Genomic DNA, 108414 nt, shown 5'->3' with positions numbered 1-108414 from the left:
TGTGTGTAGATAGGTATTAATTTGCGTTTAAAATCGAACTATTTTTTTGTTTTTTAAAAAAGTAGTTCGATTTTAAGCTAAAAGTAGTTCGATTTTAAAAAGCGTTTTACAAAATGATTTTAAATTGATATCTATATTTATATTTGAAGCAAGGCTCATTAAAAAACCTATGAAAAATCCACCTATGATATTTACGCTTAAAGTTTCAAGGGGAAAGGATAAATTCGGAAATATCTTACTTACAAATCCATTTGTGAAACTTCTTAGTATAGCTCCTAGTGCTCCGCCAAAGCCTATATAAAAAATAGTCGTAAAACTCATATGTTTTGATCTAAAAGAGCTTGCATTTTTGCTCTAGTTTCTTCTAGCCAAGTTTCATTACTAGTATCTATCAAATCCATATATATGACTTTTAGCAATCCGCTATTTAGCTTAAATCTTTTTGTATCTAAAATATTTCTTGAGTTTATGATGAGAACCGGCTGTACTTTTAAATTTAGTTTTGAAACGATTATTTTAGCTCCGCTTTGAAATTTAAGAAGCTTATCTCCTTCGCTTCTTGTGCCCTCAGGAAACATCGCTACAACCCTGTTGTTATCTACTCTATCTTTTACGTCTTTTATGAGTTTTGGAAGCGATCTGGGATCTTTTCTATCTATCGGAATCATTTTTGGTATTGTAAGTATTTTGCCTATTATAGGTATTTTGCCTATCTCTTTTTTGGCTATCCAAGATAGATTTGCCGGATGTATCTCTTCCATAACTATTATATCAAGTACGCTTTGATGATTTATTATTATTAAATTTGCTTCATCGATAGGTTTTCCTACTACTTCTAGCTGATATCTTATAAAAAATCGCTGCAATTTTGCCCACATACGCCTGATTTGTCGATTTTTATCTTTGAAAATAGCCATAAAAAGAACAACCCCCGCTATACTTAAAATAAGCTCTATAGCATAAAGTATAGTTTTTATTTTACTCAATATTTTCATTTGATACCCAGCCGATTTTTTTATTTTCGAGAAGTATTTTTGTATAATTTCCGTTTTTTGCCATTATTTTTACCTTTTCAGGTCTGTTGGCTACAAAAAATATAGTTGAGTTTGAAGTAGGAAGTATTTTGACTTCTGAATTAATTTTAAGTTTAGCATCGCTAAAAGGTCGGTTATCATAAAATGTATATATACCAAATGCTATAGCGATAATAAACGAGTAATAACTTCTTTTAAATATAAATAAGAGCAAGAAAATCACAATTATAAAGTATAAAGCAATATCTTTATATAGCTCAAACTCACTCTCTTTAGGATTTAAGTTTACTTGCGTACTAAGATCATCGACTTCAACTTTTATATCTATATCGAAACTTTCAAATTTAGAACTTTTTAGATTATAATAGCTAAAATTTATATTTTTTATATCTTTATCTGCTATAATAAAGTAGTTACCATTTTGATTTACAAAATCTCCTTTGATAGACTCTATCCCTTGCTTTTCAAAGTTTTGCGGTATAAAAAATGAGCTTAAATTTCCGTTTTTGCTCTCAAGTTCTATTGTTATTAAGTTATAAAGCTCGTCAAATTTAGAACTTTTTACCTTCTTAATCTCTAGTTTATCTGCAACCATATTTGCAAATTTATCATCTGTTTTTAAATTTTTAATAAGCGGAATTTCCGTACTTATGCTTGATTTTTGAAAGAAACTATCGTTTCTATTTAGAGTTAAAGTTATATTACTGATATTTGCATTTGTGCTATTTGCCTCAAACCATAGTGTTGTTTCATAAATTCCGCGTTTAAGTTCACTCCAATTCGGTTTTGGATTTAGCCATATCAGATCGTTTGAATCCACGGTTAAGTTTAGGTCGAAATTTAAATTTTGCTCAGTGTCCGCTTTTAGTTTTATGCTAAAAACTTGATAGATATATACAGATCTAGGCATTTTAGATGCTGTTAGTATAAGCTTGTTTGGCTCTATGGTTTGGTAAATTTGTGCGCTATCTATGTTTTCATCTGGTTCGTCTGTTGGGGCAATTTTTTGTATTTCGGAAGGAAGAATTTGCTTTTTTGCATTTTGCTGTAATATTGTATTTTGCTGTTGGTTATTTTTTATCGTATTTTCTTTATTTTGCGTGGTTTTACCATCTATCATATCAAAAATACTAACTTCTTGTGCTACTGAAGTAGTATAAAAAGGCAGAAATAACAGTAAAATATACTTTAGCAAATCAAACCTTTTAGCATTTTTATACCGTCCTCGCTTCCTAGAATACTTTCTATAGCGCGTTCAGGATGAGGCATTAGTCCAAATATATTTTTATTTTTATTGCAAATTCCTGCTATGGAGTCAATTGAGCCATTTACATTTACAATATTGCCATCTTTATCACAGTATTTTAGTAATACTTGATCATTGTCATATAATCTTTTTATAGTATCATCATCAGCGTAGTAGTTTCCCTCTCCATGAGCTAAAGGTATATCTACTATGTCTCCATTATTTAAATTTGATAAAAATTTATTGTTAGTTGATATAATTTTTAAGTAATGAAATTTGCTTATAAAGCTCATATTTTCGTTTCTTCTCATTGCTCCATCTAAAAGATTTGTTTCTAAAAGCATTTGAAATCCATTGCAAATTCCAAGCACAAGACCGCCTTTTTTGGCGTGATTTATTACCGCATTCATAATCGGACTAAACTTAGCTATAGCAGCGGTTCTTAGATAATCACCATAGCTAAAGCCACCAGGAAGTATGATCAAATCAGTATCTACGCTAGTTTCTTTATGCCATATAATTTTAGTTTCACAGCCTAATTTATCAAAAGCGTACTGAGTATCTCTTTCACAGTTTGTTCCTGGAAAATGTATTATAGCTACTTTCATTTTTAGCCTTTTATAATCTCATAATCTTCTATTACCGTATTAGCAAGAAGCTCTTCACACATTTTTTTTATATCTTCATCGCTAGTTGCGTCATCTAAATTTAAAATTATTTGCTTTCCTATCCTAGCATCATTTATACCGTTAAAACCAAGTGAGGATAGAGCATGTTTAGTAGCTTTACCAGCAGGATCTAAAACTCCATTTTTTAAAAAAACATTTATTGTTACTTTCATATAAAACCTTTAAATTTAATATCTAAATCTTTAAACAAAACTTTTTAAGCTATTTTAAGTAAGAGTGATTAAAATACCAAATCTACTTAAAATAGCTAAAAAGAGTACTTCTAAATCATTAGATAATTCTAAGAAAGTATGCGTCTAAGAACTTCTTCATACGCAACTTTTACGCTTCCTAGATCTTGTCTGAATCTATCTTTGTCCATTTTTTCATTTGTCACAGAATCCCAAAAACGGCAGCTATCGGGGCTTATCTCATCGGCAAGAAGTATATTTCCATCCTTATCCACGCCAAATTCAATCTTAAAATCGACTAATTTTAATCCTTTTTCTTTAAAAAATGGAAGCAATATAGAGTTTATCTCTCTTCCTAAATGTTTTAATCTGTCAAGGTCGTTTTCGCTTTTTACAAGATCCATTATGATGCAGTGTTCATCATTTACTAACGGATCGCCTAAAGCGTCATCTTTATAGTAAAACTCTACTAAAGTAAAAGGTAAAACTGTTCCTTCTTTTATCGCAAGTCTTTTGCTTAGACTTCCTGTTGCTATGTTTCTTACAACCACTTCAAGAGGTATTATTTTGCATTTTTTAACGACTTGTTCAGTGTCGTTGATAGTATCAACAAGCGCAGTTTCTATACCTTTGCTTTTTAACAGTTTAAAAAGTGCGGTTGAAATTTTGTTATTTAATGCGCCTTTACCACTTTCAGAGCCTTTTTTTTCAGCGTTAAATGCTGTCAAATCATCTTTAAATTCAGCTATAAGCAAGTCGTCATGTCCTTTGACAGACCACATCTTTTTCCCTTTGCCTTCATAGATCATTTCTAACTTTTCCACGATTTTCTCCTTACTTGATGTTTAATATCTTTATAGTATCTATAGCAGTTTTTAGTTGAATATCATCATAAATCTCTTTTTGTGTGATGATATTTTTATTTTCTTTGCTATTTTTTTCATCTTTTTTTGGTTCTATTTTATTTAATTCACTTTCTAAATGCTGTTTTAAATCACTCTCTTTTAAGCTAAATCCATTCTCATCTTCAGTCGGAGCTTTGCCCGGATATACTATAACATCAGGTTTTACGCCTACTGCTTGTATCGTACGACCACTTGGCAGATAGTATCTTGCTACTGTTAGTCTAAGAGCTTCTGTTTTGTCAATAGGCATAACTATCTGTACGCTTCCTTTTCCAAATGTATTTTCACCTACTACGACAGCTCGTTTTAAGTCTTGCAGCGCTCCACTGACTATTTCGCTCGCACTCGCACTTCCGCCATTTACTAACACTACTAAAGGAACTTTTGTAACAAATAACGATGGATCGGCGATATAATTTTCATCTTCTTCTTTGCTTCTACCTTTTTGCGAAACGATAATTCCTTTATCTATAAATAAATTTGCTAAGCCGACTGCTTGATTTAAAAGTCCGCCCGGATTATTTCTAAGATCCAATACTATACCTTTGACGTTTGGATTTTCTTTTATAAATTCTCTAGCTTTTGATGTTACGTGCTGATCGAAATTTGTAACTCTTAGATAGAGTATATTATCGTCTTTTATCAATTTTGCTTGTACGGACTCTACTTTAATGATATCTCGGATTATTGTAAGATCAAATGGCTTTTTCTCTCCTTTTCTTACTACCGTAATATTAACTGGAGTCTTTGGTTTGCCGCGCATTTTGCTTACTGCTTCATCTATAGTTATTCCTATAGTAGAGTTACCGTCTATCCTTAATATAACATCACCTGATTTTACTCCTGCTTTAAACGCCGGCGTATCATCTATAGGCGCTATAACCGTTAGCGCCCCATCTTTCATCCCAACTGTTATACCAAGACCGCCGAACTCACCGCTTGTTTGTATCTGCATATCTTTAAATGCTTTTTCGTCAAGAAAACTAGAATGAGCATCTAAATTTGACATAAGACCCGCTATAGTTTTGTCAATTATTTGAGTAAAATTCTGATCATCTACATAGTATTTTTCGACAATTGCGATTGTCTTCGTAAGTTTTGCAAGAGCTTCTAGTCTACTAGCCTCACTGTTTTGTTTCGCATTGAGAGTTGTGAATAGTCCTATACTTAGAACTAAAACAAATCCAAATGCTTGAAAAAAATTTTTCTTTTTCAATTTCAAACTCCAAATTTTTAAAATCATTAATTCTATTAAAATTTGCCTAAATTTAAGGTAAAAATATCAAATTTTAGCCTATGAAAATAATATGAATTTTAAAAATTATTTTATGAACCTTGACAAAGATAGACTAAAGTTGTATAATGCTCCTCATATAAAGTTTAAGGAGCAAAAATGGCAAATATATTTGAAGAATTAACCGATCAAACTAGAAGTTTGGTTGAAAATTCACTGAGCCTTGCTATAGGCAATAAAAACCCAGAAGCCTTGAGCTTGCACATGCTTTGGGCATTAGTTGCAGATAGTAACTCTATACTAAATCAAATTTTTAATAAAACAAACGTAAGCAAGGACGCGGTTTTGCTTGACATAAAAAGTCGCGCTTCTAAACTCCTTACTAGCTCAAACGTTAGTAGAGAAAATATCAAAGTTTCAAGCGAACTCGTAAATAGCTTAGAAAATGCAAAAGCCGTTATGATAAGCTTAGGAGATAGTTATATCGCTGTTGATACTTGGATTTTAGGTAACCTTGATAAAGAGCCTTTGAAAGAAATTTTAAGTAAATACATAAATTTAATAGAGCTTAAAAAAGAGCTAGAAGCCATTCGCGGTGGTCGCAATGTAGATAGTCAAACTAGCGATGAAACTCTTGATAGCCTTTCTAAATTTGGAGTGGATCTTACTAAAAAAGCAAGCGAAGGAGAGCTTGATCCTGTTATCGGAAGAGATGAAGAGATAACTAGGATGATGCAAATTCTCATACGTAAAACTAAAAATAACCCTATCTTGCTAGGTGAGCCAGGAGTGGGAAAAACTGCTATAGTAGAAGGTTTGGCTCAGCTTATCATCAAAAAAGCTGTTCCTACTAGTCTTGCAAACAAACGCGTCATCGCTCTTGATATGAGTGCCCTCATCGCCGGAGCAAAATACCGTGGTGAGTTTGAAGACCGTCTCAAAGCAGTCATCGACGAAGTAAAAAAAGCAGGGAATATCATACTTTTTATAGACGAAATTCACACTATCGTAGGAGCTGGAGCTAGTGAGGGTAGTATGGACGCCGCAAATATCCTAAAACCGGCTCTTGCTAGAGGCGAGCTTCACGCCGTGGGAGCTACTACTCTTAAAGAGTATCGTAAGTATTTTGAAAAAGACGCAGCCCTTCAGCGTCGTTTCCAGCCAGTAAATGTTGCCGAGCCGAGCGTAAATGAAGCTTTGCAAATTTTACGTGGTATCAAAGACAAGCTAGAAGTTCATCATAACGTAAATATCACAGATAGCGCTCTTGTGGCTGCTGCAAAGCTAAGCGATAGATATATAAGCGGTAGATTTTTACCGGATAAAGCTATAGACTTGATCGATGAAGCCGCAGCCGAGCTTAAAATGCAGATCGAAAGCGAACCTTATGAGCTTTCAAAGGCTAAAAGAGAGATCGAAACTCTAATAGTCGAAAAAGAAGCTTTAAAAATGGAAAATAGTGATAAAAATAGCGAACGTCTTAATGAGATAGAAAAAGAGGTTGCAAATTTAAATGAGAAAAAATCCGGACTAGAAGCTAAATTTAAAAATGAAAAAGCGGTATTTAACGGTATAAGCGAAGCCAAAAAACAGATAGAAAGTCTTAAAAATGAAGCCGAACTTGCAAAAAGAAATAACGCTTATGAAAAAGCCGCAGAGATAGAGTACGGTAAGATCCCAGAAGCAAGCGCTAAGATAAAAGAGTTAGAAGCTAAATGGGAAGAGATGAAAAAAGGCGGAGTTTTGCTTAAAAACGAAGTTGATGAGGATATGGTAGCGGGTATTCTTAGTAAATGGACTGGAATTTCAGTAAAACGTATGCTAACTAGCGAAAAAGAGAAATTCTTGCAAGTAGAAGAGCATCTAAAGCGTAACGTAGTAGGACAAGACGCTGCGCTTCACGCTCTTTCACGCGCCATAAAACGAAACAAAGCAGGGCTCAGCAGTCAAAATAGACCGATCGGTAGCTTTTTGTTTTTAGGACCGACTGGAGTTGGTAAAACAGAGAGCGCAAAGGCGTTAGCTAGATTTTTATTTGATGATGAAAAGGCTCTTGTTCGTTTTGATATGAGTGAATATATGGAAAAACACAGCGTTTCAAGGCTGCTTGGAGCGCCTCCTGGATACGTTGGGTATGATGAGGGCGGACAATTAACCGAAGCAGTTCGTAGAAAACCTTATAGCGTGATACTTTTTGATGAAGTTGAAAAGGCTCATAAAGACGTGTTTAATGTACTGCTTGGGATTTTAGATGATGGAAGGGCGACAGATAACAAAGGCGTTACCGTGGATTTTAAAAATACTATCATCATTTTGACTAGCAATATCGGTTCGTCTGCGATAGCAAATTTAAGTGGAGATGAGAGAGAAAATGCGGTAAAAGACGCGTTAAAAGACTATTTTAAACCTGAGTTTTTAAATAGACTAGATGATACGATCATCTTTAATCCTCTTGGTGCAAACGAGCTTAGCGGCATAGTTTCTATAATGTTTAAAGAACTAGAGGCCACTCTTCAAAACAGAGGCATTAAAGCAGTTCTTGATGAAAATGCTAAAGAGTTTATCGCTAAAGCGGGATTTGATCCGGTGTATGGTGCGCGTCCGCTTAGAAGGGCTCTTTATGAGTTAGTCGAAGATAAACTTGCTGAAATGATACTACGCGATGAGTTAAAAAGCGGCGACAGTATAAAAATATCTGCACCTAATGATGAAATAGTCGTAAATCTTATATAAAATATTTGGAGCGGAATTTTTACTTCGCTCCAAATTCACCCTTAAAATATAATTAAAAATTATTTTTATTTATAATGATTGATTTTTAACTATAATTAACTAAATTTAAAGTATAAAATTTGTATAATCTGCAAATTTAATTACGGAAAACAAATTTTGTCTAAATTTGAAATATTCAAATCTACTATCCCAGTTATGATGGGATATATCCCGCTTGGTTTAGCCTTCGGATTTTATGGAGTTGGCAGCGGTTTGCCGATCTGGGTTATGAGTCTTACTAGTATCGTTGTTTATGCAGGAAGCGTCGAGTTTTTACTTGTAGCTTTTATCGTATCTGGATCATCTTTGAGTAGCGTTTTTTTCATATCCTTTCTTTTAAATTTTAGACATTTTTTTTATACTATGGCTATGCTTAATGAGATAAAATCTTTAAAAAATCGTATATATTTTATCTACGCTTTGACTGATGAAACTTTTGCTATACTAAAATCACGAAAACAAAATAGTGATGAAAACAGAAATTTAATTTTTAATATGACGGCTTTACTAAATCAAAGCTACTGGATTTTTGGAGTCAATCTAGGCGCTATACTTGGTTCAAGCTTAAATGTATCTTACAAAGGGATTGATTTTAGTCTTAGTGCTTTGTTTGCTATATTAACTTATCAAGTTTTTAAAAATAATCCAAATAAAAGTGTCTTATTTTTAGGTATTGGATGTTCTATAATAGGGCTTTTTATATTTCCACAGCAGTATTTTTTATTTGGCACTCTTATATTTGCAGTGGTGATTTTATTGCTTTTTAAGAGGTATTTTTGATGGAGTATTTGCCGTATATTTTGTTAGCCGGTTTTGCTACTATTCTTACTAGATTTTTGCCTTATTGGTTGTTTAAAAAACGCTCAGATAATAAAACTTTGTTGTATTTGCAGCAGACTACTACTTTGATCATAATGATTGTTTTACTATTTTATGCTCTTAGAAGTATGGAGTTTTCTACGTTTAATTTAGGTTTTAGTGCTATATTTTGTCTATTTTTGGTATTTGCTTTACAAATTTGGAAGAAGAATTCTTTAATTAGTATAATGGTTCCTACTATAATTTATATGATCATTATAAGGTTTGTTTGATAAATTTAAAGCACGTAAAAAGATATCAGATAATATTTTTTAGAAATTTTTAAGCTTAAAGTAACATTATGTTATTCAATTAAAATAAATTTATTAAAATAATTAAGATAAATCGTTGTAAAATTACAAAGACAAAAAATTTATTTTATAAATTTATCTTATTATCAAGGAGAAGTTATGGTTGAGCACAAACTCTTAAATACCATACAAGATAGACTAGACTCTTTATCAAAGATGCCTAAAATCAAAAAAAATAGCTCAATAGCCCAAGCGCTTAAAGAAAACGGCTTTACCCGTAGAGACTTTATGAAATGGGCTGGAGCTATGACGGCACTTATGGCTCTTCCGGCTAGTTTTGCTCCGGTTGTTGCAAAAGCAGCTGAGCTTGCAGATAGACTTCCGGTTATTTGGTTGCATATGGCAGAATGTACAGGATGTAGTGAGAGTCTTTTAAGGACAGATGCTCCAACTATAGATAGTTTGATATTTGATTATATCAGCCTTGAGTATCATGAGACCGTTATGGCTGCTTCTGGATGGCAAGCTGAAGAGAATCTTGAAAATGCCATAGAGAAATATAAAGGAAAATATGTTTTAATGGTAGAAGGCGGAATACCAGATGGAGATAGCTCGTTTTATCTAACAGTTGGACCAAAAGGCACTACTGGAAGAGAGCACGCTATACATGCTAGTGATAATGCTTTGGCGATATTTGCTATTGGTACCTGTTCGAGTTTTGGAGGCATACAAGCAGCAAGACCAAACCCAACAAATGCAAGACCGCTTCATAAAATTACAAACAAACCTGTTATAAATGTGCCCGGTTGTCCGCCAAGCGAGAAAAATATCGTAGGAAATGTTTTAAATTTCTTACTATTTGGAACGCTTCCTGCGCTTGATGTATATAATCGTCCAAAATGGGCTTACGGTCTTAGAATCCATGATCTTTGCGAGAGGCGCGGTCATTTTGATGCTGGAGAGTTTGTACAAGAATTTGGCGATGATGGTGCAAAAAATGGTTATTGTTTATACAAAGTAGGCTGCAAAGGACCATATACATTTAATAACTGCTCACGCGAAAGATTTAATCAACATACAAGCTGGCCTATTCAAGCAGGTCATGGTTGTATAGGTTGTTCCGAGCCTGATTTTTGGGATAAAATGGGACCTTTTGAAAAGCCTCTTGGAGATAGATTATACGAAACGGTATTTGAGGGACTTGGAGCAGACGCTATAACTGATAAAATAGGTATAGGTGTATTAGCTATAACAGGAGTTGCTATAGCGGCTCACGCTTTGATATCAACAGCTACAAAAGATAAGGAGTAATACATGAGCGAGCAAAGAATAGTAGTAGATCCAATAACAAGAATCGAAGGACACCTTAGAATTGAAGTTGTTGTTGATGATAATAGTGTCGTAAAAGAAGCTTATAGCGGCTCAACTCTTTGGAGAGGTATTGAAACTATAGTAAAAGGCAGAGATCCAAGAGACGCCGGATTTATGACTCAAAGAATTTGTGGTGTTTGTACATTTTCACACTATAGAGCAGGAATTGAAGCTGTTGAAAATGCTCTTGGTATAGTTCCTCCTTTAAATGCAAAATTAACTAGAACACTTATGAATGCGGCTCTGTTTTTACACGATCATCCCGTACATTTTTATCAACTCCACGCGCTTGATTATGTTGATGTAGTTAGCGCTCTTAGTGCAGATCCTAAAAAAGCTAGCGAAGAGGCGTTTAAATATAGCGAATATCCTTACGCTTGCGGCGCCGATCAACTAAAATTAGTTCAAGATAAAGTTAAAAAATTTGTTGAAAAAGGAAATCTCGGACCGTTTGCGAATGCTTACTGGGGACATTCTACTTATAAATTTACTCCAGAGCAAAATCTTATAGCTCTTAGTCACTATTTGGAGTGTTTAAGACTCCAAAGAACAATAGCGCAAGCTATGGCCGTATTTGGTGCGAAACAACCTCACCCGCAAAGTTTAACAGTAGGCGGCGTGACTTGTATTATGGATTTACAAGATCCTGCAAGACTTGGCGAATATATGGTTAAGTTTCAAGAGATGGCTGATTTTATAAATCGTGCTTATTACGCTGATTTGGTTATGGCTGCTAAAGCGTATGCGCGAGAGCCAAGCGTTTTAAATGATGTAGGAACTCCAAATTTAATTACTTATACAGATTTTCAATTAGGAGCAAATGAGTATCTATTTGAAGGTGGATATATACTAAATGGAGATGTTAGTAAGGTTTATGAAGTAGATGAAAATAAGATAACTGAAGAAGCTACGAGATCATGGTATAAAAATGATGCTCCACTTCATCCTTACGATGGACAAACAGAGCCGAATTATACCGGATTTAAAGATGCTCAAACTATGAATGCTAAAGGTGAGATGGAAGATACTAAGGTATTTGATATCGCAGGAAAGTATAGCTGGATTAAAGCTCCAAGATATGATTCTGTGCCTATGCAAGTAGGACCTATAGCAAATATCGTTATAAACTACGCAAAAGGAAATAAAAACGTAGTTCCAGTAGTAGATAAATTCTTAAAAGACACCGGGCTTCCTTTATCTGCAGTATTTTCTACTTTAGGAAGGACGGCATGCCGTATGATAGAAGCTACTATAGTAGCTAATAACGCACTAAAAGCATTTAATAATTTGATTGAAAATCTAAAAGTAGATCAATCAACTTGCGCCAAATATGTTATTGATAATAATAAAGAGTACAAAGGAAGATTTATAGGAAATGTTCCTAGAGGTATGCTTAGCCATTGGTGTAGAATTAAAAATGGCGTTATCGAAAATTGGCAAGCAGTTGTTCCTTCAACTTGGAATGCAAGTCCAAAAGATAGTAAAGGACAAATGGCAAGTTACGAGGCGTGTTTAGTAGGTCTTAAAATAGCTGATTTAAAACAGCCTTTAGAGATCATTCGCAAAATTCACTCTTATGATCCTTGTATCGCTTGTGCTGTTCATGTTATGGATACTAAAGGTAATAAGTTAAGCGAATATAAAGTTAATCCAAATTTGATTTAAAGGAGCGAATATGAAAGAGAGTAAAAAACATATCGCCGAATATGAGTTTTCTATAGGACTTAGAGTAACACACTGGATAAGAGCTATATGCGTCACCATACTTATAGTCAGCGGATTTTATCTGGCTTATGTGTTTGTTAGTCCTGCTATAACTAGCGAGCCTACAAATTTTATGAATGCTAAATGGCGTGCAGTTCATCAAATAGTCGGATTTATACTTATAGGCTGCTTTATTTTTAAAGTTTATCTATTTTTCTTCGATAGACAAAGTAAAATAGAAAGAGTCAGCGTGAAGGATTTTTTAAGCCCAAAAATTTGGATAGCTCAGATAAAATATTATCTATTTTTAGGTAAGCATCCACATCTGCACGGTACTTATAATCCTCTGCAATTTATAGCATATATAATGTTTTATATAATATTACTTGTAGTGTGTTTAACTGGACTTGTACTATATGCTCATGTTTATCATAACGGTCTTGGAGGTCTTATTTACGAGCCTATGAGAGTTGTTGAGTCATGGATGGGCGGATTGGCTAATGTTCGTTTGATACATCATATATCTATGTGGGCTATAATGGTGTTTGTAGTAGTTCATGTTTATATGGCTGTATTTAATGCTATAAAAGGCAAAGATGGAGCAATTGACGCCATTATAAGCGGTTATAAATTTCCAAAAGAGCAATAAGCATATGCGTGTGCTTATTTTAGGTATTGGTAATGTAATGTTCGCCGATGAGGGTATCGGCGTTCATTTTACAAAAATGATAGAAAAAAACTTCAAATTTAGTTCTTCTAAACATAGCCTAGACTTTGTAGATGGAGGAACTTTAGCAAATCTTCTAAGTCCGATTATCGCAAAATATGATTATGTTATTGTTGTTGATTGCATTGATGCCGATAACGGTGATATCGGAGATGTGTATTTTTTTGATTTTGATGATATGCCAAAAAGTATAAACTGGTCCGGTTCTGCTCACGAAGTAGAGATGCTTCAGACGCTAGAAATGATGGATTTGATAGGTGATAGACCGCAAACTAAGATACTCGGCGTTATCCCAAAAAGGATAGAACCTATGAGTTTTGAGCTTAGCAACGAGGTAAAAGCTAGCTCATGCACTATGGAAAAAGTTATTTTAAAACATTTAAAAGAGCTTGGATTTGATTATGAAAAAGTTGCGGATTTTACCGTTCAAACTATTGCAGATGAATGGAAAAAGGAGCAATTTTGATACTTCATTTTGAGTTTAAATTTAATAATAATCAAAAAACTTTAGCTTTTTTTCTTGAGTATTGGGCTAAAAAAAGTGGTTTGGATTATTCTATGACATTTAAAAATGATGATATAAATTTATATATAAATGGTGATGAACAATCTCTTAGCAAATTTAATGATGAGTTTATAATTATGGTTCCTCACTCTGTATTTTTGCAAAATAGTTCTGTAAAAATAGAAGATGAAATGCCTAAAAATAGTGATTTAAAGTTTGATTTTTCATTAGAAAATATTACTCCGCTTAGTTTAAAAGACGGTATAAATGAGTTTGGTTTTAGTAGCGATGAGAGTCTTATAAATGAGGCTGTCTCTGAGATAAATGCCGGAAAAAGCTTCATTTATGATGGATATGAGATATCTAAATTTGATAATTTTGATTGTAGCTATCTGCTATCTACCGGATTAAAAACAGCCCCAAAAGTTTTTGTTTGCGATGAAAAATCTTTGATAGCTTTAGCCAGTTTTGAAAAACCAGTCGTAAGTTTAAAATTAAATGCTCTTTTTAGAACAAATCACAAAGATGCGCCTATGTATTTTGATCTTCGTTCGGCGTGGGATCTGAATATTTATAAAATTTGCGATATCTTAAACAAGCAAGGAATTAACTTTTTAAAAGTAAAATCTACCAAAGACGATTTTAAAATTTCAGTGCTTGATGATAGTTTTTTAGTACTTAAAAATAGTAAGTTTTTGCAACAAGGCGACCTTGATTTTATACATTCAAGAACCGATAAAAACTTAGCTTTATTTGGGCTCGTGTTAAAAGAGTATGATCTTTTAAATAAAAGTGTTTGCAGAATATTTTTAAGCAAACATAGTACTGATTTTATCAAGGTTTATAAAGGCGAAGATGAGTTTAATCTTTTAAATTTAAAAGCTCCGGAAAGTTTTGATGAAATTTATGTGAAAATTGCTTCATTTGAAGGCGGTGAAAGGCTTTTAGATAATTATAAAGCTAGCTACTCTTTACCATCAGGAGATATAAATTTAGCTAATAATTTTTACTCAATTTTTATGATTGTAGATAAAATTCTGGGTTTTAACGGTATGATTTTCGACTACGCCAGGGATTTTGGCGGTCAAAAGGGAGTTAGGATTGATTATAAAATGTCAAGCAAAGATGAGTTTGATTGGATAAGACTTATAAGATCTGCTATGAGTTTTAAATTAGCTGGAGCTGAGCCTAAAAATATATCATTTGGTTGCTTTGAAAGCTTAGCGCTTTTCTTAAGTGATTTTGGAGATATCATAAAAGATGAATTTGAGTGTGCAAATATGCTATTAACCGGCTCACTTTTTGAAAATAAAGTTATTGCAAATCTTACGTTAAAATACTCAAACTCAAACTATAAAACTTGTTTTAGCGGATACTATCCACTTGAAATCACTTAAAATTGAAATTTATGGGCTGGTTCAAGGTGTAGGATTTCGCCCGTTTATCTACTATCTTGCTAAAAAATTTGGTATTTTTGGTAGAGTTTTTAATGATTCCCAGGGAGTTAAGATTCAAATTTATGCAGATGATGAGGCTTGCGATAAGTTTTGTAAGGCTATTTTTGATGAGCTTCCTCCACTCGCAAGAATCGATGATTTTAAAGTAACTGGGTGCAGTTTTAAATTTGATGATTTTAAGATTATAGAGTCTAAACAAGCCCTAAAAACAGCTCCTATTTTACCTGATTTTGCTATATGCGATGAGTGTAAACGCGAATTTTATGATAAAGATGATAGGCGTTTTCATCATCCATTTATTAATTGTACGAATTGCGGTCCTAGATTTTCTATCATAAAATCTTTACCATATGATCGTAAAAATACGACTATGAGTAGTTTTGCGATGTGTGATGAGTGTAAAAACGAGTATAGCAATCCGTATAATCGTCGTTATCATGCTCAGCCTATCTCATGCAAAACTTGTGGTCCAAAAGTTAGTTTTAAGAATATTGATGGTATCGTTTTAGCTAATGATGAAGAAGCGATAAGACTGTGCGCAAATGAGTTAAAAAGCGGTAAGATTATAGCTATAAAAGGTATCGGCGGATTTCATTTGGTTTGTGACGCTACAAATCAAAAAGCTATAAGTAGTCTAAGAGAACGTAAAAATCGCCCTGATAAACCATTTGCCATTATGTGTAAAGATATACAAATGGCTTCTTTAGTGGCGTATATAAATGAGTTTGAAAAAGATGCTCTTACCTCAAATATAAAACCTATTATTTTACTTAAAAGTAAAGAAATTTTGCCTGCAAATCTAGCTTTGAATTTAAAAAAAATCGGCATATTTCTACCTCCGACATCGCTTCACTTGCTGCTTTTTGAATATATTGATTTTCCTATTATCGCAACTAGTGCAAATATAAGCGGTGAGCCGATAATAATTGATTTTGAAAGTATTTCCAAAAAGCTTATAAAAGTTTGCGATGGCGCACTTGATAATGATCGAGACATTCTAAATCCGAGCGATGATAGTATAGCTTTTGTATATCAGTCATATCTTGCTTGGTTACGCACTTCAAGAGGTATAAAACCAAAGATAATACACTCTAAATTTGATAAAAAAGGGTGTTTTTTGGCTATAGGAAGTGAGTTGAAAAATCAATTTGCTATTTATAAAGACGGATTGATATTTAGTTCTGCTTATATAGGCGATTTAAAAAATAAAGCTACTTTTGACAGATTTTTGATGGTGCTTGATATGTTTGTGCGTACTTATGAGTTTAAATTTGAGTTTGTAATCGCAGATAAACATCCGTATTTTTTACATACTAAGCATTTTGCGAAGCAGGGTTTTACCGTGCATAAAGTGCAACATCATTACGCCCACACTCTTTGCGTTATGTTAGAAAACGATATCACGGACAGCGTTTTGGGATTTGGTTTTGATGGTACGGGTTATGGTGATGATTCTCATATTTGGGGCGGCGAGGTTTTTATTTGTGATACTAAAAACTATGAAAGAGTAGCTAAATTTGATGATTTTGATCTTATAGGTGGAGATAATGCTATCAAAAATATATACTATTTAACTTATTCTATTTTGTGTAAATATAATATAGATGCTCCTAAATTTTACTCCAAATTTGAACAAAATCAGCTTTTAAATTTAGATAAAGTTATGAAAAGTGGTATAAATATAATTAAAACTAGCTCTCTTGGAAGAATTTTTGATGCATTTGCATGTTTAGTTTTAGGTATAAATAAGGTTAGCTATGATGCGCAAGCGGCTATGGAGTTAGAAAGTTTATATGATGATACTATTGATATTTCATATGATTTTTGTATAAATGATGGAATTATCAGCTATAAAGAGCCATTTTTACGAGCTTTAAGCGACTCTCCTAGTGTTGCGGCGACTGGATTTATAAACGGTATAGCTAATCTTATTTTAGAATTAGCCGAGCTTTATAAAAAGCCAGTTGTGCTTGGAGGCGGAGTTTTTCAAAATGAAGCTCTGCTAAAACGCGTAATTCTAAATTTAAATAAAAATAGTATATTTTTTTATCTGCCAAAAGATGAGCCTGTTAATGATTCTAGTATAGCTATGGGGCAGATTTATTTTGGTTTAAAATTTTTGGGTTATAATGCAAATAATTTAAAAACATAAAAAAGGGTAAAAGATGGAACAAGAAGATAAAATAATTAGGTTTAGCGTGTCTCTACCCGAGCATCTGTTAGATGAACTAGATGATATGATCAAAGATCGCAACTATGCTAGTAGGAGCGAATTCACAAGAGATTTGATCAGAGAGAAAATCGTTAAGTATAGTTGGCTTAATGATAATGAGGATTTAGTAGGTGTTCTTACCATCATTTATGATCATCATCAAGGAGAACTTATGGGTAGAAAAATGGCTATAGAACATGATTCTATGGTAAATATAGTCTGCACTAATCATATCCATATGGACCATCATAACTGCCTTGAAACTATGGTTTTAAAAGGTATTGCTAGAGATATTGAAGAGTTTAGTAATAATATCTCAGGACTAAAAGGCGTAAAATTCGCAAAACTTGTTAAAGCAGCGGTACCTAAATATTAATAAATAAATTTAAAAGGAAAAATATGTGTAAAGATTGCGGTTGTAGTATGGGAAACCATGCTCATTCACACGAACATACTCATAATGGTCTCACTCATACTCATTCACATGAGCATATAGGTGAACATACTCATGATCACCACGCCCATCCAGCTTTAAATGAGAAAAAAACAGTTGAAGTTATAGAAAAAATTTTAAAAGAAAATGATCACGAAGCAGAGCATAATAGATCTCACCTTGATGAACATGGAATACTTTGTATAAATTTAATGAGTAGTCCAGGAGCAGGAAAAACAACTCTTCTAGAGGCAACTATAAAAAACGGTGATTTTAAAATCGGTGTTGTTGAGGGTGATCTAGAAACTAATCAAGACGCCAATAGAATACTAAAAGCTGGAGCAAAAGCTCATCAGATAACAACCGGTCAGACTTGTCATTTGGATGCTTTTATGGTTCATGAAGGTCTTCATCATCTACCTTTAAGCGAGCTTGATCTTGTATTTATAGAAAATGTTGGAAATTTAGTTTGTCCGGCTAGTTATGATGTCGGAGCTCATATAAATGCAGTTTTATTAAGTGTTCCTGAAGGCGGCGATAAAGTAACAAAATATCCGGTGATGTTTAGAGCCGCAGATGTTCTTATAATAACAAAAACAGGGCTTTTAGAACATTTTGACTTTGATATCGGTGAGGTAAAAAAAGATGCTAGAAAGCTAAATCCAAAAGTTGATATCATAGAAGTAGATAGCAGAACAGGCGCTGGAATTGAGCAATGGATAAATTATATTAAGATGAAAAAGGAATTTAGATAATGTGTCTAAGCATACCTTCAAAAGTAGTGCAAATCGATGAAAATAATTTTGCCATAGTAGAGACTCTTGGAGTTAGGCGCGGTGTTAGTTTGGATCTTATAAGCGAACCTGTAAATATAGGGGATTATGTTCTTATACATGTAGGATTTGCTATGGAAAAGATAGATACCAAATATGCGCTTGAGAGTTTAAAAATATATGAAGATATCGTGCGTCAGATGAAAGATGAAGAAATAGACCTTTATGAGGGCGATATGGGATTGCAAAGTAGGGCTTAATGGATTTAATAAACGATTTTAGAGATAAAGATAAAATTTTAGCTATTAGCAAACTCATACAAAAACAGAGTAAAAAACCATTTAATATAATGGAAATTTGCGGTGGTCATACTCATAGCATAATGAAATTCGCAATTCCTCAGTTAGTAGGAGAGCATATAAATTTTGTTCATGGTCCAGGCTGTCCCGTGTGCGTAATGCCTAAAAGTAGGATAGATGAAGCTATAAAATTAGCTAGTATGAATGGCGTGATATTCTGCACTTTAGCAGATATGTTAAGAGTTCCGGGAAGTAAAAGTTCGCTTTTAAAACTAAGAGGTGAAGGACACGATATAAGAGCGTTGTATTCTCCGCTTGATGCTATTAAAATAGCTCAGGAAAATACTGATAAAAACGTTATATTTTTTGCTATCGGATTTGAAACAACCACTCCTATGAGCGCTGTTTTAGTGGAAAAAGCTGTAAGTTTAAATTTGCAAAATATATTTTTTCATATAAATCACGTAACTGTTCCTACTCCAGTAAGAGCCATAATGAGCGATGAAAATGTAAAAATAGACGCATTTTTAGGACCAAGCCATGTAAGCGTTATAACAGGAAGCGCTATTTATGAGAGTTTAGCTAATGAGTTTAAAACGCCTATCGCTGTTAGCGGATTTGAACCGCTTGATATTATGGATAGTATATTAAATTTGGTAAAACAACAAAATGCAGGCACGTATGAAGTATATAATCAATATGCAAGAGTTGTTAGCAAAGATGGAAATTTAAAAGCTAAAGAGTTGATAAATAGATATTTTGAGCCATGTGATTTTGAGTGGAGAGGACTCGGCAATATAAATAAAAGCGGAATGAAACTTAAAGATGAGTTTTCAAATTTAGATGCTAGAGTTGTTTTTGATTGCAGTGTTGATAGTGCGGGTGAAAATAGAGCCTGTATATGCGGCGAGATACTTAGAGGGCGAGCTAAACCTTATGATTGCAAAGTTTTTGGTAAAGTTTGCAATCCTCAAAATCCAATAGGTAGCTGTATGGTTAGTGGCGAAGGAGCATGCGCAGCATACTATAAATATGCTAAAAGGGCTTGATATGGATAAGATAATGTTAAGTCATGGTGGCGGCGGAGAAGAGATGAATGAGCTTATAAACGGGCTTATTTTCAAAATTTTTAATAATGATATTTTAAAAGACAGCAATGATAGTGCTATTTTAAATTTAAATAATAAAGTGGCTTTTAGCACGGATAGTTTTGTGGTAACTCCTATAAAATTTAAAGGTGGAGATATCGGTAAAATAGCAGTTTGCGGCACAGTAAATGACTTAGCTATGGTAGGCGCTAGCGCAAAATACCTAAGCTGTTCTCTTATACTTGAAGAGGGATTTGGCTTGGATGAGTTAAAAGATATCTTGAACTCTATAAAGAAAACTGCCGATGAAGCGGGCGTGAGCATAGTGTGCGGCGATACAAAAGTAGTTCCTAAAGGGAGTTGTGATAAGATATTTATAAATACGACGGGGATCGGCGAAATTATAACAGATCAAATAGAAGTAAAAAATTTAGAGGTTTGCGCTAAGATACTTTTAAGCGGAGACATAGGAAGACATGGGGCGGTTATACTAGCTAGCAGAGAGGAGTTAGCTCTTACAAGCGAGTTAGAAAGCGATTGTAAAGTACTAAAAAGTGTTGTTTTAGAGCTTTTAAACTCAGGCATAAAACCTTTTTGTATGCGCGACGCGACAAGAGGAGGATTGTCGGCTGTTTTAAACGAATGGGCTAATTTTAAAAATTATGAAATTAAAATTTATGAAGAAAAAATAGCTTTAAGCGATGAAGTCGTCGGTATTTGTGAGTTACTGGGATTTGAAGCGTATGAGCTAGCAAATGAAGGAACATTCGTTTTGGCAGTAGATCCTAAAGATGAGCAAAAAGCCTTAGAGGTATTAAGAAAATATGATAAAAATGCAAACATTATAGGTGAAGTTGTAAGTGATAAAAGAGCTGGAGTTTTGCTAGAAAATAGTTATGGCGGAAATAGATATTTAGAGCCCCCAAAAGGCGAATTGTTACCTAGAATTTGTTAAAAAGGATAATTTTATGCATGAGTTAGCTATAGTTCAAGATTTATTTAAGCTTTGTGAGACAAATGCTATGAAAAACAATGCGCAAAAAATCATGAAAGTAGAGATCCAAGTAGGCAGGTTAAGCGGTGTCGAACCTCACTATTTAGAGAGTGCATTTGACGCTTTTAAAGTTAATACTATTTGCAGCTCGGCAAAACTTATTATAAATACGCAAGATGTGGTTGTAAGATGTTTGGAGTGCGGTTTTGAGAGTATTTTGCTGGATAATAATTTTGTATGTTCAAAATGCGGCTCAAACAATCTTGAAGTTATATCTGGAGAAGATATGTATCTTATGCGTCTTGAAATGGAGTAGGGCGATTATTGAAATAGTATAAAAGGTAGTTCAAGAGTATTTTTTATAATATTATATGGTGTTTTTATGATATCAGTTACCACTTGAGTCTCAAATTTAGGCTCGTCAAGCGTTCCTCGTACCTTTATAACCGTTGATATGGTTTTGTCTTTCCCAAGAAATATATGACTGACGACCGGAATTTTGCTTATGATAGAGCTAGCGTCTTTTAGTAGTTTTAACTGAAAAGTCATATTAATATCTTTTGTTTTTAGATCTATTGTACCGTTTCCGGTTATATCAGCACTACTTCCGCTAAGATCGATAGCTTTTATGGTGAGTAAATTATCATCTCTTTGAACTAACATAATTCCGTTATTTACAGTAAATCCTTTGTCGTTGAAATCAGGAACTTTAAATATCAGTAATGAAGGGATAGAGTCAAGAAAGCTCAAAAATTGTTGGTAGAACTTATAATTGCTTAAATAAGTATTACTTACTTTTATTTTGCTTTTAAATTTAGTAAAGCCTTCTCCGTTTAATCTAACAGTGAAATTTCCGTCTTTAAATCCGTCTAATCCTAAAAAATCATTGACAAAAGAAGCGTCTAAGCCATCGCCTTCTATTTTTACACTATTTTTTTGCTTGTTTAGTTTTACTTCTCCGTTATCGAATGATCCGTCGAAATTTAGTTCGTTATTGTTTATATTTCCGCTAAATTTAGTAAAATTTAGAGTTCTATTTAAATCCATTATTATAATTGAAGAGTTTTTTGCGGCGAAATTCAGGTTTTTTTCATACTCTTTTTTGGATGAATTTGCATCAACTAATAATTTTAGATTATTTAAATTTAAATTTATATCCGAGTCTGTTATACTCATTTTCAAATGATCACTTTTGCTTATTACATCTATATTTTTATTTATTAAAATTTTAAAATGATCTTCGTCGTATGGGTTGTTTTGTAAATTTAAAAACGGTAAATCAAACTTTGCACTACTAAAATCAACATCAAATTTAGAAAAATCAGGAGTTTGTATAAGCAGATCGCCATCCACAATACTTAATTTCTCCATAAGCGGCGAATACTGTTTTAGTTCTTTTAAATTTTTAACCTTTATTTGGTTATTTTTTGCTATATTTATAGATAAATTTAGTTTGTCGGCTGTTATATTTAGATCTTTATTATAATCCAAATTTATAGTATCGTTTATATCTGAAGCCGCAAAAATTCTACACTCATTTATACACAATTTGTTAAATTTAGCATCAAATTTAGCTTTTTTTAAATTTGCATCAAGCTCTCCGTCTACGTTTGCGTCAAATATATTATTCATCAAATTTGAGTTTTTAAATTTAATTACGTTGTCTTTTAAATATATATTTGCATATTTAGTATAAAAATCAGCTCCTCCGATATCTATATTTGCATCTTTTAGCATAAACTCGCCGTTGCTTGAGATGGAAAACGGATCAAAAACTATATCGAGAGTTAAGTTGCTATCTAGATTTCCGCTTTTTTGAGAAACAGGAAAATCTATGCCATATGCTTTTAAAATAGCGTGTATATCATTATCTAAAAATGAATTTGTCGTTATATTTACACTCATATTCGAGTTTTTTCCTATTATATTTCTTATCACGACAGAACTTCCATCTAGCGGTTTTTCCATGTATGTCGGTTTTTCAAGATGAAAAAACAGACTATCATTTTTTAGCTCCGCATATGCTAAATTAGACTTTACGGGGGTTATATTTTCATGAAATTTAATGGATAAATCTTTCGCAACTGCTTTGGCGTATAGTTCATTTGGATAAAAATCAAAATTTTTTAAGTTTAGTTTTCCGTGCAGCGAATATAAAGTATATTCTTTTGCTATGATATATCCATAAATCCAGTTTTTGATCTCTGTGTGAAGATCTGTTTTTTCAGCTAGATTATCTATAAATTTTTCGATACTATTTGCATTTACATTTGAAATATTATAATCCAATATATTATTTTTTAGATTTAAACCTATATCTCCAGATAACTCATATGATCTGAATTTACCGCCAAAATAGTATCTGTTGTCATATAAATCTGCTACTAAATTTCCATTTATCGTTATATTGAAATCTTTAAGCGACAGTTCGCTTACATTTGCTATTAATACTTTATTTTTATTTTCTATTTGGGTATTTATGGTAAGATAAGGCGTATTGACATAAAATATATTGTCTTTATATAATAATGTTGAATTTATATCTTGATAAGAGATATTTTCTATATTTATCTCTTTAAAAAGTCTGCCTAGCCAGATTGCGTTATCTGCGATATCTAAAAGCTCTTTGCTGCTAGATTGTTCGCTTTTTTTGTTATAAATTTCAATATTTTTTATATTTACAATTAGTTTTTTATCTAATTTTATATATAATTTTTCTATTCGCAGTAGTTCGGAGTCGAAGCTATCTATGCGAATACCATTTATTAAAGTTAAAATTAAGGCAATTATAATGGTTATTGAAAATATTAAAAAAAAACGAGCTTTTTTAATAATTTGTGAAATAGCGCTCATACTTTTCCTAAGTCTGTTTGCAACGCTCGCTAGACCTATTGATACTAGTAAGGTTGTGTATCTTCCTAATGGAAGCGTTGGCGAAATTATATCGTATTTAGATAAGCGCAATTTTAATGTTAATAAATTTGATAAATATATTTTAGTTTTTATGGGATTTCCGCAGTCTGGCTGGATAGAAATAGGTCAAAATAGACTTAGCAAATTTGATTTTTTGTATAAATTAACAACCGCAAAAGCCGCTATGGTAGATATAACCCTGATTCCCGGTGAGACAACTTTGTATTTTTTAAAAGATATCGCAAATGAATTAAATTTAGATTACAATCGTTTAACTCATGAGTATAATAAACAATCCCCCATCAAAGAGGGTTACCTTGTTCCAGATACTTATAAAATTCCAGTAGGTATAAGCGAAAAACATCTAATTTATTATTTGATAAATTCATCAAAACGTTATCATGAGCATATAAGCAATAAAATATTTGGCGAGTGGGATGAAAAAAAATGGTTTAATTTTCTTGTTATAGCTTCTGTGATACAAAAAGAGGCTGCCGATGCAGAAGAGATGCCTATCGTCTCTTCAGTCATTTATAACAGACTCAAAAAAGGTATGAAGTTGCAGATGGACGGTACGTTAAATTATGGATTATATTCGCATGAAAAAGTAACTGCGGAACGTATTAGAAAAGATAATACTAGGTATAATACGTATATTCATAGCGGATTGCCGCTAACTGCTGTTTGTAACGTATCTTTAGATGCTATAAAAGCGGCAATTTTTCCTAGAAAAACTGATTTTTTATATTTTGTAAGAAATCCAAAAACCGGAAAACATACGTTTTCTAAGAGCTATGAAAATCATGTAAATGAGATTAAAAAGGCAAAATAATATCTCGGTTTCGTCTTTTTAATTGAGTATTTATTAATACTGATTTTATTTAAATTTGAATATAATCAAAAATTTAAAATAAATTAAAAAGTAGGCAGATGGAAGCTTTTTTATTAGCAGAGTATATAGGTATAGCCTCTGCTGCTTTGAGCGGATTTTTGTTTGGTATAAAAAGAGGCTGTGACTGGCTTGGCGTATTTCTCGCAGCGTTTTTAACGGCTCTAGGCGGCGGACTTATGAGAGATGTTATAGTTGGACGTCCGGCTTATTCATTTACGCACCATATGCCGGTTTTAATTGTGATAGGAGTGATGTTTATAGCTATATTTCTTAAATTTCACCGCGAAAATAGAAACGATCTTGAGAAAAAATTTATATTTATAATGACCGACGCCGTTGATGTGATAAGCTTTTCTATAGTTGGAGCTATAGTTTCGCTCGAGTATGGACTAAACGTATTTGGCGTTGTTATGGTGGCTTTTTGCAACGGTGTTGGCGGTGGTATTTTAAGAGACGTACTTTTAAATGAAGTTCCTTGGTTTTTAAAAACCGGGCTTTATGGAACTATTAGCATGAGCATAGGCTTGATCTATTATTTTATGAGTTTATACGGTCTTACTAATATATATTGGATAATGGCTCTGTTCGCCTTAGGTGTTATTTTTAGACTCTGTGCTTACTACAGAAAATGGAATTTGCCGCAAATTTATTATAAGGAGTAGTTATGTTGATGGGAAATTATGCTAGAGTTGATTTAGGATTTAAAAAAGGTAAGGGCGCTATTTTATGGAGTCTTGACGGAAAAGATTATGTAGATTTTGGAAGTGGTATTGGGGTATGTTCGCTTGGTCATAGTAATAAAAAATTAGCAAAAACTATAAAAAATCAAGCAAAAACACTTCTGCATACTTCAAATATATATAAAATAAAACCTCAAGAAAAGCTTGCTGATAAGATGTGCGATCTACTTGGAGAGCCGTACTATCTATTTTTTGCAAATTCCGGAGCTGAAGCAAACGAGTGTGCTATAAAATTAGCTAGAAAGTACGGAAATTCATTTGAAGAGAAGAAATACGAAATCATAACTCTTGGCAACTCATTTCACGGCAGAACAATTGCTACGCTCAAGCTTACCGGACAAGAAAAATTTCATTCAAAGGATTTCGCTCCGTATCCAGATGCTTTTAAATTTTTTAATACTATAGATGAAATTATAGAAAATCTTAATGATAAAACAGTTGCTGTTATGGTCGAGCTTGTACAAGGCGAGGGCGGTATAAATCCTCTAAATATAGCCGAAATACAAAAATTAGCTCAAATTTTAAAAGAGCGAAATATACTATTTATCACAGATGAAGTTCAATGCGGAGTATATAGAACTGGTGAGTTTGTAACTAGTCAAATTTATGGCGTAACTCCAGATATCATAACTTTTGCAAAAGGTCTTGGAGGCGGCGTTAGTATAGGAGCGTGCGCTAGTAAAAAAGATATTTTTAAAGCCGGAGATCATGGAAGTACGTTTGGTGGAAATTTTTTAGCGATGAGCGCCGGGATCACCGTTTTAAAAGAGATGAAAAAACTTAAAAAAAGCGGAAAATTAGACGAAGCCATAAAAGAGTTCAAAAATAATTTAGATGAGCTTGTTAGCAACTATAGCGATGTTTTTAGAAGCAGAGTAGGACTAGGTCTTATGCAAGGACTTATATTAAAAAATCCTGAAAATTTAGCATCAGTGTTCAATAAAGCCTTAGAAAAAAGGGTTCTTGTGCTAAAATCCGGTAAAGATACATTGAGGTTTTTACCGCCTTTAAATATCAGTAAAAAAGAGATAAAAAAAGGTTTTAAAAGATTAAAAAATGCCTTAAACGAACTAAATTTGGAAAGATAAATGAAGCTTTTAACACATAATTTAAACGGTAAAGATATCTTAGCAGTATTAGGTGCCGATGGCAGCGTAATAGATATATCTAAAGCAAATATATATAAAAAAGATATGAATGAACTCATTCTTACTTTAAATAATGATGAAAAAACAAGATTAGAGAGTTTAAGTCATGAAATAGGCGGTATAAAATATGAAAATACGGTAAAAAGATCTCCTATAATTTTTCCTTTGCAAGATATAATCTGTCTTGGTATAAATTTTATGGAGCATGCTGTAGAGTCTTATAAATTTAAAAAAATTGAGTTTGATGGAAAAAGAGAGTATCCGGTTTATTTTTCAAAAAGAGCAAACGAGATAGTAGGAGACGGCGGTTTTATAGAGTCCCATAACGATATAACCAGTACTCTTGATTATGAAGTTGAATTAGCAGCCATAGTCGGCAAAGACGCTAAAAACATAAGTCCGGATGAAGTAAATAAATATATATTTGGTTATACTATTTTAAACGATATCAGTTCAAGAGATATACAAAATAGATATAAGCAATGGTACTATGGCAAAAGTCTTGATGGGGCAACTCTTATGGGTCCTTGGATAGTGACTGATTTAGATGTTGCAAATTTGAAAATAGAATCTCGTATAAATGGAGAACTTCGTCAAAGTTCAAATACTAATAAAATGATATTTGATATAAATTATGTTTTAAGCGATCTTAGTAAGGGAATGACAATAAAAGCCGGCAGCATAATATCTTTAGGCACTCCGAGCGGTGTAGGTATGGGATTTACTCCGCCAAAATACTTAAAGACTCAAGATATGGTTGAATGTTATATAGAAGGTATCGGAACTTTAACTAATATTGTAAAATAGAGTGTAAAATAATTTTAATTTTATTAAAAATTATTTATAATTAAGCATTAAAAAAACTAAAAAAAGGAAAATTATGGCAGATGAAGCTAAAACAACAGAGGGCGGAAGTAAAAAAAGTCCGGTAGTTCTTATAGCTATCGTTGGAGTTCTTGTATTTTTACTTATTATCGGTGCTTTAGTAGCATTTATGTTAGTAGGAAGCAGTTCTGAGCAAAAAATGGAAGCAAATCAAGCTCCAAACAGCACCCAACAGCAAGCAGCTCCGAGTCCAAAGCAGCGTTCAAATGACTTTTTTAATGTTGGTCCAATGTATCCTATGGATCAGTTTTTAGTAAATTTACTTAGCGAAAGCGGTTCTAGATTTCTAAAAACTACTTTAAATTTAGAGCTTAGCGAACAGACTTTAAGTCCTGAAATAGATAAGAAAAAACCTCTTATTAGAGATATTATCATAAGAACTTTATCTTCAAAAACTTATGAAGATGTTAGTACTTCAAAAGGTAAAGAGCGTTTGAAAGATGAGTTGGTAACTAAGATAAATGAGATACTAAGAGACGGATATATAAAAAATGTATATTTTACTGATTTTATCGTACAATGATAGGTATAGATATAGTCAAAATAGACAGAGTAACATCTGCTAAATCTAAATTTAAAAGTAAATTTATATATAAGTTTTTGCTATCTAGTGAAGTTGCTTTAGTCAAAAACGATGCAAGCTTAGCAGGTATTTGGGCAGCTAAAGAGGCTGCTAGCAAAGCTTTGGGTTGCGGAATTGGTGCTGAACTTAGCTTTTTAGATATTGAAATTTATAAAGATAAAAAAGGCGCACCGAAGCTAAAGTTTAACGAAAATATAGTAAAAAAGTTTAATATAAAAAATACAAGTTTAAGTATCACGCACGATGGCGGATTTGCCATCGCAGCCGTGATAGTAGAAAATTAATCATACAATGTAGTTGATAGATATCTCTCTCCAGTATCGCAAAGTATGGTTACTATCGTTCTACCGTGGTTTTCAGCTCTTTTTGCCACTTCTTTTGCAGCATATACATTTGCACCGCTAGAAACTCCGACTAAAAGACCTTCATTTTGAGCTAATGCTTTTGCCGTAGCTATAGCATCTTCATTCGATACGGTAAAAAACTCATCGATAACGTCTCTGTTCAAATTTTTTGGGATAAAGTTTGCACCTATACCTTGTATGGCGTGAGGTCCTGCTTCTCCTTTGCTTAAAAGAGGTGATTTCTCAGGTTCTACTGCTATAATCTTTACGTTAGGATTTTTTGCTCTTAATACCTCTGCTATACCGCTTACCGTGCCGCCTGTGCCAAATCCAGCTACAAGTATATCTACCTTGCCGTTGGTATCGTTTAGTATTTCTATTGCGGTTGTGTTTTTGTGCATAGCAGGATTTGCTGGATTGTCAAATTGACTTGGGATGAAGCTATTTTCGGTTTCGTTGGCTATTTTTATAGCTTCATTAACAGCTCCTTGCATACCGTATTTAGGATCTGTTAATACAAGATTCGCACCGAATGCTTTTAGCAGTTTTTGACGCTCTAAACTCATTGAGCTTGGCATAGTTAGTATCATTTTAAGTCCTAATTGAGCGCAGACCATAGCTAGACCAACACCTGTATTCCCACTAGTAGGTTCGATGATAACGCTATTTTTGTTTATCTTTCCTTCGCTCATACCTACTCTTATCATATTAAGAGCTATTCTATCTTTTACTGAATGGCTTGGGTTTAAAAACTCACATTTTGCTAAAATAGTTGCATCATTTCCAAATTTATTTATTCTAACTAACGGAGTATTGCCAATAAGCTCAGTTACATTGTTTGCAATTTTCATTAATTTCTCCTTAAATCACATAGTTCAAATATTTTTTAGCTTGACTTTGATACTCTTTAAAGCTGCTTAGCGGTTTTGAAAAAAGTTCTGTGAGTTTTTCATTATACTCTTTAAAAAATAGATTATATGAACTATGTTCTACATTTAAAGAAGTTAGCCCAAAATCATTTTCTAAAGCATAAAAAATATCGTAAAAAGTTATCTCATCTAAAGTTTTATTTAAAAAGTAACCACCCTTAAGCCCTTTTATACTACTTACAAAACCGGCATTTCTTAGGGTGTTTAAAACTTGTTCTAAATAGTTTTTTGATACACCTATATTTTGAGATATGTCTTTAAGAGAGACCGGATTTTTTTGGTCTCCTTTTGATATTTCAAACATTGACATTAGCCCATACACGCCTTTAGTACTTAGTAAGCTCATTGCATCGCCTCTTTTAAATCATTGATCAGATCATCGGCATTTTCAAGACCTATGCTAAGTCTGATAAGTCCCTCGCTTACTCCAGCATCTTCAAGCTCTTTTTTGCTTAGCTGCTGATGAGTAGTGCTAGCAGGATGTGTTATTATTGATTTGCTATCGCCTATATTTACAACTACGCTAAATATTTTTACGTTATTTAGTATTTTTGCAGCAGTTTTGCCATCTCCTACATCAAAACTAAGCAATCCACTAGCAAGACCGTCTGTGAAATTTGCTTTTACGTATGAGTTTAACTTCGAGCTAGCAAGACCTGGATAATTTACGCTTTTTACTTTTGGATGCTTTTCTAAAAACTCAGCTACTTTAAGCGCATTTTTTGAATGCTCTTTTATCCTTATGCTAAGAGTTTCTAAACCCTGTATAAGTTGAAATGCGTTAAATGCCGAAAGAGTAGCTCCTATATCTCTTAATAGACTTAATCTTATTCTTAACGTAAATAGATCAAACATTCCTTTTAAATCCGAATAAACAAGTCCATGATAACTCTCATCTGGAGTGTTGAAATGAGCATATCTCGGATTGCCTACTAACTTATCGTTTAATCCGTCTCTGCTTGCTATTGCCCCGGCTACGCTTAAACCTTGACCACTTATGTATTTGCTAGCACTATGGACTACTACGTCAACGCCTTTTTTTAACGGATTGAATAAAATAGGTGTCGCAACCGTATTATCGGCTATCGTTATCACATTGTGGCGATTTGCTATTTGTACTATTTTATCTACATTTGAAATAGCGATTTGAGGATTTGAAAGAGTTTCAAAAAATATAGCTTTTGTTTTATCATCTATAAGTGCTTCTAAGTCATCGGCATTATCTGAATCAAATATCTTTGCTTTTATACCAAATCTTTTTATAGTATGAGTTAAAAGAGTTGTAGCTCCTCCGTAAATTTTTTGTGCCACTATGATATTATCCCCAGCTTCTGCGAGGTTAGCTATAGAGTAAAATATCGCTGCTTGACCGCTAGAAGTGCTTATAGCTGCTTTTGCGCCTTCTAGAGCTGCTATTCTAGCTTCAAATACGTCTAGTGTAGGGTTTGTTAAACGAGAGTAAATTTGGCCAAGCTCTTTTAAAGCAAATCTATTTGCCGCAGTTTCACAACTACCAAAATCATATGCCGTACTCTGGTAAATCGGCACAGCCATTGTACCGTGTCCATCTTTTGAGTTATAGCCAAAGTGTGTTGCTAGGGTTTCTTTTTGCATACAAAAATCCTTTTAAATTTTATTTGATATTTTAATTTTATCAAAAAATTTTACTAATGTCAAGCATATAAGTATAAATTATATATGTTTTATTATGAATCTTATTATATCGCTATTAAATTATTTATTTACTAATATAGTATCTATTTATAATATCTATATGGTATATTATTTATATTGACAAATATCAACAGAAATAGTATTAAATTTTTCTACAATTTCAAAATGCACCATTATAAATTTAAGAAGGAACAAAATGAGCAAGCAAGAATTAGAAATGTTTTGTCATCAGTGTCAAATGAGCGCCCTCGGAGGTTGTGGAAGTAAGGGTCAAGATAGCGGAACTTGCGGTAAAGATAGCACGTTAGCTAGACTTCAAGATATGATGATATTTGGTTTAAAAGGTATGAGTGCGTATCGCCACCATGCAAACGAGCTTGGTGCAGATACGAAAAAAGTAGATGATATCATATCTAAAACGCTGTATTTTACGCTTACGAATATGAACTTCAACTTTGATGAACATATAGCTCAGCTTTTAGAAGTAGGAAAAGCCGGAGTAGAAGTCATGGACGCTTTAAGCGGCGCTCATACTACTAAATTCGGTGTGCCGACTCCGGTAAAAGTTACGCAAAATAAAGCAAACGGCAAAGCTATCTTAGTAAGCGGACATAATCTTCATGCTTTAAAAGCTCTGCTTGAACAAACTGCTGGTAAAGGCATAAATATCTATACTCACTCAGAAATGCTTCCTGCTCACGCTTATCCTGAGCTAAATAAATTTAGCCATTTAAAAGGAAATTTAGGTAAAGCGTGGTTTGATCAAACTAAACTTTTTAACGAGTTTAAAGGCGCTATTTTGATGACTACTAATTGTATCGTGCCGCTTCGCAAAAACTGTGAGTATGCAGATAGATTATTCGGTTATGATATAGCTGGAAGCAAGGGCGTAACGCACATAAACGGCGATGACTTTAGTCCGCTTATACAAAAAGCTTTAAGTCTGCCTGAGATAAGCGGATTTGATAGCGATGATTTCATAGTAACAGGACATCACTATAAAGCGGTTTTACCTATGGCGACAGAGATTTTAGAAGCACTTAATTGCGGTAAAATTAAGAAGATTTTTCGTGATCGCAGGGTGTGACGCGCCAGGAAATAGTAGAAATTATTATAGAGAGTTGGCTTTATCTTTACCAAAAGATTGCGTGATCTTGACTTCGAGCTGCGGTAAATTTAGATTTAACGACGTTGATTTTGGATATATAGAAGGTACGAAAATACCGCGCTACTTAGACCTTGGTCAGTGCAATGACAGTAACGGAGCGGTTAAAATCGCTACTGCACTAAGCGAGGCAACTAGTATAGCTATAAATGATTTACCGATAACTATCTCACTTATGTGGATGGAGCAAAAAGCGATCATTATACTTCTTGCGCTTTTATATCTTGGAGTAAAAAATATCCATATCGGACCGACTTTGCCGGAGTTCATAAACGAAGAGATATTAAATTTCTTGGTGGATAAATTTAATATAGGTTTGATAAGTGGTGACGCTAAAGCCGATCTGATGAAATATCTTGGCAAGTAAATTTAAGTAGGTAAATTTGATGAGTGAATTTGGAAATTAAATTTAAAAAATCAATTTTTTAAATTTATGCGCGTATCAGACTTGTTTTGTTAGAATCTTTTTAAATTTAAGGAGATAAAATGGAGCAAGTCAAGTATCTTTTAAATCATGAAAATATTAGTTTGACGGCTATTGATGATAGTATAAAAGTTACAAATCCAGCTACTAAAGAAATCCTAGCTTATGTCAAAAAGACTGATGAAGCAAGCCTAGCAGATATCATCCAAAACGCAAATTTAGCTTTTAAAAGCTGGTCTTCTGCTTTAGCTAGTTTTCGCAGCGATATACTGATGAAATGGTATGAACTAGTCATGCAAAATAGGGCAAATTTAGCCAGACTTATGACTTTAGAGCAAGGAAAAAGTTTTAACGAAGCCAGCGGTGAGATAGCATACGCGGCTAGTTTTATAAAATGGTTCGCCGCGCAGGCTTTAAGAAATGACGGCGATATCTTAACGAGTGTTAAAAAAGATGAAAAACTTCTCGTGATAAAACAGCCCATAGGCGTTTGCGCTGCGATAACTCCTTGGAATTTTCCTTCTGCTATGATAACTAGAAAAGCAGCTCCGGCACTTGGAGCAGGGTGCTCTATGATAGTAAAACCGGCTAGTCAAACACCGCTTAGTGCTTACGCTTTGGCAAGTTTGGCTTACACTGCAGGTATCCCAAAAGATCTATTTGTTATCGTTAGCGGGGACGCTGATATGATGAGCACGGCGTTTGCAAACTCAAAAATCATAAGAAAGATAAGCTTCACTGGGTCAACCGAAGTAGGTATAAAAATTTATGAAAAAAGCGCGAAAACTATCAAAAAACTTAGCCTTGAGCTAGGCGGAAATGCTCCGTTTATTGTATTTAATGATGCAAATTTGGATAAAGCAGTAGATGGAGTAATGGCTAGTAAATTTAGAAATAGCGGCCAGACTTGCGTTTGCGCAAATAGAATATATGCTCAAAGCGGTATTTACGACGAGTTTTGTGCTAAATTAAATATCGCTATAAAAAGCTTAAAACTAGGAAACGGGCTAGAAAATGGAGTAAATCAAGGACCGCTTATCGATGAAAATGCTCTTAAAAAAGTGGAAGAGCATATAAACGACGCTTTAAAAAAAGGAGCTAAATGCTTAAGCGGCGGTAAAAGAAGCTCGCTTGGAGGAACTTTTTTTGAACCGACTTTGCTAAGCGGCGCGACTAAAGATATGCTAGTAGCGCGCGAAGAGACATTTGGACCGCTTTGTCCGGTTTTTAAATTTCAGAGCGACGAAGAGGCGATAGAAGTGGCAAACGATACTGACTTTGGGCTTGCTAGCTATATTTTTACGAATGATCCAAAAAGGCAATGGAATATGTCCGAAAGCCTAGAGTACGGAATGGTTGGCGTAAATACCGGACTCATCAGCAACGAAGTAGCTCCTTTTGGCGGTGTGAAGTTTAGCGGGCTTGGGCGCGAGGGAAGCAGATATGGTATGGACGAATATACGGAGCAAAAATACATCTGTTTAAATTTATAGTCTATTTTTATGAGACCTCAACTTTATTTGCTTTTATGATGCGCCTAGATAAAAATCGATAAATTTATGGTATGTTAGAATTCAAAATATTTCTTTAGAATATTGAATGTACCTATAATTTTAGTTTTGTTTTGATATAATTTTTATAAATTTAGCTTTTTGGAAATATTATGAATGATGATAAATTTAAAAGAGTAAGATATTTAAGAGCACTTGAAAAGTTTGCTAAATTAGTGATAAGAAATCTCAAAAGAGAAGATTTCGATACTACTAAATTTGATATTTTAGTAAAGAAAAACACTCAAATTTTAGAAAAAATCGAGCCGGCATATCTTGATCAACCATATACGAAGTCACTTTGTGAATTTGTGAATTTTGCTCTAAACTCACATGATAAAACAGAGCTTTTAAAAGCCGCAAACAATTTAGATAAGCTAAAAAACTCCAGAAACTACAAAAAAGAAAAACATAAAAAAGGAAACTACGATGAGTAATAAATGTGTAATTTTTGACATGGATGCGACGCTCATAGATAGCAAAAAGGCTATATATTACACTATAAACTATATCAGAAAAGAGCTAAATATGACGCCCTTAGATGCTGAGTTTATAATAAAAACTATAAATGATCCGCTTAAAAATCCTATAAAAGAGTTTTACGGGATAGAGCAAGCTAGTGGAAATATGAGACATATTTTTGAAGAGGAATTTGATAAAAATTATATGCTTTATGCAACCGTTTATGAAGAGGCGATGAAAGTCGTAAGCAGCTGCAAGAATTTGGATTACAAACTCGCAGTAGCCACGAACGCTCCACATGCTACCATAGAAAGCATTCTTAAAAATTGTGGAATTTTGGATAGTTTCGATATGATTGTCGGTTCAAATAAAGAAATTCCTCAAAAACCAGATCCTACAATGCTAAATCTTATCAGAGATTCTTTTAAATGTGAATGTGTTTTTGTAGGAGATAGTGCCAAAGATTACTTAGCATCGAAAAATGCTAAAATGGATTATATACAAGTTCTTTGGGGGCGAAACGAGATAATAAAAGGTGCGGTAAATTGCCGAAACGCTACCGAAGTTATGAGGATTTTGCGTTAATTTTTATTTTGCTATCTGTTTTAAATTTATAGGTAAAATTGAATTTTAAATTTAGAAAATATTTCTACTCACCCGCTAAATGCCGTGTTTTTATATTTTTAAATTTTAAAAATATAATTTTATATAGTTTTAAATTTGAAGGGATTTTTATGGATAAATCTTATTTTTCGTATCTTCCTGTTAGCTTATTTGGTTCTGTTATGGGGCTTTGCGGACTTAGTATAGGCTGGAAATTAGCCGCTTTTCATTTTGGATTTAATGGATTTATGGCTGATATTTTAGCTTTGTTAGCCGTTTTGGATTTTATTATTTTAAGTATATGTTACGCTATAAAGATGATATATAAGACTCAAAGTTTTAAAGATGAGTTTATAAATCCTATGACAAAGAGCTTTTTTGGAACTTTTATTATATCTATTTTACTGCTTCCTATAGTTATATTTGAATATTTTCCAAAAATTGCTTTTATATTATGGATAGCAGGAGTTGTTTTGATGCTAAGTTTTGCCATATATATGGTAAGTTTTTGGCTTAGTAAATCGCAAGATATATCGCACGTTACTCCTGCATGGGTGATACCTGTAGTAGGTACGCTAGATATTCCTCTTGCAAAAAATTTATTTAATTTTAATTATTTAGATGACGTCTCTATAGCGGCTCTTGGCGTAGGTCTATTTTTTGCTATACCTATCTTTGTTATTATCAAAACAAAACTTCTGTTTTCTGAGCCTATGCCAGATAAATTAATACCTACTCTAATGATAATTTTAGCTCCATTTAGCGTTGGATTTTCTGCATATATAGAGGTTGTAAAAAATGTAGATATATTTGCTAAAGGGTTGTATTTTATAGGATTGTTTCTATTTTTTGCCATGCTTCCTAAACTTAGAAATGCTACAAAATGTTGTCCTTTTAGAGTTACTTGGTGGGCAGTGAGTTTTCCATTGGCGGCACTTTTAGTCTCGACTATCAAGATGGCAATTGAGTTGAATGAGCTGTATTTGGATATTTTAAGCGTTGTATTTTTGATTACATTTACTATAGCTATATTTTGGCTTACTTATAGAACTTTAAAAGGAGTATTTAGCTTAGAACTCCAAAATCTTACTTAAAATTTAAAAATATTAGCTTATTTTTATTTAAAATTATATGCTAGTTTATACTTAAATTTAAATTTGGTTATGATTATATCGAATTTCTTAATTTTTTATAAATTCAAAAAATAAATGAGCCAAAAGATAGAAAAATTAACCAAATATTTGATAAAATTGTAAAAATTTATATTATAAAGGATAAAAATGGCTGATATAATCTACACTTACACAGATGAAGCCCCCGCGCTTGCTACGTTTTCACTTTTTCCAGTGATTAAAGAGTTTTTAAATAGAGCAAATATCGATATACAAACAGTTGATATATCTTTATCGGGAAGGATTTTGGCAAATTTCAGCGAATATTTAAACGATGATCAAAAAGTACCGAATTATCTTGAGATTCTTGGAGAAATGACAAAAGAGAAATCTGCAAACATTATAAAACTTCCAAATATATCGGCCTCTCTTCCACAACTAAATGCTGCTATAGCTGAGCTTCAAAGTAAAGGTTATGCCGTGCCAAATTACATAGAAAATCCTACAAACGATAAAGAAGAGAGCATAAAAGCAAGATATGCAAGAGTTTTAGGAAGTGCCGTAAATCCGGTTCTTAGAGAGGGAAATTCAGATAGAAGGTGTGCCGGAGCTGTAAAAGCATACGCAAAAGAGTTTCCTCATAAAAACGGAGCTTGGGATTCTAGTATAAAAACTCGCGTTGCTTATATGCAAGACGGCGATTTTTACGGCAATGAAAAGTCTATAATAGCTAAAAATAGTTGTGAATTTAAAATAGAATTTCAAAATAAGTTTGGAGAAACAAAACTATTAAAAAGCGATATAAAAGCAGGTAAAGGTGATATCATAAGCGCTACATTTATGAGCGTTAAAAAGCTTGACGAGTTCATAAATAGTACGATGCAAGATGCTAAAGATAGCTCACTTTTATACTCTGTACACTTAAAAGCTACTATGATGAAAGTAAGCGATCCGGTTATTTTTGGTCATTTTGTTAAGGTATTTTTTGAAGAAATTTTCAGTGAATTTGAAAGTGAACTCAAGAGTGCCGGAATCATAGCAAATAACGGTTTAAAGGATTTATTTAGTAAAATAGAAAATCTTCCTATAAAAGATAAAATACTTTCTAAATTTCAAGAGATAATCCAAAAAAATCCAGATTTAGCTATGGTAGATAGTGATAAAGGTATTACAAATTTGCATGTGCCAAGCGATGTAATCATAGATGCTTCAATGCCTGCTATGATAAGAAATAGCGGTAAAATGTGGGATAAAGAGGGAAAAACAAGAGATACTTTAGCAGTCATTCCAGATAGAACTTACGCTACTATATATGAAGCAACTATCGATGATTTAAAAGTAAACGGAGCATTAAATCCGGCAATTATAGGAAGTGTTTCAAACGTAGGTCTTATGGCAAAAAAAGCAGAAGAGTATGGTAGTCACGACAAAACATTTATAGCTTCTGAGAGCGGCAAATTTATACTTAGCTCGGATTCTGGTGAAAAAATGGAATTTGAAGTAGAAAATGGTGATATATTTAGAGCTATGCAAGCTAAAGACGAAGCTATAAAAGACTGGATAAAGCTAGCCGTAAGCAGAGCTAAAGCTACCAATGCTCCGGCGATATTTTGGTTAGATAAAAACCGTGCCCACGATGCAAATATGATACAAATCGTAACAGATGAGCTAAAAAAATATGATATTTCAAATTTAGATATAAGTATAGCCGAGCCGACAAAAGCTATAAAAAGAAGTATATCTATAATTAGAAGCGGAAAAGATGCCATAAGCGTGACAGGAAATGTACTAAGAGATTATTTGACCGATCTTTTCCCTATACTTGAGCTAGGAACTAGTGCGAAAATGTTATCTATCGTGCCTTTACTAAACGGAGGTGGACTCTTTGAAACCGGCGCCGGCGGAAGTGCGCCAAAAATTGCCGGACAACTTATAGAAGAAAATCATCTTAGATGGGATAGTTTGGGTGAATTTTTGGCTCTTGGAGCAAGCCTAGAGCATCTTTCAAACATAAGCGGTAAAAAAGAGGCAAAAATTCTAGCCGATACTCTTGATAAAGCTATCGTAAGTTATCTTAAAAATGATAATTCTCCTCGCAAAAATGTAGGTGAAAACGATAATCGAGGAAGTCACTTTTATCTTTCATTATATTGGGCGGACGAGTTATCAAAAAGTGAACTAAAAGATAAGTTTATTAACATAGCAAACGCGTTAAATGAAAATAAAAATGTGATAATAAACGAATTAAACGGTTCTCAAGGTCATAAAGTAGATGTTGGCGGTTATTATAAATTTGATGATAAATTAGCTTCAGATATTATGCGCCCAAGTAAAAATTTTAATAATGCAATTGGAAAATGAGTTGAAAATAGCAATTATAGGTGCTGGAAATGTAGGAGCAAGCTGCGCAAGCTTGCTCATATCTCGTAAAGTGTGTAAAAAAGTAACACTTATAGATATAAATAAAAATTTAGCAATTGCAAAAGCTATGGATTTGGCTCAGATGGCAGCTGTTTTAAATTTAGACATAGATATTTTTGGTGGTGATAATTATGAACTTTTAAAAGATTTTGATATTGTTGTTATCACAGCCGGATTTGCTAGAAAAGATGGACAAAGCAGAGATGATTTAGCTATGATGAACGCAAAAATAGTATCTCATAGCTCAAAAATGGTATCTAAATTTGCACCTAAATCCATTATAATAGTAGTCACTAATCCCCTTGATATCATGGTTTATGTTGCTTTTAAAGAAAGCGGATTTGCTCGCCATAAAGTAATTGGAATGGCAGGTGAGTTAGATAGTGCACGTTTTAGATATTATATGTCGCAAAAACTCGGTTTAAACGTTGCACAATGCTTTGGTAAGTGTGTTGGAATGCATAATAATAGTATGATATGCCTTGAATCTAGTATAAAATTTAAAAATCAATCAATATGCAAAGATGAGTTTAAAAAATATTTTGAAGATATTAAACTCAATACAAAAAACGGCGGTTCAAATATAGTTAAACTAATGGGAACTTCAGCATTCTACGCACCTGCGGCTGGAGTTGTTAAGATGTGCGAATGTATTCAAAACTACAACGATGAAACTCTTAGTTGCTCGGTTTTGGATGAAAATTTGATACCGACTGGAAGACTGGTTAAATTAAACAAAAACGGCGTACAAAAAATTTTTGATCTAAATTTAACTAATGAAGAGAGTAAAATTATGGATAAAAGTATATCTGAATTTATATTGGTCATAAATAAAATTTATTTCAGTGACAATAAAAATTAATATTAAATAAAAATGTAAATTTAGTTATTTAGTAGGTCTTTTTTATCAACTTTTTTAAGTTAAATTTACACAAATTTAAAGTTAAAGGAGTTCTATGAATATCCATGAGTTTCAAGCCAAAGAGCTTTTAAGAGATTTTGGCATAAACGTCGCTGATGGCATTATGGTAGTTAGTGTAGACGATGCACTAAATGCGGCTAAAAAACTCGGCGGTTCTGTTTGGGCTGTGAAGGCTCAGATACACGCTGGAGGTCGCGGTCTAGGTGGTGGTGTAAAAATCACAAAAAGCTTAGATGAAGTAAAAGAGTATGCGAGTAAAATTTTAGGAATGACTTTAGTTACTAAACAGACCGGACCAGAGGGAAAACTTGTTAAAAAACTATATATAGAAAAAGGAACAAATATAGACAAAGAGTATTATCTAAGTCTAACCTTTGATCGTATAAACGAGTGTATAGCTGTGATAGCATCAGCTGATGGCGGTATGAATATAGAAGAAGTAGATCATGATAAAATAATCACTATAAGAATAGATCCTCAAATAGGGCTTAGAGACTTCCACTCTTTAGCTATTGCTGATTTTTTAAATTTAGATAAAGATTTGAGTGTTAAGCTTCATGTGCTTTTATCTAAATTATATAGACTTTACTGGCAAACTGATTCAAATTTAGTAGAGATTAATCCTCTAGTTTTAACAAAAGAAAATGATTTAATACCTCTTGACGCAAAAATGGGCTTTGATGATTCAGCTCTATTTAGACAAGAAAAAATAGCAAATATGCGTGATATCGATGAAGAAGAGCCTAGTGAACTTGAGGCAAAAACCTATGGTCTAAGCTATGTAAAGCTAGATGGAAATATCGGCTGCATGGTAAATGGTGCCGGACTAGCTATGGGTACTATGGACACTATCAACGGCGTAGGCGGAAAACCAGCTAATTTCCTTGACGTGGGTGGCGGTGCTAATCCGCAAACCGTAGCAAAAGCTTTTGAAATTATCTTGAGAGATAAAAATGTAAAATCTATATTTGTAAATATATTTGGTGGAATAGTAAGATGCGACCGCATTGCAAATGGTATTTTAGAGGCTACAAAATTAACCAAAGTAGAAGTACCTGTCATAGTAAGACTAGATGGAACAAATGCAAAAGAAGCTGCGGAGATATTAAAACAAGCAAATATAACAAATATCATCTCTGCACCTGATATAGAAAGTGGTGCTAAGATGTCTGTTGAATTAGCAAACAAGTAAGGGGATAGTATGAGTATATTGGTAGATAAAAATACAAAAGTTATAGTTCAAGGATTTACAGGAAAAGAGGCTACTTTTCATGCTGAGCAGTGTTTGGCTTACGGCACAAATATAGTTGGTGGCGTTACTCCATTTAAAGGCGGTATGATACATCTTGGAAAACCTGTATTCGATACTGTTGTAGAGGCTGTAAAATCAACTAATGCAACAGTTAGTTTGATATTTGTCCCTGCTAAGTTTGTTGCAGCTAGTATAATAGAAGCCGCCGATGCTGGTATAGAGTTAGCAGTAGTTATAACCGAGCATACTCCAGTTAGAGATATGCTAGAAGCTAAGAATTATGCAAATAAAAAAGGTATGAAATTAATAGGTCCAAACTGCCCCGGAATTATAAGCGCTGATCAAGCAAAATTAGGTATAATGCCCGCTATGGTTTTTAAGCGAGCAGGTGTAAATATAGGGCTTATATCAAAGTCTGGAACACTTACTTATGAAGGAGCAAACCAAATTTTAAGTGAAGGTTATGGTATATCTACTGCTGTTGGTATCGGCGGAGATAGCGTTATAGGATTAACTTATAGTGAGCTTTTACCTATGTTTGAGAATGACCCTGATACAAAAGCTATTGTTATGATAGGCGAAATCGGTGGAAGTTTAGAAATAGAAGCTTGCAACATTATAAAAAATATGAAAAAACCGGTTGTAGCTTTTATAGCAGGTCAAAGCGCTCCAAAAGGCAAAAGAATGGGGCATGCAGGCGCTATTATAAGCGGAGAAGATTCAACGGCAGCCGGAAAAATGAAAGCCTTAAGTGCCGCGGGAGCTCATGTAGTAGCTAGCCCAGCACACATAGGTAAAAAAATAAAAGAATTAATAGGCTAATAGGAGAATATGATGATAGAACAACCAGTCGGTATAGCTGTTTGGGTAGATGAAAGCAGGTGTAAAGCCTGCGACATTTGTGTTAGTTACTGCCCGGCAGGAGTTTTGGGCATGAAAGAAGATATTCATGCAGTACAAGGAATGATGATAGAAGTAGTTCATCCAGAATCCTGTATAGGATGTAGAGATTGTGAGCTCCATTGTCCAGACTTTGCTATCTATGTGGCTGAAAAGGGTTTTAAATTTGCAAAAATTAGCCCAGAAGCTAAAGAAAGAGCAGTTGCTGTTAAAGCAAATCACTTTAGGAAACTTAAATAAGGATAGCAAAAATGAGAGAATTAATCACGACAGGAAATTCACTTGCGGCGCGTGCTGCTGTGGAATGTGGCTGTAATTTTTTTGGCGGATATCCGATAACTCCATCAAGTGAAATTGCACATGAACTTAGTGTTTTACTACCTAAAAAAGGCGGTAAATTTATACAAATGGAAGATGAGATAGCCGGAGTTTCCGTAGCTCTTGGTGCTAGTATGAGTGGTGCTAAAGCAATGACTGCTAGCTCAGGTCCTGGAATTTCTTTAAAATCCGAGCAAATTGGTCTTGGCTTTATAGCTGAAGTTCCGCTTGTTATAGCAAATGTTATGCGTGGCGGGCCATCGACCGGACTTCCGACTCGCGTTGCTCAAGGAGATATTTTACAAGCCAAAACTCCTAGCCATGGCGATTATTGCTCTATTGCAGTAGCTCCTGGAAGTTTAAGCGAAATTTATACAGAAACCGTAAGAGCCTTTAATCTTGCTAATCGTTTTAGCACTCCTGTTTTCTTGCTACTTGATGAAACTATAGGTCATATGCAAGGTAAAGCTAATGTTCCAGATATAGCAGATTTAAAAATAGAACCTAGACGCGAGTTTAAAGGTGATCCAAAAGATTATAATCCTTATGAAGCTGCGGCTGATGAACCTGCTACTTTAAATTCATTTTTTAAAGGATATAGATATCACATAACCGGACTTCATCACGGACCTACTGGATTTCCTACCGAAGATGGAAAAATGGTCGATTATAATATAAAAAGATTATTTAATAAGATACATGCTCACTTAGATGAAGTATTAAATTATGAAGAATATAAGCTAGATGATGCAGAAATATGTGTTATTTGTTATGGAAGCGTAAGTCTTGCTGCTAAGGAAGCTGTCGATAAATTAAGAGAAGATGGTGTAAAAGTCGGAATATTCAGACCTATAACTATATGGCCAAGCCCGGAAGCGAAGCTAAAAGAAGTTTGTTCTAAATTTAAAAAGATTTTAGTGGCAGAATTGAACATGGGTCAATATTTAGGTGAAATACAAAGATGCAGCTTAAGAGATGATTTTAAAACTCTCCTTAAAGCAAACGGACGTCCGATAAGTCCAACTGAAATTATAAATAAAGTTAAGGAGTTTTAAAATGGCTTTTAACTATGATAATTATTTAAGAACAAATAAAATGCCAACACTTTGGTGCTGGGGTTGTGGAGACGGTGTAATTTTAAAAAGCGTTATAAGGGCTATAGACACTATGGGTTGGAATATGGATGATGTATGCGTAGTAAGCGGTATAGGTTGCTCCGGTAGATTTTCAAGCTATGTAAATTGCAACACGGTTCATACTACTCACGGTCGCGCCATCGCTTATGCGACAGGTATAAAACTAGCAAATCCAGAAAAGCATGTAATCGTTGTAACCGGTGATGGCGATGGACTTGCGATAGGTGGCAACCATACAATTCATGGATGTAGAAGAAATATAGATATAAACCATATATTAATAAATAACTTTATCTACGGTCTTACAAACTCTCAAACAAGTCCTACAACTCCACAAGGATTTTGGACTGTTACTGCTCAATGGGGAAATATAGATCCGAATTTTGACGCTGCAAAGCTTGCAACCGCGGCCGGAGCTACGTTTGTTGGTCGTGAAACTGTTATAAATCCATCAAGAATTGAAAAACTTTTAGTTGAAGGATTTAAACATGAAGGTTATAGCTTCTTTGATATTTTCTCAAACTGCCATATAAATTTGGGTAGAAAAAATAAGATGGGCGAAGCTACTCAGACTATAAACTGGATAGACGGTAGAACTGTTTCTAAAACTAAGTTTGACGCACTAAGCGATGAAGAAAAACTAGGCAAATTTCCAACCGGCGTGCTTCATAAAGACGATAGTCATATAGAGTACTGCAAAGCTTATGAAAAAGTTATAGAAGCTGCTCAAAACAAAACAAAAATCAACTTTGAGGAGATAAAATGAGTTCAGCAGAGTTAAGATTTGTCGGAGTAGGCGGACAAGGTGTTATACTAGCTGGAGAGATTCTCTCAGCGGCGAAAATAGAAGCGGGCGGATATGGAGTAAAAGCTTCTACCTATACTTCACAAGTGCGTGGCGGTCCAACAAAAGTTGATATCATTCTTAGTGATGAGGAGATAAGATATCCTTATGCAAATGAAGGCGAAATACAGTTTATGCTAGCTACTGCGCAAAATAGTTACGATACTTTTAAAAGTGGTGTGAAAGAGGGCGGTATAATCGTAGTAGAACCGAATTTAGTAAAGCCTAGTGAAGAAGATAAAAAACGCTGGAAAATATATGAAATTCCTATTATTTCTATCGCTAAAGATGAAGTCGGAAATGTTATCACTCAAAGCGTCGTTGCTTTAGGTGTTGCTGTAAAATTTACAGGCGTTATGGATGCAGAAATCGTACGTAAAGAGATGTTAAGCACGGTTCCCGATAAAGTTAAAGAAGCAAATAATAAAGCGTATGATCTCGGTATGGCTTACGCTTCAAAGTGTCTTTAATATATTTTAAATTTATAAATAATAAATTTAAAAATCCAAAGCTCTTTTTCTGGGCTTTGGATCTACATTTATTTACCTTTTTAACTTATATTTTTTAGAAATTATTTTAGCTGTAAATGGGGTAAATATAACTATAGCGACCAGCAGCCATAAAGCCAAGTTTATCTCTCCTTTAAAAAATATATCTATTTTTCCACCGCTTATAGCAAAAGCTCTTCTTAAGCTATCTTCCATAATACCGCATAATACATATCCAAGTATAGTAGTCGCCATATAAAAGTTAAGTTCTCTTAAGAAATATCCAAAAACACCTAGTATCATAGATAATAAAAGAGCAAATGAGCTGGCATTTGCAGAGTATACGCCAGTAAGAGCTAATAAACTAATACCCAGTACGGTACCCGAAGTATATAGGTATCATAGCTCAGGCTCATTAAATGTAAATCTTAATATTCCAGTAGTAGAATCTACACCGACTACAGCTATAAGAATCCCTATGATAACTCCGGTTAAGCTTTTTATACGTATAGCTATACTAGAAAGTATAGAGGTAAAAAAAGTAAGCCCTATCACTGCTATGCTACCACTTATAAAAGATGCGATTCCAGATATAGCTAAAGCTGGATCCGCAAAACCATTTTTTGCCATACGATACCCGTCAAGAGTCGTAAATACCGCTCCGGCGTCCCCCAGTACGTTTAAAGGTATGCTTAAAATCCTACCGCCGAACTCAGCTCCATAGTATAACCCACATAGCATAATAAGAGATGATTCGACCAGAAGACCTAAAAATATATGTTATAGGTAGCAGTATAGCGACTCCGTTGATAGGAACTAGCCTGGGAAGAGACCCAAAAAGAGTTTCTAGCATAGCTCCAAGAAATACTAAAAATAAATTTAAAGTCTGAAAAGCTACGCTAAATACGTCTCCTAAAAGAGATAAATTTTTATCTATTCTCCTAAAATATTTTCAAAAATTACGCCGGTAGGTAGCGGAATATCCAAAACTTCTTTAAATACCAAATAAACGGTAATGCTGATCAAAATTCCGCATATCGCCGCCTCTATATTCTTAGCTTTAAATATTTTAGATATCAAACTAACTAGTATAAAAGTTGCAAATAAAAATCCTAAAAAATCAAAGCTTAATTGATATAAAACTATAAGCGTAACCAGATATATGAGTTTTAAATTTATAGATAAATTTGCAAATTCCGCTTTATTTGGTCCGATAATTATAAAAACGGACAATATACTAAGCAAGATTCCAAGCAGCATAGGAAAAGTTTTAGGACCAAGAGGATCATATGAAAATGCTACATTGAAGCTCATCGCACCATAAATGACAAATATTCCTGTACAAAATAAAAATACTCCAAATAATCTTTCTGTCATTTTGCAAGCCCAGCCTCGCGCGCCATATTTCTAAATTTAGCGACTTCGCTTTTGACAAAATGGTCAAACTCCGAACCTATCATAGTAAAAGGCTGCAAACCTCCAAGGTCGCGTTCTTTTTTAAATTCATCGGTTTGCGATAGTTCTTTTAATTTTTCTACCCAAAAATTGTACTGTGCATTACTAACTTTTGGTCCCATATAATATCCTCTCCAAGTACTCCAAACTACGTCATATCCTTGTTCTTTTGCTGTTTGGATATCTTTAAATTTACCATCAAGTCTCTGATCTGATAGAACAGCTAAAACTCTGTATTTTCCAGAATCTAACTGCCCCGAAAGCTCAGATATACCTCCTGAATAAATTTGAATACGTCCTCCTAAAAGAGCAGTCAAACTCTCTTCTCTACCTTCAAATGCTACGTATTTCATATCTTGCGGATTTATACCGGCGGTTTTGGCTATAAGTATAGACAACCAGTCTTGACTTCCTACTGAGCCTCCTGATCCTATAGCAAAGCCTTTCGGATCTTTTTTTAGATCTTCTAACATATCTTTGAAATTTTGCCATTTTGAATCTGATTTTACGACTATAGCTCCATAATCAGCTCCAATATCAGCAAGCCATTTTACGGCATTTTCATTATATTTTCCGAATTTTCCCTGAGCTATATTTAAAGCAGAACCAGAATTAAATGCTACTATAACATCTCCGTCGTTTGGTTTTTGACCTATTACGTGATTATACGCTACGGCTCCGACTCCTCCGGGTATAAAATTTACTATCATAGGTTTGTTTAGCAGATGTGTTGCAGCAAAAGAGTTGGCTGCGATTTTGCAGGTGAGATCAAATCCTTCTCCCGGTTTTGCCGGTGCTAAACAAGTAGGTTTTTTAGGTTCAAATGCTTGTAGAGAATTTGCTAAACTAAGTATAACGACAGCGCTAAAAGCAAGTTTCACAGATTTTTTCATAATTAATTCCTTATTTTTTGATTTTCAAGGATTATAACATATAAATAAATATAATAAGTTTGATAAAATAAGATTTATTATTTAAGTTTTTTAGCATAAATTCGGTAAAAAATAATTTTATTATATAAAAAATATAAGCTTTAACATAAAATAATTGTGCATATATTTATCGATATGTTGTTATATATTGTATATTTTTTCAAAAATACACATAGTATAATTTTAAATTTATCTGAAATAATAAAAATAAATTTAAAAATATATTTTTATGGTTTTATTATTTTAATATCTATATTATAAGTGTTTCATATGGAAACACTTATTGAGATTGAAATATATATCGTATTTATTTATGTTAAATAAATTTAACTAAAAGATATAATTTTTTAAGCACATTTTTTATCTTAATTAGATATAATCATAAAATAATTTTATTTTAAGGATAGTAGATGTCAAAGATAGGCGTAATTTATGGCTCAAATCAAGGCGATACAAAAGAAGTTGCTGAGTATATAGCTAGTAAATTTGATAGTGAAATTATTAATGCTACTGATTTAACGGCCGATTTTTTCACTAAATTTGATAAATTTATATTTGCAGCTTCTACTCATGGTCATGGTGAGCTTCAAAAAGATTTTAAAGCTAAACTCGGACTAGTTGCCGAAGCTGATTTTAATGGAAAAACCATAGCTTTAGTCGGAGTAGGCGGTCAAGTTAAGCACGGATCTACGTTTTTAGACGGTTTAGTAGAGTTTTTACCGCTTATCCGCGGAGCCAAACTAGTTGGCTCTAGTCAAGTTGACGGATATAAATTTAGCCATTCGTTATCATTTATAAACGGTAAATTCATCGGAGCTTCAATAGACTTTAAAAATGATCCAAATTGGAAAGCAAGAGCTGATAAATGGGTCGATAGTGTGAAAAACGAGTTTTAAATCACAACTCGTTTTGCTGTGTGCTGGCTTGTCCAACACACAATTTTATAGTGATAAATTTATTTATGAACCGATAATTCCGCCATCTTCTTTTACTATTATTATTACAGATGATTTTGGTGTTTTATCTTCTCTCTTTGGAAAATGTGAACCTTTTAGTCCTTCTCCTGGATGCTGTACGCTTACAAACATGGTTTTATAATCATCGCTAAAAGTAATTCCTGTAATCTCACAAGCTATCGGCCCTGTTGCAAATCTCTTGATCTCTTGAGTATACGGATCTGCGCATAAAAGTTGGTTGTTTCCCATATCTTCATAATCTGCACTGTTTGAATAGTCGCCATCCTGCTATCCAAAGTCCTCCGTCTCTATCAAAACTAAGTCCGTCCGGAGAGTTAAACATATTATTTATATTTATATTATTACTACCTTTATATAAATTATTTTTAACTTTTGGGTTTCCTGCTAGAACAAATATTTCCCAGATAAACTCGTTGCTAGCATGATTTTGACCAGTTGGTTTCCATTTTAAAATTTGACCGCATTTATTATAAGCGCGTGGATTTGCCGCGTCTGGTGTTTGTCTTATTTTATTATTTGTGAAAGTAGCATACAAAAATTCTGAATTTGGATCTTTGCTTATCCACTCACACCTATCCATAGTAGTAGCACCTACAAAACTCGCTGCTTCTCTAGCTCTTATAAGTATATCAGCTTGCAATATGAAACCATTTTCTTTGGTAAGCCCGTTCTTCCCCATACTTAGCTCTATCCATTTTAATTTGCCTTTAAAATCTCCAAATTCTCCTTCAAATTTAGCCACGTAAAGCGTGCCGAATTCTAAAATATCTCTATTTGCTTTCATATTTTGATAATTAAATTTATCTCTTGCTATAAATTTATAAACAAATTCATTATTTTCGTCGTCTCCGCTATAAGCCACTACGTTACCCGTTTTATCGACTACTATCTCACAGTTTTCATGTTTAAATCTACCAAGGGCTGTTCGTTTTAGGCATTGAGTTTGGATCAAACGGATCTATTTCTACTATCCAGCCAAATCTATTTGGCTCATTCGGAGTAATTTTTATGTCAAATCTATCATCAAAAAGATGCCATTTATAAACATCTCCTTTTGTTTTTATACCATATCTTTTGAAGCTTTTGTTGGGCTCAAACAAACTGTCTTTAGAGCCGAAAAAATCATCGAAATTCTCTTCGCAAGTAAGATATGTTCCCCATGGAGTTTTTCCGCATCCGCAGTTATTTAGCGTACCGAACACGATTTCTCCTTTTGGATCATTATTTGTTTTTACGCTATCATCTCCTTTTACAACACCGGTTATGAGCATAGGAGTGCTCATTGTTATCCTGCGGTTATGTTTGCCGTCTATAACAAACTCATATAAATTTGAATTATCTCTTTTTATATCTATAATACTTATCCCAAGACTATTTTGTTGATATATGATATCATTTGCACTCATTTGGTTGCCGTTGTGATTGAACATTAGCTCAGGATTTACGTATTCGTTATTTGTTACCAAAATACCTTCTGTTGAGTCATTTACCGAAAAATATTTTTGACCATCAGCGTTGTCTCCAAATACCAAATTTGCATTTTCAGCATAAATTTTATCTATATTTTTATTTTCATCGAAACTTTTTGCTTTACTAAACATTTTATCGCCCCATTTGATCAAAACTTTTGCTTTGCAACCTTTGGGGGCTTTAAAATCATCATCCGTGCTAATAGGAACAGAATCGAAATTTATTAGATTTTTTGAAGGTGCGCTTAAAAGAGGATTTGCAAAAAATCCACCCATACAAGCTAAACTACCCAACTTCAATACATTTCGCCTTTGCATTTTGTTTCCTTTTAAATTTAATATAATTAAAATTTAACATGAATTGGAAACAAAATAGCTACATTTTATAAAATATCTAAGCCGATTTTAACTGTTTTAATGTCTGATTTTGAATATAAAACTTAATAATTTCGCATATATTTTGTAGTTACAACTAAATTTATATAGATAAAATAGTATTTTTAATCTCTTGTTAAGCAGTGTAAATCCATCGCTTTTAAAACTGTTTTTTATATCCGCACAAGCAAATTTAATGGCTTTTTCATAATCATCAAAACTATATGGTTTCATAGTTAGCGCCGCGTTATATCTTAAAATGAGAAAATAACATTCCAGATAAGCTTTTTGAGTTTTTAAAAGGTTAAATTTAGAAAAGAAATTTCTTAAATCCATTTCTACGGCTCTAACATCGGTAAAATGTTTAAGTTTAAATTTTTTTGAACTATTATTATCTCCGATTCTGTAGTTATAAATCGGATCGTTTAATTTTGCGATTTTGTTTGCTAGCCATATAATTTTAGCATTTAAATTCGCATCTTCGGCTATAAAAACGTCTTTTAGGAATTTTAAATTGTTATTCTTTAAAATTTCGGTTTTGATTATCTTTGCACATACCGTAGGAAAAGTACTTTTAGATGGATTTAAAGTGAAATAATCAAACAAAAATCGCTCTTTATCTACTATTCCTTCATTACAAATATAGTTTTTTTGATATTTTATTTCACCGTTTTTATAGTAATTAAAATCACCAAATACGATATCTGCATCTAAATTTAAAGCGATATTATAAAGCTTATTTAAAATTCCATTTGAGCTTAGAAAATCATCGCTATCTAAAAACATTACAAACTCACCACTACTAGCTTCTATTCCTACATTTCTAGCTGCGCTTGCGCCATTATTTTTTTGATCTATGATAATAAAACGGTTATCGGTATTGGCAAATTCATTTAAAATCTTTATAGTATCATCACTGCTTCCATCATTGATCGCTATTATTTCTATCTCTTTTAAACTTTGATTTAGTAGTGATTCTAAGCACTCATTTATATAATCCCTTGCATTAAAGCAAGGGATTATCACGCTGATTTTCGACACTATTTTTTATAGCTTTCTACAAATTTAGCTATTCTGTCGATCCCTTTTTTTATGCTATCCATATCGCAAGCAAAACTTAATCTAAAGTATCCATCCATACCGAATCCCACGCCAGGAACAGTGGCTACAAGTGCGTTTTCTAGCATATCTTTACAAAATTTCACAGAGTCAGACTCGATATCTTTACAACTTACGAATAGATAAAATGCACCGTCTGGTTTTACGACGTTAAGTCCTTTTATAGCGTTTAATGCAGCTACTGCGTAGTCGCGTCTTTCTATAAATTTAGATCGCATAAACTCTATATCTTTATCTGCTTCACCAAGCAAAGCAGGTATGGCTCCGTCTTGAACGAGACTAGAGATATTACTAGTGCTTTGGCTTTGTAATTTTTTAACTGCTGCAACAAGATCATCTATAACGCTAGCCATATATCCAAATCTCCAGCCCGGCATCGCTCCGCACTTGCTAAGACCGTTTATAGTTATAGTACGTTTAAACATATCGGGACTTATGCTAGCTGTGGCTACGAACTCACCGTTAAATGTAAGCTTTTCATAAATTTCATCGCTTAAAACAATGATATCTGTACCTTCTAAAACTTTAGCTATAGCTTGAAGCTCAGCTTTTGTATAAACGCCGCCGCATGGATTGCTAGGACTGTTTAGTACGATAGCTTTTGTTTTTGGAGTGATAGCTTTTTTTAAAGCTTCGCTTGTGAGTTTAAATTTACTGCTTTCATCAGTTTCTATTATAACTGGTTTTCCGCCGCTAAATTTAACTATCTCAGGATAGCTTACCCAGTATGGAGAAGCCATTATAACTTCATCTCCATCATCTATAATGCACTGAAAGATATTGAACAAAGAGTGTTTTGCTCCTACGTTTGTAACAATTTGATTTGTTTTGTACTCTAAGTTGTTGTCTCTTTTTAGCTTTGTAGCTATAGCTTTTAATACTTCAGGGCGTCCTGGCACCGGAGTATATTTTCCACAACCAGAGTCTAATGCTCTTTTTACGGCTTCTTTTATAACATTTGGGGTATCAAAGTCAGGTTCGCCTGCGCTAAAACTTATGACATCTTGCCCGTTTGCCTTCATCTCTTTTGCTTTTGAGCTAATAGCTATGGTTAGGCTCTCTGAAAGTACTCCAATCTTCTTAGATAACATCTTTTTCACTCCTTGATTGATTTTATGTATTGTTTATATAATTCATCTAATTCGATATCTGGTTTTATGATATTATCGCTACTTTTTGCAACTTCTTTTTCAAGTATTTCTAATTTTTTTATAAGGTATCCCAACATCTCTTTTGTTATATCTGGAAGCTTATTGTGCTCAAAAGGTTGAGCACATCCGCCAACTGCTCTAGCAGGAACTCCTACGGCAGTACAATTAGCACCTACATCTTTTACTACAACTGAATTTGCTCCTATCTTAGAGCCTTTTCCTATAGTTATATTTCCAAGTATTTTAGCTCCAGCCCCTACAACTACTCCATCTTCTAAAGTAGGGTGGCGCTTTCCTTTTTCAAGACTTACTCCACCAAGAGTAACTCCTTGATATATCAAACAATCATCTCCTATAATCGCAGTTTCACCTATTACTACTCCAGTTGCGTGATCTATGAAAACTCTTCTACCTATTTTTGCGGCCGGATGAAGATCTACCCTTGTGAGAAAATTACTTATACCGGCTAAAATTCTAGCTAATTTATGCCAATTTTTTTCCCATAAAAAATGAGTAAAACGATAATTTACTATAGCCCAAACACCAGGATAGTTAAATATAAGCTCTACACAACATCTATAAGCTGGATCTTGCACCTTTGGCTGATTTAAATCTTCTTTTATAATATTCCAAAAGCTCATATTTTATCCTATAGTTTTTAAGTAGCCATTGTCATTTAAAAACAGATATAATTCCCCTAAAATATGTTTTTTCTGTTTTTCATCAACTAGCGTAGAGTTTTCTATTCTTTCATTTAGAATATCTCTAATAGCATGTATATCATAATCCAAATCTTCCAAAATATCCATGATAGACTGAGATTCAAGTATATTTTTAATCTCATAACTACCGCTATCATTTAAAAATACAGTCGCTTCCGTCGGGTGGGTAAAAAGATTATGTTTCATACCAAGCACCTCTTGATATGCTCCAACTAAGAAAAATCCTAAGAAATACTGCTCTTTTTCTACATCTACATCGTGTAAAAATAGCGGATTTTTATTTGCATCAAAGCTTATCTCTCCATCGCTATCACAAGTGATATCCCAAATAGACGCAGATAAAGTAGGGCGCTCATCAAGTCTATCAAGAGGCATTACAGGGAAGTTCTGTCCAAGACCCCAAAAATCAGGCAAACTTTGAAACATAGAGAAATTCACTAAGTATCTTTCTTGAACTTCTTCTTGAATTTTAAGAAGTTCTGCGTAATTTTGTTTGTTACCAAGCATGGAAATAGCTTTTTTCATAATTAGGTGAACTAAAATCTCTGAATTCGAGCGATCATGCAAATCTACATAACCAAGGTCAAATAGCGTCAAAACGCTTTCCATATGAGCAATGCTATCATGAAGATACTCTATAGCATTGCTAGGTTTTATACTAGTATAAAGATCGTAAAGCTCGCTTATAAGAGGAGGGTTATTCTTTTTTAGTACTAGTTTTTCTTCTGTGTATTCTTGACTAAATAACTCAAGCACGGGAGCAACCAAAACAGCGTGATTTGCAGCTATATATCTACCGCTTTCTATAAAAATATCCGGTTCGATTTCGTTTTTTTGATTTGCTATTGTTTTTAGCAGATAAACAACGTCGTTTGCATACTCTTTTAGTGTATAGTTTCTGCTAGGATGCTCTTTAAATTGGGAATACTCTATAGCTAAACCGCCGCCTAAATTTATAGCTTTTAAATTTGAAGCTCCCATTTTTCTAAGCTCTGCATATATATTACCAGCTTCTACAAGAGCTTTTTTAAGAGGATGAATTTCGTTTATCTGACTTCCGATATGAAAATGTATCATTGTAAATTGCTCTATAAGTTCGTTGTCTTTTAACAAATTCACGGCTTCAATGAGCTCTGTTGAAGTTAATCCAAATTTGGAGTTTATACCGCCGCTTTTTGCCCAAACACCAGTTCCGCTGCTATGAAGTCTTATGCGAAGCCCTATGCTTGGTTTTGGAGTAAATCTCTCTTTTGCCGTTGCGATTATAGCTTCAAGCTCATTTAGTCCTTCTATGGTAAGAGTGATGTTATGCCCCATTTCAGCAGCGATAAATCCTATATCTATAAGCTCTTTATCTTTAAATCCATTTACGGTAATAGGAGCTCCGTAGTTATTGTAAGCCATAGCTAGCAAAAGCTCTGCTTTACTTCCGGCTTCCAAACCGTATCCATATGACTCGCCTAATTTTACTAGATTTTCCACGAAACCTGGGTATTGATTTACTTTTAGCGGATAAACGGCGTTGAAGCTTCCTGAGTACTCAAACTCTTTTTTGGCTCTGTCGAAACTAGAATAAACTTGAACAATCTGTTTTTTAATAAGATGAGGAAATCTAAGTAATAAAGGACCTCTATATCCATCATCTCTTATATCTTTTACTATATCGATTATGGCAGGTTTAAAATCAGTGTTTAGGCATACTTTTCCGCTATCTATGATGAAATTTGAGTCTCCCCATAAACTAAGTCCATAATCATTTGTCATAATTCACCTTCTAAATTTAAAATCTTTATACGCTTTTCATTTTTATTTTCTAAATTTTTATACCAAATTTCACCGTTTTTGGCTTCATCTTCACCCATGCATAAAAATAGTTTAGCAAATTTTTTATCTGCTAAATTTAGATGTTTATTTGGACTTTTGGCTTCATAAGATATCTCTACTTTATAGTTTTTCCTGAGTTTAAAGCCTATTTTATAAATTTCATCTATATATTTTTTATCTAAAGCACAGATATAAATACCATCTCTAGAATTAGGCATATCTTTTTGTTTTAATATCTCCATTATACGTTCTATTCCCATAGCCCAGCCTACTGCAGGAGTAGATTTTCCGCCTAAAAAATCGACTAATCTATCATATCTTCCACCTCCTGCTACCGCACTTTTAGAGCCTATTTCATCGCTTACAAACTCAAACGCGGTTTTACAGTAGTAATCAAGCCCTCGAACAAGTCTTCCATCTACTTCAAATTTAACTCCATTTTTAGTTAAAATGTCTTTTAGTTGTTCAAATTCACTGTAACACTCTTCGTTTAAATTTTCAGTTATAAGCGGTGCATTTTTAAGCAGTATTTGGCAATGTTCTTTTTTACAGTCTAATACCCTAATAGGATTTGTAACAAGTCTACGACGACAATCCTCGCACAATTGATCTTTTTTTTCATCTATAAAAGAAATTAATTTTTGTCTGTATTTTGGCATACATTCACTATCGCCAAGAGAATTTATCTTTAATGTAGTTTCTATACCAAATTTATCTAAAATTTCGTTTAACATAAGTATGACGCTTGCATCTTCATAAACGCTTGCTTCTCCAAAACACTCCACGCCAAATTGATGGAACTCTCTTAAGCGTCCGCGCTGTGGTCTTTCGTAACGAAACATACTGCCATAGTAATAATAACGCTTCACTCCACCGGCTTTGTCAAATTTAGCTTCTATAAAAGCTCGAACTACTCCAGCAGTTCCTTCTGGTCTTAAGCAGACATCGTTGCCGCCTTTGTCGATAAACTGATACATCTCTTTACCGACTATATCACTACTTTCACCAACGCTTCTTTTAAATAGTGATGTTTCTTCCATCTTTGGAGTTTCGCATAGTTCATATCCGTAATTTTTTGTTATTTGTTCGCAAGTTTCTACTATAAATTTATAAAGTTTTCCATCGCTATCAAGCAGGTCTTTCATCCCACGAAGAGCATTTATCATATAAATTTCCTTATTTTTTCTTGAATTTCAAGAACCTCAAGCGAGGCATCGATTTCCAAAACATCAAACTTTAAATCGGAAAGTATTATACTCATAAATCCTTGAACTCTCATTAAATACTCAATCCCGCGCATCTCTATCTCATCACTAGTTCCACGACTAAATAGTCTATTTCTAAGCAGTATTTCATCGGCTTTTAAAAATACGAATTTATCTCCAAGATCACCGTTTAACGCAAATTTATTTAGATCCAAAAGTAAGCCGATATCTAAAGAGCTATCATTTGCCATAGCATAAGCCATACCAGAAACAAAGCTTCTATCGTTTAAAACGAGATTTGCATAGTTAGGTTTTAGGACTTTTTCATAATGTTCGGCACGATCGGCTAAAAACAAAAAAATTTCGGTTTTATTGGAAATCTTACTTGCGTTTTTAAGTAAATAATCCCTAACCATAAGCCCAAACTCTGTGCCTCCGGGCTCTTTTGTTATCACGGCGTCATTTCTAAACTCTTTTAAAAGTGAAATTTGAGTTGATTTTCCGACGCCATCAACTCCTTCAAAATTTACTAACATAATTTTCCCTTGATCTCTTCTAACACGCTAGTAGGAACTAAACTTCCTATATCTCCTCCATGCTTTAGCACGGATCTTACGATAGAGCTTGATATAAAAGCATTTTTTAAACTCGGCATAAAATATACAGTTTCAAACTCGCTCCAAAGAGAGGCGTTTGCGTATCCGATCTGAAGCTCGTACTCAAAGTCGCTAACTGCTCTAAGACCGCGAACTACCGTATTTATACCTTTTGATTTAGCAAAATCCACAAGCAGATTATCAAAACCTATAACACTTACTTTTGGTATATCTTTAGTGGCTGTTTTTGCTAAGCTGATTCGCTCTTCATAACAAAAATAAGGCGTTTTACTCTCGTTTAACGCAACTGCTACTATAACATTATCAAAAACCCTGCAAGCTCTTTTTATGACATCCATGTGACCATTTGTAATAGGATCAAACGTGCCGGGATATATACAAGATTTATTCATTTTTTACCTTATTAAAACTCTATTTTTCGAAATAACGTTAGCTTTAAAAACTTGGTTGTTTTCGTTTCTAACTTGGATTATATCTCCTACGTTACCGTCTTCTAACGCAGTTACCAATACTTCAATATTTAAAGCTCCATCTTTTAAAACCGCATTTATCAAATCGCCTTTTTTTATATCGCTTAATGTTTTAAACTGTCTATTTGTCAGAATTTTACCTCGTTTAATTCTAGTTCTTGTTATAAGTTTTATATTTTTCGGAGCTTCTTTTAGCGCCTCTTTGTCATACTCTTTTAAGCTTACACTTTTCTGTTCATAATCGCTTAAATTTAATATATGATCTCTATCTATATCTTTTATAGCAACTAAAACATTTACGTTGGCGTCTATTTTAAATTTAAAAAATATGCTTTTATTTAGTTTATTTGGCATTTCATAAAGAGCCCTAAAGTTTCCATCATTACTTCTAATAGATAATATAAAAATATCTTTTAGCTTATATGAAGAAAAATCTTGCGGCAAGGAGCTAGGTTTTTCTATCGAAATCGAATTTATAGTAACATTTGGAATATCTTCTTTGATCTTAATTTTTAAAGATTCGGCTAAAGTAAGAGCAAAAAGATTATGTGAAAATATGATAAAAATAGTGATAAGCATAAAGATGGAGCGGGAAACGAGATTCGAACTCGCGACCCCAACCTTGGCAAGGTTGTGCTCTACCCCTGAGCTATTCCCGCTTGTATCGTTTTGGAAGCGTGATTTTACCATATTTTTGCTCATAAGTCAAGATAATTTATATATTTCAACTATTTCTTGGTCAGAAATTTCGCCTTCTCCGATACTTGAAATATATATCGCATTAGAGATAGATATAGGTATTATCATCGCAGGACTAAATTTATTTTCATTTGTCACTATAAACTCACCGTTTTCATAACGACCTATTACAATATTTGCACGAGTAGGTTTGAGTTTTAAATTTCCTTTAAATTTAGCTTTGTATGTTTTGTGTAAAAATTCATTAAATCCGCAAAGTTTTTTTATAGCAGGAACGACAGATAAAAAGCATCCCATAAAACACGCCATCGGATTTCCTGGTAAAATAAATACTATTTGTGAATCGTTTTGGTATAGTTTTGTAGGTTTGGCCGGACGCACATCGATACTTGAAAATATCTCTTTGAATCCTAGTTCTAAAAGTACGCTTTGCATAAAATCCGCTTCTCCTTTACTAGCACCTCCGCTAGTAATCAAAACATCGTAATTCTTCGCATTTTTTATCTGCTCTTTTAGGATATTTTTCTCATCTTTTAATATACCTTTGTACTCAGCATCAAATCCATTTTGTTTCAACATAGCAAGCACTCCAAAAGCATTTGCATTATAAATAGATCTTTCATCAGAGTTTTGCCATGGTTCGTTGATCTCATCTCCGCTGCTAAAAATAGCTATTTTCAAATTTGAAAAAACTTTTACATAGCTGATACCTTGAGCTGCCAAAAGCATGATGTTAGCAGGAGTTAGCAGTTCGTTTTTATACAGTAAAATATCGCCTATCTTAGCTTCTTCTCCAGCCATTTTTCTGGCATTATATTTTTTTACGTTGTCTTTTATAATGAGATATCCATTTTCATCAAAACTCTCATCTTCTATCATCATTACGGTATCTGATCTAGTTGGAAAAATAGCTCCGGTCATTATTTTATAACATTCATTCTTTTCTATGCGATACTCTTTTTTATCGCCTGCAAATATAGTTCCTTTTATCAAAAGAGGGTTTTTTCTATCATTATAATTAAAAGCATATCCATCAAGAGCCGAGTTATCAAAAGCAGGTAATGGTTTAACGGCGATAATGTCGCTAGCTAGAACTCTTCCAAAAGCCGTATCTAAACTGATAAACTCATAATTTTCCACCGGTTTTAAATTTGAAATTGTTTCAAATACGCTTTTAACATCCATTTAATAATCCTTTATTCGCTAAGTCTTTTTATATCTGCTCCAAGGCTTTGAAGTTTTATTTCTAAGTTTTCATAACCGCGGTCTAAGTGATAAATTCTATGAACTCTAGTAGTTCCGTTTGCTACAAGAGCAGCTAGAACAAGAGCCGAACTCGCTCTTAAGTCAGTAGCCATTACGTCTGCTCCATTTAAGCTAACGCCGCTAACAGTAGCTATGTGTCCGTTTAATTTTATATCTGCACCCATACGATTTAATTCGCTTGCATGCATAAAACGATTTTCAAATAGCCTTTCATCAATTGTGCTTACACCATTTGCCACGCAAGCTAAAGCCATAAATTGAGCTTGCATATCGGTAGGAAATCCTGGAAATTCAGTTGTGATAATTTGTACGGGGCTTAATTTTGCATCCGATATGACTTTGATACTTTTATCTCCGAGTTCAAAATTTACGCCCATATCGCTTAATTTTCCTAAAACAGAAACCAAATGATTTGGCTCTACTTGTTTTAATGTTATCTCTCCTCCTGCTATAGCAGCAGCGCAAAGATATGTTCCAGCTTCGATTCTATCTGGTATAACGCATATTTTATTTAAATTTAATAACTCACCGCCGCCACCATAAATAGTAAGTTCATTTGTGCCGATACCTTCTATTTTTATACCGCTATCATTTAGAATTTGACATACTTGCACGACTTCAGGTTCTTTTGCTGCGTTTAAAATTTTAGTCGTTCCTCTTGCAAGAGCTGCTGCCATAACTATATTTTCGGTTCCAGTAACTGTTATTTTATCAAATATTATATTTGCGCCTTTTAAGCCGTCTTTTGCTCTTGCTATAACATAACCGTCTTTTATTTCTATATTTGCACCCATTTTTTCAAGTGCACTTAAATGGAGATCTATAGGTCTAGCGCCAATCGCACAGCCTCCAGGAAGTGAAACTTCACAATGACCAAATCTAGCTAACAAAGGACCTAACACAAGTATAGAGGCTCGCATTTTACGTACGATGTCATATGTAGCTTTTGTAGAATTAATGGTAGTTGTATTTATAACTAAATCAAGGTTTTCAAATTTATAAACTGCGCCTAAGTTTTGCAAAAGTTTTATAAGCGTTTTTATATCCGCAACTTGTGGAATATTTCTTATCACAACATCATTTTTTGCTAAAATACTCATAGCAATAAGCGGAAGCGCGGCGTTTTTTGCTCCGCTTATATAAACGCTACCAAATAGCTTTTTTCCGCCTTTTATCTCCAAATAATCCATAATAAACCTTTAAAAAATAAGTATGATTATACTATATTTATGCTTACAATTAAGAATATTTTGGTACAATTTTAAAAATTTTTTATCAATCATTTAGGATATTATATGACTTTAAAGACCGTGATAGTAGGAGTTGCCGGCGCTTTTATATTTGCTGGTTGTTCTTTTAAAACTACACCGCCTACAAGCCAGAGTGCAGGTAAATTTCATCAATATGAGTTCAATAACGTATATAACGTAAATTTAAGTAAATATATAAATAAAAAATTAGGCAAAGATTGTTCCGGATTTGTTAGTTTAGTAAATCAAGATAGTAATAGTATATATTTTAATTCTAGTGAGCTCGATAATTTTTATGATAAAGAAGGAAGAAAATCACAAGCTATTTTTAATTTATATAAATCACAAAATAAAATATATTTTATCGATCCTAAACCGGGCGATCTAGTATTTTTTAGTAACACTACTCACAACACAAAAACAAGCAAACAGAAAAAAATCACACATTTAGGTATTATTCAAGATATAAATTCTAACGGAACCATAAGTTTTGTTCATAATACAAGCGGAAAAAATATAAAAAGCGTTATGAATTTAAAATACAAAAATTTACATATGATAAACGGTAAAAAAGTAAATGCATATATTATTACAAAATGCCAATCAAAATCTTGCTTAGTATCCAATAAATTTGCCGGTTTTGGCAAAGTAGACAAAACTCTTAAAATAAACTAATTAAAATCGAAAATAGTATTTTAAATTTGATTAAGCTAAATTTAATTTAGCTTAATCTCATCTGTATTTTAAATGAAATCATTTAAACTTAATATGTAACGGCGTAAAATATCTGCGATCCGTGAACTCCTAGAACTAGCTGCAACTCTATGTCGCTTGTTCTGCTAGGTCCTGATATAAAAACTACGTTTGTAGGCAGTTTTCCGTCTTCTTTTTTTATCTTATTTAGCATATCGCAAAGCGATTTTACTATGCTATCTTTTTTGATAAGAGCTATGCAGACTTTTGGAGTTAAGCTTAGAAGTCTTGGTTGAGACTTTGAAGATGCTATGCAAGCTACTCCGTGCGAACTTACACCTCCTCTAGCATCTATAATACTTACATCATAGTCGAATATCTGAGCCTTAAATCCATCTACCGGTTTATCAAATTTAAATTTATTTTCTATATTTAAATTTGCAACATCAAAACTAAGAGAATCTGGATAAATCAGATTTTTTACCGTCTCTTTGTCGATAATTTTTTGAATATCTTCATTTAATTTTTCAGGCGAACTCTCCACGAGTAAGGCTTTATTTGCTACGATTCTTTGTGTAAATTCAGCATATATATCGTCATCTGAGCTAATTATATGACTTGATGGATTCTGACTAGGAGCGCTTACGTCAATGTTTGGCATTTTATATCCGCTAGATTTGATTTTGTTTAGTATAATCTCTTTGCTACTCATATCTAACCCCTTGTATCTGTTTAATCTCTTTGTGCAAATCGTATTTAAAATCCGGAAGATCTTTATAGTTTAACCAGTTACTTATTACTGGCATCCATCTACCGTTTTGTAATATACTGCTAAATATTCCTGCGCTTTTCATAGCTGTTCTCCAGATAAATCCGTTGGTTGCCATAGCGGAATAACCTTTAAATGCTATTTGTTCGGCTCTATTTTTTTCTAAATTTGATGTTCCCATAGGCGGATTTTTACCTTCGCCGATCTTATCTCTTCTTAATTTTCGTATAAGATCCGCTAATGGAATTTCTACCGGGCATACTTCCGAACATCTACCACAAAGCGAACAAAGAGAGACTATATCTCCATAATTATCCATACCGAATATTTGAGGACTTATAACTTCTCCTATGGGTCCCGGATATACCGCTCTATAGCTATGACCGCCGATCTTATCATATACGGGACAAAAATTCATACAAGCACCGCATCTAATACACCTAAGTGCTTCGCTATACTCTTCATGCGCTAACATATTTGTTCTGTTGTTATCTAAAAGAATTATATGGCACTCTCGAGGACCGTCAAGTTCGCCGTCTCGGCGCGGTCCTGAGATTATGTTGTTATAATTAGTAATAAACTGTCCAGTAGCACTTGGCGAAAGCAGGGTGTCTGTAGTGGCGGCGTCTTCTATGGATTCAACTACTTTTTCTATACCGCAGATACTAACTAATATATCCGGCATAGTCGTACACATCCTCCCGTTACCTTCATTTTCTATCAGCCATATTGCACCTTCTTTTGAAAGGGCGAAATTCACTCCGCTTAATCCCATTTTAAGAGTTTTAAACTCTTCTCTCATTTTTTGTCTAGCTATAGCATTTAATTTTTCCGGTTCGCTTTCTTTTTTTGCACCCCATTTCTCATGAAATATTTCACCTATTTCATAACGATTTTTATGGATAGCTGGAACAACTATATGAACAGGAGGTTCTCCGATAAGCTGTATTATAACTTCTCCAAGGTCGGTTTCAAAAGGTTTCATTCCTCTATCTTCTAAGTAGTGATTTAAATGAATCTCCTCACTAGCCATGGATTTACCTTTTAAAATAGTATCTATACCTTTATCTACCATCAGATTATATATGATTTCGCAAGCTTCTTCCGCCGTAGATGCCCAGTGGATTTTAAATCCATTGTCAGTAGCATTTTTCTCGAATTCAATGAGTCTTTCGCCCAAAGTATTTAAAGCTTTTTGTTTTACAAATTTACCTTTTTGTCTAAGACCTTGCCAGTCTTTGAAATTCGCATTTATCAGTTTTGCTCTATTTGTTTGAAGAGTATGCATTGCAGAGTCTAGATTCGCTCTCATCTGCTTATCGGCTAGCTTTTGTATGATTATATCTTCATGTGCGTTCATATTAAGCCTCCTTCTGTGCGTTTTAATAAAAAGTCGTATAGATGGATGCTTTTTATATCTTCTCCCATTTTGCTCATAGTTCCAGCTATATTCATGAGACAACCGCCATCCGCGCTTATGAGGTATTTTACCCCTGTTTTTTTGATATCGTCTATCTTTGCTTTTGCCATAGCATTTGAGATTTCAGGCTCTTTTACAGCAAAAGTTCCACCAAATCCACAGCACTCTTCTTCTCTTTGAAGCTCTATAAGCTCTACGTTGTTTAGTTTTTTTATTAAATTTTTTGCATGCTCTATACTTTTTGTAACTCTTAAAGCGTGACAATTGCTATGCCACGTTACTTTTATAGGATCACCTTTGTCTTTTATAGGAAGTTGAGTATCTAAAAACTCGCATAAATCCATAACTCGAGAGCTAAATTTTTTCACTTTTTCGTAATTTGCATCATTTTCAAACAACTCTACATAGTCATGCATCATCATACCGGCACAAGAGCCGCTAGGTACTAAAATAGGGTAGTCTTCACTAAAAAGCTCTACATTATAAAGAGCGATTTTTTTACTCTCTTCAAAGTAGCCGGAGTTATAACTCGGTTGTCCGCAACAAGTTTGATCTTTTTTAAATATGACTTCTACGCCGCAATTTTGTAGCAATTTTGCAGCACTTACTACCATTCTGCCCATAGTAGCACTGCCTAAACAGGTTGCGTATAAATAGACTTTATCTTGCATACATATCCTTTAAATTTAGTTTAAGTCTCTTATTTTTATATTATAAAACCTAGCTATATATTATCATTTTATAAGCAAAAATTTAATAAAAACATTCTTTTTAATTATATTTTTCTAAAAATGTGAGTTTTTGTAACATTTAAGCCGATTTTTTGTAAAATCTCAAATACAAAGTTTCAGACAAAAGGTATAATTTGACAGCAACTCCGTTTCTCATAGCTATAAATGCCGTTGTGTATTTTTTAGAATATTTTGTTTATAATTCACGCTCATTTAGTATATTTTTTGGATTAAATGAACTTTTCTTTGAAGGAGCATACTGGCAACTTATAACCACTATGTTTTTACATGGTTCTCTTATGCACATACTAATGAATATGGCTGTATTATATCAATTTGGTATGCTTTTAGAAAGATATCTTGGATCTGTAAAATTTTTGCTATTATATATAGTAGGCGGAGTTATAACTAGTGCTCTTAGCCTTAGTTATTTAATGTTTGCAAATGTAAATTTAGTAGGAGCTAGCGGAGCTATAAGCGTTCTTTTAGGATTTATGGCAAATCTTGATAGATATAGTAGAAAAGGGCTTATAATAGCGATTTTGTTGATGAGTTTTGCCCCGCTTCTTCTTGGAATTAATATCGCTTGGTATGCGCATCTTTTTGGTTTTGCCATAGGCTATTTAGCCGCTTTTTTAAAGGTATTTAGATGAATTTTTTCGATGAAGTTTGGGAAATTCTAAATGAAAGCCGCTTAGAAATTAAATTTTTTAAATTTGAACAACTGTTTTTTAAATTTAAAAATAACGAATACGAATTTAATGTTAATTTTATTCCAAAAAGTCTTACAACTCCTAGTTATGCTAAAATATGCGATGTATGCGAGATGAAGGATTTGAAAAAACATAGTCAAAATAAAGCCCTAGCAACATTTTTACACTCTATAGCTCATATAGAATATAGTGCGATAGATATAGCACTTGATGCTTGTTATAGGTTTTTAAATTTACCAAAAGAGTTTTATTTTGACTGGCTTGAAGTAGCAGATGATGAGATAAAACATTTTAAAATGATAAATGAAAAACTGGAAAATGCGGGATATAATTACGGAGATTTTACCGTACACAATGGACTTTTTATAGCTATGCAAAAAACAGAAAATAGTCTATTAGATAGAATGGCTGTGCTACCTAGATTCATGGAAGCAAATGGACTTGACGCAAATTTATTTATGATGAAAAAAATCGCAAACGATAAGCAAAAAAATTACCTTTTAGATATATTAAAAACAATACATGATGAAGAAATAGGGCATGTTAAAAAGGGAGATAAATGGTTTAAATTTGCCTGTAAAGAGCAGGGTGTTGATCCAAAAGAGTGGATGAATATAGTTTTAAAACACTATCCAAAAGCATTTCATACGAAACGAGAACTTGATGTAAAACATAGGCTAATGGCTGGATTTGATCAAAGCGAGCTTGATAAAATTATAGATTTACAGGAGAAACAGTGAAAAAAATATACTTCATAAGACATGCAAAAGCTACCAAAGAAACTAATAACGATTTTGATAGAGATCTAAACGATAAGGGTAAAATAAATGCTAAATTTATGGGTAAAAGATTAAAAAAACATAGCGTTATACCAGATATGATATTTTCATCGCCTGCAAAAAGAGCGATCAAAACCGCAAATTTAATATCAAAAGAGATAGGATATAAAAAAGATATAAAAACCGTAAAAGAGCTTTATGAAGCTAGTTTGGAAAGTATATTTAAATTTTTAAACAGTTTAAACGATGAATTAAATAGTGTTTTTATAATAGGGCATAATCCGAGTTTGACTGAAATTTGCGAATTTCTTAGTGATTCAGATATTGGAAATATCCCGACCAGCGGAATATTTTGCATAGAATTTGAAGGGAGTTTTGAGCATATCAAAGAGAGTCATGCTCACGCGCTGTTTTTTGATTATCCAAAGAAGCATTAAACTCTCTAAAAATAAAAGTTTAAATAGCTTCAAAATAATAAGCGTTTCTAAGCTTTTGCTCAAGCCCTAAAACATAGTCTGTGCAAGTAGCTTCTATCTCGGCTTGGTCTGTTACAACTACTGTTGTTCCGTCGCTTTTTGTTCTAGTAAATCTTTGTTTTCCTGTTTTTAAAAACTTTTTGACGGCTAAAACAATATCATCTATACTATTTTTTCCATCAAACATAAGCGCAAATCTAGCATCTTGAGCAGTCATTTCGCCTACTAGTAAATTTAAAGCAGTCGCCATAGCGATAACCGGATCCGATTCTTTGCTAAAGTACTTTATATAGTTTTCATAATTCTGTTTTATCCTAGTTTCATTTGGCTTGTATGCAAGAGCTTTTAGTTCTATATTTGTGAAATTGATACTTCCATAGCATATAAATTTCATTAATGCTTCATATATTTCATTCTCTTTCTGTGGATATTTTTCCAAAAAATAGGCTGAGTTTAAGCTATTTGGATAGTTTAAATTGAACTCTTGGGCTATCCATTCATATGTTGTTTGGTATTTTACAGCTTTGTTTCTATCTTCTATATAATTATCCGTTATATCAAATTTACCAAAAAAATACAGCTTATCGATATCTGTTTTTTTGAATGTTCCATTTAATGCTTCGGTAATTGAACTTGCGTTTTTGCTCGTTGTCAGTACACTTGAACGAAACGCTCTATTGGATAAAAAGTCTCCATACTGCTCTTTTTGTATGCGTTCATTTGGCCTAGAGTTTTGCGGGAGATCATCAATACAAGTTATATAAGTAGGAGTCATAGAAGCGTCTATAAGATATTCAAGATCTTGATTTTTTGCTCGCTCTACAAACTCATAAAAGTAACAAGGGTCATTAAACGTCTCTAAATACTCATGCAAAATATAAAAATTTTCATATGAATCGGCTATATTTTTTGCATTTTCAAGCATTACTGAGCTAAATCCATTTTTTCTCATACTTCCATCAGGAAGAGCATTTATATATTCAACGTATGATTTAAGCATATGTTTTGATTTCTCAAGTCTAGCTATATCGCTAGTTTCGTTTTTAGAAGAGTAGACCATAAGATCTCTTATTATATCTTTATATTTCCATCCTGGATAGGTGTTGTACGATACATACATTATACCATTGTCTGTCAAAAGCTTTCTACCCCCCCCCAATATCGCGTTTTTCACATCATCTGGAACCCAGCTATAAACACCGTGAGAGATAACATAATCAAATTTTCCAAGCTCTTGCGTAGCATGAGAAATGTCAAGCTGCATAAGTTTTAAGTTTTTAATTTTCATATCTTTTATAAGCTTTTTTCCTAAATTTATCTGAGTTTCAGAGATATCTATACCTATAAACTCTGATTCAGGATTAGAAATAGCACTCATTATAAGATTTCCACCAAAGCTACACCCTATCTCAAGAACTCTTGCATTATTAACAGGAGCAGGGGAGAGACCTAGTAAAGTAGCTATTGATTCGAGTTTGTATATAGAGCTATTTGCGAATGGTTTTGATTTATAAGGGAAATCATCATACGTCTTTTTTATATCTTTCATTTACTTAGCCTTTTTAAAATTTAAGTAATTATAACAAAAAAAATTATCTATTACAACAAAATATTAAAAATAGAAAAAATAAGAAAATTGCTAAAATATACTATGTAAAATAATACAAATAATTATATGTATAAATAGATAGAAATTATTGCATTAAATTTAATGGATAAGTTTTTATACTACAAAAAGTAAAGTACATCAAATAGCTATAAAATCATCATTTAATACATAATTAGAATAGTGCAAAAACAAGAATTCATAATAGTTTGAAAATTATAGTTTTCAATACAAAATAATAAAAATAGTTAAGATTTTACCTTTTAATCTAAAATTAGCCGATTATTGATCAATTATAATAGCTAGGCTTTAGTTAGATATACTCATAATTTATGTTTTTATAAACTCGGTTGGATACGTTTATAAAGTAAGTCCAAACTTTATAAGATGATTAAGATAATTTTGTTTGGATATTTTTAGATATTTATCTCATATATGATTGAGATGTATTCGTTTGCAAAGCTTATGTTTAAAACTTGAAATATATCTCTGTTTTGATATAAATTATTATATGTATAAACTATCAGTTTATTATGAAGAATTGAATGCTTTTTTGAATTAATTTTTATGGATAATGATGCAGATACAAGCAGATTTAGTAACAAAAAGCGCTTTTTGCATTATTTGCGCGCTCCCCTATTTTGCAATTATATTTGTAAATACACTAAAAAATTAAGAAATAATGCTTTTTATCCCGTTTACAAGCTCAACCGAAGCCTCGATTTCAACTTTTCTAGTAGATATACTTTCTACATTTGCACCTATGCTAATACCCTTTGCTTTACCGTATTTAAATAAAAATTCAAACATATCAAGGCTTAAACTTATAGAAGCTTTAAGTGGATCATCGCTTTTAAACAGTCTATTTTCAAACTGTTTAGGTACTGAAATTCCAAGCCAACGCATAAACTCAAGCGTTTTCAAACTCCCGCAAGGCGTAAATGTAAATATAATAGGTACTTTTTTGATATTTAAATTTGAATAATCGTCTAAAAATCGTTTGGCGTTTTCTAGATTATATACGGCTTGCGTGATAAAAAACTCGCAGCCTTTTATGGTTTTTCCGGCAACACGCAGATCTTCATCGCCTTTTTTCTCATGTCTTTCCGGTATGCAGATGCCGCCCAAAGTTATATCTCGACCTTGTTCTTTTTTGAGTTTGTATGCCATATCAAGACTTAGTTTCGGACTGTCTTTTTTGGAACTAGCGCCTACAAATACACTTAAATTTTCACCAGAATCATTTAAAAATCTGCAAAATTCGTCTTGCGTATAATTTCCAACAGCTTTGTAAATAACGGCTGGATAAGCTAGTTTTAAAAACTCTTTATGATAAATTTCGGGTTTTATAGTTCCACAAAACTCAAAGGTACGCTCACTTTTATTTCTATTGCTTTCATCTTGCAAATCATATATAACCAATCCATCAATGCCTCTATTTTCTAGCCTTTCTAACTGCTTTTTTGCAACTATTATTGCTTCTTCGTGAGTTAAATTTAGTTTAGGAGGCGTCAGACCGTATAACAAAATTCCCGGAGTATTATCTTTTATCTTCTTTTTCAGCATATTTTTTTACTTTCAAATTTGCTCATCATAAGATGAGCAAAATATCAATACATATTTCTAACTTAAACGAACGATTTTAACCGCTGCAGTCATATTTGTAAGACTAGGTTTGACCTCTTCCCATTTTCTTGTTTTTAGACCGCAATCTGGATTTATCCAAAGTTGGCTTTTTGGAAGAACTTCTAGTAAAGCGTGAATTTGAGTAGCTATCTCTTCTACGCTAGGAACTCTTGGACTGTGGATATCATAAACTCCTGGTCCTACTTCTTGTTTATAGCCAACTGATTTGAATATTTTAAGTAGCTCGTTTCCGCTTCTAGCAGTTTCTATGCTGATAACATCGGCATCCATCGCTTCAATGGTTTTGATGATATCGTTAAACTCCGAATAACACATATGGGTGTGAATTTGGGTCTCCGCTTTAGCTGAACAAACGCTTAGTTTAAAGCAATCTACCGCAAATTTTTCATAAGCGGATACATTTTCATGTCTAAGCGGATAGCCTTCTTTAAACGCAGCTTCATCGACTTGTATGATTTTGATACCTGCATTTTGAAGGTCGCTTATCTCATCGTAAATACAAAGTGCAAGCTCCTTTGCTATCTCGCTTCTTGGTTTATCATCTCTTACAAAGCTCCAGTTTAAGATAGTAACCGGTCCAGTTAGCATACCTTTCATGATCTTGTTTGTTTTGCTTTGAGCGTAACTTATCCAATCCACGGTCATAGCTTTTGGACGACTCACATCGCCAAAAAGGAGCGGCGGTTTAACGCATCTACTACCGTAGCTTTGTACCCAACCATTAGTACTAAACGCGTATCCTTTTAGCTGCTCGCCGAAATACTCGACCATATCATTACGCTCAGGCTCACCGTGAACTAGTACGTCTAAACCGCACTCTTCTTGAAAAGCTATACACTCATCAATATATTTTTTGATATCTTTTTCATAAGCTTCTTGCGATATCAGAGATTTTTTATAAGCATTTCTTACTTGACGGAGCTCCGGAGTTTGCGGGAAACTACCTATAGTCGTAGTCGGAAGCTCAGGAAGATTAAATTTAGCTTTTTGAGTTTTTATACGCTCTTCATAAGGAGTATCTCTTTCAAATTTAGATAGGTTTTTTACTCTTTCTTGAACAGTTTTATCATTTACTAACTCAGAAGTCTTTCTTGAAGCGATAGCCGCCCTATTTTTAGCAAGCAAACCCTCGCCTGATTCACAAAAATGCTCATTATTTGCTAGTTTTTTTAGTAGTTTTACTTCGGTTAGTTTTTCTACCGCAAAGCTAAGCCACTCTTTTATACTTAGTTTTTCTTCGTATTTTAGAGTATATGGAACGTGTAAAAGTGAGCAAGAGGTGCCGATATTTAGGCGTTCGCTTGAGATATACTCTTTAATCTTATTTATCAGCTCAAGCTTGGCGTCAAGGTCACTTACCCAAACGTTTCTACCGTCTATAAGTCCGGCAAACAGAACTTTATCGCTATTTTTTAGGATCTCTAAAGAATCTTTTTGGCAACTTGCATGTACAAAATCAAGCCCAACGCCCCAAACTTTAGTTTTTACAATCTCTTTTACGGCTTCGTTTGCATGCTCAAAATACGTCATAAATATAATCTTAACATTATCATTAGTACATAGCTTTTCATAAACTAGAACTATTTTATCTTTTAATTTTTCAGCTTTATCGGTAACAAAGATAGGCTCGTCTATCTGAACTACGACTTCGTTATCAAGCTTAGAAATTTCAACCAAAAGCTTAGCGTACTGCTCTACTAAGGCGTCTAAATGACAAAGCGCGCAACTTCCGTCAGTTGTTTTACTAAGCGCTAAAAACGTGATAGGTCCTATCAAATTTATCTTTGGAGTGATACCCTGGGCTTTTGCTTCTTTATATTCGTTTAATATTTTTGTAGGATTTAGGCTAAATTTAGTCTCTTTGCTAAGTTCTGGAACTATGTAATGGTAGTTTGTATTGAACCATTTTGTCATTTCCATAGCTACGCTTGTTTTGTTGCCTCTTGCCATTGAAAAGTATAGATCAGTTCCACTAAGTCCGTCAAATCTCGGTGGGATCGCTCCAAAAGCTACAATGTTATCAAGCATTAAATCATAATAAGAAAAATCGTTTGCGCTTATAAAATCTATATGCGCATCTTTTTGATACTTCCAGTGTCTTACTTTTAGCTCTTTTGCTATGCGCTCAACTTCGCTAAAATCGCTCTTACCGGCCCAAAAACTCTCAAGCGCGAATTTTAGCTCTCTTTGCTCACCTATTCTAGGAAATCCTGTTATAAAACTTTTTGACATATTTAATCCTTCGTTAAAATACATATTATACTATATAAGGTCTTAGACCAACTAAATTTAAAAAATACAAGATTTATTTTAGTAAAATTTACGCATCTCAAAAAGAACTAACGGCGGTTTTAATCCGTGGAGTTTATAGAATAATTTATCATCGTCTAAGTATAAGAAAAAATGCTTATGTAGCAGTGTAAGGCGAGTTTTGCGTTTAAAAATACAGTTACAATGAATAGGAAAAGTAACGATAAAAGCTAGATATGAAAATACGCTTATAAAAGTAAATTCTAAATTAAGTATAAATTTAAAATCTTTTTTATTTTCTAGTGCTTTGCTTATTGCTTTGTAGGCTAACACACATGGGACAACTCATACTTACGCCTTTATGATTTTAAAATAGTTCGATGATTGTAACTAAAAAAATATAAAATTTGACTGAAAATAAAATATTTATAGACCATTTTATAAAATATAAAAACATACATAAAAACTATAAATTTGTAATTGAGTGAGCTAAATTACAAAAAAACAAACATCGCAAGCAACGTCGCAGACGCAAACTTTATCTTACGCCAAACAACAGTATAATAGGTTTTCGAGATGTATAACGACTACAAAGCTGAAAGAGACACTGTAGACAGATATTTTCAAAAGTATTTAACTGGCGATAACACTTCTTTTGTTAAATAGCCTAAAATCCAAGATAATGCAGCTTATATAGAAAGATTTTATTAAAGCCACCGGACTTGAGTTTAGAAAACTTAAAAAGCGTTAAAAATAACTTTGAAAAAGATAGGGAAACTACTATAAAATATTCTAATGAATATCGATGATAAAATCTTTAAAAAATAAACAGTAACGGAACATTTGCTCTTCAATTTAGCAGCCAAAGAGAAATTGTGATAAATGAGCCCTATAAAAATAGCAAAAAAATTCTTGAGTTAGATACAAAAGAAGTTCAAAAACTTCTTAGAGTTTTGGAGTGGGTTTTATAGTAAATTTACGCGGCTAAAATTCATAAAAACCGCGTAAATTTGATAATCAAAAAGTACTAACTCTCTTTAAATAGTTTTGAAGCAAGTATTTGCACTTTATCTTGATCGCTACCTTTTTTGAGTGTTTTAAATACTTTATTAAGATAATTCTCAAAGAATTCATGATTATTTAACGATTTTTCGTTGTCAGCTCTAATGACGCTCGTATATTCTCCATCATTGCCTAAATCATACGAAAGATCATTGTCTATTAGCTGTACTCTTAATATCTCGCTTAATTTACCTTGTAAAACACTTTCATATATAGGAGTCATGAGCTCAAGACGTCTTTCTAAATTTCTTGGCATCCAGTCTGCACTTGATATATAAAACTTAGGATTTGCATGTTTAAAATAAAATATCCTAGCGTGCTCAAGGTATTTTCCTATAATAGAGCGTACGCGTATATTTTCACTCATACCTTCTACGGCCGGTCTAAGACAACAAATTCCTCTTATTATAAGATCTATCTGAACTCCTGCCCTACTTGCGTTATAAAGCTCTTTTATCACGTCGCTATCTACTAAAGCATTCATTTTAGCAATTATTTTACCATCTTTGCCCATCTTTGCTTCGTTTTTTATCATCTCTATAACTCTTTCTTTTATCTGCATAGGAGACATAGATAGAGCATTTAAACGACGGTTTTTACTAAATCCAGATAATATATGAAAAAACGTTGTAGTATCTTTAGCAAATTCTTCTCTGCTAGTAAAATAACTTACGTCGGTGTAGATCTTTGCACTACTTCCGTTGTAATTTCCGGTACCAAGATGCATATAGAATTTTAGCTTGTCGCCTATTTGCCTTATTACTTGAGATACTTTTGCATGTACTTTAAATCCCGTGATACCGTATATAACGTGTGCTCCTGCGTTTTCAAGTGCTTTTGCCCAGTGAAGGTTATTTTCCTCATCAAATCTAGCCTTTAGCTCTACCATAACAGTTACTTGTTTGCCATCGCTCGCAGCGTCTATGAGAGATTGAATTATACTTGAGTTTTTCTCTACTCTATATAAAGTCATACGTATAGATATAACTTTTGGATCTTTCGCAGCCTCTTTTATAAACTGCGTTACCGGCTCAAAGCTCTCATATGGGTGAAAAAGCAAAACGTCTTCTTTATCTATTGCTTCAAACATTGAGACGTTTTGTCCAAAGGGCGGAAGTGTTTTTGGCGTATAGGGCGGAAGTAGTAAATGAGAAAATTCTTTATCGCCTATAATTTGCCATAAAGCTCCTAGAGTTAGAGGAATGCTGTATTCATAGATATCTTTATAGAAAATTTTCATATGTAAATTTAAAAACTCAAGTATCTCCGGATCTGGATCTTTTTCGATTTGTAAACGTACAAAAGCACCTTTTCTGCGAAGTTTCAGACCTTGCTCAAGTATAAGCATAAAGTCATCTGCTTCTTCTTCTTCGATAACCATATCAGCATTTCTAGTTACTCTAAATGCGCAGCTAGCAAGAAGTTTATATCCGGGAAATATCTCTTCAGCGTGGCGATGAACTATACTTTCAATTGGCACGTAAATACCATCTCCGGCGTCGTAAAACCTAGGAAGCACTCTGCTGATTCTTATCATTCCAAACTTAACTATCTCCGGATGCGCTTCATCACAAAGCTTTACCGCAAGTCCAAAACTAAGGTTATTTAAGTGCGGAAACGGATGAGTTGCATCAACTGCTATAGGCACGATAACAGGTAAAATATTTGAAAAAAAGTAATCATCCGCTCTAGCTTTTATATCATCTTCTAAATCTTCATATTTTTTTATATGCAAACCGGATAAAGATAACTTTGTAACTGTTTCTTTATAATAATCTTCTAAAATTTGTTGTTCATCTTTTAGGTATTTCCTTATCTCTCTTAGCTGATCAAGCGGTGTCATCTCATCACTTCCGCTTACTACGACTCCAGCAGCAAAAAGCTGTTTAAGACCTGCTATACGTATCATATAAAACTCATCTAAATTTGTCGAATAAATAGCTATAAACTTAAGTTTCTCAAGTAGCGGAAGATCTTTTTCGCACTGAGACAAAACACGTGAATTAAATCTAAGCCAAGATAGCTCACGATTGATAAAAATATCTTTGTTTTCCATAAACCAACCTTTTAATTTGGCATAATTATACTAAAAATGAGTGAAAATTTCACTTAATATTCTAAATTTAAAATAGAATTATCATTAAATTGTGTAAATTCGGGTAATAAATTCATGATAAAAAGTTCAAATTTAATTTTTTTATAGTCTCTCTTAAAAAATATAAAGCCAACCAAACAACACAAAACTTAGCCGCAAACGGAGTTAGCCATACTCCGTTTACTTCTAAAAAATTTGTCAAAATATACAAAAAAGGTAAAGGAATAAGCAAATTCGCACTTAAAGATATGCTAAGAGAGTAAGCAGGTCTATTTAAAGCAGTAAAAAACGAATTAGCAAATATAATGAACCATGAACATAGATACACCGGTGAAAAAACCAGTAAAGCCTCCTTGCTAGCTGCTATAAATTCGATATCTCTGCTAAAAAACGAAACTATAAAATCGCTACCAAAAGATATCGCCACAACAATCATAACTCCAAGAGCGATAGCGCCAAAAAACGTTCGCCAAAACAGAGCCATGATAAATTTAATATTTTTCGCACCGTAATAATAGCTAAGAAGAGGCTGCATTCCATCGCACATACTAAATATCAAAGACGCCATAAAACTATCTATGGCAAAAATTACCTCAAGTATAGCCACGCCCCGCACTCCTGCGATATCTAGTAGCAAAGCGTTTGCCGCGATGACGAAAAGCGATGTAGAGATATTTGTCAAAAACTCTGAACTGCCATTATATATTATGTTTTTTATGATTTTTAAATTTATAAACGCTTTGCTTAATTTTAACTCTAAATTTCCAAATACAAACGGTGTAAATCCAAGCAAAGTCCCTAAACTAAGTCCGATGCAAGTAGCTAAAGCGGCGCTGAAAAGTCCCCATTCTAAAATTACTATAAAAATATAGTCTAAGACTATATTTATAAACGCAACAAAGATATTTACGCACATACTATATATAGGTTTTTTACAAATTCTAAGGTAGTTATCTAACATAAAACAGAGCATTATGACTGGACAAAACAGCGCAAAAACCTTAGCATACTGCGCCGCAAGTACAGCTAATTCTTTATCGTCTATCAAGTAATTGCTAATAGGTTCTATAAAGAAAAAACCAAATAAAAACACAAAGCATGCAAAGATAAAAACAGTTATCAAACTAAAGCTAAATATCCCGCAAGCTTGTTTAAATCTACCGCTTCCAAGACGAAGCGCTATTTGTACAGATGAGCCTACTGCTATCATATCTATGAGCGCAAAACTTATCATTATAAAAGGCATAGTAAGTCCCATAGCTCCAAGCGCCTTTGTACCTATCATCTGCCCGACGAATATAGTATCTATGATAAAATAAAACGAGATGAAAGCCGTGCTTATCATATTTGGAAAAGCATATTTTATAAATAATTTTGTAGGTTTAAAGCTCATATCAACTCCTATTTTTTAAATTTTTTGCTATTTAAAAAATAAAACGCTAATAAACTCCGTTGATAGCTTGTATGTATAAATTTAATTTTAAGTATAATTTATTTTGACAAGCGTACCGATAAGTCATCATAAATCACCTTTTTTAAATTTAAACAATTATACAAAAAATAAGTAAAAATTCCACTTAATATTAAATCTGTTAAATATATTTAATTATAAAATACAATATAAAATTTGGTAATTATGTAAAATACGCACCATAAAGTATAAATTTAATAAGGTTTTTACATTAAAATTTAAATATAAAAACCTTAAATTTCAATTATAAATTATAACTAAAAGTTAAGTTAAATAGCCTTGGATCGCCATAAACCATCTTATTTGCTCCTATACCTTCATAATATCGTTTATCAAATAAATTATCGATATTTAGCTGGATATCAAAGTTTTTATTGATTTTATATCCAAGCATTAAATTTACTAAAGCATAGTCATTTTGAGTTATTCGTCTATCACCGCTACCTACGTAAATTTTACTTTTATATAAAATACCTCCGCCTATTCTAAGATTTTGAATGGTATATTTAGCAAATAAATTAGCAGTAGTTCTGGCGGCTTCAGTGTTGTATTTCATACCTTTTGCATCTTCTGCTTTAAAATGAGTAAGACCAAAACTTAAGCTCAAATCACTATTTATATCGCCCATAACATCAATCTCAAATCCCTTGCTCAAAACACCTTTTGAAGCGATATAAGCAGATTGTGACGTACCAGGTATCTTTATATCTGGTTCATAAGCCGTTGCAAGCTTATCTTGTTCTATTTTAAATAGACCAAATGAAGTTTGAAGAGCTCCTCCAAAGTACTCTGCTTTGATACCGACTTCATAGTCTTTGCCTTCTATAGGATCAAGATATTTTCCATTTATATCTTTTTTATTTTGCGGTTTAAATATACTTGTATAACTAGCATAAAGAGAATAATTTTCGTTTAAATCATATACTATTCCTATGTACGGAGTTATTTCTCTTGTAAAATTTCTATTTGCATTTCCGCCTTCAATGCTATATTTCCAGTAACTCATTCTACCGCCTACTAAAAATTTAGCATAGTCTGTAATTTGAAATTTATTTGCCATATATATTGCTTTTTGAATAGTTTTATCAGGATTATTTTGATCTATATATGGAAATCTCGGATCGTTTATATATAAATTGTTGAAATTTAAAATAGTATCGGAAGTAAATTTAAGTCCGGCAGGCGTATTTTTTGAATTCCAATAGCTACTTACGTTATCTGCGCTTTTTTTATAGTTATTATACATAGCACCAAAAACAAATTCATGATTTTTATCAAAAGCGGCGTAAGGAAGCGTTAGATAACTATCGATATTGTGTATATTTTCTTCACGTTTGTTTGCATAGACGGAAAGCCCGTCGATATTTCCTATGTTATTCGTAGGGAGATTTCCACCATAATAAAGCAAATTTGAGTCAGTGTTTGCGCGTCTAAACGAATATGAATAATTAAAAACGGCATCGTTTCTAAAAAAATATTTATAATCGGCGTAAAAATCAAGAGTTTTTATATCCCATCTAGTCCAAGGCTGAGAAAAAATTTGGTTTTTACTAAAATTTGTTCTGCTTTTATTTGTATAAAATGCTGGCATACCGCCCCAACGAATTCCGTTTCTTTGCAAATCTTGATAAAATCCGGCTAAAGAAACCCAAGAGTTATCGCCTACATCGGCATCTATAACGGTATAAATCACGTCATTTTTACGTTTATAATAATCCATAAAAGATCTAGATTTCTCATGTGAAAACGAAAGTCTTCCTCTTATGCTGCCATCTTTGTTTAAAGGGGATAAAACATCACCTGAGATACCGTATTTATCATATGATCCTCCGCTTGTTTTTAATACCGCTTTAAAATCTCTACTATCTGCTCTTTTTCTTATAAAATTGATACTAGCCGCAGGATTTCCGGCGCCCGCTAGAAGTCCGTTTGCTCCTTTGACTACTTCAACTCTCTCATATGGTATCAAGCTCATATCGTTTGCTCCAAGTGAAAAACCGCCGAAACTCGGCATAGAATCAAGCAGATAATAATCAACACTAAAACCCCTAATAGTCGGATAAACGCGCTCATCCCATTTGTTAAGAGTAACTCCTGGTATATGACGAAGCAGCTCTTGATAGTCATTTACGTCAAGATCTCTTAGCTTTGCTTCTGTTATAATACTTAAAGACTGCGGTATTTCTCGAACATTCAAATCAAGCCTTGTAGTGCTTTTAACGATCTCTTGAGTATTATAGTTTTTATCGTCATTTCTTATAGGAGCTGCTATATCTACAGCCTCTAAAGATACCTGATTTGTTTCGTTTGCTAAAATTTTAGTATTTTCTTGAAGTACAAATATAGCAACTACTGCCGAAAGTAAAATTCTACTTAACTTCATATCGTCTCCTTAGTTTCATTATTTTCTTATTTTTTTCTTTTTAACCAAAGATAAATACCGGTAATGCTTAGCATAAATGGCGTCAAACCCACTAAAAACCAGATAAATTTAGTCACCTCATTGTAATAACCAAAATGCGCTTTTCTAAATGTAGATAAAAATCGATCGCTTATTTTTGCGTTTTCTATATTTTTTATCTCTATCAATTTTCCGCTTTGTTTGTCGTAACTTACTTGATTCGAGTACTGATGATGAAGGAAATTTTGATTCTTATTCATTCCGTAAAACGTGATGTTTCTATCGATGTAAAACGGATAACTTATATAATAAGGTATAAATCCGTCAAAATCAATTTGGGACTTTTCAAAAAGCTCATCAATCGATAAATTTTTGTTATAAATTTTTTCATTTATTCTAAAATTTTCATCTATTTGACCAGCTTGTTTAAATAAAAAATTTAATGCCCACCAAGATCCAGTAAGACCGATTATAAATAAAAGCGCAGACGCCCAAACTCCTATAAATTTATGTATATCCGTCATAGCGACTGCTATATTTTTAAATCTTAACTTAAATAAATTTATCCAAAACCGGTTATAAATAACAAATCCGCTAACTCCTATGAAAAACATTATTAAACCCAAAATTCCAACCATTATCCTGCCATTTTGCTCCAAAAGTAAATTGTCGTGAATCTCAAGTATAATATCGCTAAGATAACTATCGTGCGGCTTTAGTTTATCCATAATTTTGCCTGTGTATTGATCAATATATATTGACTTCCATTGTGTATCATTGTGTTCAATGAGATAAACTCTATCTGATTTTGTATTATCTGTATTTATAAGCCAACCTACTATTTCATGGTTGATATAAGTATTATTGATATTTCTAGTCATATCATCAAATTTAACTCTTTGCCCGCCAGGTGTTACGCTCACTACGTTTGGCATTATGAGATTATCAAACTCTGTTTTATATACCAACACAGATCCGCTAAATCCTATAACGATAAGCGGAATAAAAAATATAATTGCCAAGTATTTATGAATTCTATAAAATATTTTTCTCAAATTTATCCTTAAATATAATGTAATTTAATTTTATATATTAGAAAATATTAAAATTAAGATAAAAATGATGGAATTATATATAACTAAAACTTATATATTGTTTAATAATAATGATTATTAAAATAATCCGTTATAAAATTAACTGTTTTTATGAGCTATTTCAAGAATTTTAATAATATATTTTATTATTTTTAAATGAAAATGTATCTAGATAAATACTAATTATAGATGCTAAAATTACTTTATAAAACACTAGTATTATAATATTTTATAATAGATCAATCGTATTATTTATAACAAATTTAACACACCAACCGTGACTAATATCGCGGTACTTAAATTTAATAAATATTTAAAGCTCTCTAAGTTTTGCTATCTCGTCTCTTAGAGCCGCAGCTTTTTCAAATTCCAAATTCTTAGCCGCTTCAAGCATCTGTTTTCTTAGTTCTTTTACGATTTTTGCTCGCTCACTCGCCGGCATTTTTTCTAATTTTTTGGCTTTGTTATATAAATTTGGTAGATCTTCTTCTTTTAAGCTATCTTCTAAATTTCTACTAGCCGAGCGCGGAGTTATACCGTACTTTTTGTTATAATCGCCCTGATATTTACGCCTTTCTTCAGTTGTATCTATGGCTTCTTTCATAGAATTTGTTATTTTATTTGCAAATAATATAACCGTTCCATTTACGTTTCTAGCTGCTCTTCCCATAGTTTGTATGAGGCTTGTACGACTTCTTAAAAAGCCCTCTTTGTCGGCGTCTAAAACAGCTACCAAAGAGACTTCTGGTAGATCTAGCCCCTCACGGAGTAAATTTATACCAACAAGCATATCGAACTCCCCTTTTCTAAGACCTCTTATAAGCTCGTTTCTTTCGACTGCGTCGATGTCTGAGTGCATGTATTTGACCTTGATACCAAGTTCTTGGTAGTAGCGCGTTAGCTCTTCACTCATCTTTTTAGTTAGAGTCGTTACTAGCACTCTTTCGCCTCTTGCTATGACTGCTTTTGCCCTATCAAACAAAACTTCTACTTGATTATCGCTACTTATGACTTCTATGCGTGGATCAAGAAGTCCGGTAGGCCTAAGTATTTGCTCATAAACATGACCTTGTGAGAGATCTATCTCATACTGGTTTGGAGTGGCTGAGACAAACAGATAGTTTGCCTTTTTTGCTATAAACTCATCAAATTTCAAAGGTCTGTTATCAAGCGCAGAAGGAAGTCTGAAACCGTACTCGACTAGAACCTCTTTTCTACTTCTATCGCCTGCGTACATTCCGCGAAATTGTGGCAAACTCACGTGGCTTTCATCTACTATAACAAGATAGTCCTTGCCGCTCACTTCAAAGTAATCAAACAAAGAATACGGCGTCTCTCCTGCTTTTTGCCCTGTTAGATAACGCGCGTAATTTTCTACGCCTTTGGTACTTCCGGTGCTTGAGAGCATCTCAAGGTCAAATTCCACTCTTTGCTTAAGCCTTTGATACTCGACTAATCTATTTTCTTTTTCATAAAATGCAAGCCTATCTTCAAGTTCAAGCTCGATATCTTTTATCGCTTGTTTTAGTCTATTTTCGCCGACTATAAACTGACTTGTTGCATATAGTATAAATTTGCTAACGTCTTTAGTGCGTTTATTTTCTAATACGTCAAAGTGATACATAGCGTCAAGCTCGTCTCCAAAAAACTCAAGTCTGATGGCTTCATCGTTAAAATACGCTGGATAGATATCTACCACGTCACCATTTACTCGAAAATCTCCACGATCAAAGTACGCATCGTTTCTTTTATATCCCATATCTACTAGTTTTAAAAGTAACTCTTTTTGATTTAAGCTCATACCTAAACTCAGCAGTAAAACCATACCTTTATATTCAGCAGGATTTCCTAAACCGTAGTTTGCAGATACGGAAGCCACGACTACCACATCATCAAACTCAAGCAAATTCGCAGTCGCACTAAGTCTTAAACGCTCCAATTCTTCATTTATAGAGCTATCTTTTTCTATAAAAAGATCTTGGCGCGGTATATAGGCTTCAGGTTGGTAGTAATCATAGTAGCTTATGAAATACTCGACGTGATTTTTAGGAAAAAAGCCTTTGAATTCGCTATAAAGCTGCGCGGCTAAGCTTTTGTTGTGTGTCATGATGAGAGTCGGCATATTTAGGCGTTTTATCACATTTGCCATCGTAAAAGTTTTACCGCTTCCAGTTACTCCTAAAAGGACGTTAAATTTATTTCCGGATCTTATGCTATCTACTATGTTTGTTACGGCTTTTTCTTGATCATCGCTTGGCTTAAATTTACTAGATATCTCAAATTTATCCATATATTCTCTTTTTTATTTTTGCGAAATTATATCATAAATAATAAAGATGTTTATCTATATAAATATTTGTATAAGTTTAAAAATATACACGTAAATCCAGCATTAATCTATTAAAATTCTCACATTTTTATGCAGATATGACAAAAAATATGCTAAAATAAAATAAATTATTTCTATAAAAAAGGAAGACTATGTTTGAGAATGAAAAAGTTTTAAATACACTAGCCTCAAAAGTAACAGAGCTGATGCTAAAATATGAAGAAGTATGTGAAAATAATGAAGCCCTAAGAAACGAATTAGTAAGCGTAAAAGCGCAAAACGAAGCTAAAACAAATCAAATAATGCGTCTTGAAGAGGAGCTTAAAAACCAAAATCTAGCCAGTGACGATCTACTTAAACAGGTTGAGGCTGTTCTTGGTAGATGAAACAAATCATTCTTACAATAGCCTCCAAAGACTATACTATCCGCTTAGAGGATGAATTCGCGGAGGCTTTCGGTGAAGATATAAAAAATTTATTACAAGATAAATATCAGTTTGGAGTAAAAGATCTGCTAACTGCTTTTATACAAAAATGCCATGAAGCATATATCCAAAAAGAGCAAATGGATAAGCTTCTTGGAGATCTTGATAAAACTTTAAAGTAGGTATAAATTTAAAGATATTTACAAATAAGGGAGGGGCTGGTTTTATGAAGGAAAAATCCACTATATTATTATCTCGTGGCTTCACAATGATGGAAATTTTGTTTGTTATCGTGATTTTAGGGATATTAGCTAGTATCGCAGTTCCTAGACTAGTAGCCAACAAACAAGACGCACAAATATCTCAACTAAAATCACAAATAGCCACCATAAGAGAAGGAATAAGAGATTACGCAAACCAGCAAAGATTAGCAAAAAAAAGTGAAAAAAAAGATATTTATCCAGAGCAGTTAGAAGAAGGTGAAATAAAAAATAGACCGAATTTATTTGAATACGTAATTTCAACTCCGATAAAATCAAACGGAGTTGGTTGGCTGCCAAATAATGCCATAGCAAAAGCTCAAGGCTGGTCGGATCAAACTGATTATGGAACAAGATATCTGTATTCTCTTGGAAACGGTAAAGTGGATGAAGTCATAACAATGGATTACTGTTCGCCTACTACTACTAAACGTACGGATAGATGTAACGATGATAATATAGGAGACTTTATATGCGTAACTGGATGCAACAAAATAGAAGAAAAGCCACATCCTTAAATTTAAAAGAATATAAAATATGAAAAAAGCATTTAGTTTAGTGGAGCTTGTTTTTGTAATGGTCATTTTAGGTATACTTGCTAGCTTTATAATTCCTAGTTTTTCAGCAAAAAAACAAGATGCAGATATAGCAACCATAAAAATACAAATCGCTGCCATAAGAGCAGGAATAAGAGATTACACGACATCTCAGATAATATCAGGAAAAACTAAACAAACTTTAGAAGTTAAAGACATACCGAAAAAATGGGATGAAAACAAAAACGATACTATCTATCCGTTATTTTTAGAAGATTTTGGAGATCATAAAGAATTATTTTCAACAGTGCTACCTAATCCTATAAAAGGAACAAGCAACAATACCCAAAACGGTTGGAGCAGACAAAATTCGTCTAATAAACTAACATATGAGGGAAGGTATTTTATAAGATTTGGGAAAGAGGCTATTCGTTTTGATTACTGTTCTATCGCGACACAGACTGAATCAAGCAAACAAATATGTCCTCCTACTAATAATGATACTGACAAGTACAAGTATATGGGTAAATTTTACTGTAGTGATAGCGATAAAAAAAATGCGGTTTGTTGGGTGAAGAACAAATTTAATAAATATAAAATTTACAAAAAGGAGAGACTAGCTTTATGAATATTAAATTTAAAAAATATATCAGGGGGGGGGTTAGAGGTTTTACCGTGATAGAGATAGTTTTTGTTATAATTATCTTAGGTATGTTGGCTAGTATTTTAGTTCCTAGACTAGTAGCCAACAAAAACGACGCCGAAATAGCAAAAGTAAAAATGCAGATATCAGCCATAAGAAGAGGTATAGAGTACTACAAAGCAGCTCAGATGGGAAAAGGATATTATGACGAGTTATACTGTTTTACAAAATGCTCTCCACAAGGCAATAGCGCTCAAGAAAATGAAGGTAGATCCAAATTTGATATGGACTTTCTTAAAACTAGAAATAAAGGAGTATATCCTATGATGCTAGATCAATCCAGAAAAAAGAAGGGTAGCGATTATCGCTTATTATTTAAAATGGTTTTAGCTACTCCTATAAAAGGTGCTGAAAACAACAACGAGAAAGGCTGGAGCAGAATAAATAATAGTGGCGGAGATCCATATGATGGAAGATACTTTTTAAGAGTTGCGAATAAATCTATTATATTTGATTATTGTTCTCCTACTTTGCATAAGTATAACGACAGTATGTGTTCTAAAGGTGGTAAGTTTATTCCGTCTTTGAATGGTAAATTTTTCTGTATCGGTCAACCATCATCTGCTACTCGTGCCGATAGAATTGCGGATTGTGCTTTGCTAGGTGAAGAGTATATAGATAGTCAAACACTCGATACCATAGAAGATCCTTCATACTGGAGCGATCCGGCAGAAACAATATAAGAAGATATTTTTAAGAGAGTATAAATATGAGAAAAGCATTTACTATGATCGAGATTGTGTTCGTCATTATCATTTTAGGAATACTAGCTAGTATAGCAATACCGATTTTTAATATAAACCGCGAAGACGCTCAAATAGCAAAAGCACAAGTAGAGCTAGCCACCATAAGATCGGTAATAGCCCTAAAAAGAAGTGATAGTTTCTTGATATCTGATGAGTCGGTTATAGATTTAAACGATGTTCTAAAAGAAGCCGAAGTAAGCACACAATACAATACTAGTTCGGACTACTTGTTAAGATGGTCGGTAAATGAAGCAAATTTAAAACTAGATATAAAAAATAATGTAACGGTGACTTTTAGCATTGATAAAAACGGAAATTTATACTGCGATCCAAACGCAAATGATCTTTGTAAAAAAATAGAGAAAAAACTTTAAATTTACGATGAATTATTACGAAATAGCTCTTAGCGGTTTGAATTTAAAACCGCTTACTTATGAAAGCAAATTTGATATCGAAATTTTTAGCGCAGTTAGCGTAAAAGTGAAAAACAGAATTTGCAACGGATTTGTGATAAAAAGCGTAGAAAAACCGAAATTTAAAACGTCTGCTATTTTGGAAATTTTACCGCAAAAACTTACGCAAATTCAGATTAAATTAGCTGAATTTATATCCAGATATTACACTTGCGAAATCGGTGTTTGCTTAGGGCTTTTTGAGCCTTACTATGAAATTTCAAATATGAATTATAGTTTTATAAAATCCCCGGAATTAAGCCAAAAACAGCAAAATGCTCTTGAGTTTATCAAGCAAAATAGCGTTTCATTACTTTTTGGAGATACCGGAAGCGGAAAAAGCGAAGTATATATATCTCTTATAAAAGAGGTATTAAATGAAAATAAACAAGCCCTACTTTTGATGCCAGAAATCTCTCTAACACCGCAGATGCAAACGCGTTTGGAGAGTTATTTTGGTTCGTCTGTAGGTATCTGGCACTCAAAAATAACACCCAAAAATAAAAAAATCTTATTAGAAAGATTTTTTCGTGGAGAGATCAAGCTAATAGCAGGAGCTAGGTCTGCACTATTTTTGCCGTTTTGGAATTTAGGACTTATAGTAGTTGATGAGGAGCATGATGATAGCTATAAAAATAGTAGTGAGCCGTACTATAATGCTAGGGATCTAAGCGTTTATCTAGCAAGTTTTGGAGATATAAGAGTTGTTTTAGGAAGCGCTACTCCAAGCGTGAGTAGTTTTTTTAAATTTAAACATTTTAGACTAAAAGGAACATTTTTTGACTCTAAAAAAGAGTTTATTTATGATAATTTCCCAACCGCTCTAAGCAATCTAATAATAGAAAATATAGATAAAACTCTAAAAATGGAAAAACAAGCCGTTATTTTCTTGCCTACTAGGGCTAATTTTAAATTCTTAACTTGCATAAATTGTTTTAACAGCATAAAATGTCCTTTTTGCAGTGTTTCTATGAGCCTTCATAAAAAAACCGGATCTCTTAAGTGCCACTACTGCGGCTTTAGTACCACTATACCAAACAGTTGCCCTAAGTGCGGTAGCGATATGTTAGAAGCAAACAAAATAGGTACTAGCGAGCTTGTTTTGAGTCTGGAAAAAGCCTTTCCGAATGCTCAAATAGCTAAATTTGATAAAGATGAAATTACTACGCAAAACAAGCTAACAACTCTGCTAAAAAACTTTAACAACAAAAAGATAGATATCCTTGTAGGCACGCAAATGCTAAGCAAAGGTCACGACTATCATAACGTGGATTTAGCCGTGATCATGGGGCTTGATGAGCATCTTGAATATGCGGATTTTAGAGCTAGAGAAAAGACTTTGGCTCTTGCTATGCAAGTTGCGGGTCGCGCTGCTAGGGTCGGTGAAGGAAGAGTTATTATCCAGACAAATAAATCTGAGTTTTTTCAAGAGTACTTAGAGGATTATGATAAATTTTTAGAAGATGAGTTGGAATCTAGAAATCCCTTATATCCACCGTTTGTTCGACTTCTTAGAATAGTTATAGAAGATAAAAATGAACAAAATGCTTTGAAATTTGAAAAAGATATATTATCAAATTTAAAAGATATTTCAAATTTAGAAATTATAGGTCACGGAAAAGCACTTATAGAGTTTATTGCGTTGAAATATAGAAGATCTATTTTATTAAGATCAGACTCTCATATTCCTCTACTAAAAGCCGCTAAAATAGCTAGAAATTACGGAGCCCACGCGGATATAGATCCGGTAAATTTTAACTAAATTCTTTTGCCTTGACTAAAGTATTTGGAAGTTTTAAACTCTTTGCGGTTTTACTAAAGATGATGAGATCTTCGACACTTTGAATACTCCAAGGCACTCTTTTTACACACTCTTTAAATATCTCAGCAGCAGCTATAGCGTCATTTAAAGCTCTATGGTGAGCATTGCTTATACCTAAAAGCTCTTTTAATGTGCCAAGTCCGTATTTTTGCGAAATTATCGTTCGGCGTGCTAAATCAATCGTACAAATTCGTCTATTTAAAAGCATTCCAAAACCAAGACGTTCTAAACTTATGCTTATAAAATCATAATCAAATTTAACGTTATGTGCGACAAATACGCTATCTCCTAAAAACAGCTTGAATTTTTCAAGCACATTCGCAAGACTAGGTGCTTTAGCTAAATCAGCGGCGTAAATTCCTGTTAATTCGCTGATATTTTCCGGAACGTTTGGAGCATAAACAAAACTTTCAAAACGCCCTATTTCAACTCCGTCCAAGAGTTTTAGCGCTCCTATTTCTATGATTTGACCACTGTTTATACCGCCGCTTGTTTCTATATCTACCACGCAAAAAACTTGATCTTTGAAATCCGTGTATTTGCTTTTTAAAGTAACTTTTCCGCTCTCTGTCTTTACTAAACCAAGCCCTAAAATATTCCAATCATCAAAATCTTTGACATTGATTATCTCTTTTAAGCTTGATATATCGTTTGCTTTTTGCAAGAAATCATAATAATTAAGGCTGCTTTTACCGAGTAAATTTATAAAATTTTCTAACTTTTGTTCCAAATTGATAACTTTTTATAATTTTAATGCCTTGATGGCTTGTTCGTAGTCATTTGAGCTAAATACAAAATTTCCTGCTACTACTATATCCACTCCCGCTTCATCAAGTTCGCTAACATTTAGCCCGTTTACGCCGCCATCTACTTCTATCATACATTTTGCACCGTTTTTTTCTATAAGATCTCTAAGCTCTTTTATCTTTTTTAGAACAGAAGGTATAAATTTTTGTCCACCAAAGCCCGGATTCACACTCATTAAAAGTACCATATCGACTTCGTTTATTATGTATTCTAAGCTAGAAACAGGAGTGTGTGGATTTAGCACTATAGCCGGACTTACTCCGTTCTTTCTTATATATTCTATGAGTCTTAAAGGATGTTTTTCTTCTTCTATATGAAAGCTAAGAAATTTAGGTTTTAGCGGTAAAAACAGATCCACGAAAAACGGTACATTTTCTACCATTAAATGAATATCCAAAGGCTTTGAAGACGATTTTGCTACTGCATTTACTACTAGCGGTCCTACGGTTAAATTCGGCACAAAATGACCGTCCATCACATCTATGTGAACAAGGTCCGCTCCAGCCTCGCAGATAGCCTTTACTTCGTCATCAAGTTTTCCAAAATCCGCGGATAATATACTAGGTGCTACATACATTTATTAAACCTTTTTAAATTTCAGAAGTTATTTTACACTTTAATTACATAAAATTCAATAAAACAATGGATATTTTGAGATAGCTTCTTTAGAAATTTATGCTATACTAAAAATAAAAAAGGATAAATTTGAAAAGTATTTTTTTGGTTTTAGCACTCTTGATAGCTAGTTTTTGGCATTGGGGCGTGCATTTTGGCGTGACTATTTTAGCTATATCGTTTTTGATATTTTTTCATGAACTTGGTCATTTTTTAGTTGCTAGATTTTTTGGCGTTAAAGTAAATACTTTTAGTATCGGATTTGGTGAAAAAATCTATACAAAAAGAGTTGGAAACACAGACTACTGCTTAAGTGCCATTCCGCTTGGCGGCTATGTACAGCTTAAAGGACAAGACGATTTAGACCCAAAGCTAAAAAATTATGATAGCGATAGCTATAACGTTTTAAGCCCTATAAAACGCATAGCTATACTTTTTGCCGGTCCGTTTTTTAATCTATTACTAGCATTTTTCTTATATATCGCATTAGGATTCATCGGAGTAGATAAATTAGCTCCTATCATAGGAACTATCCAACAAGGCTCTGCCGCTAAGAGTGCAGGAATGTTAAAAGACGACAAAATAATAAGCATAAACGGCGTACTTATCAAGCAGTGGGACGACATCAAAAAACAAGTTAAACTTGAGCCGATAAATATCATCATCGATAGAAATGGTGAGCGTTTGAATATAAACTTAACACCTAAAATCGGTGAAAGTATGAATATATTTAGAGAAAAAATTCAAACTCCACTCATAGGTATAAGCCCAAGCGGCGAGATAACAAAAGTATATAATCCGGGTTTAAGCAGTATTTCTTACGCATTTAACGAAACCTTAGAAAGCTCAAAACTCATCTATAAAGGGCTTGAAAAGCTGATAACCGGAGTAGTTCCTATCAAAGAGATGGGCGGCATAGTCGCTATGGCCGACATCACGACAAAAGCTTCTACTATAAGCGTTTCGGTGTTATTTTTGATAGTAGCGTTGATATCTGTAAATTTAGGCGTTTTAAACCTGCTTCCGCTTCCGGTACTTGATGGCGGACATATAATCTTTAACCTTTATGAGATGGTGTTTAAAAGACCGGTAAATGAAAAGGTTTTTACGGCATTAAGTTACGGTTCTATGGCGTTTTTATTCGCATTGATGGCATTTACTATATTTAACGATATATTAAGGCTTGCAGGAGTTTATGAATGAGATTAGATGAAATTTTAAGCAAAATAGGAAGCACAAAACTCATCGCTGTTTCAAAAAATGTCACCGAAAACGAAGTTTTGGAGCTATATAATCAAGGTCAAATAGACTTTGGAGAAAACAGAGTTCAAGAGCTAAAACGTAAAAAAGAGATTTTAAAAGATCTAAATTTAAACTGGCATTTTATCGGTCGCTTACAAGCAAATAAAATCAATCATCTTCTAGCTTTGCATCCTAATTTATGGCAAAGCTGCGAGAGTTTTTCTATGGCTGAGGCTGTGGATAAAAGGCTTGATTATATTTTACCGACCCTACTTCAGATAAACTCGGCTCACGAAGAAAGCAAACAAGGTGTAGATCCAAATGCGGCTTGTGAAGAGTTTTTGCGTATCAAACAGAGCTGCAAAAATCTAAATTTAATAGGAGTGATGAGCATCGGTGCTCATAGCGATGACATAAAAGAGATACAAAAAAGCTTTGAGAGCACGTATAAAATTTATGAGAATTTGCAAGAACATGGAGCAAAGATCTGTTCTATGGGAATGAGCAGTGATTATGAACTAGCTATAAAATGCGGCTCAAATATGATTCGTCTCGGAACGATTTTATATAAATGAAATTTATAAATAAAAGAGATTACGGCTATAAAACCGTACCTTAGTATATAAATCAGACTTAGAAGCACTTTTGGTACAAGCAGAGTATTTTACGGTAGAAAATAGTTTAAGCTTATTTCAGATTTTTGCGCAACATAGATCGCAATTTATAATAAGAATTTGTTTTTTTTAAGTAATTATTAGTGTAAGTATAAAACTTACACTTTTAAATTTTTATTAATATATGGAATTACTAGTTTCTTTGCCACATAAAACTTTACTTTTTATTTAGTCTAAAAGCTTTCATCTTACTCTCATCAGTTTGTAAATAAGCCGCTCCTATCAAATCTAAACAGTATGGAATTGCCGGAAATATAGGCTCTAAACACTCTCTTATGGCTTTTGGCTGACCGGGAAGATTTACTATAAGAGTTTTACCTCTTATACCTGCTGTTTGTCTAGATAAGATAGCCGTAGGAACAAATTTTAAACTAGTAGTTCTCATCAGCTCACCAAATCCAGGCATAAGCTTTTGGCAAATTTCCTCAGTAGCTTCAGGAGTAACGTCTCTAGGAGATGGTCCGGTACCTCCTGTAGTGAAAATGAGATCACACTTAGAAACATCACACATATCTTTTAAATTTTCAACTATCAAATCATACTCATCTGGTATAATTTTATATATAAACTCGGTTTCACTTATAAGCCAATCTTGCAAAATATCTTTTATAGCAATTCCGCTTTTATCTTCATAAACTCCACTGCTAGCTCTATCGCTTAGAGTTAAAACTCCTATTTTAGCTTTCATGTATCTTCCTTATCATATCTTTTATAGTCTCTCTATCTACGCTTTCATTATCCACTAGATAGCTACTAAGTGCAAAAAGTTCTTTTTGTATGCCTTTTATAAGCTCAGCCGTCTCATTTAAACACTCATCTAAAATATCTTTTATATCGTTATTTGTCGCCATAAGATTTCCGGTCATAGCGTAGTCTATAACAAGTTTTTTAGCAAGTTCTCTCGCATTTAATATATCATTACTTGAATTAGTATATAGCTCATTTTTATAAATTTTCAGTGCTACGCTACCTGCTAAATATACCTTTATACGAGATAAAATCATAGTCTTAGACTCTAAGAAACCATCTTGAGATAAAAATCTATCTTCAAGCAAAGATATCTTATCAAAATCTATACCAAACCACTCGGCACTAAGTGCTTTAGCTCCTTGATATAGAGCTTGAATTTCTTTTTCACTTTGACTCAAAGAGTAAATTTTCTTTTTACCGTATAAAACTCTATTTTCCACAGCTTTAAAATCATCGTTTTGAATGATAACTCTGTGATTTCTAAGAGCATTTATAGCTGCTTCATTTACAAGAGTTGCTAGTCCTGCTCCGCTAAATCCTGTGGTGTTTTTTGCTACAGTATCTATATCTACTTCATGTTTTTTATCTTTTAGATAAGACTTTAGTATCGCCATTCTATCTTTGCAGTCCGGCAAACTTAAAAATATCCTTCTATCAAAACGACCGCTTCTAAGTAGAGCTTCATCTATCATCTCTATTTTATTTGTAGCTGCTATAACTATAACGCCGCTATTATCGGTAAATCCATCCATCTCTGTTAATAGCTGGTTTAAAGTAGCCTCTCTTTCATCGTTTCTACCGCCGCCTCTAGCCTTGCCAACTGCATCTATTTCATCTATAAATATAATACTTGGTGCATATGCTTTTGCTTTTGAAAACAGTTCTCTAACTCTTTTTGCACCCATTCCTACATAAATTTGTACAAAACTTGCACCGCTTTGATAGAAAAATGGTACATTAGCTTCTCCTGCGACTGCTTTTGCTATAAGAGTTTTACCTACTCCCGGAGGTCCTACCATTAAAACGCCTTTTGGCATTTTTATACTGAGTTCTTGATACGCTTTTGGGTTTTTCAAAAAATCCACTATCTCCATTAACTCTAATTTTACGTCATTTATCCCAGCAACATCTTTAAACATAACATTTGATATAGCAGGAGCAACATCCGAGCTAACTATTTGGTTTAAATCATTTGTATCTGTTGTGGAGCTTTTTTTATAATTTAAATTAGCTTTTTTAAAGTATTTTAATCCAAAAACAAACATAACAAGAAATATAATAATGAGCAACAAATTCTCTAAAATACTATAATCGCTGCTAACTTTCAAAGGAACTTTTTGACCTAATTCGTTTAAATTTATGGAGTCTTTTACAACATAATAGTTCTGACTTCCAGCTTTTATAACGATCTTTTCTCCATCTATAACCGCACTTTGGATAGAGTTTGATTGCAAAAAATTATCATATTGCATTAAACTTATATATTTTGGAATATTTCTAAAAAAAACTACACAAAGAAGAACTATTAAAATAGTTCCTGCCGCTATAACCCAAATTTTTTTATTTAAATTAAATTCAAATTTCCGCATAATTTTCATCCGGTTTTACCTCGTAATTGCTAAGCTCTACCCACTCTTTTGATATGTCTTTATCTGATTTGATCTTTATCTTGTTATAAAACTGATCAAATCCGTCATAAAGTCCATCACTGCCTTGTTTTTCTACTAAAATATTTAAATTTGTTTTGTTTCTTTTTCTAAATTCAAAATTATTTACAAATGCTATATTTTTTAGGATTTTTAGACGATTTTTTGCTACTACGCCATCTACATCAATCTTCATAGAAGCCGAATGAGTCCCGCTTCTAGGGCTAAATATAAATGCGTGAAGATGAGTTATAGGAAATTTTTTAAAGTTCTCTAAACCCTCTTCCCATACTTTTTCGCTCTCTCCTGGATGAGCTACTATATAATCACTACCGAGAGCAAACCCTAAATTTGAAAGCTCGTTAAAAAGTTCTATATCTTTAAATGCCCTATTTCTGCGACGCATTATATCAAGCATAGTTTGACTCGTATGTTGCAACGCTATATGAAGATGCTTTTCTAGCCACGACTCTTGCAAAATTTCTCTAAAACTCTCATCTATTTGACTAGGCTCAATGCTGCCGAGTCTTATTCGTTTTATACCTTTTATACTACCTAATTTTTGAAGAAGTTTTCCAAGTGAACTACTTTTTTCTTCTCCATAACTACCTATATTTGTACCAGTTAGCACTATCTCATTATATCCGTTACTAGCTAGAATTTTAGCCTCGTTTAGTATAACTTCTTCATCTATGCTTCTACTTTTTCCTCTTACAGAAGGTATAATGCAGTAGCTGCATTTAAAATTACAACCCTCTTGGATCTTTATAAAAGCTTTTGTATGATTTTCATAGTTGCTTACTATATTTTTATCGATAAAATTTAGATCCCCAAGCTCAAAAAATGGGTTTTGCGAATTTAAAAATTCATCTATTTTAGATTTATTGCTAGCTCCAAGAACTCCAAAAACGGAGCTTTTCTTAAATAACTCTTCACCTTTACTAACAGCCCCACAACCTGTTAAAACCACTTTTTTACCGCTATTTTTCACTTGATTTATGTAGCTTCTTACTCCGCTATCGGCTCCATTTGTAACTGTGCATGAATTTACTACTATTATATCTGCTTCATTTTCGTTATTTGTTATTTTATAGCTTTTTATATAGCTTTTTATAAGTTCCGTATCGTAGATATTTGTTCTACAACCAAAAGTTTTAAAGTATATTTTCAATATAAAATTTCCTTACTAACATCAGTTATATGACTCATAGGCTTACTCTTTTTACCAAAAAACAGAGTTTGAGTTGGGAAAGCTATTTTTATATCTTCTTCTAAATTTAAAGCTTCGATAATCTCGGCGCTAATAGTGCTTCTAAGAGCTAAAGCCGCATATGAGTTTGTCATATACCATACGCTTATATTTATACCGTACGGCTCAAAAAAGCTATAAATTCTAGGCTCGACATTTGGATTTTTTATACTATACTGATCTCTTAGCTTATTCATCTGTTTTTTGGCTATATCGGTATATCCTTTTGAGTATTTTCTCGTGATATTTTTTATGATATACATAGCTTTTTTATGGTTGCTGTCAAAACTAAGCATTATATCTATACCGTCCCATACGGTTTTCATACCGCTGTGAGTATAGTTTGCTATAAGTTCGGTAAAAATATAATTATTTGGTACGAATATTATACGTCCGCTTCTTCTATTTGTAAGATAAGTAGTCAGAGTTATATCTTCATAAATGGTCATTCTAAGCAGACTTATATCTATGATATCACCTACATAATCACTATTTTGATATCTAACTCTTATTCTATCGCCGACGTGAAAAGTACCGCCGAAAATGATAACGCTCCAGCCAAGCAAGCTCATAAACATATCTTTCATCGCGATAGCAAGACCAGCAGAAGCAAATCCAAGTATAGTTACCATATAGCTTACGTTTTCTATATATGCGAACAGTAAAATAAATATAATAATAGTAAAGTTTATCACATTTATAAATTTATTTATCGTATAAAATTTTTGATTATCCGTTACGTATCTTTTTGCAACAAATTTACATAAAAATCCTATTAATATAACTACAATTATCGTAAAAAGTATGCTTAAAGCTTGTTTTATCTGCTCTTTTACTTCCAAACTAGCTCTATTTATAGATTCATCAAGCTTTTTTTGATATACGCCAAACGTGGTTGTAGCGATATCTTGTGCGATCTGAAACTCGCTAATCTCACGTCTAGTTTCATTAAGCTTGGAAAGATTTTCGCTGCTTGAGTTTATATCGTAAATTTCTTGCTGCAAACTCTCTTTTTCTATAAAAACATTAAGTGCATCTTCTAATTTTATAAGCCGATTTATATACTCTTCTTTTTCGTTTTTTAGCTTTTTAATATATGAAAATCCAGATATAAGAGCTATAGGATTTGTGATCTTTTTAATCTCTTCTATCTCAGGGACTACGAGCATACTTTGAAAAGGTGATCTTTCATACTCTTTTAACAGCTCTATCTGCTCTTTTAAGCTGGAAATTCTTTTTTTTAGATCATCCGCTTTTTTGCTATTTTTTTTATCTAAATTCTCTAGCTCGTTTTTTGCATATTCTAACTCTGTAACTAAATTTTGGTAAGTATTGTAATTTGAGTATCTAATAAGCCAAATATTATTTTTTATCTTAGCATCATAATTTGATATTTTTGCGTTTAATTCATCTATTTTTTGGCTAGAAGCGTCATTTACAACTCCAAAAACAGATAAAAACGGTATTAAAACAACAAAAATTACAAACAGTTTTTTCATTTAAACATCCTCAAAATATCTAAAACGCTATTTTTATCTATATCGTTTCTCAAAGCGTACGATCCAATACCGTTTGGAAGTATAAATTTGATCTTTTTGTTTTCACTCTTTTTATCTAGAAAAAACGAGTCGTAAAATACCTCTTCATCGCTTATACGATAAGTAGTAGGCAAACCAAATTTTATAAGAGTCTGCTCTATAATATCTAGATCTTTTTTAGACAAAAGACCAAGCTTACAAGCTAAATGATTTGCCATATTTATACCAATAGCAACCGCTTCGCCGTGTAGAAATTTTTTATAATTTGTTTGCATTTCGATAACATGAGCAAATGTGTGACCGTAATTTAATACTGCGCGAATTCCGGATTCCTTCTCATCTTTTGCTACTACTCCTGCTTTTATCTCTACGCATTTTGCTATGATTTGTTTTAGTATTTGACTATTTTCTACGCTATTATCTTGTATAAATTTAAAAAAATCTTTATCAAACATAGTAGCCATTTTGATCACTTCAGCCATTCCCGCATTAAACTCTCTATTTGGTAAAGAGTTTAGAAATTTAGTTTCACAATATACGGCCTTTGGTTGATAAAAAGTACCGATAAGATTTTTTCCGAATTTATTATTTACTCCTGTTTTGCCGCCTACACTTGCGTCTACTTGCGCTAAAAGCGTTGTCGGGATATTTATAAAATTTATACCGCGCTCATAAATACTAGCCGCAAATCCGGTCATATCACTTATAACTCCACCTCCAAGAGCTATAAGAGTACTGTTTCTCTCAAGTCTGCTTACAAAAAGCTGCTCTAATATATACTCGATCATAGCTAGATTTTTATACTGCTCGCCATCTGGGATACAAACGCTAAATATCTCGTCGGCGTCTATCAAATTTAAAATCTCTCCAAGATATAAACCGCCTACTTTTGAGTTTGTTATTACGGCAACTTTGCCTTTAAATTTAAGATTTTTAAGTTCATCTATAAATACGCTATAATTTTTATTATCATCGCTCAAATTAATATCTATTTTCATATATTCTGCCTTTTTTTAAATATTTTACCTAAAATTTGATTAAAATAAAATCATCATTTGATTTTACAAAAATATTATAAATTGTATTAAGCATTTATAATATACAGACGTTTTCTCTCATTTGAACTAGCTATATTTAGAGCTTTTCTGTATTTTGTTATCGTTCTTCTAACAAGCTTGATATTAAACTCTTTTTCTATCTTAGATAGTATGGCTTCATCGCTAAGAGGTTTTTCGTGATTTTCGTTTTTTATAAGATTTTTAACAAAATCTTTTATGGCCGCATTTGATATATCTTCGCTAGCCGCTGCGGCAAAGAAATTTTTAAGAGGAACTATACCGCGAGCACAGCTTAGAAATTTATTTTGTATGGCTCTGCTGATAGTAGATGGATTTCTTCCTAAATCTCCTGCTATATCTTTTAACTTCATAGGCTTTATATCTCCGCCTAAAAAATAGTCGTATTGGTACTCTATTATCATTAATCCTATCTTATAAAGTGTGGATTTACGCATTTCTAAAGCATCTATGAGATCTTTTGCTTCTTTTACTCTTGAAGAGACAAACTCGTTTTTTTCATCGATTCCTTCTGTATCTATAAGAATATCTGGATAAAACTCGTCATTTACTTTTATCTCTATGCCGTTATCATTATTAAATACGAAAATATCTGGAATAATCTGACTATCATCTTCTAAATACTCTATAGCGGGCGGATTTTTAAATTTTTTAATGATCTTTATAGCATCTTCATAATATTTTTGTTTTGTATATCTGCTCAAATTTTCAAAATCATTGATGATAGTTTGTACAAGAGTATAAATTTTATCGTCGCAGTCTATATCGTCAAGCTGAAATATAAAGCTCTCTTTATAATCCAAAGCCCCTACTCCGGTTGGCTCAAGATATGCAAATCTTAGTCTTATCCGCTCAACTTCACTTTTTTCAAATTTAATAAATTTATGATCATCCCATTCAAAATATCCTTCATTGTTTATACACTCTACTATCAAATTTGCAATTTCTATTGATTTTTGAGTAGGAAAAAGAGGAGAGTTTATCTGAGAATATAGCTTTTCATACAAACTTTCTTTATAAATACTAGATGATTCTATAGTATCACTTATGGAATTTTTATAAAGATCGCCGTAAAAATTTTTCGTGTGTTTTTTAGGAGTTATTTCTAAAGCGGCAAACGGATTGTCTTTTATAAAAGGCTCCAAAGTATCTTTTAACTCATCGCTGCTTGCTTGAAGTATCGGAAGCCAGTTCCTAAGAGTCTGATTGAGCTTAGCTTTTTGAGTAACTTTTTGAGCTAGTTTCATCAGTCTAGTAGCCTAAATTCCTCTCCAAGATAGTGCGTTCGTACAAGTTTATTATTTGCCACTTCATTTGAGCTTCCACTAGCTAATAAACTACCGTTTTTAATGACGTACGCTCTATCGCAGATGGCTAAAGTTTCTCTTACGTTGTGATCTGTTATCAAAACTCCTATATTTAACTTTTTTAAATCATTTATGATGCCTTGTATATCGGCTACGGCGATCGGATCCACACCGGCAAATGGCTCATCAAGAAGCAAAAACTTAGGCATTATCATTAAGCTTCTTGCTATCTCGCATCTTCTTCTTTCGCCGCCGCTCAAACTAAGACCTTTTCTCTGTCTAATAGGCTCTATATTTAACAAATTAAGCATTTCATTTACTTTTGTATCTATGATTTTTTTATCAGTATAAAAAATTTCAGCTGCTAAACTTAAGTTTTCTTCAACGCTCAAATCTTTAAAAACGCTACTTTCTTGAGGCAAGTAACCTATACCAAGCCTTGCTCTTTTGTGTAAAGGAGTAGATGATATATCTTTAGAATCTAGAAAAATATGACCCTTGCTAGGAGCTATAAGTCCGCAAATCATATAAAAAGTTGTTGTTTTACCAGCTCCGTTTGGACCAAGCAAACCAACCACTTCGCCGCTGCTAACTTCAAGCGATATACCATTTATAATTCTAGTTTTTTTTATAGTTTTTTCTAAATTTTTTACTTCAAGTTTATGCAAAATCCACCTCGTATATACGTTTATCATTTAAAACAGATATTTTTACAACGCAAACTTTTATCTCGTATTTGCCAAGCATATTAATAAGATTTTCATCTCCCCATTCAACTATGTGAAGCCCATCCTCAAAGAAATTTTCAAACAAACCGTTTTTTTTAATCGACTCAAAACCGTTTTGATATATATCATAATGATAAATATTACCATAATTTTGCATCACGCTAAAAGTCGGCGATGAAACATTTTCATTTATACCAGCAGATTTTACGATGGATTTTACAAGAGTTGTTTTACCGCTTGCAAGATCTCCTTGAAGTACTATAACTCCGGATTTCGGAAGCTCTTTAACTATCAAATCAAGCTCATCTACGCCTAACTCAAATCTCTTTAACATACTTCTCTTGCTCGCTTTTTGGTATGGTTTTTAAAGTAGGAAGCGAAATGACCATATAGCTTACTTCTCTAGCAAGAAACTTTATAGTTATTTTATCGCCTACTTTGACTTCTTTGCTAGGTTTAGCAAGCTTATCATTTATGCTAATAACTCCGCTTTTGCACATATCTTCGCTGATAGTGCGACGTTTGGTGATATTAACGGTATTTAAAAATTTATCTATTCTCATGTATATAATTCTAGCCAATTTTGGCTGAATTTTTGTTTCAGCTTAAACTAAACTCAACTTCAATTTGGAAATTCGTATCATTTTTGATAGATGGAAATTTGGATTTTGTCTTTTGTATAGCAGTTAAAACAGCTTCATCTAAAACTATATACGTCGAGCTATGGTCTATTTTTACGTTAGTTACTTCTCCGCTAGCTTTATACATAAACGAAACTTTTACAATTCCAGTTTGTCTTTTTCTCCTTGCAGAGTTAGGGTAATTTTTTCTAGCATAGTTTGCTATAATATTTCTTATTTTTGTTCCTATAATCATATTTTCGTTTACGGTGTTTTTTGGCTGCTGTTCTATTTTATTTTGATTGGTATTTTGATCAAATATTTTTTGCTCAATGCTATTTTGAGTAATACTTTTTAAATTCGGATCTATGCCTGGCATCTGCTTTGTTTCAATGTTTTGAACAATCTGTTTTTTAGGAGTTTGTTCTTGTTTTTTATCGGGTTTTGTATGCTTGATTATCTTTTTAGTATAGATTTGTTCTATCTTTTTTTCTATTATCTTTTTTTGAGGCGCTTGATCAACCTCTTTTTTCTCTTCTATAATAGGTTCGGAAACTTCTTCATATGGTTTTGGTATATCTTCTAAACTATTTAAATTTGAGAAAGTGAGTTTTAAAAGTTGCTCGTTTTGGATCTGATCTGCAGAGTCTTTCGCGTTTAGCAAAATAAATCCGAAAATTAACCCCGCATGCAGCAACAAAGATATAAAAAATCCAATAAAACTATTCATTGCTTACCTTAGCAGATATAGCAAATTTCTCATGATTTTGACTTTTTAATGCATCAATAACCTTAATGAAAGACTCAAATTTACTACTTTTATCGCTTCTTAATATAATTAAAGTTTCTGGACTGATATTTGATATTTTATATGCGATCTCATTTTCTAAAACAAGTTTATCATCTATAAATATATTAGAATTTTTATCGATAGCTATTATCACTCTTGCACTTTCATCGCTATTTGTAGCACTTTGAGCTTTTGGCAAATCGACTTTAATATTTCCTTCGGCAATAAAAGTAGAAATACTAAGAACAATAGCGAGCAAAACAAGCATAATATCTATAAAAGGAACTATATTTAATCCGTCTCTTTTAGCAAGTCTCATATCTAGCTCTCATATCTGTTTAAAAAAACATCTACTTTTCTTATAAATCCATTATAAATTATAAGTGTAGGTATAGCAACTATAAGTCCTAAAGCAGTAGCTTTAAGTGCTAAAGATAAACCTATCATTATAGACTTAGTATCGATTCCTCCGCTCATACCCATATCATAAAATGTTATCATAATGCCTGCCACAGTACCTAAAAGTCCTATATAAGGTGCATTCGTGTAGATGATATAGAGTATCGTAAGATTTTTTGTAAGGTCCTCTTCAAAGAGATTTTTGCTGACGTATTTTTTAGGATCAACCTTTAGATAAAAAAGCACTCTTTCAATGCTGAACCAAACCACTAAAAAACTCATAAAAACAAGAATAGATATAATAATATAATCAATATTTCCTTTTAAATACTCCATACATCCTCCCTAAAGCAAAATAAAATATATATTATAGCACACTTTATTTATAAATTTGAGTCACAAATTTATTACAAAATTGACAAAATAAACATTGATATATAAAATATTAAAATATTTTATTGATATAGAAAAAATAATAAATATAAAAACAAACAGGAAAGAAGCTTAAATTTAAAATTTAGTTTTTAAATTTTAAAAAATATGTGGATAAAAGCCCTTCTTTGCAGAAGGGGCTTAAATTATTTCTTTTTAGTTGAACATTTTGAACTGCCGCAACCAGCGCTTGCAACTGCATCTTTAAGATTCTTACCTACTTTAAATTTAACAGCTTTTTTAGCAGGTACTTTTATTTCTTTTCCTGTACTTGGAACTTTGGCTGTTCTAGCGGCTCTTTCAGTTACTCCAAATGTACCAAATCCTACAAAAGTTACACTATCACCTTTTGTTAAAACTTCGCTTATACTTCCAAGGAAACCGTCAAGTGCAAGCTCAGTGTCTTTTTTTGTAAGTCCAGCTTTAGAAGCAACTAAGCCCACAAATTCTGCCTTTGTCATTTCAAATCCTTTATTTAAAATTTTAAAATAGCATATTGTACATTATTTTTTAACTTTATTCAAGTATTTTCCATACTTTTTAAAAGAAAATATGCTAAAAATAGCTTAAATTTACATATAAAATATATAAAAAATGTTAAAAAAGTTTAATTAATATTTTTTATTGTTATTGTTTTAAGATTTTATCTATAATTATCTTAGCACCGTTTGGAGAAACGATATTTCTTAAACCCATTGAAATACTATTTATATCTAAATTCATAATATCTGTAAATAGTATATTTTTATCTAATCCATTCTGCTCATAAATTTTAGCTAGATTACTATCTAGCAAAAACTTAGCATTGTAAAATTGATGATTGCTAGCGGCGTAAGGATACGGTATAAATATAGTAGGAAGTGCATTTGCGCAAAGCTCCCAAAGAGTACTTGCTCCGGCTCTGCTTATACATAAATCGGATTTTTGCATATATACTTCGATCTCGTTACTAAAATCAAATACAACGGCTTCAACGCCCATTTCGTTATATTTGGATCTGGTTGTTTCTAACTCTTTTGCTCCGCATTGATGTATGATATTAATATTATGATTTTTTAAATTTAAAGCTAAATTTAAAGCTAAACTATTTATAAAACTAGCACCCTGAGAACCGCCTAAAAAAAGTATAGTTTTTAACTCATTTCTAACTCTAGCCGTATTAAAAAATTTTATATCTATAGGATAGTCATAGGTATCTGTTCCGTATGAGCTAAAAAATTTCTTACAAAATGGTTTTAAAATAGAATTTAATTTACCTTTTATAGCGTTTTGTTCATGTATAAATAGCTTTTTTCTAAATATAACCGCCCCAAAAGAAGCTGGAGCGGAGCTATATCCGCCGACGCTTATCACAGATGAGATATTATGTTCCGTAAAAATGCAGCGGCATTTAAAAGCTAATTTAATTATATTAAGCAAGGCAAACAATTTATGAATACCTTTTTTATTTACTACGCCTCTACTAGGAAAAAAATATTTAAATTTAAATATATCGCTATGCTCAAACCACATTCTGTCTTGACCGCTATTTGAGCCTATAAATATCACATTTTCACCGCGGTTTTTTAGTTCTATCGCTAAAGCTTTTGCTATAGCAAGATGACCGCCCGTACCTCCTCCTGTTATAGCTATCATGATAAATCCGCCTTTTTGCTAATCATAAGAACCATACCTATACCGACACAAAGTGCTAAAATAGAACTTCCGCCATAGCTCAAAAATGGAACTGCTATACCTTTTATAGGAGTTATAGATGTAATTCCATAAGCATTCATTAAAAACGCCATTGTTATTATAGAACCTATACCAAGAGCAAATAGATGATATACTTTATTTTGACTTCTTGAAGATATCTTAAATATACGATAAATAGTATAAATCATCAAAAAAGTTATGACCAATATCCCAACAAATCCTATCTCTTCAGCAATTCCCGCTAAAACAAAGTCGGTATGAACCTCACTTAAAAATCCTAGCTTAAATGTCCCGTTTCCAAGCCCAACGCCAAAAAATCCTCCATGATAAATTGCATTTAAAGAGTGGCTTATCTGATAAGGTTCTTCGCTATCGCTAACTCTCATAAACTCAGCCATATTTGATGGTAAAATCGACAATATAAAGTCTTGATTCGTCACCCACCAAGATTTAAAACGTCTAATTCTGTGGTCTTGAGATATAATAGCAAGAAACACCATAATAACACCGATCAATCCCAAAATTCCAAAAAACTTCTTACTAGTTCCGGCGAAAGTGGCAAGTATCATTAAAGCTAGAGTTAAAACAACTACTTGCCCAAGATCTTTTTGCATAATAGCTATCAAAAATACAGCCATTCCAAACACTACAAAATACGGTAAAAGCAGTCTAAACTCATCTTTTAAACGTTTTTTGTTATTATCTATTCTTCTAGCAAAACTCCAAGCTAGAAAAAATACAAATCCTATCTTAAAAAACTCGACAGGAGACAAAGATATACCTCCAAGTCTTATCCATCTTTTAGCTCCACCGGTCACCGGCACAAGAGAAGCTGGCAAAAACTGCATAATAACCATAAGTAAGAAAGAGCTAAAAAATATAAAAAATCCTATGAACTCAAACGTAGTAAGACCCATTAAAAACGGCTTATCCGGATTTAGCCTAGAGATAGACCAAATGATGAAAACTCCGGCAGTTCCGACTATAAATTGCCTAATAAAAAAGTGATAGCTAGTATAGTCGTAATATAAAACGGTAAAAGCCGGTAAAGATAGCGAGAAAATAATTCCAATGGCAATCAAAACCGTACATGTATAAAATAGTTTCGTATCGGCAAACAAGTTAAACCTTTTTAAATTTTAGGTTTAGATTATAATTAAACTTAGCTTTTAATACAATAAAAATAATTTTTAATATGAAATTAGCAAATTATCAAAATTCCTTCTGCGTATCTTTGATTAAACTATTTTATTGCACTATTTACTTTTAAATTTAGTTATCGTTTAGATCTTCTGCGACTTTAGCGGCTAATTTTAGCTTATCACTATCGAAGTGAGTATATATCCTAGAAGTATTTAAACTAGCGTGGCCAAGGGCTTCTTGAACTAAAACCAGATCTTTTTGTTTTTTGTAAAGCATAGTCGCAAACGTATGACGAAGCATATGCGCGCCGTTTTTCTCTTTTCTGATACCAGCACCAAATAAAATCTGCTCAACAATGCGACTTACATAAGCTTGAGTTAGCTTCTCTCCGTTTCTATTTACAAAAAGATATCCTTCGCTATTTATATAGTTTATTGCTATATTTTGTAGATGTTCATCTATAAGATGTTTTTTTATCATCACAATACGATATTTATTGCCTTTGCCTCGTATCCTAAGGATATAAAGATCGCCGTCTTCACTAATATCTTTTCTTTTTAAATTTAGAGCCTCGCTTACACGAATTCCGGTAAAAACAATGGTTTTGATGATTAGTTTATTTCGATTTGAATTCATTTTAAAATCCGTCTCATCAATGGCATTTAAAAACCTTTTAACCTCTTCTTCATTCATAAACTCAGGAAGTTTTTGACCTTTATTTCCACTAACTCCACCCCAGTTTTTAAGCTCGATATCAAAAATATGCGCCTTACCGTCTTCCTCGTTTTGTTTTCCTATAAACTCAAAAAAGTTTATCGCAGCGATTCGGTAATTTTTTTTGCTAGCATCACTGAGACTTCCTGTGATACTTGCTAGAACTTCGCTTATAAGCTCTTCATCGATCACAGCTAAACTTGTGAGTTCATAAAATTTAAGCACTTCGTAAATCTTTTTTAACGGATTAAAATACGTATTTATACCAGTAAGTCCAGCGTTTCTGGCTTTTTTTACAAAACCATCAAGCTCATCTATGTTTGCAACTCCTTTTGTAAGTGCGTAATTCACGCTAGCCAAAGCAGCTTGATCTTTGAGCTCTTTGTTTGAGAGTGAGTTTAGCTTGTATTTTACAAAACGAGTCAGCCAAAACAAAAATGAGCTTTCAAAACTCTCTTTACAGTCTAATTTATATTTCATAGTATTAAATTTACTCCGAATTTTAGCAGATAAATAACCGTTTAAGATTATTTATCTAAAATAACTAAAATTTTCTTCCGTTTTTTCCGGCGATTATAAAGCGTAAAACGTTAAGTTTTATAAATCCGTTCGCGTCTTTTTGGTCATAAACACTATCTTCTTCAAACGTGCAGTAAGCTTCGTTAAATAGATTATCGGTCTTGCTATCTCTACCGATGACCATAACATTGCCTTTATAAAGCTCGACTCTAACAGTACCATTCACATTCTTTTGGCTCTCGTCTATCGCAGCTTGAAGCATTTTACGCTCAGGCGAAAACCAGTATCCGTTATATACTAAACTAGCGTATTTTGGCATAAGTTCGTCTTTTAGATGTGCTGCTTCTCTATCCATAGTAATGCTCTCTATAGCTCTGTGAGCTTTTAGCATTATAGTGCCTCCTGGAGTTTCATAGCAACCCCTACTTTTCATACCCACATAGCGGTTTTCTACGATATCAAGGCGCCCAATCCCATGTTTTGCACCAAGTCTGTTTAGCTCTGTTAAGATCTCGTGAGGCTTCATTGATTTAGCATTTATCGCAACAGGATCGCCGTTTTTATACTCTATTTCGATAATATCGCTCTCATCAGGAGCATTTTTTGGACTGACGCTCCATCTCCACATATCTTCTTCTGGGGCGTGATTTGGATCTTCTAAAACAAGTCCTTCATAAGAGATATGAAGTAAATTCGCGTCCATAGAATATGGAGATTTACCTTTTTTCTTGCTTATATCTATCCCATTTTTCTCTGCATATGCTAGAAGTTTTTCACGGCTATTTAGATCCCACTCTCTCCAAGGAGCGATAACTTTGATATTTGGATTTAAGGCGTAAGCTCCTATCTCAAAACGAACTTGATCATTTCCTTTACCAGTAGCACCATGACTTACGCAGTCTGCTTTTGTGGCAGCAGCTATCTCAACAAGACGTTTTGCTATAAGAGGACGAGCGATAGATGTGCCTAAAAGATATTCGCCCTCGTATATAGCATTTGCTCTAAACATAGGAAATACGAAGTCTTTTACAAACTCTTCACGCAAATCCTCTATAAAGATATTTTCAGGTTTTATACCTAAGCTTATAGCTTTTTTGCGAGCTGGCTCGACCTCTTCTCCTTGACCGATATCGGCTGTGAAAGTCACGACTTCACATTTATACTCGTCTTGTAGCCATTTTAAAATGATACTTGTATCAAGTCCGCCACTATAAGCCAAAACAACTTTTTTAACATCCTTCTTTTGCATCTGCTGACCTTTATGATTTAAAAATTTTGCTGATTTTAGCTAAAAACAGATAAATATGTAATAAAAAAATAAAATTTAAGGAAGATGGCATTTTTAATCTATTATTTAAGTTAAATTTAAAAAATAATACTCAATCAAAAATTTAAATTTAAATTTCTTTAAATTTCACGCAAAATTCAGTCCTATCATCACCGCTTACGCAATTTACTTTAAATCCAAGCTCATCGCAATATCTTTTTACGAGGCTTAGACCTATACCAAAACCACCATTTTGTGAGTCAAAACGACTAAATTTATCATAAATTTTATTTAAATTTTCTTTTGAAATAGTAGATCCGAAATTTACAACGCAAAAATTATCTTGTTTTAAATTGATGATAACTTGCTGACTTTTAAAACTATATTTAATAGCATTTGAAATTATATTATCAAGTATTTTTTTAAATTTAAAACTATCAGAATCAACTTCCGCATCCTCTAAATTTAAAATTATTTTAATGTCTTTATTTGCCGCACTCATTTCAAAAATCTTTGCACGTTCTATAAAAATATCTTTTAAATTTAATTTTTCTATCTTATTTGGTTCGCTTTTTAAATTTAAAGCCAAATCATTATATAAATTTGATAAAGTTTTAGAGGCTATTTTAATGTTTTCAAGGTATTTTGAATGATTTTTATCAAACATTTCTACGCTCATAAGTATCACACTTAAAGGCGTATTTATCTCATGAGTAGTATCCGTGATAAAGTTATTTAAAGTTTTTATTTGATTTAAAAGTGGCAGATAGGAGAGTTTAACGATAAAATACGCTATAACAGATATAGCCAAAAGCACGATGATTGAGATCATAGATATCTTGACAAAAAGCCTATTTATGCTAGCGTGAGGACTTTGTGTTCTAAGTTCTAAATTTAATTCTATAGTTCGTCTTTTTGTATGAATATCGTCGCTGTAATACATAAATTTATCATCTACGTAATATCGACCATTATAAATAGGTCTATCAAAGTTTTTTAATACATATCTTTTTGATCTGATATCATAAAGATTTATATCATACTCGCTTTTAAGATCCAAGATCTCGCCTATGCCGCCATTTATCCTAAGCATATACTCAATCTCATTCGCATACGCTCTTAGATCTTTTACGGTTTTTTCGTATATATCATTTTTTGCCTCTTTGTAGTATGAAACTGCGAAAAACAGCAAAAAGAGCATACTAGTTATGGTATAAAGCAAAAAAATAGGAAGAATATATTTTTTATGAGACATATTCATATCCAAGTTTTGAGTGGCTTATGATTTTTTCGTTACCTATAAGTTTTCTAAGATTTCTTATATAGACTCTTAGGCTTAGTTCGCTCGGTACTTCATCAAATTCCCAAATTTGAGAATAAATTTCATCTCGGCTTAAAATTCTATTTTTATTTTTTAAAAATAGACATAAAAGCTCAGTCTCTTTTTTAGCAAGAGGCAGAACTTTGCCATCTTGCATCAATTTTTTTTGTAGGATATCAAATTTGAAATTACTATTAATAATGATAAAATTATCATCTACATAGTGATTAAAGTTTCGTTTCAGTATATTTTGTACTCTTAAAAGAAGTTCGGCTAACTCAAATGGCTTTTTTATATAATCGTCACAACCGACTTTAAAACCCTTTGTAACGTCATTTATACCATTTAATGAAGTGGCAAATATACAAGGAGTCGCCACTCCTGAGGATCTAAGCTCGTCTAATAGTTCAAATCCACTACCGCCTATGATTTTGACATCAAATATAAATAGATCAAAATTTTTTTCATAAGCAATACTTAGAGCTTTATCATAGCTATCAGAAGCTTCTACTTCATAGCCGAAGCTTTGAAGATATGAACTTATCATATCTTGCAGCATCGGCTCATCTTCTAAGACTAGGATTTTGCTCATTTATTGATTATATGGACAATCCGCATTTGATTGGCAGTTGTAACCACCGCCCATGCCCATGCCCGGATTTCTCATGCCGTAATTTCTATTATGTTTTTTCATAACAGATCTGCAAACTGCCGGATTAAAATACTCGTCTTTGCCAAGAGTCGCCATATTTTTTCTCATTTGCATTCTAAATTCTTTATTGAAATCATCTCTTTGATCAGGAGTCATATTTTTAGTGACTTCTAACATCTCATTATGAATTTTAAAACACGCATCTCTTATTATAAGCTCTTTTGCGCTAGCGTCCTTTTTAACCGCAAAAATTTTATTGCTAAGCTCTATAGCTTTATCATTCGCACCAAATGCAAAACTGCTAAGAACCGCCGTTACTAAAGCGGCTGATAAGATTTTACTTTTCATCGTTCATCCTTCATCTTGAAATATGATGGAATTATAAGCTTAAATTGTTGATTTTTTGTGAATTTATAAAACCATATTAATTTTACTTATAAAATCAAGAGGATTTACTTGAACATTGTTTATAATTACTCCAAAGTGCAAGTGCGGTCCGCTAACTCTACCGCTATCTCCGCTAAGACCTAATATATCGCCTTTATTTACTTTTTGACCGACTTTTACGATGATATCGCTAAGATGGTAATACTGAGTATAAATACCGCTTCCATGATCTATAACCACACTTTTACCGGCGTAATATCTATCTTTTGCTATCTTTACTATTCCGCTATTTGCAGCTATTACGCTTTCTCCGACTGCAGCTCTAAAATCCGTTCCTCCGTGATAACTTTTTATAAGTCCGTTAAATACTCTAGCAGTGCCAAAATCACTTGTTATAAAACTATT

106 protein-coding genes, 1 tRNA gene and 3 pseudogenes (1 of these 110 running past the window's edge) are annotated in these 108414 nt (G+C 33.0%); 49 read left to right on the top strand and 61 right to left on the bottom strand.

Going from position 1 to position 108414, the window contains the following annotated elements; all coding sequences use genetic code 11:
* Positions 1-96: 96 nt before the first annotated feature.
* The 7 genes and pseudogenes from RVY88_RS04780 to RVY88_RS04750 form a co-directional block, all read right to left on the bottom strand.
* A pseudogene (locus tag RVY88_RS04780) lies at positions 97-321 on the bottom strand (fluoride efflux transporter FluC); the annotation flags it as partial.
* On the bottom strand, positions 318-995 hold the full coding sequence (locus tag RVY88_RS04775; RefSeq protein WP_011732014.1) for a lysophospholipid acyltransferase family protein: 678 nt from the start codon (positions 993-995) through the stop codon (positions 318-320). The pseudogene RVY88_RS04780 and the gene RVY88_RS04775, both read right to left, overlap by 4 nt.
* Positions 979-2229 carry an SH3 domain-containing protein gene (locus tag RVY88_RS04770; RefSeq protein WP_065844274.1) on the bottom strand — a complete coding sequence of 417 codons (1251 nt, stop codon included), beginning with the start codon at positions 2227-2229 and terminating at the stop codon, positions 979-981. Before RVY88_RS04770 ends, RVY88_RS04775 begins: the two co-directional genes overlap by 17 nt.
* Entirely contained in the window at positions 2223-2888 is a 666-nt protein-coding gene (gene purQ, locus RVY88_RS04765; RefSeq protein ID WP_002849485.1) for a phosphoribosylformylglycinamidine synthase subunit PurQ, read from the bottom strand. Before purQ ends, RVY88_RS04770 begins: the two co-directional genes overlap by 7 nt.
* A gap of 2 nt (positions 2889-2890) precedes the next feature.
* A complete protein-coding gene (purS, locus tag RVY88_RS04760; RefSeq protein WP_038453459.1) occupies positions 2891-3121 on the bottom strand; it encodes a phosphoribosylformylglycinamidine synthase subunit PurS in 231 nt (76 codons plus the stop codon).
* Between the two features lie 128 nt (positions 3122-3249).
* Entirely contained in the window at positions 3250-3963 is a 714-nt protein-coding gene (purC, locus tag RVY88_RS04755) for a phosphoribosylaminoimidazolesuccinocarboxamide synthase (RefSeq protein WP_002849483.1), read from the bottom strand.
* Between the two features lie 10 nt (positions 3964-3973).
* Positions 3974-5275 (bottom strand): S41 family peptidase, encoded by a 1302-nt coding sequence (locus RVY88_RS04750; RefSeq protein ID WP_372683080.1) that lies wholly within the window; start codon positions 5273-5275, stop codon positions 3974-3976.
* Positions 5276-5437: 162 nt separating this feature from the next.
* Here RVY88_RS04750 and RVY88_RS04745 point away from each other — a divergent pair, with 162 nt between their 5' ends.
* From RVY88_RS04745 to RVY88_RS04675, 15 genes are all read left to right on the top strand, one after another.
* Positions 5438-8011 (top strand): ATP-dependent Clp protease ATP-binding subunit, encoded by a 2574-nt coding sequence (locus tag RVY88_RS04745; RefSeq protein ID WP_162167472.1) that lies wholly within the window; start codon positions 5438-5440, stop codon positions 8009-8011.
* Positions 8012-8167: 156 nt separating this feature from the next.
* Positions 8168-8830 carry an AzlC family ABC transporter permease gene (locus tag RVY88_RS04740; RefSeq protein WP_162167471.1) on the top strand — a complete coding sequence of 221 codons (663 nt, stop codon included), beginning with the start codon at positions 8168-8170 and terminating at the stop codon, positions 8828-8830.
* Positions 8830-9141, top strand: coding sequence for a branched-chain amino acid transporter permease (locus tag RVY88_RS04735; protein WP_002849474.1), 312 nt, complete (start codon positions 8830-8832; stop codon positions 9139-9141). The genes RVY88_RS04740 and RVY88_RS04735 overlap by 1 nt, the downstream gene beginning before the upstream one ends.
* A gap of 177 nt (positions 9142-9318) precedes the next feature.
* A complete protein-coding gene (locus RVY88_RS04730) occupies positions 9319-10470 on the top strand; it encodes a hydrogenase small subunit (RefSeq protein WP_011732009.1) in 1152 nt (383 codons plus the stop codon).
* 3 nt (positions 10471-10473) lie between these two features.
* Entirely contained in the window at positions 10474-12195 is a 1722-nt protein-coding gene (locus tag RVY88_RS04725; protein ID WP_162167470.1) for a nickel-dependent hydrogenase large subunit, read from the top strand.
* 10 nt (positions 12196-12205) lie between these two features.
* Entirely contained in the window at positions 12206-12883 is a 678-nt protein-coding gene (gene cybH / locus RVY88_RS04720) for a Ni/Fe-hydrogenase, b-type cytochrome subunit (RefSeq protein WP_162167469.1), read from the top strand.
* Between the two features lie 4 nt (positions 12884-12887).
* Positions 12888-13427: a HyaD/HybD family hydrogenase maturation endopeptidase gene (locus RVY88_RS04715; RefSeq protein ID WP_002849469.1), complete on the top strand. Its 540-nt coding sequence runs from the start codon at positions 12888-12890 to the stop codon at positions 13425-13427.
* Complete coding sequence (locus RVY88_RS04710; RefSeq protein ID WP_162167468.1) at positions 13424-14863, top strand: hypothetical protein; 1440 nt, start codon at positions 13424-13426, stop codon at positions 14861-14863. The genes RVY88_RS04715 and RVY88_RS04710 overlap by 4 nt, the downstream gene beginning before the upstream one ends.
* Positions 14850-17075 (top strand): carbamoyltransferase HypF, encoded by a 2226-nt coding sequence (gene hypF, locus RVY88_RS04705; RefSeq protein ID WP_162167467.1) that lies wholly within the window; start codon positions 14850-14852, stop codon positions 17073-17075. Before RVY88_RS04710 ends, hypF begins: the two co-directional genes overlap by 14 nt.
* Positions 17076-17088: 13 nt before the next feature.
* Positions 17089-17511, top strand: a complete 423-nt coding sequence (nikR, locus tag RVY88_RS04700; RefSeq protein ID WP_011732006.1) for a nickel-responsive transcriptional regulator NikR — start codon at positions 17089-17091, stop codon at positions 17509-17511.
* Positions 17512-17534: 23 nt separating this feature from the next.
* Positions 17535-18323: a hydrogenase nickel incorporation protein HypB gene (gene hypB, locus RVY88_RS04695; RefSeq protein WP_002849465.1), complete on the top strand. Its 789-nt coding sequence runs from the start codon at positions 17535-17537 to the stop codon at positions 18321-18323.
* Entirely contained in the window at positions 18323-18601 is a 279-nt protein-coding gene (locus tag RVY88_RS04690; protein WP_002849464.1) for a HypC/HybG/HupF family hydrogenase formation chaperone, read from the top strand. Before hypB ends, RVY88_RS04690 begins: the two co-directional genes overlap by 1 nt.
* A complete protein-coding gene (gene hypD / locus RVY88_RS04685) occupies positions 18601-19689 on the top strand; it encodes a hydrogenase formation protein HypD (protein ID WP_162167466.1) in 1089 nt (362 codons plus the stop codon). The genes RVY88_RS04690 and hypD overlap by 1 nt, the downstream gene beginning before the upstream one ends.
* A gap of 1 nt (position 19690) precedes the next feature.
* Positions 19691-20683, top strand: a complete 993-nt coding sequence (gene hypE / locus RVY88_RS04680) for a hydrogenase expression/formation protein HypE (RefSeq protein ID WP_024305511.1) — start codon at positions 19691-19693, stop codon at positions 20681-20683.
* A 13-nt stretch (positions 20684-20696) separates the two neighbouring features.
* On the top strand, positions 20697-21038 hold the full coding sequence (locus tag RVY88_RS04675) for a hydrogenase maturation nickel metallochaperone HypA (protein WP_002849461.1): 342 nt from the start codon (positions 20697-20699) through the stop codon (positions 21036-21038).
* A gap of 5 nt (positions 21039-21043) precedes the next feature.
* Here the strand turns inward: RVY88_RS04675 and RVY88_RS04670 are convergent, their stop codons facing one another.
* Positions 21044-23575, bottom strand: coding sequence for an AsmA-like C-terminal domain-containing protein (locus RVY88_RS04670; protein WP_162167465.1), 2532 nt, complete (start codon positions 23573-23575; stop codon positions 21044-21046).
* Between RVY88_RS04670 and mltG the strand changes: the two genes are divergently transcribed.
* The 6 genes from mltG to acpS all read left to right on the top strand — a co-directional run bounded on the left by mltG (position 23472) and on the right by acpS (position 28167).
* Entirely contained in the window at positions 23472-24467 is a 996-nt protein-coding gene (gene mltG, locus RVY88_RS04665) for an endolytic transglycosylase MltG (protein WP_410494532.1), read from the top strand. The two genes, RVY88_RS04670 and mltG, sit on opposite strands and share 104 nt — an antisense overlap.
* A 98-nt stretch (positions 24468-24565) precedes the next feature.
* Positions 24566-25189 carry a trimeric intracellular cation channel family protein gene (locus RVY88_RS04660; protein ID WP_010399559.1) on the top strand — a complete coding sequence of 208 codons (624 nt, stop codon included), beginning with the start codon at positions 24566-24568 and terminating at the stop codon, positions 25187-25189.
* A 2-nt stretch (positions 25190-25191) separates the two neighbouring features.
* Positions 25192-26355: an aspartate aminotransferase family protein gene (locus tag RVY88_RS04655; RefSeq protein WP_011732003.1), complete on the top strand. Its 1164-nt coding sequence runs from the start codon at positions 25192-25194 to the stop codon at positions 26353-26355.
* Positions 26356-27222 (top strand): fumarylacetoacetate hydrolase family protein, encoded by an 867-nt coding sequence (locus RVY88_RS04650; RefSeq protein WP_002849451.1) that lies wholly within the window; start codon positions 26356-26358, stop codon positions 27220-27222.
* A 73-nt stretch (positions 27223-27295) separates the two neighbouring features.
* A complete protein-coding gene (fliL, locus tag RVY88_RS04645) occupies positions 27296-27823 on the top strand; it encodes a flagellar basal body-associated protein FliL (protein WP_002849449.1) in 528 nt (175 codons plus the stop codon).
* Entirely contained in the window at positions 27820-28167 is a 348-nt protein-coding gene (gene acpS, locus RVY88_RS04640; RefSeq protein WP_002849445.1) for a holo-ACP synthase, read from the top strand. Before fliL ends, acpS begins: the two co-directional genes overlap by 4 nt.
* Here the strand turns inward: acpS and cysK are convergent.
* From cysK to RVY88_RS04625, 3 genes are read right to left on the bottom strand one after another with little or no spacing between them, the layout of a single operon-like run.
* Positions 28164-29078, bottom strand: a complete 915-nt coding sequence (gene cysK / locus RVY88_RS04635) for a cysteine synthase A (protein ID WP_162167463.1) — start codon at positions 29076-29078, stop codon at positions 28164-28166. The two genes, acpS and cysK, sit on opposite strands and share 4 nt — an antisense overlap.
* A 10-nt stretch (positions 29079-29088) precedes the next feature.
* Positions 29089-29502: an RrF2 family transcriptional regulator gene (locus tag RVY88_RS04630; RefSeq protein ID WP_023385119.1), complete on the bottom strand. Its 414-nt coding sequence runs from the start codon at positions 29500-29502 to the stop codon at positions 29089-29091.
* On the bottom strand, positions 29499-30770 hold the full coding sequence (locus RVY88_RS04625) for an O-acetylhomoserine aminocarboxypropyltransferase/cysteine synthase family protein (protein WP_002849439.1): 1272 nt from the start codon (positions 30768-30770) through the stop codon (positions 29499-29501). Before RVY88_RS04625 ends, RVY88_RS04630 begins: the two co-directional genes overlap by 4 nt.
* 256 nt (positions 30771-31026) lie before the next feature.
* On the opposite strand from RVY88_RS04625, the pseudogene hcp reads away from it, so the two are divergent.
* The 13 genes and pseudogenes from hcp to RVY88_RS04560 all read left to right on the top strand — a co-directional run bounded on the left by hcp (position 31027) and on the right by RVY88_RS04560 (position 44409).
* Positions 31027-32362: pseudogene (gene hcp / locus RVY88_RS04620) on the top strand (hydroxylamine reductase).
* 119 nt (positions 32363-32481) lie between these two features.
* Positions 32482-33912 (top strand): NAD-dependent succinate-semialdehyde dehydrogenase, encoded by a 1431-nt coding sequence (locus RVY88_RS04615; RefSeq protein ID WP_162167462.1) that lies wholly within the window; start codon positions 32482-32484, stop codon positions 33910-33912.
* 170 nt (positions 33913-34082) lie between these two features.
* Positions 34083-34406, top strand: coding sequence for a hypothetical protein (locus RVY88_RS04610; protein ID WP_002849434.1), 324 nt, complete (start codon positions 34083-34085; stop codon positions 34404-34406).
* A complete protein-coding gene (locus tag RVY88_RS04605; protein ID WP_162167461.1) occupies positions 34399-35016 on the top strand; it encodes an HAD family hydrolase in 618 nt (205 codons plus the stop codon). The genes RVY88_RS04610 and RVY88_RS04605 overlap by 8 nt, the downstream gene beginning before the upstream one ends.
* A gap of 149 nt (positions 35017-35165) precedes the next feature.
* Entirely contained in the window at positions 35166-36128 is a 963-nt protein-coding gene (locus RVY88_RS04600; protein ID WP_189376024.1) for an SLAC1 anion channel family protein, read from the top strand.
* Between the two features lie 186 nt (positions 36129-36314).
* Positions 36315-38507, top strand: coding sequence for an NADP-dependent isocitrate dehydrogenase (locus RVY88_RS04595; RefSeq protein WP_251147334.1), 2193 nt, complete (start codon positions 36315-36317; stop codon positions 38505-38507).
* Positions 38491-39429: a lactate/malate family dehydrogenase gene (locus RVY88_RS04590; RefSeq protein ID WP_251148881.1), complete on the top strand. Its 939-nt coding sequence runs from the start codon at positions 38491-38493 to the stop codon at positions 39427-39429. The genes RVY88_RS04595 and RVY88_RS04590 overlap by 17 nt, the downstream gene beginning before the upstream one ends.
* Positions 39430-39523: 94 nt before the next feature.
* Positions 39524-40681, top strand: a complete 1158-nt coding sequence (gene sucC, locus RVY88_RS04585; protein ID WP_162167459.1) for an ADP-forming succinate--CoA ligase subunit beta — start codon at positions 39524-39526, stop codon at positions 40679-40681.
* Between the two features lie 9 nt (positions 40682-40690).
* Complete coding sequence (sucD, locus tag RVY88_RS04580; RefSeq protein ID WP_002849426.1) at positions 40691-41563, top strand: succinate--CoA ligase subunit alpha; 873 nt, start codon at positions 40691-40693, stop codon at positions 41561-41563.
* A 9-nt stretch (positions 41564-41572) separates the two neighbouring features.
* On the top strand, positions 41573-41881 hold the full coding sequence (locus RVY88_RS04575) for a 4Fe-4S binding protein (RefSeq protein ID WP_035148099.1): 309 nt from the start codon (positions 41573-41575) through the stop codon (positions 41879-41881).
* Between the two features lie 11 nt (positions 41882-41892).
* A complete protein-coding gene (locus RVY88_RS04570) occupies positions 41893-43014 on the top strand; it encodes a 2-oxoglutarate synthase subunit alpha (protein WP_002849423.1) in 1122 nt (373 codons plus the stop codon).
* Position 43015: 1 nt separating this feature from the next.
* The gene (locus RVY88_RS04565) at positions 43016-43861 is read left to right on the top strand and encodes a 2-oxoglutarate ferredoxin oxidoreductase subunit beta (protein ID WP_011731998.1); all 846 of its coding nucleotides are present in this window, start codon (positions 43016-43018) and stop codon (positions 43859-43861) included.
* The gene (locus RVY88_RS04560) at positions 43858-44409 is read left to right on the top strand and encodes a 2-oxoacid:acceptor oxidoreductase family protein (protein WP_002849421.1); all 552 of its coding nucleotides are present in this window, start codon (positions 43858-43860) and stop codon (positions 44407-44409) included. The genes RVY88_RS04565 and RVY88_RS04560 overlap by 4 nt, the downstream gene beginning before the upstream one ends.
* Positions 44410-44481: 72 nt before the next feature.
* Here RVY88_RS04560 and RVY88_RS04555 read toward each other — a convergent pair whose 3' ends face one another.
* Complete coding sequence (locus tag RVY88_RS04555; protein WP_202930996.1) at positions 44482-44730, bottom strand: hypothetical protein; 249 nt, start codon at positions 44728-44730, stop codon at positions 44482-44484.
* Positions 44731-44826: 96 nt separating this feature from the next.
* Complete coding sequence (locus RVY88_RS04550) at positions 44827-45168, bottom strand: tripartite tricarboxylate transporter permease (protein ID WP_024305505.1); 342 nt, start codon at positions 45166-45168, stop codon at positions 44827-44829.
* A gap of 8 nt (positions 45169-45176) precedes the next feature.
* On the opposite strand from RVY88_RS04550, the gene RVY88_RS04545 reads away from it, so the two are divergent.
* Entirely contained in the window at positions 45177-45317 is a 141-nt protein-coding gene (locus RVY88_RS04545; protein ID WP_201030509.1) for a hypothetical protein, read from the top strand.
* Positions 45318-45360: 43 nt separating this feature from the next.
* On the opposite strand, the gene RVY88_RS04540 is transcribed toward RVY88_RS04545, so the two are convergent.
* Both RVY88_RS04540 and RVY88_RS04535 read right to left on the bottom strand, forming a co-directional pair.
* Complete coding sequence (locus RVY88_RS04540) at positions 45361-45804, bottom strand: tripartite tricarboxylate transporter TctB family protein (protein WP_011731997.1); 444 nt, start codon at positions 45802-45804, stop codon at positions 45361-45363.
* On the bottom strand, positions 45801-46775 hold the full coding sequence (locus RVY88_RS04535; protein WP_111738192.1) for a Bug family tripartite tricarboxylate transporter substrate binding protein: 975 nt from the start codon (positions 46773-46775) through the stop codon (positions 45801-45803). Before RVY88_RS04535 ends, RVY88_RS04540 begins: the two co-directional genes overlap by 4 nt.
* A 449-nt stretch (positions 46776-47224) precedes the next feature.
* Between RVY88_RS04535 and RVY88_RS04530 the strand changes: the two genes are divergently transcribed.
* Positions 47225-47710 carry a flavodoxin domain-containing protein gene (locus tag RVY88_RS04530; protein WP_002849410.1) on the top strand — a complete coding sequence of 162 codons (486 nt, stop codon included), beginning with the start codon at positions 47225-47227 and terminating at the stop codon, positions 47708-47710.
* Positions 47711-47773: 63 nt separating this feature from the next.
* Here the strand turns inward: RVY88_RS04530 and RVY88_RS04525 are convergent.
* From RVY88_RS04525 to murA, 12 genes and pseudogenes are all read right to left on the bottom strand, one after another.
* A pseudogene (locus tag RVY88_RS04525) lies at positions 47774-49578 on the bottom strand (PhoX family protein).
* 96 nt (positions 49579-49674) lie between these two features.
* A complete protein-coding gene (locus tag RVY88_RS04520; RefSeq protein WP_162167174.1) occupies positions 49675-50676 on the bottom strand; it encodes a glycosyltransferase family 2 protein in 1002 nt (333 codons plus the stop codon).
* Positions 50676-51845, bottom strand: coding sequence for a pyridoxal phosphate-dependent aminotransferase (locus RVY88_RS04515; protein WP_002849404.1), 1170 nt, complete (start codon positions 51843-51845; stop codon positions 50676-50678). The genes RVY88_RS04520 and RVY88_RS04515 overlap by 1 nt, the downstream gene beginning before the upstream one ends.
* A gap of 5 nt (positions 51846-51850) precedes the next feature.
* The gene (gene cysE / locus RVY88_RS04510; RefSeq protein WP_002849403.1) at positions 51851-52546 is read right to left on the bottom strand and encodes a serine O-acetyltransferase; all 696 of its coding nucleotides are present in this window, start codon (positions 52544-52546) and stop codon (positions 51851-51853) included.
* 3 nt (positions 52547-52549) lie between these two features.
* Positions 52550-54391: a biosynthetic arginine decarboxylase gene (gene speA, locus RVY88_RS04505; protein WP_002849401.1), complete on the bottom strand. Its 1842-nt coding sequence runs from the start codon at positions 54389-54391 to the stop codon at positions 52550-52552.
* Positions 54388-55617 (bottom strand): histidine--tRNA ligase, encoded by a 1230-nt coding sequence (hisS, locus tag RVY88_RS04500; RefSeq protein ID WP_011731994.1) that lies wholly within the window; start codon positions 55615-55617, stop codon positions 54388-54390. Before hisS ends, speA begins: the two co-directional genes overlap by 4 nt.
* Positions 55614-56192 (bottom strand): dTMP kinase, encoded by a 579-nt coding sequence (tmk, locus tag RVY88_RS04495; protein WP_024305501.1) that lies wholly within the window; start codon positions 56190-56192, stop codon positions 55614-55616. The genes hisS and tmk overlap by 4 nt, the downstream gene beginning before the upstream one ends.
* Entirely contained in the window at positions 56186-56665 is a 480-nt protein-coding gene (coaD, locus tag RVY88_RS04490) for a pantetheine-phosphate adenylyltransferase (protein WP_065844143.1), read from the bottom strand. Before coaD ends, tmk begins: the two co-directional genes overlap by 7 nt.
* Positions 56666-56668: 3 nt before the next feature.
* Positions 56669-57322, bottom strand: a complete 654-nt coding sequence (flgA, locus tag RVY88_RS04485) for a flagellar basal body P-ring formation chaperone FlgA (RefSeq protein ID WP_162167173.1) — start codon at positions 57320-57322, stop codon at positions 56669-56671.
* Between the two features lie 5 nt (positions 57323-57327).
* Positions 57328-57402 (bottom strand) — tRNA-Gly (locus RVY88_RS04480).
* 46 nt (positions 57403-57448) lie between these two features.
* Complete coding sequence (locus tag RVY88_RS04475; protein ID WP_002849398.1) at positions 57449-58627, bottom strand: molybdopterin molybdotransferase MoeA; 1179 nt, start codon at positions 58625-58627, stop codon at positions 57449-57451.
* An 11-nt stretch (positions 58628-58638) separates the two neighbouring features.
* Entirely contained in the window at positions 58639-59898 is a 1260-nt protein-coding gene (murA, locus tag RVY88_RS04470) for a UDP-N-acetylglucosamine 1-carboxyvinyltransferase (RefSeq protein ID WP_065844426.1), read from the bottom strand.
* A gap of 105 nt (positions 59899-60003) precedes the next feature.
* Here murA and RVY88_RS04465 point away from each other — a divergent pair, with 105 nt between their 5' ends.
* Positions 60004-60633 (top strand): NlpC/P60 family protein, encoded by a 630-nt coding sequence (locus RVY88_RS04465; RefSeq protein ID WP_002849396.1) that lies wholly within the window; start codon positions 60004-60006, stop codon positions 60631-60633.
* A gap of 88 nt (positions 60634-60721) precedes the next feature.
* Here RVY88_RS04465 and RVY88_RS04460 read toward each other — a convergent pair whose 3' ends face one another.
* Genes RVY88_RS04460 through RVY88_RS04450 form a run of 3 tightly spaced genes read right to left on the bottom strand, consistent with a single transcriptional unit; the run spans position 60722 to position 63511 of the window.
* Positions 60722-61363, bottom strand: a complete 642-nt coding sequence (locus tag RVY88_RS04460) for a lactate utilization protein C (protein WP_065843932.1) — start codon at positions 61361-61363, stop codon at positions 60722-60724.
* Positions 61356-62780: a LutB/LldF family L-lactate oxidation iron-sulfur protein gene (locus RVY88_RS04455; RefSeq protein WP_065843931.1), complete on the bottom strand. Its 1425-nt coding sequence runs from the start codon at positions 62778-62780 to the stop codon at positions 61356-61358. The genes RVY88_RS04460 and RVY88_RS04455 overlap by 8 nt, the downstream gene beginning before the upstream one ends.
* A complete protein-coding gene (locus RVY88_RS04450; RefSeq protein ID WP_011731990.1) occupies positions 62777-63511 on the bottom strand; it encodes a (Fe-S)-binding protein in 735 nt (244 codons plus the stop codon). The genes RVY88_RS04455 and RVY88_RS04450 overlap by 4 nt, the downstream gene beginning before the upstream one ends.
* A 194-nt stretch (positions 63512-63705) precedes the next feature.
* Between RVY88_RS04450 and RVY88_RS04445 the strand changes: the two genes are divergently transcribed.
* From RVY88_RS04445 to RVY88_RS04435, 3 genes are read left to right on the top strand one after another with little or no spacing between them, the layout of a single operon-like run.
* Positions 63706-64224 carry a rhomboid family intramembrane serine protease gene (locus RVY88_RS04445; protein WP_002849393.1) on the top strand — a complete coding sequence of 173 codons (519 nt, stop codon included), beginning with the start codon at positions 63706-63708 and terminating at the stop codon, positions 64222-64224.
* Positions 64221-65024, top strand: a complete 804-nt coding sequence (locus RVY88_RS04440) for a ferritin-like domain-containing protein (protein ID WP_162167172.1) — start codon at positions 64221-64223, stop codon at positions 65022-65024. Before RVY88_RS04445 ends, RVY88_RS04440 begins: the two co-directional genes overlap by 4 nt.
* Positions 65021-65500: a SixA phosphatase family protein gene (locus RVY88_RS04435; RefSeq protein ID WP_002849389.1), complete on the top strand. Its 480-nt coding sequence runs from the start codon at positions 65021-65023 to the stop codon at positions 65498-65500. Before RVY88_RS04440 ends, RVY88_RS04435 begins: the two co-directional genes overlap by 4 nt.
* A 19-nt stretch (positions 65501-65519) precedes the next feature.
* Here the strand turns inward: RVY88_RS04435 and RVY88_RS04430 are convergent, their stop codons facing one another.
* The 8 genes from RVY88_RS04430 to uvrB form a co-directional block, all read right to left on the bottom strand.
* On the bottom strand, positions 65520-67088 hold the full coding sequence (locus RVY88_RS04430) for a class I SAM-dependent methyltransferase (RefSeq protein ID WP_162167171.1): 1569 nt from the start codon (positions 67086-67088) through the stop codon (positions 65520-65522).
* Positions 67089-67817: 729 nt separating this feature from the next.
* Positions 67818-68711 (bottom strand): methylenetetrahydrofolate reductase, encoded by an 894-nt coding sequence (locus RVY88_RS04425; RefSeq protein ID WP_002849385.1) that lies wholly within the window; start codon positions 68709-68711, stop codon positions 67818-67820.
* Between the two features lie 57 nt (positions 68712-68768).
* On the bottom strand, positions 68769-71024 hold the full coding sequence (gene metE / locus RVY88_RS04420; RefSeq protein WP_011731988.1) for a 5-methyltetrahydropteroyltriglutamate--homocysteine S-methyltransferase: 2256 nt from the start codon (positions 71022-71024) through the stop codon (positions 68769-68771).
* Between the two features lie 1045 nt (positions 71025-72069).
* Positions 72070-74160: an RNA degradosome polyphosphate kinase gene (locus tag RVY88_RS04415; protein WP_162167170.1), complete on the bottom strand. Its 2091-nt coding sequence runs from the start codon at positions 74158-74160 to the stop codon at positions 72070-72072.
* 112 nt (positions 74161-74272) lie between these two features.
* Entirely contained in the window at positions 74273-75592 is a 1320-nt protein-coding gene (locus RVY88_RS04410) for an MATE family efflux transporter (RefSeq protein WP_011731987.1), read from the bottom strand.
* A gap of 322 nt (positions 75593-75914) precedes the next feature.
* Positions 75915-78053 (bottom strand): TonB-dependent siderophore receptor, encoded by a 2139-nt coding sequence (locus RVY88_RS04405; protein ID WP_162167169.1) that lies wholly within the window; start codon positions 78051-78053, stop codon positions 75915-75917.
* Positions 78054-78079: 26 nt separating this feature from the next.
* Positions 78080-79126 carry a PepSY-associated TM helix domain-containing protein gene (locus RVY88_RS04400; RefSeq protein ID WP_011731985.1) on the bottom strand — a complete coding sequence of 349 codons (1047 nt, stop codon included), beginning with the start codon at positions 79124-79126 and terminating at the stop codon, positions 78080-78082.
* A 352-nt stretch (positions 79127-79478) separates the two neighbouring features.
* Positions 79479-81455, bottom strand: a complete 1977-nt coding sequence (gene uvrB / locus RVY88_RS04395) for an excinuclease ABC subunit UvrB (RefSeq protein ID WP_162167168.1) — start codon at positions 81453-81455, stop codon at positions 79479-79481.
* A gap of 191 nt (positions 81456-81646) precedes the next feature.
* Between uvrB and RVY88_RS04390 the strand changes: the two genes are divergently transcribed.
* The 7 genes from RVY88_RS04390 (at position 81647) to RVY88_RS04360 (ending at position 86378) form a co-directional block, all read left to right on the top strand.
* Positions 81647-81880 carry a hypothetical protein gene (locus tag RVY88_RS04390; RefSeq protein ID WP_002849367.1) on the top strand — a complete coding sequence of 78 codons (234 nt, stop codon included), beginning with the start codon at positions 81647-81649 and terminating at the stop codon, positions 81878-81880.
* Positions 81877-82101, top strand: coding sequence for a hypothetical protein (locus RVY88_RS04385; RefSeq protein WP_002849366.1), 225 nt, complete (start codon positions 81877-81879; stop codon positions 82099-82101). Before RVY88_RS04390 ends, RVY88_RS04385 begins: the two co-directional genes overlap by 4 nt.
* Before the next feature lie 86 nt (positions 82102-82187).
* Positions 82188-82697 (top strand): type II secretion system protein, encoded by a 510-nt coding sequence (locus tag RVY88_RS04380; protein WP_274380332.1) that lies wholly within the window; start codon positions 82188-82190, stop codon positions 82695-82697.
* A gap of 19 nt (positions 82698-82716) precedes the next feature.
* Positions 82717-83343: a type II secretion system protein gene (locus tag RVY88_RS04375; protein ID WP_162167166.1), complete on the top strand. Its 627-nt coding sequence runs from the start codon at positions 82717-82719 to the stop codon at positions 83341-83343.
* Complete coding sequence (locus tag RVY88_RS04370; protein WP_011731981.1) at positions 83340-84101, top strand: hypothetical protein; 762 nt, start codon at positions 83340-83342, stop codon at positions 84099-84101. Before RVY88_RS04375 ends, RVY88_RS04370 begins: the two co-directional genes overlap by 4 nt.
* 26 nt (positions 84102-84127) lie before the next feature.
* Positions 84128-84538 (top strand): type II secretion system protein, encoded by a 411-nt coding sequence (locus RVY88_RS04365; RefSeq protein WP_002849361.1) that lies wholly within the window; start codon positions 84128-84130, stop codon positions 84536-84538.
* A 7-nt stretch (positions 84539-84545) separates the two neighbouring features.
* Positions 84546-86378: a primosomal protein N' gene (locus RVY88_RS04360; RefSeq protein ID WP_162167165.1), complete on the top strand. Its 1833-nt coding sequence runs from the start codon at positions 84546-84548 to the stop codon at positions 86376-86378.
* Here RVY88_RS04360 and RVY88_RS04355 read toward each other — a convergent pair.
* Entirely contained in the window at positions 86371-87168 is a 798-nt protein-coding gene (locus RVY88_RS04355; protein WP_002849360.1) for a 3'-5' exonuclease, read from the bottom strand. The genes RVY88_RS04360 and RVY88_RS04355 overlap by 8 nt on opposite strands.
* A 12-nt stretch (positions 87169-87180) precedes the next feature.
* Positions 87181-87822 carry a ribulose-phosphate 3-epimerase gene (gene rpe, locus RVY88_RS04350; RefSeq protein WP_002849359.1) on the bottom strand — a complete coding sequence of 214 codons (642 nt, stop codon included), beginning with the start codon at positions 87820-87822 and terminating at the stop codon, positions 87181-87183.
* 128 nt (positions 87823-87950) lie between these two features.
* On the opposite strand from rpe, the gene rseP reads away from it, so the two are divergent.
* Together rseP and RVY88_RS04340 are read left to right on the top strand one after the other, a co-directional pair.
* Complete coding sequence (gene rseP / locus RVY88_RS04345; RefSeq protein WP_065843940.1) at positions 87951-89063, top strand: RIP metalloprotease RseP; 1113 nt, start codon at positions 87951-87953, stop codon at positions 89061-89063.
* Positions 89060-89677: a YggS family pyridoxal phosphate-dependent enzyme gene (locus RVY88_RS04340; protein WP_002849357.1), complete on the top strand. Its 618-nt coding sequence runs from the start codon at positions 89060-89062 to the stop codon at positions 89675-89677. Before rseP ends, RVY88_RS04340 begins: the two co-directional genes overlap by 4 nt.
* 256 nt (positions 89678-89933) lie before the next feature.
* Here the strand turns inward: RVY88_RS04340 and mog are convergent, their stop codons facing one another.
* From mog to RVY88_RS04235, 21 genes are all read right to left on the bottom strand, one after another.
* The gene (mog, locus tag RVY88_RS04335; RefSeq protein ID WP_162167164.1) at positions 89934-90464 is read right to left on the bottom strand and encodes a molybdopterin adenylyltransferase; all 531 of its coding nucleotides are present in this window, start codon (positions 90462-90464) and stop codon (positions 89934-89936) included.
* Positions 90454-92124, bottom strand: coding sequence for an ATP-dependent metallopeptidase FtsH/Yme1/Tma family protein (locus tag RVY88_RS04330; protein ID WP_162167163.1), 1671 nt, complete (start codon positions 92122-92124; stop codon positions 90454-90456). The genes mog and RVY88_RS04330 overlap by 11 nt, the downstream gene beginning before the upstream one ends.
* Positions 92102-93346 (bottom strand): tRNA (N(6)-L-threonylcarbamoyladenosine(37)-C(2))-methylthiotransferase MtaB, encoded by a 1245-nt coding sequence (mtaB, locus tag RVY88_RS04325; RefSeq protein WP_024305230.1) that lies wholly within the window; start codon positions 93344-93346, stop codon positions 92102-92104. The genes RVY88_RS04330 and mtaB overlap by 23 nt, the downstream gene beginning before the upstream one ends.
* Positions 93340-94920: a mechanosensitive ion channel family protein gene (locus tag RVY88_RS04320; RefSeq protein ID WP_002849353.1), complete on the bottom strand. Its 1581-nt coding sequence runs from the start codon at positions 94918-94920 to the stop codon at positions 93340-93342. The genes mtaB and RVY88_RS04320 overlap by 7 nt, the downstream gene beginning before the upstream one ends.
* A complete protein-coding gene (gene aroB / locus RVY88_RS04315) occupies positions 94917-95957 on the bottom strand; it encodes a 3-dehydroquinate synthase (protein ID WP_162167161.1) in 1041 nt (346 codons plus the stop codon). Before aroB ends, RVY88_RS04320 begins: the two co-directional genes overlap by 4 nt.
* An 86-nt stretch (positions 95958-96043) precedes the next feature.
* Positions 96044-97282 (bottom strand): RNA polymerase factor sigma-54, encoded by a 1239-nt coding sequence (locus RVY88_RS04310; RefSeq protein WP_038453373.1) that lies wholly within the window; start codon positions 97280-97282, stop codon positions 96044-96046.
* Positions 97282-98010 (bottom strand): LPS export ABC transporter ATP-binding protein, encoded by a 729-nt coding sequence (gene lptB, locus RVY88_RS04305; protein WP_002849347.1) that lies wholly within the window; start codon positions 98008-98010, stop codon positions 97282-97284. The genes RVY88_RS04310 and lptB overlap by 1 nt, the downstream gene beginning before the upstream one ends.
* Positions 98003-98404: a tRNA (adenosine(37)-N6)-threonylcarbamoyltransferase complex ATPase subunit type 1 TsaE gene (tsaE, locus tag RVY88_RS04300; RefSeq protein WP_002849345.1), complete on the bottom strand. Its 402-nt coding sequence runs from the start codon at positions 98402-98404 to the stop codon at positions 98003-98005. Before tsaE ends, lptB begins: the two co-directional genes overlap by 8 nt.
* The gene (locus RVY88_RS04295) at positions 98388-98633 is read right to left on the bottom strand and encodes an RNA-binding S4 domain-containing protein (protein WP_038453369.1); all 246 of its coding nucleotides are present in this window, start codon (positions 98631-98633) and stop codon (positions 98388-98390) included. The genes tsaE and RVY88_RS04295 overlap by 17 nt, the downstream gene beginning before the upstream one ends.
* A 37-nt stretch (positions 98634-98670) precedes the next feature.
* Positions 98671-99420, bottom strand: a complete 750-nt coding sequence (locus RVY88_RS04290) for an energy transducer TonB (protein ID WP_162167160.1) — start codon at positions 99418-99420, stop codon at positions 98671-98673.
* The gene (gene exbD / locus RVY88_RS04285; RefSeq protein WP_002849340.1) at positions 99413-99799 is read right to left on the bottom strand and encodes a TonB system transport protein ExbD; all 387 of its coding nucleotides are present in this window, start codon (positions 99797-99799) and stop codon (positions 99413-99415) included. The genes RVY88_RS04290 and exbD overlap by 8 nt, the downstream gene beginning before the upstream one ends.
* Before the next feature lie 2 nt (positions 99800-99801).
* Positions 99802-100215 carry a TonB-system energizer ExbB gene (exbB, locus tag RVY88_RS04280; RefSeq protein WP_002849338.1) on the bottom strand — a complete coding sequence of 138 codons (414 nt, stop codon included), beginning with the start codon at positions 100213-100215 and terminating at the stop codon, positions 99802-99804.
* Positions 100216-100457: 242 nt separating this feature from the next.
* Positions 100458-100772: an HU family DNA-binding protein gene (locus tag RVY88_RS04275; protein WP_002849336.1), complete on the bottom strand. Its 315-nt coding sequence runs from the start codon at positions 100770-100772 to the stop codon at positions 100458-100460.
* Between the two features lie 166 nt (positions 100773-100938).
* Complete coding sequence (locus RVY88_RS04270) at positions 100939-101946, bottom strand: UDP-N-acetylglucosamine--N-acetylmuramyl-(pentapeptide) pyrophosphoryl-undecaprenol N-acetylglucosamine transferase (protein WP_002849334.1); 1008 nt, start codon at positions 101944-101946, stop codon at positions 100939-100941.
* On the bottom strand, positions 101943-103127 hold the full coding sequence (locus tag RVY88_RS04265; protein ID WP_011731977.1) for an FtsW/RodA/SpoVE family cell cycle protein: 1185 nt from the start codon (positions 103125-103127) through the stop codon (positions 101943-101945). Before RVY88_RS04265 ends, RVY88_RS04270 begins: the two co-directional genes overlap by 4 nt.
* Before the next feature lie 151 nt (positions 103128-103278).
* A complete protein-coding gene (locus RVY88_RS04260) occupies positions 103279-104343 on the bottom strand; it encodes a tyrosine-type recombinase/integrase (protein ID WP_024305228.1) in 1065 nt (354 codons plus the stop codon).
* Between the two features lie 64 nt (positions 104344-104407).
* Entirely contained in the window at positions 104408-105631 is a 1224-nt protein-coding gene (locus tag RVY88_RS04255; protein ID WP_162167159.1) for an argininosuccinate synthase, read from the bottom strand.
* A 148-nt stretch (positions 105632-105779) separates the two neighbouring features.
* Complete coding sequence (locus RVY88_RS04250; RefSeq protein WP_317051264.1) at positions 105780-106841, bottom strand: HAMP domain-containing sensor histidine kinase; 1062 nt, start codon at positions 106839-106841, stop codon at positions 105780-105782.
* Positions 106842-106893: 52 nt separating this feature from the next.
* Positions 106894-107562, bottom strand: a complete 669-nt coding sequence (locus RVY88_RS04245) for a response regulator transcription factor (protein WP_024305227.1) — start codon at positions 107560-107562, stop codon at positions 106894-106896.
* Positions 107563-107970 (bottom strand): hypothetical protein, encoded by a 408-nt coding sequence (locus RVY88_RS04240; RefSeq protein WP_162167157.1) that lies wholly within the window; start codon positions 107968-107970, stop codon positions 107563-107565.
* Between the two features lie 63 nt (positions 107971-108033).
* Positions 108034-108414, bottom strand: partial view of a M23 family metallopeptidase gene (locus RVY88_RS04235; protein WP_038453357.1) — the 3' portion only. 429 nt of this gene lie beyond the right edge of the window; the window shows 381 of its 810 coding nt (coding positions 430-810); the start codon falls outside the window, past its right edge; the stop codon is at positions 108034-108036.

Origin of the sequence: Campylobacter sp. TJR-1 (genome assembly GCF_032840035.1) — a bacterium.
In the GTDB taxonomy this organism is placed as follows: Bacteria; Campylobacterota; Campylobacteria; order Campylobacterales; family Campylobacteraceae; genus Campylobacter; species Campylobacter fetus.
This window is presented reverse-complemented; position numbering and strand designations above follow the sequence as displayed.

Bases quoted from the DNA above. Each gene is read 5' to 3' on its own strand.
- RVY88_RS04775 (WP_011732014.1), bottom strand. From the start codon at position 995: ATGAAAATATTGAGTAAAATAAAAACTATACTTTATGCTATAGAGCTT.
- purQ (WP_002849485.1), bottom strand. From the start codon at position 2,888: ATGAAAGTAGCTATAATACATTTTCCAGGAACAAACTGTGAAAGAGAT.
- purS (WP_038453459.1), bottom strand. From the start codon at position 3,121: ATGAAAGTAACAATAAATGTTTTTTTAAAAAATGGAGTTTTAGATCCT.
- RVY88_RS04745 (WP_162167472.1), top strand. From the start codon at position 5,438: ATGGCAAATATATTTGAAGAATTAACCGATCAAACTAGAAGTTTGGTT.
- RVY88_RS04735 (WP_002849474.1), top strand. From the start codon at position 8,830: ATGGAGTATTTGCCGTATATTTTGTTAGCCGGTTTTGCTACTATTCTT.
- RVY88_RS04730 (WP_011732009.1), top strand. From the start codon at position 9,319: ATGGTTGAGCACAAACTCTTAAATACCATACAAGATAGACTAGACTCT.
- RVY88_RS04725 (WP_162167470.1), top strand. From the start codon at position 10,474: ATGAGCGAGCAAAGAATAGTAGTAGATCCAATAACAAGAATCGAAGGA.
- cybH (WP_162167469.1), top strand. From the start codon at position 12,206: ATGAAAGAGAGTAAAAAACATATCGCCGAATATGAGTTTTCTATAGGA.
- RVY88_RS04715 (WP_002849469.1), top strand. From the start codon at position 12,888: ATGCGTGTGCTTATTTTAGGTATTGGTAATGTAATGTTCGCCGATGAG.
- nikR (WP_011732006.1), top strand. From the start codon at position 17,089: ATGGAACAAGAAGATAAAATAATTAGGTTTAGCGTGTCTCTACCCGAG.
- hypB (WP_002849465.1), top strand. From the start codon at position 17,535: ATGTGTAAAGATTGCGGTTGTAGTATGGGAAACCATGCTCATTCACAC.
- RVY88_RS04690 (WP_002849464.1), top strand. From the start codon at position 18,323: ATGTGTCTAAGCATACCTTCAAAAGTAGTGCAAATCGATGAAAATAAT.
- hypD (WP_162167466.1), top strand. From the start codon at position 18,601: ATGGATTTAATAAACGATTTTAGAGATAAAGATAAAATTTTAGCTATT.
- hypE (WP_024305511.1), top strand. From the start codon at position 19,691: ATGGATAAGATAATGTTAAGTCATGGTGGCGGCGGAGAAGAGATGAAT.
- RVY88_RS04675 (WP_002849461.1), top strand. From the start codon at position 20,697: ATGCATGAGTTAGCTATAGTTCAAGATTTATTTAAGCTTTGTGAGACA.
- mltG (WP_410494532.1), top strand. From the start codon at position 23,472: ATGCGAATACCATTTATTAAAGTTAAAATTAAGGCAATTATAATGGTT.
- RVY88_RS04670 (WP_162167465.1), bottom strand. From the start codon at position 23,575: ATGAGCGCTATTTCACAAATTATTAAAAAAGCTCGTTTTTTTTTAATA.
- RVY88_RS04660 (WP_010399559.1), top strand. From the start codon at position 24,566: ATGGAAGCTTTTTTATTAGCAGAGTATATAGGTATAGCCTCTGCTGCT.
- RVY88_RS04655 (WP_011732003.1), top strand. From the start codon at position 25,192: ATGTTGATGGGAAATTATGCTAGAGTTGATTTAGGATTTAAAAAAGGT.
- RVY88_RS04650 (WP_002849451.1), top strand. From the start codon at position 26,356: ATGAAGCTTTTAACACATAATTTAAACGGTAAAGATATCTTAGCAGTA.
- fliL (WP_002849449.1), top strand. From the start codon at position 27,296: ATGGCAGATGAAGCTAAAACAACAGAGGGCGGAAGTAAAAAAAGTCCG.
- acpS (WP_002849445.1), top strand. From the start codon at position 27,820: ATGATAGGTATAGATATAGTCAAAATAGACAGAGTAACATCTGCTAAA.
- cysK (WP_162167463.1), bottom strand. From the start codon at position 29,078: ATGAAAATTGCAAACAATGTAACTGAGCTTATTGGCAATACTCCGTTA.
- RVY88_RS04630 (WP_023385119.1), bottom strand. From the start codon at position 29,502: ATGAGCTTACTAAGTACTAAAGGCGTGTATGGGCTAATGTCAATGTTT.
- RVY88_RS04625 (WP_002849439.1), bottom strand. From the start codon at position 30,770: ATGCAAAAAGAAACCCTAGCAACACACTTTGGCTATAACTCAAAAGAT.
- RVY88_RS04615 (WP_162167462.1), top strand. From the start codon at position 32,482: ATGGAGCAAGTCAAGTATCTTTTAAATCATGAAAATATTAGTTTGACG.
- RVY88_RS04610 (WP_002849434.1), top strand. From the start codon at position 34,083: ATGAATGATGATAAATTTAAAAGAGTAAGATATTTAAGAGCACTTGAA.
- RVY88_RS04605 (WP_162167461.1), top strand. From the start codon at position 34,399: ATGAGTAATAAATGTGTAATTTTTGACATGGATGCGACGCTCATAGAT.
- RVY88_RS04600 (WP_189376024.1), top strand. From the start codon at position 35,166: ATGGATAAATCTTATTTTTCGTATCTTCCTGTTAGCTTATTTGGTTCT.
- RVY88_RS04595 (WP_251147334.1), top strand. From the start codon at position 36,315: ATGGCTGATATAATCTACACTTACACAGATGAAGCCCCCGCGCTTGCT.
- RVY88_RS04590 (WP_251148881.1), top strand. From the start codon at position 38,491: ATGCAATTGGAAAATGAGTTGAAAATAGCAATTATAGGTGCTGGAAAT.
- sucC (WP_162167459.1), top strand. From the start codon at position 39,524: ATGAATATCCATGAGTTTCAAGCCAAAGAGCTTTTAAGAGATTTTGGC.
- sucD (WP_002849426.1), top strand. From the start codon at position 40,691: ATGAGTATATTGGTAGATAAAAATACAAAAGTTATAGTTCAAGGATTT.
- RVY88_RS04575 (WP_035148099.1), top strand. From the start codon at position 41,573: ATGATGATAGAACAACCAGTCGGTATAGCTGTTTGGGTAGATGAAAGC.
- RVY88_RS04570 (WP_002849423.1), top strand. From the start codon at position 41,893: ATGAGAGAATTAATCACGACAGGAAATTCACTTGCGGCGCGTGCTGCT.
- RVY88_RS04565 (WP_011731998.1), top strand. From the start codon at position 43,016: ATGGCTTTTAACTATGATAATTATTTAAGAACAAATAAAATGCCAACA.
- RVY88_RS04560 (WP_002849421.1), top strand. From the start codon at position 43,858: ATGAGTTCAGCAGAGTTAAGATTTGTCGGAGTAGGCGGACAAGGTGTT.
- RVY88_RS04555 (WP_202930996.1), bottom strand. From the start codon at position 44,730: ATGATACTAGGTGTTTTTGGATATTTCTTAAGAGAACTTAACTTTTAT.
- RVY88_RS04550 (WP_024305505.1), bottom strand. From the start codon at position 45,168: ATGCTATGTGGGTTATACTATGGAGCTGAGTTCGGCGGTAGGATTTTA.
- RVY88_RS04545 (WP_201030509.1), top strand. From the start codon at position 45,177: ATGATTCGACCAGAAGACCTAAAAATATATGTTATAGGTAGCAGTATA.
- RVY88_RS04540 (WP_011731997.1), bottom strand. From the start codon at position 45,804: ATGACAGAAAGATTATTTGGAGTATTTTTATTTTGTACAGGAATATTT.
- RVY88_RS04535 (WP_111738192.1), bottom strand. From the start codon at position 46,775: ATGAAAAAATCTGTGAAACTTGCTTTTAGCGCTGTCGTTATACTTAGT.
- RVY88_RS04530 (WP_002849410.1), top strand. From the start codon at position 47,225: ATGTCAAAGATAGGCGTAATTTATGGCTCAAATCAAGGCGATACAAAA.
- RVY88_RS04515 (WP_002849404.1), bottom strand. From the start codon at position 51,845: ATGTTATCTAAGAAGATTGGAGTACTTTCAGAGAGCCTAACCATAGCT.
- cysE (WP_002849403.1), bottom strand. From the start codon at position 52,546: ATGAGCTTTTGGAATATTATAAAAGAAGATTTAAATCAGCCAAAGGTG.
- speA (WP_002849401.1), bottom strand. From the start codon at position 54,391: ATGACAAATGATTATGGACTTAGTTTATGGGGAGACTCAAATTTCATC.
- hisS (WP_011731994.1), bottom strand. From the start codon at position 55,617: ATGATAAATGCTCTTCGTGGGATGAAAGACCTGCTTGATAGCGATGGA.
- tmk (WP_024305501.1), bottom strand. From the start codon at position 56,192: ATGTTAGTAAATTTTGAAGGAGTTGATGGCGTCGGAAAATCAACTCAA.
- coaD (WP_065844143.1), bottom strand. From the start codon at position 56,665: ATGAATAAATCTTGTATATATCCCGGCACGTTTGATCCTATTACAAAT.
- flgA (WP_162167173.1), bottom strand. From the start codon at position 57,322: ATGCTTATCACTATTTTTATCATATTTTCACATAATCTTTTTGCTCTT.
- RVY88_RS04475 (WP_002849398.1), bottom strand. From the start codon at position 58,627: ATGGATGTTAAAAGCGTATTTGAAACAATTTCAAATTTAAAACCGGTG.
- murA (WP_065844426.1), bottom strand. From the start codon at position 59,898: ATGGATTATTTGGAGATAAAAGGCGGAAAAAAGCTATTTGGTAGCGTT.
- RVY88_RS04465 (WP_002849396.1), top strand. From the start codon at position 60,004: ATGACTTTAAAGACCGTGATAGTAGGAGTTGCCGGCGCTTTTATATTT.
- RVY88_RS04460 (WP_065843932.1), bottom strand. From the start codon at position 61,363: ATGAGTAGCAAAGAGATTATACTAAACAAAATCAAATCTAGCGGATAT.
- RVY88_RS04455 (WP_065843931.1), bottom strand. From the start codon at position 62,780: ATGAACGCACATGAAGATATAATCATACAAAAGCTAGCCGATAAGCAG.
- RVY88_RS04450 (WP_011731990.1), bottom strand. From the start codon at position 63,511: ATGCAAGATAAAGTCTATTTATACGCAACCTGTTTAGGCAGTGCTACT.
- RVY88_RS04440 (WP_162167172.1), top strand. From the start codon at position 64,221: ATGAATTTTTTCGATGAAGTTTGGGAAATTCTAAATGAAAGCCGCTTA.
- RVY88_RS04430 (WP_162167171.1), bottom strand. From the start codon at position 67,088: ATGAAAGATATAAAAAAGACGTATGATGATTTCCCTTATAAATCAAAA.
- RVY88_RS04425 (WP_002849385.1), bottom strand. From the start codon at position 68,711: ATGCTGAAAAAGAAGATAAAAGATAATACTCCGGGAATTTTGTTATAC.
- metE (WP_011731988.1), bottom strand. From the start codon at position 71,024: ATGTCAAAAAGTTTTATAACAGGATTTCCTAGAATAGGTGAGCAAAGA.
- RVY88_RS04415 (WP_162167170.1), bottom strand. From the start codon at position 74,160: ATGGAAAACAAAGATATTTTTATCAATCGTGAGCTATCTTGGCTTAGA.
- RVY88_RS04410 (WP_011731987.1), bottom strand. From the start codon at position 75,592: ATGAGCTTTAAACCTACAAAATTATTTATAAAATATGCTTTTCCAAAT.
- RVY88_RS04405 (WP_162167169.1), bottom strand. From the start codon at position 78,053: ATGAAGTTAAGTAGAATTTTACTTTCGGCAGTAGTTGCTATATTTGTA.
- uvrB (WP_162167168.1), bottom strand. From the start codon at position 81,455: ATGGATAAATTTGAGATATCTAGTAAATTTAAGCCAAGCGATGATCAA.
- RVY88_RS04390 (WP_002849367.1), top strand. From the start codon at position 81,647: ATGTTTGAGAATGAAAAAGTTTTAAATACACTAGCCTCAAAAGTAACA.
- RVY88_RS04385 (WP_002849366.1), top strand. From the start codon at position 81,877: ATGAAACAAATCATTCTTACAATAGCCTCCAAAGACTATACTATCCGC.
- RVY88_RS04380 (WP_274380332.1), top strand. From the start codon at position 82,188: ATGATGGAAATTTTGTTTGTTATCGTGATTTTAGGGATATTAGCTAGT.
- RVY88_RS04375 (WP_162167166.1), top strand. From the start codon at position 82,717: ATGAAAAAAGCATTTAGTTTAGTGGAGCTTGTTTTTGTAATGGTCATT.
- RVY88_RS04370 (WP_011731981.1), top strand. From the start codon at position 83,340: ATGAATATTAAATTTAAAAAATATATCAGGGGGGGGGTTAGAGGTTTT.
- RVY88_RS04365 (WP_002849361.1), top strand. From the start codon at position 84,128: ATGAGAAAAGCATTTACTATGATCGAGATTGTGTTCGTCATTATCATT.
- RVY88_RS04360 (WP_162167165.1), top strand. From the start codon at position 84,546: ATGAATTATTACGAAATAGCTCTTAGCGGTTTGAATTTAAAACCGCTT.
- rpe (WP_002849359.1), bottom strand. From the start codon at position 87,822: ATGTATGTAGCACCTAGTATATTATCCGCGGATTTTGGAAAACTTGAT.
- RVY88_RS04340 (WP_002849357.1), top strand. From the start codon at position 89,060: ATGAGATTAGATGAAATTTTAAGCAAAATAGGAAGCACAAAACTCATC.
- mog (WP_162167164.1), bottom strand. From the start codon at position 90,464: ATGAAAGCTAAAATAGGAGTTTTAACTCTAAGCGATAGAGCTAGCAGT.
- RVY88_RS04330 (WP_162167163.1), bottom strand. From the start codon at position 92,124: ATGAAAATTATGCGGAAATTTGAATTTAATTTAAATAAAAAAATTTGG.
- RVY88_RS04320 (WP_002849353.1), bottom strand. From the start codon at position 94,920: ATGAAAAAACTGTTTGTAATTTTTGTTGTTTTAATACCGTTTTTATCT.
- aroB (WP_162167161.1), bottom strand. From the start codon at position 95,957: ATGAAAATAGATATTAATTTGAGCGATGATAATAAAAATTATAGCGTA.
- RVY88_RS04310 (WP_038453373.1), bottom strand. From the start codon at position 97,282: ATGAAACTAGCTCAAAAAGTTACTCAAAAAGCTAAGCTCAATCAGACT.
- tsaE (WP_002849345.1), bottom strand. From the start codon at position 98,404: ATGTTAAAGAGATTTGAGTTAGGCGTAGATGAGCTTGATTTGATAGTT.
- RVY88_RS04295 (WP_038453369.1), bottom strand. From the start codon at position 98,633: ATGAGAATAGATAAATTTTTAAATACCGTTAATATCACCAAACGTCGC.
- RVY88_RS04290 (WP_162167160.1), bottom strand. From the start codon at position 99,420: ATGAATAGTTTTATTGGATTTTTTATATCTTTGTTGCTGCATGCGGGG.
- exbD (WP_002849340.1), bottom strand. From the start codon at position 99,799: ATGAGACTTGCTAAAAGAGACGGATTAAATATAGTTCCTTTTATAGAT.
- exbB (WP_002849338.1), bottom strand. From the start codon at position 100,215: ATGGAGTATTTAAAAGGAAATATTGATTATATTATTATATCTATTCTT.
- RVY88_RS04275 (WP_002849336.1), bottom strand. From the start codon at position 100,772: ATGACAAAGGCAGAATTTGTGGGCTTAGTTGCTTCTAAAGCTGGACTT.
- RVY88_RS04270 (WP_002849334.1), bottom strand. From the start codon at position 101,946: ATGATAGCTATAACAGGAGGAGGTACGGGCGGTCATCTTGCTATAGCA.
- RVY88_RS04260 (WP_024305228.1), bottom strand. From the start codon at position 104,343: ATGAAATATAAATTAGACTGTAAAGAGAGTTTTGAAAGCTCATTTTTG.
- RVY88_RS04255 (WP_162167159.1), bottom strand. From the start codon at position 105,631: ATGCAAAAGAAGGATGTTAAAAAAGTTGTTTTGGCTTATAGTGGCGGA.
- RVY88_RS04245 (WP_024305227.1), bottom strand. From the start codon at position 107,562: ATGAGCAAAATCCTAGTCTTAGAAGATGAGCCGATGCTGCAAGATATG.
- RVY88_RS04240 (WP_162167157.1), bottom strand. From the start codon at position 107,970: ATGAAAAGTAAAATCTTATCAGCCGCTTTAGTAACGGCGGTTCTTAGC.